The sequence below is a fragment of the Pseudomonas sp. NFX15 genome (assembly GCF_049132105.1).
Classification (GTDB): domain Bacteria; phylum Pseudomonadota; class Gammaproteobacteria; order Pseudomonadales; family Pseudomonadaceae; genus Aquipseudomonas.
The window spans coordinates 57672-173014 of the sequence record NZ_JAFMPV010000002.1 but is presented as its reverse complement, the minus strand read 5'-3'; the positions used below and the strand labels follow the sequence as shown (position 1 = coordinate 173014).

Sequence of the window (115343 nt, the reverse complement as noted above, 5' to 3'; positions counted from 1 at the left end):
CAGCACCACGTCGAACGGCTGGCGGCGGGCCATGTCCAGGCCTTCCTGGCCGTTCTGGCACCAGGTCACCTGGAAGCCGCTGCGGTCCAGGTGTTCATGAACATAGGCGCCGAGCACGAGGTCGTCTTCGATGGACAGGATTCGGGGAAGGCCGGCAGTGATGGGATTCATGACTATCTGCAAATAGTTCTCAGTTGTGCTGATTATTCAAGATTGCCTCGCCAGGAGCAACCCACGCTTTGCCTGTATTACAAATGAGTGCGGCGGACCGACGAATGACCGGACCATTTTTACGAAGATTGCCCGCGAGCAAATCGCTACACTGCGCAAGGACTGCGTCGCGGGTGCGGGTGCAGGTTTTTCAATGGCGGGATGCAGGAGAGTGGCGTGCTCAAGAAACTGGGAATCAAAGGCCGCGTGCTGTTGCTGACCCTGTTGCCAACCAGCCTGATGGCGTTGGTGCTGGGGGGCTATTTCACCTGGATGCAACAGGCGGACCTGCAAACCCAACTCATGCAGCGCGGCGAAATGATCGCCGAGCAGTTGGCACCGCTGGCAGCGCCAGCCATGGGCCACCAGGACAGCGAACTGCTCGAACGCATCGCCACCCAGGCCCTCGAACAAACCGACGTGCGCGCCGTGACCTTCCTGGCACCCGACCGTATGCCGCTGGCCCATGCAGGCCCGACGATGCTCAACCAGATGCCGTCGGGCAGTGGCTCACACATGCTGCGCAGCAGCGGCAGCGATGCAACGCGCTATCTGCTGCCGGTGTACGGCAAACACCGCAACCTCGCCGGCGACGTGATTCCCGCGGAAGCCGAACGCCTGCTCGGCTGGGTCGAACTCGAGTTGTCCCATAACGGCATGCTGTTGCGCGGCTACCGCAGCCTGTTCGCCAGCCTGATGCTGATCGCTGCCGGGTTGATTGGAGCAGCCCTGCTGGCATTACGCATGGGCCGCACCATTAATCAGCCGTTGAGCCAGATCAAGCAGGCCGTGTCCCAACTCAAGGACGGTCATCTGGAAACCCGCTTGCCGCCCCTCGGCAGCCAAGAGCTGGACGAATTGGCTTCGGGCATCAATCGCATGGCCGGCACCCTGCAAAACGCCCAGGAAGAATTGCAGCACAGCATCGACCAGGCCACCGAAGACGTGCGCCAGAATCTCGAAACCATCGAAATCCAGAACATCGAACTGGACCTGGCGCGTAAGGAAGCCCTGGAAGCGAGCCGGATCAAGTCCGAGTTCCTGGCCAACATGAGCCACGAAATCCGCACGCCGCTCAACGGCATTCTCGGTTTCACCCACCTGCTGCAAAAAAGCGAGCTGACGCCGCGCCAGCTCGACTACCTGGGCACCATCGAAAAATCCGCCGACAGCCTGTTGGGCATCATCAACGAAATCCTCGACTTCTCGAAAATCGAGGCCGGCAAACTGGTGCTCGACCACATTCCGTTCAATCTGCGCGATCTGTTGCAGGACACCCTGACCATCCTCGCCCCGGCCGCCCACGCCAAGCAGCTGGAACTGGTGAGCCTGGTCTATCGCGACACGCCGCTGTCGCTGGTGGGGGACCCGCTGCGGCTCAAGCAGATCCTCACTAACCTTGTGAGCAACGCGATCAAGTTCACCCGCGAAGGCACTATCGTCGCCCGCGCCATGCTCGAAGAAGAACACGAAGACACCGTGCAGTTGCGCATCAGCATCCAGGACACCGGCATCGGCCTGTCGAACCAGGACGTGCGCGCCCTGTTCCAGGCGTTCAGCCAAGCCGACAACTCACTGTCGCGACAACCCGGCGGTACCGGATTGGGGCTGGTAATTTCCAAGCGTTTGATCGAGCAGATGGGCGGCGAGATCGGCGTCGACAGCACACCGGGTGAAGGCTCGGAATTCTGGATCAGCCTGAGCCTGCCGAAAACCCGCGACGATGCCGAAGACTTGCCCAGCGCGCCGCTGCTCGGGCGCCGGGTGGCGGTGCTGGAAAACCACGAGTTGGCGCGCCAGGCGTTGCAGCATCAACTGGAAGATTGCGGCCTCAGCACGACGCCGTTCAATACCCTGGAAAGCCTGACCAATGGCGTCACCGCCGCCCACCAGACCGACCTGGCGATTGACCTTGCGGTGCTGGGCATCACCAGCAACGTCATGCCGCCGGAGCGCCTCAACCAGCACATTTGGGACCTCGAACACCTTGGCTGCAAGGTGCTGGTGCTGTGCCCGACCACGGAACAGACGTTGTTCCATCTTTCAGTGCCCAACCCCCACAGCCAGCTCCAGGCGAAACCGGCCTGCACGCGCAAACTGCGACGCTCCCTATCCGACCTGGTCAATCCGCGCCCGATGCGCAGCGAACCGGGCGAGCCGCTGTCCAGCCGTGCGCCGAAGGTACTGTGCGTTGACGACAATCCGGCCAACCTGTTGCTGGTGCAGACCCTGCTCGAAGACATGGGCGCCAAGGTGCTCGCGGTGGACAGTGGCTACGCCGCCGTCAAAGCGGTGCAGAACGAAACCTTCGACCTGGTGCTGATGGACGTGCAGATGCCGGGCATGGACGGTCGCCAGAGCACCGAAGCCATTCGTCTCTGGGAAAGCGAACGGCATTGCACGCCCCTGCCCATCGTCGCCCTCACCGCCCACGCGATGGCCAACGAAAAACGCGCGCTGCTGCAAAGCGGCATGGACGACTACCTGACCAAGCCGATCAGTGAACGGCAACTGGCGCAAGTAGTGCTGAAATGGAGCGGTCTGGCGCTGCGCAATCACAGCCCGGAACGCGCTGGCGATGGCCATGGCGGCAGTCATGAACTGCAAGTGCTGGACCCTGAGGAAGGTTTGCGCCTGGCCGCCGGCAAGGCTGACCTGGCCGCCGATATGTTGGCGATGCTGCTGGCGTCGCTGGAAGCCGACCGCGAGGCCATCCGCCTGGCGCAGCAGAGCAACGATCACAATGCGCTGATCGAACGGGTCCACCGCCTGCATGGCGCGACGCGTTACTGCGGCGTACCGCAATTGCGCGCCGCCTGCCAACGCAGCGAAACCCTGCTCAAGCAACAGGACCCGAAAGCCCGGGTGGCACTGGAAGACCTCGACCGGGCCATCAATCGCCTGGCGGCCCAGGCGCGGATGAATGCTTGATGTAACGCAACTGCGCGGATTGAACATCCGCGTAAGCTCACCGCTGCCCTTGTAGGAGCTGGCTTGCCAGCGAAGAGGACCCCAGATGTTGTGTTGTCAGTGAAGACGCCTTCGCTGGCAAGCCAGCTCCTACAGGGTTTGATGGCGATCACCCTGCCGGGTAGCCAACGGAATAACGAGGACATCATGCGTACAATTCTATTCAGCAGCCAGAATTACGATCGCGACAGCTTTCTCGCGGCCGAACAACCGGCCGGCATCGAGCTGCAATTCCAGCCTGCACGCCTGAGTCTCGATACCGCGGCGCTCGCCCAGGGTTACGAGGCGGTCTGCGCCTTCATTAATGATGACCTCGGCGCGCCAGTGCTCGAATGCCTGGCGGCCGGCGGCACCCGCCTGATCGCCCTGCGTTCGGCCGGCTACAACCACGTCGACCTGCCAACGGCAAAGCGCCTGGGTCTGGACGTCGTGCGGGTCCCGGCCTATTCGCCCCACGCCGTGGCCGAACACGCGGTGGCGCTGATCCTCGCGCTCAACCGGCGCCTGCACCGGGCCTACAACCGCACCCGCGAAGGCGATTTCAGGCTTCAGGGGCTGACCGGTTTCGACCTGGTGGGCAAGACCGTCGGCGTGGTCGGCACGGGTCAGATCGGCGCGACCTTCGCCAAAATCATGCACGGCTTCGGCTGCCAGTTGCTGGCCTATGACCCCTCCCCCAACCCGCAAGTCGAAGCCCTCGGCGCGCGCTACCTGAACTTGCCGCAACTGCTGGCCGAAGCGCAGATCATCAGCCTGCACTGCCCGCTCAATGAGCAAAGCAAGCACTTGATCAACCGCGAATCGCTGGCGCACATGCAACCGGGCGCGATGTTGATCAATACCGGGCGCGGCGGCCTGGTGGACACGCCGGCGTTGATCGACGCCTTGAAGGACGGGCGTCTGGGCTATTTGGGGCTGGATGTGTATGAGGAAGAGGCACAACTGTTCTTCGAAGACCGCTCCGACCTGCCGCTTCAGGACGATGTGCTGGCGCGGCTGCTGACCTTCCCCAACGTGATCGTCACCGCGCACCAGGCCTTCCTGACCCGTGAGGCGCTGGACGCGATTGCCACCACAACTTTGCGCAATATCGCCGCCTGGTTGGCCGGCACCCCGCAAAACCGGGTCACGGGCGACTGAAACGGATCGAAGGTCATCTGCCTGCGCGATGCGGCGTGCGAGCCCGTGCTAGCATATCGCGCATATTTGGAGGACCCATGGTCGAACACGATTTCCGCTACAGCCTGATGAACCCGCAACACACCCTCACCGAATGCCGCGCCCTGGTGCCGGGGCGTTATCAGGTCACCGGCAACGGTGGCTCGATTCGCAACAACGACGTGCTGGTCGTGACCCTCAAGGGTGCCAAGGACTTGTCCATGCGCCTGACCGTCGAAACGGTTCGCCACCTGATCAATCCGCCGGGCCAATGGGTCGCGGTTGCCAGTGGCCCGGTGTTCGGCGAACTGGCGATTCACACCTGGCAAGTGAACTGCGACAGCTGCGCCAAAGAGCTGAGCTTCGAGTTCGCGGTCGACGCCAAACTGGGCAACAAGGCTGAAAAACCGGCCGCCACGGCGCGGATTGCCGAGCTGGGCTGGACCACCGTCGGCGAGAAACACCTGTGCCCGAAATGCCAGGAGCCCGCGTGATGAAACGCCTCGCCCTGGCCGGCATGGTCGGCGCCAGCCTGCTGGGCTGCGCCGCCGAGCCGGTGCAACTTGAACACAATCGCAGCTACATCCTGGAATGGATCGGCGAACGGCCATTGATGGACTACAGCCACCTGACCATCACCCTCGGTGACGACGGTCGAGCCTACGGCAATGGCGGCTGCAACCACTGGTTCGCACCGTACACGCTCGAAGGCGACAAGCTGACGTTCGGCAAAATCGGCAACACCCGCAAACTCTGTGCACCGGCGCTGATGGAGCAGGAAAAGCGCTTCCTCCAGGCCCTGGAAGGCGTGCAGCGTTGGGACGTTTCCCCCATCGAGCAAATGCGTTTCTGGCCCGCCGAAGGCAAGCCGTTGCGCTGGTGGCTTGAAGAGGGTTGATCGCTCAACCCTGTAAGAGCCGGCTTGCCGGCGAAGACGGTGGATCAATCAACAATGATTTCACCTGACACACCGCTTTCGCCGGCAAGCCGGCTCCTACAAGTTCTTCGCTACCGATCAGTTCTTCGCCTGCAACGCCTCAAGCTTCGCCATCACCCCCGCCGCCGTCTGCTCGCCCATCAACTGCTCGCGCACCTTGCCCTTGTTATCGATGATGTAGGTCACCGGCAACGCTTCACTGCGCGGCAGATCGAACACATCGGTCGGATCCTGGGCCAGTACGGTGAACTTGATGCCAAGCTTCTCGCTGGCACTTTTAAGCTCGGTGCCCTGCACGTTGTCGAAATTCACCCCGAACACACCAATCTTCTTGTCCTTGAGCTGCTCGGCCAGGGTGTTCAATTCCGGAATTTCGGTACGGCACGGTCCGCACCATTCCGCCCAATAGTTGAGCACCAGCCATTTGCCATCCAGACGATTGGCAGCGATCTTGTGACCGTCCTGGTCGATACCATAGTCATTCCCGCAGCCCCCCAGCATCAACGCCCCGATGATCGCCAATACTGCTGCCAGTCGCCTTGTCATGTCGTGTTCCTTGTCAAAAATTGAATGCGCCTGCGACCCATCGCCTCTCACGGTTCTGGAATGCGCGCTGCACAGTTAGAATAGCCGCCACCTTACGCAAGATGCGACCCGCTCATGACCGATCTGACGCTTTATCACAACCCGCGCTGCTCGAAATCGCGCGGTGCGCTCGAACTGCTGGAGGCCCGTGGCCTGGCCCCGACCGTGGTCCGCTACCTGGAAACGCCGCTGGACGCCGCGCAAATCCAGAGCTTGCTGGGCAAACTCGGCATCAGCGCCCGGCAATTGCTGCGCACCGGCGAAGATGAGTACAAAACCCTCAACCTGGCCGACAACAGCCTGAGCGAAGCGCAGTTGCTCGCCGCCATCGCCGCCCACCCGAAACTGATGGAACGACCGATTCTCGAAGTCGGCGACAAAGCCATCATCGGTCGCCCACCGGAACAGATCCTGGAACTGTTGCCATGAGTGCGCCGTACATTCTGGTCCTGTATTACAGCCGCAGCGGCTCGACCAACGAAATGGCCCGGCAGATTGCCCGTGGCGTGGAACAGGCCGGACTTGAGGCGCGCCTGCGTACGGTGCCGGCGATTTCCACCGAGTGCGAAGCCGTGTCACCGTCGATTCCCGACGAAGGCGCGCTGTATGCCAGTCTCGATGACCTGAAGAACTGCGCCGGCCTGGCGCTCGGCAGCCCGACGCGCTTCGGCAACATGGCCGCGCCGCTCAAGTACTTCCTCGACGGCACCAGCAACCTGTGGCTGACCGGCGCGCTGGTCGGCAAACCCGCGGGCGTCTTCACTTCCACCGCCAGCCTGCACGGCGGCCAGGAAACCACGTTGCTGTCGATGATGTTGCCGTTGCTGCACCACGGCATGCTCATCACCGGCCTGCCCTACAGCGAGTCTGCCTTGCTGGAAACCCAGGGCGGCGGCACGCCGTACGGCGCCAGCCATCACGCCGGTGCCGATGGCAAAAACGGCCTTAATGCCCATGAAGTGGCGCTATGCCGTGCACTCGGCCTGCGCCTGGCCAGGACCGCGCAGAAACTGGAGCGCTGACGTGGCGAAAAAACCGAAGGTTTTACCCGCCATCGACTGGCTCGAACCACGGGTGCGGGCGATGCGCGTGATCAGCCTGCTGTGCTTCCTGGGTCTGGTCGGGCTGCTGTGCGTCTACTACCTGATTGTCGCCGACCTGCACGGCGCCCGGCCGTGGGTGATTCTGCTGATCGAATTGGTGCCGCTGCTGATTCTGGCACCCGGCATGCTCGTCGGCAGTCCTCGCGGGCATTCGTGGATGTGCTTCGTGGTGAACCTGTATTTCATCAAGGGCGCGCTGGCGGCTTACGATCCCAATCGAAATATCTTCGGCTTGCTGGAGATGGGCGCGAGCCTGGCGGTGTTTTGTTCGGCGTTGTTGTTTGTGCGGTGGCGGTATCAGTTGAATCGTAAATTGGCTGGCGAAGGCGAACCCTCCGTCGCCTGAACGGACGCCTTCGCTGGCAAGCCAGCTCCTACAGGGTTAGGCGTCGTTCACATAGTTTGGAGATACCTGTAGGAGCTGGCTTGCCAGCGAATGGCCCGACTCGGTCTTAATGATTCACTGTGTAAGCCAGCATCATGGAGATCTGGCTCATCGCCCGCCCGCCACTTTCCTCATGCCACTGGTTGAACACATCCTGCACCAATGCAAGGTCGCGCAGGCTGGTCGGCACTTTGTCGACGATCTTCTGCGCATTCAGCGCCGCCACCACGTCGTAGCTCGGTACAAAGGTGTCCTTGCCGACCATCCGCAAGAAACGCGGGGCCGACAGGCCGCCCAACTGATGGCCGCGCTTTTTCAGGAGGGTCCAGAGCCCGACGATATCGGTCACGGGCCAATCGGCGATCAGCGCGCCGAAACTGCCCTTTTCATGGGCCACATCCAAGATGAACTGCGCGTTGCGCGGCACGCTCTTGAGCTTGCCCAGGTGGCGGATGATCCGCGCGTCCTGCATCAGGCGCTCAAGGTGTTCGGCGCTCATCAACACGACTTTTTCCGGGTCGAACTTGAAGAACACTTCCTCGAAGGCCGGCCACTTGGCATCCACCAGGCTGTGCTTGAGCCCGGCGCGAAACACCCGCAGTGCCATCGTCGAGAGGTAGCGATCGTCGCTGATCTTGCGCAGTTGCGCGCAAGTTTTTGGAACGGGCAGATGGGCTTCCAGTTCAGCCGCCGAACCGAAGCGGTTCAGACAGTATTCATTGAGCCACTTGTAATCGCGCATGCCCTCTCCAGTAATTTGAAATAAAACGAAAATTCTGTGGGAGCGAGCCTGTGGCGAGGGGGCTTGCCCCCGTTGGGCTGCGAAGCGGCCCCAAGATCTCCGATGTACCAACGATCTTGTGAGTGCAGCGCACTCAAACGGGGGCAAGCCCCCTCGCCACAGGCTCACTCCTACAGTTTTTGGCTAGAGGTTGACGACGTTGACGAAGCGCGAAGCTGCGGACTCGTCGATCTTGAGGCTGGTGAAGTCAAACAGGTTGCGGTCCGCCAGCTGCGACGGGATCACGTTCTGCAGGCTGCGGAAAATGCTTTCGGTACGGCCCGGGGTCTTGCGCTCCCAGTCCTGCAGCATGTCCTTGACCACCTGGCGCTGCAGGTTCTCCTGGGAACCACATAGATTGCACGGGATGATCGGGAACTGCTTGAAGTCGGAGTAGGCCTGGATGTCTTTTTCGTTGCAGTAGGCCAGCGGGCGGATCACCACGTTACGCCCATCGTCGGCGCGCAGCTTGGGCGGCATGGCCTTGAGCGAACCGTTGAAGAACATGTTGAGAAAGAACGTCTCGACGATGTCGTCGCGGTGGTGACCGAGGGCCATCTTGGTCGCGCCGATTTCATCGGCGAAGGTGTACAGCGTGCCGCGACGCAGGCGCGAGCACAGTGAGCATGTGGTCTTGCCTTCCGGGATCAGCTCCTTGACCACCGAGTAGGTGTCTTTCTCGACGATGTGGTACTCGACGCCCAGCGCCTTGAGGTAGGCCGGCAATACGTGTTCCGGAAAGCCTGGCTGCTTCTGGTCCATGTTCACGGCGACGACCTCGAACTTGATCGGCGCGACCTTCTGCAAGTGCATCAGCACATCGAGCATGGTGTAGCTGTCCTTGCCACCGGACAGGCAGACCATGACCTTGTCGCCGTCTTCAATCATGTTGAAATCGGCAACGGCCTCACCGGCCTGGCGGCGTAGGCGCTTTTGCAGTTTGTTCTGGTTGACCGTGAGAGTGCCCATGACGCGAAATCCGTAAGGTGTGACGAAAGGCGGGCATTTTACGCAAATTCCTCGCACTTGTGGCGAGGGGCTTGCTGTGGCGGGGGGGCTTGCCCCCGTTGGGCCACGAAGTGGCCCTGATGGCAGGCAGCCTGCTCCTACATTGATTCCTGTACAGACCCCGCCGCAATTAACAGCTGTGTTTACAGCGCAATTTGCTCTAAAGCCCCTACTTCCTCCAGGGAAACTCCTTTCTATACTGCGACATAAGGTCGCATTTTAATTTCAGACCTATGACTTGCTTGGGCGCATTGGCCCGTAAGCGCTCCGCTGGGGGGCGATGGTAAAAACAAGAGGAGTGACTGGCATGATCCATCACGTAGTGGGGCTCTTCACCCACCCTGACCAAGAATGGAAAGAAATTCGTGGCGACCAAGAGGAAAGCATCAGCCACATGTACCTGACCCATACCCTGATCCTGGCGGCAATTCCTGCCGTGTCGGCCTTTATCGGCACGACCAAGGTCGGCTGGGTGATCGGCAGTCGCGCTCCGGTGATGCTGACGGTGGAAAGCGCCGTGTGGATGACCATCATGTCGTACCTGGCCATGCTCGGCGGTGTCGCGGTGATGGGCGCCTTCATTCACTGGATGGCCCGTACCTATGACGCCAACCCGAGCCTGGCGCGCTGCGTGGCGTTTGCCACCTACACCGCTACCCCACTGTTCATTGGCGGCCTCGCCGCGCTGTACCCGCACATGTGGCTGGGGATGATCATCGGTACCGCGGCCATTTGCTACACCGTGTACCTGCTGTATGTGGGCTTGCCCACTTTCATGAACATTCCCAATGACGAGGGCTTTCTGTTTTCAAGTTCGGTGCTCGCCGTAGGCCTGGTGGTGCTGGTCGCCATCATGGCGTTCACCGTGATTGTCTGGGGACTCGGCGTGGGGCCGGTCTACACCAATTAGCCGTGCATCAATCATAATCAGAAACTGCCAACACAGGCCGCCGCAAGGCGGCCTTTTAATTCTTCAGGAACGATAAAAACCGCAACCATTCGGCACCCTGGCGATTCGCAAGCTACCGGGGTTACGGCATACTCGACCGCTCTGGAGATCCATCAAGCATGCCCGAGCAACTCAATACCCGCGTTGAAGACTGTTTCAAACTTGCCGAATCCTTTTTCAAACGACCTTTCAAACGCCCCGTCGTGAGCCTCAAGCTTCGCGGGCAAAAAGCCGGTGTGGCGCACTTGCACGAAAACCTGCTGCGCTTCAATCCGCAGTTGTACCGGGAAAACACCGAAGACTTTCTCAAGCAAACCGTGGCCCATGAGGTCGCTCACCTGATCGCCCATCAATTGTTCGGCGACCGCATCCAGCCCCATGGCGAAGAGTGGCAATTGATCATGCGCGGCGTGTACGAACTGCCGCCCAACCGCTGCCACACCTACGACGTCAAGCGCCGCAGCGTGACCCGCTATATCTACAAATGCCCATGTGCCGACAGCGATTTCCCGTTCTCGGCCCAGCGTCATGGCCTGGTGCGGCAGGGACGACGGTATTTGTGCCGCCGGTGTCGCAATACCCTGGTGTTCAGTGGGGAGATGCGGGTCGAGTAGTGGGATGTTCTGTGTGAGTGCCGCCGCCATCGCGAGCAGGCTCGCTCCTACAGGGAAATGCGATCTATTGTAGGAGCGAGCCTGCTCGCGAAGAGGCCGGGACTGACATTAGAGAATCACCCTGGCTCGACGCAACTCAGCAATCCGCTCAACCCCCAACCCCAACTCCGCCAACACCTGATCCGTATGCTGCCCCAGCGCTGCACCCATATGCCTGGGCGCCGGCAAGCCCTGGGAAAACTTCAGCGGGCAGGCCATCTGCGCCTGACTCGAACCATCGCCACGCGGCACTTGCGCCACCAGTTCGCGCGCCTGCAACTGCGGGTGGCGCAGCGCTTCGCCCAGGCTCAACACCGGCTCGACACACGCATCCAACCCTGCGAACAGTGCACACAACTCGGCAAAATCATGCTTTTCAAACTCGACCTTCAACGCCTCTTTAAGCCGTGCCTGCTGCGCAGGTTTGGGCGACAGGCCTAGGCTGGCCATTTCCTCCAGCCCCAACGCCGTACACAACGACCGCATGAATGCCGGCTCCAGGCTGCCCACCGACAACCAGCGCCCATCCCGCGAGCGGTAATAATCGTAGAAGCTGCCGCCGTTGAGCATCTGGTCCTCCGGCCCCGGCTCGACGCCACAGGCCAGATACCCGGCGCCCGCCATCGCATTGAGGCTGAATGCGCAGTCAGTCATGCTCACGTCCAGGTGCTGGCCCTGACCGGTTTGCTGTCGGGCAATGACCGCCGCCAGCAACCCGATCACCCCGTGCAGCGAGCCACCGGCGACATCCGCCACCTGCATACCCAAGGGTAGCGGCCCGCTGTCGGCGCGGCCGGTGTAGCTCGCCAACCCGGACAGGGCCAGGTAATTGATGTCGTGGCCGGCGCGATCCTTATAGGGGCCGGTCTGGCCGTAGCCGGTGATCGACACGTAGATCAGCTTCGGATTGATCGCCTTCAGCGCTTGGTAACCCAGGCCCAGGCGATCCATGACACCGGGACGAAACTGCTCGAGGATGATGTCGTGGTCCTGCACCAACGACTTGATAACCTCCAGCGCCTCAGGCTGCTTGAGGTCCAGGGCAAGGCTGCGCTTGTTGCGATTGAGGTAAGCGTGGCTGGCTGACACGCCCTGATCGTGAGGCGGCAACACCCGCAACAGGTCCGTGCGACTGGGTGATTCGATGCGCAACACCTCGGCGCCCATGTCCGCCAGCAGCAACGAGGCGAACGGCCCCGGCAGCAGTGTCGAGAAATCCAGAACCTTGAGTGATGCCAATGGACCAAGCATGAACGTTCTCCCTTAACGATGCTTCCAGCCTAGGCAGCCGACGGCATTGCAGCAATCACCTTACGCGCCACATGCAGTGACCGTAGCGCTCAAATCCCGGACATGAAAAAACCCGCCGAAGCGGGTTTCTCCTGACGCAAGGTCTTACTTGACGTTGCTTGGGGTCGGGCCTTCGGCCACGCCCAGGTCATCTTCCTTACGTTCATCGGCGATACCGCGACCGCCCGAGGCCAGTTCGGCCTGCAGCACGTCGGTGTCCAGTTCCTTGACCCACTTGGCCACGACGATGGTGGCGACGGCGTTGCCGACCAGGTTGGTCAGGGCACGGGCTTCGGACATGAAACGGTCGATGCCGAGGATCAGCGCCAGGCCGGCAACCGGCAGGTGGCCCACTGCAGACAGGGTTGCGGCCAGCACGATAAAACCGCTACCGGTCACGCCCGCAGCGCCTTTGGACGACAGCAGCAACACCACCAGCAGGGTGATCTGGTGGGTGATGTCCATGTGGCTATCGGTGGCCTGGGCAATGAACACCGCGGCCATGGTCAGGTAGATCGCGGTACCGTCGAGGTTGAACGAGTAACCGGTCGGGATCACCAGGCCGACGACGGATTTCTTCGCGCCCAGGCGTTCCATCTTGATCAGCATGCGTGGCAGCACCGATTCCGAAGAAGAAGTACCCAGCACGATCAGCAGTTCTTCACGGATGTAGCGAATCATCTTCAGCACGCTGAAACCGTGGAAGCGGGCGATGGAGCCCAGAACGATCAGGATGAACAGCAGGCAAGTGATGTAGAAGCAAGCCATCAGTTGACCCAACTGTACCAGCGAGCCGACACCGTAGGCACCGATGGTGAACGCCATGGCACCGAAGGCACCGATCGGCGCGAGCTTCATGATCATGTTGATGATGTTGAACATCACGTGGGCGAAGCGATCGATGAAGTCCAGCAGCGGCTTGCCGTAGTCACCCAGGCGATGCAGGGCGAAACCGAAGATCACCGAGAACATCAGTACTTGCAGGATGTCACCGGTGGCGAACGCACCGACGATGGTGCTCGGGATCACGTTCAGCAGGAAGCCGACGACGCTTTGATCCGCACCGGCCGCGACATAGCTGGCGACTTTGGAGGCATCCAGGGTGGCGACGTCGATGTGCATGCCGGCACCTGGCTGCACGATGTTGACCACGACCAGGCCGACCAGCAAGGCAATGGTCGAGACAATTTCGAAGTACAGCAGCGCGTAGCCACCGGTCTTGCCCACCGACTTCATGCTCTGCATGCCGGCGATACCGCTGACGACGGTACAGAAGATGATCGGGGCAATGATCATCTTGATCAGTTTGATGAACCCGTCACCCAGTGGTTTGACCGCCACACCAAGCTGTGGATAGTAGTGACCGAGTGCGATACCGATGACAATTGCAACGATCACCTGGAGATACAGGGATTTGTACAGTGGCTGACGAGTCGTCATTGCAAAGTTCCTCAAGGGTGCCGGGAGACAACATCCATCTGCTGCCCATGACACCGCAATTGCGAACCCTCCTGCACTGGAGGGATTTGTTTTTCGAGCCGCACGCCGGCAGGTCTCTTCCCGTTACTTCGCAAGCCCCGTGCCACCTTCGACAAATCACCCGCAAGCCTTTTAACATCAGGGGTTACAGGGATTTCCGGGTCATCAAACGGCTAACATCTGGTGGCGGATTTCCGCCTTTGAGCGTCAACCGGTCCTGCAATCTGGCGGATATCCGCCCTGTTCATGCCCTCACCGCACAGCTACCATCCGTCGCTCAACGGTCGGATCAACCCGCTATGCGTGAACGTACCATCGCCAGTCATTTCGCCCGCGCCGTCCTCGGTGGCGCGCGTCGGCACGGCTACGACTATTCAGGCCTGCTGCAACAGCTGGGGATCAGCCCCGAGTTGCTGGACGAGCCCAGGGCGCGCATTGCCCCGCAGCTGTTCACCCAACTGATCCAGGCGTTGTGGCTGGCCCTGGACGACGAATACCTGGGGTTCGGGCAAGCCCCGAGCCGGCCGGGCAGCTTCGCGATGATGTGCCATGCCGTGATTCACTGCCGCAGCCTGGATAAGGCACTCAACCGCGGCTTATTGTTTTATAGCCTATTCCCCGGGGCTCCGCGCCTGACCCTCAGCCGTGAAGGTGAATGGGTTCGCCTGAGCCTGGACGACTCGCTGCTGTGGGATCCCGATCATTTCCTCAGCGAGTCGTTGCTGGTGATCTGGCACCGTTTCGGCAGTTGGCTGGTCGGCCAGCGGATTCGCCTGGAGCAGGCGACCTTCAGCTATCCCCGGCCGGAGCATGGCGCCGAATACGATTTGCTGTTTTCCTGCCCGCTGGCGTTTTCCGCGCCCCAGAGCAGCCTGCTGTTTCATAGTCGCTACCTGGCCATGCCGCTGTTGCAGGACGAGCGCACCCTCAAGCATTTCCTCGAACATTCCCCGGCCAACCTGCTGTCGCGTCCGGACGACGGCGACAGTTTGAGCAGCCGCTTGCGGCGCTTACTCAGCCGAGACAGTTCACGCTGGCCGGACCTGGAAGCGGTGGCCGCGCAATGGCACATCAGCCCGCAGACCTTGCGCCGGCATTTGCGCGAAGAGGGGTCGAGTTTTCAGGAATTGAAGGATCAGTTGCGCCGGGACATTGCGATTTATCACCTGGGGCGCGCCGACCTGTCGTTGCAACAGATCGCCGAGCAACTGGGGTTTTCCGAGCCTTCGGCGTTTCACCGGGCATTCAAGAAGTGGACAGGGCTGACACCGGGGGCTTATCGGGCGCAGGAAAATTGAGTTTGCGCCCCGTTTTTTTTTGCAGGCTTCACCGGCCTCTTCGCTGGCAAGCCAGCTCCTACAGGGGACCACAACCCCGTCGGTACACGGTCTACTGTAGGAGCTGGCTTGCCAGCGAAGGGGCCAGCAAGAACACCACCAGACTGCGGGTCAGACCACCGGAAAATGAATCCGGAACGCCGCCCCGCCCATTGGCGAATCCCCCAGCGTCAGCTTGGCGTTGTAGCTCTCGATGATGTCCTTGACCACCGCCAGGCCAATGCCCTGCCCCGGATGCTGGCGGTCCAGGCGTTCGCCGCGTTCAAGGATCCGCGCGCGCTGATCCTGCGGTACACCGGGGCCGTCGTCCTCGACACACAACTCGGTGCCGCTGAGCGTTTCGCGCACGCTGATGCGGATTTCACCCAGGCACAGGCGATAGGCGTTTTCCAGCAGGTTGCCCATCATCTCCAGCAAGGCACCCTGCTCGATCGGCACATAACACGGGTCGGGCAAGTCGAAAGCGACATGCACGCGCTTGTCGCGATAGACCTTGTCCAGCGTGTCGCACAGGCTTTTGAGCACCGGCTGCAAGCGCACCTGATGCCGCACCAGACCGCTTTTGCGCAGGCTGGCACGCTGTAACTGGTAGCTGATCTGTTGGCTCATGCGTTCGATCTGGGTTTGCAGCACCCACGCCTGGTCGCGATTTGCCGGACGCTGGGCCATGTCCTCGCTGACCCCTTGCAACACCGCCAACGGCGTTTTCAGGCTGTGGGCCAAATCATCGAGGGAATCACGGTAGCGACTGCGTTGCTCACGCTCACTGTGCAGCAATCGGTTCAGGGAGCCGGTCAGGCGCAGCAATTCGCGCGGGTGTTCTTCACTGAGGCTTTCGCGGGTGCCGCCTTCGATCTGGTCCAGTTCCTGGCTCAAGCGCCGCAACGCCTGCAAACCCCAGGTCAGGCCGATCCACAACAACGCCAGCAGCACCAGCAGTGCCGCACCAAAGCCCAGGTAGAGATTTTCCCGCAGGCCTTCGAGGGTCCGTTCGTACTCGCGAACCGGTTGCAGCGCGACGATGCTGAACGCTGCACTTTTGCCGCCGAGCAACTTGATCTCGACGTCGTAAACAAAGAATTCCTGGCCATTGGCTTCGCGGATCCGCGCGAACTCATTGCCACGACCGTCGTATCGCGGCTTGTAGTTGATCGGTTCTTCCGGGGTGCCCTTGGAACGCCAGACCAGATGCCCTTCGCGGTCGTAGATGTAGCCGAGCAATCGACTGTCGGTGAGGTTGAAGCGCTCGTCAGGCAATTGCGCCGGCATCTGCAGGTTGTTGTTCTCGATCCGGGCGGCGGAGATCAACGTGTTCACGTCCGAGGCCAGGCGTTGCTCGATTGAATCTTGCAGCGCCAGGCTGAACGCCCCTTGCATGGCCGGCAGCAACGCCAGCATGAACAACACCGCCAACAAGGTGGCGGCGAGCATCAAGCGCAAGCGCAGCGAACGAATCAACTGCAACGCTCATTGAACAGATAGCCGAGGCCGCGCACGGTGTCGATCGGCTTGAATCCGGCCGGCCCTTCCAGTTTGCGGCGCAGGCGGCCGACCAGCACCTCGATCACGTTCGGATCACGCTCGTCGTCGTCCGGGTAGAGTTGCTCCATCAAGCGGTCCTTGGGCACCACTTGCTGATGGTGACGCATCAGGTATTCGAGGATGCGGTACTCGTATGCAGTCAGCGACAGCGGCTGTTCGTCGAGGGACGCCTGTTTGCGATTGAGGTCCAGCAGCAGCGGGCCGGCGACGATGGTCGACTGGGTGAAACCACTGGAGCGACGCAGCAAGGCATTGAGGCGCGCATCCAGCTCTTCGAACTGGAACGGCTTGACCACATAATCGTCAGCGCCGGCGGCCAGGCCTTCGACCTTGTCCTGCCAGTTGCCGCGCGCGGTGAGGATCAGGATCGGAAAGGTCTTGCCAGTCGAGCGCAACTGGCGGATGAGGTCGAGCCCGCTCATGCCCGGTAAACCGAGGTCGATCACCGCCAGGTCAAAGTTGAACTGCGCGGTCTGGTACAGCGCCTCCTCGGCGTTGGCCACGGACTCAACCACGTGGCCGCTCTCCGTCAGGCGGGTTTGCAGGTGATGACGCAGCAGCGCTTCATCTTCGACGACCAGCAGTTTCATAACGCTCTCCCAGCAAACAACATCTATCATCAACCTCTGAAAAGGCACGACCGATTCAGACGGGCGCCTCAATGGCTTACATGGCAACGCCGGATCAACCGCTCGGGCTGATCCGGCGCTGGCCGGTCACGAAACGCTTGTCAGCAAGCGTAGTTGGCGGACAGTTCACTGCGGGCGTTGCTGCTTGGATAACGGTAACCGAGTTCGGCGCTGAGACCACTGGAAATCCGCAGACTGCCGCCCAGCGTGTCGATCGGATACTTGCCCAAGAGGTCTTCCTGCCGCAGTTTAATGCCGTTGAGCGTACCCGCCACCTTGTTGTACGTGGCGTAGTAATGCCCCTGGGTATTGGGCTGTGCCAGACGCGCCCCCCAGGTGCTGTTTTTGTCGACCCCGCTGTCGGCGCTCGAATAATTGAGGCGCTCGCCGAGGGTGTGGGATTTTTTGACTTTGTCGCGGGTCTGTCCAAGAGACAGGCTGGCGAAGTTGTCGTCAGAAGCGAAGGCCGCGGTGCTCGCGCCCAGAACGGTGAAAGCCAGAATCAGGTTTTTCAAGCCAGTCATTGGGGAGCTTCCTCATGTGCGATTTGCTTTTTGAGTACGGGCAAGGTTACGCACCTCGCCCTGAACTGCCCCTGAACGCACTCTGAACCGAGGCTGAATCAATCCGCCCCCAACGTTTCGCCACGTTTGTACAGGAGTTCCGACCATGCGCATGTTCTTCGCTGTCCTCCTACTGGCCTTGAGCGGGCTCAGCCAAGCTGCGATCAAGACCGAGGAAATCCCCTACCAAAGTGCCGACGGTACAAAAATGATCGGCTATTACGCCTACGACGACGCCATCAAGGGCCCGCGCCCCGGAGTCGTGGTGGTGCATGAGTTCTGGGGCCTGAACGACTACGCCAAGCGCCGTGCCCGGGATCTTGCCGGGCTGGGCTACAGCGCCCTGGCCATCGACATGTACGGCGACGGCAAGAATACCGAGCACCCCAAGGACGCCATGGCGTTCATGCAAGCGGTGAACAAGGACAGCGCCGTGTCCAGCGCCAGGTTCCAGGCCGGGCTCGACCTGCTGAAGAAACAACCGCAAACCGACCCGCACAAAATCGCGGCCATCGGCTACTGTTTCGGCGGTGGCGTGGTCCTCAATGCCGCGCGCCAGGGTCTGCCGCTGGCGGGAGTCGTGAGTTTCCACGGCGCACTGGCGACCAACACACCGGCCACGCCGGGCAGCGTCAAGGCGAAAGTTCTGGTGGAGCACGGCGCGCAGGACAGCATGGTCACGCCGGACAACGTGGCGGCGTTCAAAGCTGAAATGGACAAGGCCAGGGCCGACTATAAATTCGTCAGCCTCGACGGCGCCAAGCACGGCTTCACCAACCCGGACGCCGACCGGTTGAGCCACGGCGATCATGGCGGGCCGGACATTGGCTACAACAAAACGGCGGATGAAAAATCCTGGGCGGATATGCAGGCGTTTTTCAAAAAAATCTTCAGCTGACATGCAGCACCTGAAGCAGAGCACGCTCCCCTGTGGCGAGGGAGCTTGCTCCCGCTCGGCTTCGCGGCAGTCGTAAATCCTGTAATCGTGCGTTGTCTGGACACAATACGACTGCAGGTTTTGGGGCGGCTTCGCCACCCAGCGGGAGCAAGCCCCCTCGCCGCAAAAGCGATCCGCTACTACCCACCCCAGCGAGCTCCGTCACCCCAAAAGCCTTCGGCCACTACCCAGCCTCAAGGCAACCCGGCAAAATGCCCCTCATGAATCCAGCCCCCGCCCTGCCCGTCTGCTGCACGCCCCTCGATGACCATTGGCCGCTGCCGTTTGTGCTGCCCGATACAGTCCTGTTGAGCACTCACTTCGACAGTGCCCGACTGGCCAGCGATGATTTCCTGCGCAGCGCCGTTGAGGCGCCAGCGACCATCCAGCGTTCGGTGGCCAAGCGGCAGGCTGAGTTTCTCGCCGGACGAGTGTGTGCCCGGGGGGCGCTACAGCGCCTGGACGATTTGAATTTCATTCCGGCGATCGGTGAAGACCGCGCACCGGTATGGCCTGCGCATATTGCCGGCTCGATCACCCACAGCACTGGCCGGGCGGCGGCCATCGTCGCGAATAAACGCCATTGGCGTGGCCTGGGCATGGACCTGGAAAACCTGCTCAACCCCGAACGCGCCGAACGCCTGGCCGGGGAAATCCTCAACCCGCCGGAGCTGCAACGCCTGGCAGCCACGCCTGCCGAGCAACGGGCGTTGCTGGTGACCCTGACGTTTTCGGTCAAGGAAAGCCTGTTCAAGGCGCTGTATCCAATCGTGCAACGGCGCTTTTATTTCGAGCATGCCGAAGTGCTGGAGTGGCGTGAGTCGGGTGAAGTGCGTGTGCGGTTGCTGACTGATTTGTCCCGTGAATGGCGCAGTGGCACCGAGCTGGAGGCGCAATTTGCGGTCGGGGATGGGCAGTTGTTGAGTCTGGTCAGCATCCGGGCCTGAGGTTTTTTGGCGTCCCTTAGGCCCCCATCGCGAGCAGGCTCGCTCCTACACTGGATCTATGTCACAGCCTAATTTCCTGTAGGAGTGAGCCTGCTCGCGATGGGGCCAAAACAGGCACTAAAAATCTCAACGCCGCTCCTGATTCCTCGGCCAACTCAGGCTAAAGCACGCCCCGCCCAGGCTCTTGCTCTTGCCAATCAACGCACGCCCGTCGTGCCAGTGAATAATCCGCCGCACAATCGACAGGCCCAAACCATGCCCGCCCGATGCCCGCGTACGGCTGTCGTCGAGGCGCAGGAACGGTGTGAAGATTTTCTCCCATGCCGCTTCCGGCACTCCCGGCCCGTCATCCTCGATGTCTACCCGGCAACGCTGCTGCCCTACCTGATAACTGATGGTCACCCGCGATTGTGCATGGCGCATGGCATTGGTCACCAGGTTCTGGATCGCCCGGTGCAGATAGCGCGGCTCGGCCTCAACCCAGGCGTCGTCGTTATCGGCCGCCGACAGGCACAAGCCGCGCTGCACAGTGACGTCGGCGCGCAACGGCGCCAGCTCCTCGAGCACCTGGTTGACCAAAGCATCCAGGTCGATACGCTGGAAATTCAGCGCCGGCGACCCCTGCTCCAGCCGGGCATAGGTCAACATCTCGTCCACCAGCCGGTCGAGGTCTTCAATGTCGTGGTCCATACCCTGGCAGTATTTTTCCAACGCCTGTGGCGTGGTGGCCGAGCCGATCATCTCCAGGCCAAAACGCAGGCGCGCCACCGGCGTGCGCAATTCGTGGGACACCGCGCGTACCAGTTCCCGCTGGATCGCCAGCAACTGCTGCAAGTGCTCGGCCATGCCATTGAACGCCGCGGCCAGCCGTCCTACCGAGTCTGCACCGCGCGCCGGCACGCGGGTTTCCAGGCTGCCCCTGGCGATGCGCGTGGCCGCCGCTTCCAAGCCACGCAAGCGCCGTTCCAACTGACGCACCAACAAGTAAACGATCAAACCAATCAAGGTCAGGCCCAGCGCAGCAATCAGCACCAGCCACTGCGGCGGATAGGGATTCATCTGGTACAAGGGGCCAATCTCCAAGACCCACGGCGTGCCGACCATGCCAGCAAATACCCGGATCGAATCGCCCTCCTTGCCCAGCGCCATCACGGTATCGCCCTCGGACACCCGGCGACTCTGGTCTTCGTCCATGTCGGCTTGGTCCACCGTGACCAGCCGCAGGTCGAAGCCGAAACCCTTGTCTTCCTTCAATTGCGCCAACCGCAGGGGCTGGTCGGCGACCGGAGTGCGTACGAGCTCGTCGGTCAACAGGTAGATGGTCGCCCGGGCCAGTTGCTCGCTGATCTGTTGCACCTCCCCGGTGAGCATCAACTGCTCCTTGTCGCTGACCAGCTTGTAGACCTTCGCCGCGTGCGGCCCGGTCTGCTCCACCAGCGCCTGGCCGCGCAAAACGCGGGTACGCTGGGTCAGGTCGAGGTCAGTCTCGGCAAAGGTTTTCAGCGCCAGCGGAATACCCAGCAAACGCTCCCACACCAGCAAGGCGCGGTGGCGTTCGGTCTGGTTCATCGGTTGCAGGTTGTCGGCCATCAGCGAAAACGTGCCGTGGGCCAGGCGCTCGCGGTACTGCTCGCTGCGCACCTGGTTGAGCAGGTGCAACGCCAGCACGCCGAGGACAGCCACGAGGATCAGCGCGGCGCACATGCCGCCATAAATGCGCAGGAAGATCGAGTTCACAGGGGTTGGTCTACGCAGGCCTCGGGAACGAACAGGTAGCCTTTGCTGCGCACAGTCTTGATCAGCCGTGGATGCTCCGGGTCATCGCCGATTTTCGGGCGGATGCGTGAGATGCGCACATCAATGGACCGATCCTGGCCGTCATAACCGATGCCGCGTAGCGCGGTGAAGATTTCTTCCCGGGACAGGATGCGCCCGGCGTTGGCCACCAGCAGCCAGAGCAGGTCGAACTCGGCGCTGGTCAATTCGATGCCATTGCCCTGCAACCAGGCTTCGCGCAATGCGTTGTCGACGATCAGCGGGCCGAACTGCAAGCGCCGCTGTTTTTCCGGGGCGACGTCTGGGGTTTCACTGCGTCGCAATAAAGCCTGGATGCGCGCCAGCAACAGTCGCGGGCGCACCGGTTTGCACACGTAGTCGTCGGCGCCCAGGTCGAGGCCGAGAATCTGGTCGGTGTCGTCGGTGCGGGCGGTGAGCATCAGGATCGGGCCGTCATAACGCGAGCGGACCTTGCGACAGATGCTCAGGCCGTCTTCTCCCGGCAGCATCAGGTCGAGAATCACCAGGTCCGGTTGTTCCTTGATGATGCGCGCCGCGGCCCGTGCGCCATCACCTTCGATCGATACACGCAGGCCATTGGCTTCCAGGTAATCGCGGGTCAGTTCGGCCAGTCGCTGGTCGTCCTCCACAATCAATACCTGCCACGCTTCTTGCTCCACGGGTGACCTCTGCTTGCCAAAAACACGAATAAGGAAGGATCCACCCGTCTTTTTGTAATGATTCGGGGGGACAAATATGTATACACGCTGGGCCGATTGTATAAACGCCGCCCGTCGAGAACACAAGCCGGGAAATGCGTTCGGACAACCGGGTTTTTTGTGATAGGGTTCGCGCCCTTAAAAATCTGACCAGGCGATTTCACCCATTGAAAATCGCCGAAAAAAGCTTCGATCCAGCAAGGTCGCGGCCTACACGCCGGTTCCCTCTTTCACACACAATTTACGCACAGGTTTATCCACAAGCAGTACGTTGCAACCCCCCATAAAACGCATTATCTTGTACCCCGGCGCCAAAAAAACCCTACATGTAGGGTTTTAGCTAAAAAGCCCAACCACATTTCAGACCAGAAACTCAAGCGCTTTATTGCCTGTTTATGGTTGAACCAAGCGTGAACTTACAAGCCCAAACCGCACAGGCGGATGGCACCGTTTTTTTCAGGCCCAAGCGGCCAAAACGGTACGGGTGTTGCAGTCATGACTGGCACCCCGAAAGGAATCCGGTTTCGAGCCCAGGCTCGTACCAAAACTTCGGCAAGGACGGCCTCATTAGCCTTTTTCCTACTGTCCCGAAGTTGTTATGCCCGACGTCCGTCGGTTGTAGTGCTTCAGGACAGAACGGTGGGCACCTTGATGGTGCCCAAACAAACATAGTGAATGTGGAGACACTCCCCCATGCAAACCGACACAACTCGCGAGAACCCGCAGGGCACCTTGCCGCAGGCCGCTGATTCGCATTCGGATCTGTCCGCCACCGCGCCTGGCCAACTGCGCGTGATCAAGCGTAACGGCACTGTCGTTCCTTACACCGATGACAAGATCACCGTCGCCATCACCAAAGCGTTTCTCGCAGTTGAAGGCGGCAATGCTGCTGCCTCGTCGCGAATCCACGACACCGTGGCCCGCCTGACCGAACAGGTCACCGCGACCTTCAAGCGTCGCATGCCATCGGGCGGCACCATCCACATCGAAGAAATCCAGGACCAGGTCGAACTGGCCCTGATGCGTGCCGGCGAGCAGAAAGTCGCTCGCGACTACGTGATCTACCGTGACGGTCGTTCGAAAGAACGCGCTGCCCACGCACCGGCCGAAGAAGCGGTCAACGCTCACCCGTCGATCCGCATTACCCGTGCCGACGGCAGCCTGGCGCCGCTGGACATGGGCCGCCTGAACACCATCGTCACCGAAGCGTGCGAAGGCCTGGAAGAAGTCGACGGCGACCTGATCCAGCGCGAAACCCTGAAGAACCTGTACGACGGCGTGGCCCTGACCGACGTCAACACCGCCCTGGTGATGACTGCCCGTACCCTGGTTGAACGCGAGCCGAACTACTCGTTCGTGACCGCGCGCCTGCTGATGGACACCCTGCGTGCCGAAGGCCTGGGCTTCCTCGGTGTGGCCGAGAGCGCCACTCACCACGAGATGGTCGACCTGTACGCCAAGGCCCTGCCGGCCTACATCGCCAAGGGTATCGAGTTCGAACTGCTGAACCCTGTGCTGGCCTCCTTCGACCTGGAAAAACTGGGCAAGGCGATCAACCACGAGCGCGACCAGCAATTCACCTACCTGGGCCTGCAGACCCTGTACGACCGTTACTTCATCCACAAGGATGGCGTGCGCTTCGAACTGCCGCAGATCTTCTTCATGCGCGTGGCCATGGGCCTGGCGATCGAAGAGAAGCACAAAGAAGACCGTGCGATCGAGTTCTACAACCTGCTGTCGTCCTTCGACTACATGTCGTCGACCCCGACCCTGTTCAACGCCGGTACCCTGCGTCCACAACTGTCGAGCTGCTACCTGACCACCGTGCCGGATGACCTGTCGGGCATCTACCACGCGATCCACGACAACGCCATGTTGTCGAAATTCGCGGGCGGCCTGGGCAACGACTGGACACCGGTTCGTGCACTGGGTTCGTACATCAAGGGCACCAACGGCAAGTCGCAAGGCGTGGTTCCGTTCCTCAAAGTAGTGAACGATACCGCCGTTGCCGTTAACCAGGGTGGCAAGCGCAAGGGCGCTGTGTGTGCCTACCTGGAAACCTGGCACATGGACATCGAAGAGTTCATCGAGCTGCGCAAGAACACCGGGGATGATCGTCGTCGTACCCACGACATGAACACCGCCAACTGGATCCCTGACCTGTTCATGAAGCGTGTCTTCGACGACGGCAAGTGGACCCTGTTCTCGCCATCCGAAGTACCGGACCTGCACGACCTGACCGGCAAGGCCTTCGAAGAGCGCTACGAGTACTACGAAGCCCTGACCGAGTACCCAGGCAAGGTCAAGCTGTTCAAGACCATCCAGGCCAAAGACCTGTGGCGCAAAATGCTGTCCATGCTGTTTGAAACCGGCCACCCATGGCTGACCTTCAAAGACCCGTGCAACCTGCGCAGCCCGCAGCAGCACGTGGGCGTGGTCCACAGCTCGAACCTGTGCACCGAGATCACCTTGAACACCAACAAGGACGAGATCGCCGTTTGCAACCTGGGCTCGATCAACCTGCCGAACCACATCGTCAACGGCAAGCTGGACACCGCCAAGCTGGAACGCACCGTGAACACCGCCGTGCGCATGCTCGACAACGTGATCGACATCAACTACTACTCGGTGCCACAAGCGAAGAACTCCAACTTCAAGCACCGTCCAGTCGGCCTGGGCATCATGGGCTTCCAGGATGCGCTGTACCTGCAGCACATTCCTTACGGTTCCGATGCAGCGGTCGAGTTCGCCGACAAGTCGATGGAAGCGGTCAGCTACTACGCGATCCAGGCGTCCTGCGACCTGGCTGACGAGCGTGGCGCGTACGAGACGTTCCAGGGTTCGCTGTGGTCCAAGGGCATCCTGCCACTGGATTCGCAACAGATCCTGATCGACGCCCGTGGCCAGAAGTACATCGATGTCGACCTGAACGAATCCCTGGACTGGGCACCGGTTCGCGCCCGTGTACAGAAAGGCATTCGTAACTCGAACATCATGGCCATCGCTCCGACCGCGACCATCGCCAACATCACCGGCGTTTCGCAGTCGATCGAACCGACTTACCAGAACCTGTATGTGAAATCGAACCTGTCGGGCGAATTCACCGTGATCAACCCGTACCTGGTTCGCGACCTCAAGGCTCGCGGCCTGTGGGACTCGGTCATGATCAACGACCTTAAGTACTACGACGGTTCGGTGCAGCAGATCGAACGCATCCCGCAAGAACTCAAAGAGCTCTACGCGACCGCGTTCGAAGTGGACACCAAGTGGATCGTTGACGCCGCCAGCCGTCGTCAGAAGTGGATCGACCAGGCCCAGTCGCTGAACCTGTACATCGCCGGTGCATCGGGCAAGAAGCTGGACGTGACCTACCGCATGGCCTGGTACCGTGGTCTGAAAACCACCTACTACCTCCGTGCCCTGGCCGCGACCAGCACCGAGAAGTCGACCATCAACACCGGCAAGCTGAACGCTGTTTCCAGCGGCGGCAACCACGGTGACGACTCGGTCCTGGCAGCACCTGCCGGCCCTGCTCCAGTGCCGAAGGCGTGCGCCATCGACGAGCCGGATTGCGAAGCTTGCCAATAAGCTGAGCCGGTAAGCGTCGCAAGGCGCTTACCCGAAACCCCCGATCCGCCTCTGGCAGGTCGGGGGTTTTCTTTTGCCCCGAGGAAATGGGTGACTGATCTGACGTCTTCGCTGGCAAGCCAGCTCCTACAGAGACGGTGATCCCCGGTAGGAGCTGGCTTGCCAGCGAAAAACGATAACGCGGTCTGACACCAGACACAAAAAAACCCCTCTTTCGAGGGGCTTTTTATGCAGCGCGATCCAGCATCAGGTCATCTGAATGATGGTCTGCATGATGGTGCTCTGGGTGGAGATGGTCTTGGCGTTCGCCTGGTAGTTGCTCTGCGCCTTGATCAGGTCGACCAGTTCGTTGGTCAGGTTGACGTTGGACTCTTCCAGCGAGTTGGAAACGACCGAACCCAGGGTGCCGGTTTCCGGCGCATCGTAGCCCGGGATGCCCGACGCATAGGTTTCTTTCCAGCTGGTGCCGCCTACCGGTTGCAGACCCTGCTCGTTGGTGAAGCTGGCCAGGGAAATCTGGCCGATCGGCTTGGTCTGGTTGTTGCTGAAGTTGGCCAGCAATACACCGGTGCCGTCGATGGTCAGGTTGGTGATCTGGCCGGTGGCGTAACCGTTTTGCGATGGAATCGAACGCGCGGTGTCGGCGTTGAACTGAGTGGTGTTGGCCATCGCGATGGATACGCCAGACGGATCGGCCGATGCGCCGTTGGCCGCCCAGACGCCATTGGTTACGGTGCCAGGGGTCCAGTTGGTGATTTTGAGGTCGCTACTGATGATCGGCGCAGGTGTCGGTACGGTCGGCGGAACGGTCACCGGCGCCGGTGTGCTGACCGACGTCAGTTTGCCGCTGGAGTCAAACGACATGGTCGAGGCGATTGGAGCGGTGACGGTTGGATCGCTGCCATCGGGGTTGCGGCCATCGATCAGGGTGTAGGTGTCCCAAGTGTTCGCGCCAGTCTTGACCATGTACTGATCCATGGTGTGCTGGTTGCCCTGAGTGTCGAAAATCGGGGTGCTGAACGACTTGGTAAAGGTCTCAGTCTTGGACGGGTCGAACTTGTTGGCCGCGACGGTCTGGTCGATCACCGGCGAGGTCGAGTTCAGGTTAATAATCGACGAGACGGAGCTAGTCGACTTCGGCGCCAGGTTGGAAGTATCGATGCGCAGGTCGGTCAACACGCCGTTGACGATCTTGCCGTTGGCGTCCACGCCGTAGCCTTGCAGGCGGGCGGTGCCGTCGCTGTTGGTCACGTAGCCGTCCTTGTCGGTCTTGAACGTACCGGCACGGGTGTAGGTCAGCGAACCGTTGTTGCTCAGGACAAAGAAACCGGAACCCTGGATACCCATGTCGAGCACGTTGCCGGTGTTGTTCACGTCACCCTGGGTGAACTGCTGGGAAACGTTGGCCAGACGCACGCCGTTGCCGACAGTCTTGCTGCCGGTGCCCAGGCGGGTGGCCGAGTACACGTCTTCGAATTCTGCGCGGGAGGATTTGAAACCGGTGGTCGCGACGTTGGCGATGTTGTTGCCGGTCACGTCCAGTTGTTTGTTGGCTGCAAAGAGACCGCTAAGGCCGATATTGAAAGACATCATCCACTCCTTTATGCCGGGTTAGTCGGCTTTACATACCAATGGTTTGTACTTTGGACAGGGCAACGCTGCCCAGCCCTGCCAGATTGAGCATCAACTCACCGCCGGTCTGGCTGATGGTCACGCTGTTGACGGTCGCCGGCAGGTTGGTGATCAACGCCGTGGACTGGCCATCGATGGTGGTCGTGGCGCCAAAGGTGTAGGTGCCCGCCGGCACCGTCTCACCTGCATCGTTCTTGCCGTCCCAGATAAAACTGGCGTTGCCGGCCGACTGCGAACCCATGTCGATGGTGCGTACGGTCGCGCCGGTGGAGTCGGTGATCTTCAAGGTGGCGGACGCCACCGAAGACGGCACCACCACCGTGCCGCTGAGGCTCTTGGTGGTATCGACCACCGCCTGGCTGCCCGGTGCAATGACCGAACGACCCACCAGCGACGACGCTTGCAGCGCCTGGGACGAGTTGTAGTTGCTGGCCAGGCCGCTCACGGTATCGTTGAGCGTGGTGATGCCTTCCAGGCTGCTGAACTGCGCCAACTGGGCCACGAACGCGCCGTTGTCCTGGGGCTCCAGCGGGTTCTGGTTTTTCAGCTGGGTCACCAGCAACTGCAGGAACGCATCCTTGCCCAGCGCCTGGTTACCCGTGGCGCTGCCGGTCGCCGATGCCAGGCCGTCCGTTGAGGTATTGGTCTTGATCGAGGAATTGGCCAGGATATCGTTGAGGCTCAAACCACTGGTGGAATCGCTAACACTCATCTGAGTCGCCCCTTATCACTGACCGAGGGTCAGGACCTTCTGCATCATGGTTTTGGCGGTGTTCATCATTTCCGCGTTGGTCTGGAACGAACGGCTCGCGGAAATCATATCGGCCATTTCTTCCACCACGTTGACGTTCGGGTAGTAGACGTAGCCCTTGGCATCGGCCGCCGGGTGGTTGGGCTCGTAACGCGCTTCGAGGTTGCTCTGGTCTTCGACCACACCCAATACCTGTACGCCTTGGCCGGCGGCGTCCTGGCTCTGGAACAGCGAGTCGCTGCCGCCGCTCTGGCCGCCTTGGAACATGGTGGCGAACACCGGGTGGCGCGCGCGGTAGGTCTGGTCGATGCTCGACGAGACGGTCTCGGCGTTGGCGATGTTCGAGGCGACGGTGTTCAGGCGCGTGGTTTGCGCACTCATGCCGCTACCGGCAATGTTGAAAACACTGGACAGGGACATGGCTTATTCTCCACGCAGGGCTGACACCAGCCCTTTGAATTTGCTGTTGAGCAGGGTGAAGCTGGCCTGGAAGCCGACTGCGTTTTGCGCATAATTGGACTGTTCCAGCTGGGCATCCACGGTGTTCTGGTCAATCGACGGTTGCATCGGCGTGCGATACAGCAGCGACTCGTCGCCATTGCCCACGCCTTCAGCTTCGATGTGACGGCTGTTGGTCATGTTCAGGGCAATTGTGCCGTTGGTGGTTTTCTGGCTCTGTGCCTCAAGCACTTTGGAGAAGTCCAGATCCCGCGCCTTGTAGTTCGGGGTGTCGGCGTTGGCGATGTTGTTGGCCAGGACTTCGGCACGCTGGGCGCGGAAGCCCAGGGCTTGTTCGTGGATGCCGAGCGCTTTATCGAAGCTGATGCTCATGTCGGGAAACCTTCGGGTGACCTGATTTTTCGTAGGATCAACTTAGCAAGCCCCATGCCAAATCAAAAAAGCCCGGAAACCGGGACTTTGCCGGGCATGGCAAGGCGCAAATGCCAGAAAAGCGGCAACGGTTTTCCGCCGGCTGCCGCTTTTCTGCCGCTTGGCACGATCAAAAGAGCACCGCGTCACCTTGTAGGAGCCGGCTTGCTGGCGATGAACGATGACACGGTCTGCCTGGATGACCGCGGCGCCTGGATCGCCAGCAAGCCGGCTCCTACAAGGGCACACGGTGTAAGTTGGAAATTATCGGCCACAAAAAAAAGGAGCCCCAAAGGGCTCCCGTTTTTTGACAACACCCACAAATCACTTCGCCTGGTAAATGATCCCCGGGCTGCACTGGACCATCTGGTAATGATCCGGCAAACCGTTCAGCGCCTCCGAAGCACCGAGGAACAGATAGCCGCCGGGCTTCAACGTGCTGTGAATGCGCAACAGGATGTCCTTCTTCACCTCGGCGGAGAAGTAGATCAACACGTTGCGGCAGAACACGATGTCGAACTTGCCGAGGCTCGCGTAGCTGTCCAGCAGGTTGAACGAACGAAATTCCACGCGGCTCTTGATCGGCGCCTTGATCGCCCAGCGCCCCGGCCCTTTCGGGTCGAAATAACGCTGCAGGCGCTCGGGCGACAAACCGCGACCGATGGCCAGACTGTCGTACTCGCCGCTCTTGCAGTTGGTCAGCATGGTGCCGGACAGGTCGGTGGCAACGATCTGCACACCCATCCGCAGCTGGCCCATGTTGACCCGCTCGAACTCGTCGATGGACATCGACAGCGAATACGGTTCCTGGCCTGACGAGCACGCCGCCGACCAGATGCGCAGACGCTGGCCGGGGCTGGCCTTGATCGCTTCGGGCAAGACCTTGTTCTTCAAGACTTCAAACGGGTAGGTGTCACGAAACCACAGGGTTTCGTTGGTGGTCATGGCATCCACCACCTGTTCGCGCAAACCGCTGCGCGGCTGGGTCTGCATGCGCTGGACCAACTCACCCAACGACTTGATGCCTTGCTGTTCCATCAGTTTGTTGAGACGGCTGGAGACCAGGTACTGCTTGTTTTCACCGAGCAAAATGCCACAGGCTTTTTCCAGGAATACCCGGAACTGTTCGAAATCCAAATTACCCGTAGACAATGATGCCGCCTCTTAAATCGTGTTGACTGCCAGGGGCCGGGCCCCTAGCTGATATCTGCTGCTTTGATCCGGTCGACTACCCGGGATGCCAGGTCATCAGGACGGAACTTGGCCAGGAAGTCATCGGCACCGACCTTCTTGACCATCGCCTGATTGAATACCCCCGACAACGAAGTATGCAGGATGATATGAAGCTTTTGCATGCGCGGGTCGTTGCGGATTTCCGCCGTCAGGGTGTACCCGTCCATCTCCGGCATCTCGATGTCGGAGATCATCATCAGGAACTCTTCTTCCGGCTTCTTGCCCTCATCGACCAGCTTGCGCAGGTAATCGAGCGCCTGCCTGCCATCGTTCAATGCGACCACTTCGACGCCAACCGTTTGCAGGCAACGCGTGACCTGCTTGCGCGCCACCGAGGAGTCGTCGACCGTCAGCACGCGCAACGACAGCGCCTTGTGCTGGGTCTCGACATCCACCACGCCGACGGAAATCGCTTCCGGGGTGGGCGCCACTTCCGCCAGCACCTTCTCGACGTCGATAATTTCCACCAACTGGTTATCGACCCGCGTCACCGCCGTCAGGTAGTGGTCGCGTCCGGTACCCTTGGGCGGTGGATGGATCTCCTCCCAGTTCATGTTGACGATGCGCTCCACCGAGCGGACCAGGAAACCCTGGGTCTTGGTGTTGTACTCCGTGATGATCACGAACGGATTGTTCTTGTCCTTCAGCGCTCCGGAACCCGTCGCCATTGCCAGATCAAGGATCGGAATGGTCGCCCCCCGGATGTTCGCCACACCGCACACGACAGGACTGGATTTGGGCATCAGCGTCAGTGGGGGGCATTGCAGCACCTCCCGAACCTTGAACACGTTGATCCCGTACAGTTGCTGGCCGTCGAGACGGAACAACAACAGTTCAAGGCGATTCTGCCCTACCAGTTGCGTGCGCTGGTTTACCGAATCCATTACACCAGCCATGCCCAGACTCCTACACCAACGCCAAGTGTTGTTGCGACGCACCGTCATCACTAAACGGCACGGCGCTTGCTTTTTTAATCGTTATGAACACAGAACCGACATTTTTCCGACACCTGACCACGCCCTTTCGCAAATTGCTCGGGGTACTGGCGGCTGTTTGCCTGTTCAACGCTGGCAGCCCTGCCCTTGCTGACGCGGTTACCTTGCCTGACATGCTTATCGGCGTCACTCAGGGCTTTCTTGAATTCACCGTAGAGGACTATCTGGCAACCAGTCAAACGCAAGGTCGCTACGAGATCCAGGTCAACCAGCTCGATCCGCGCATGCACATGCCCATGTGCGACAAGGAATTGACAGCCACACTTGAAAGTCCCAAGCCGATTGGCCGTGTTACGGTGAAGGTCCGTTGCGAGGGTTCATCGCCCTGGACTGTCTTCGTACCCGCTCAAGTCCGCCTGTTTCGCGAAGTCGTGGCCAGTGCACGGCCACTGCGCCGCGCCGCGATTGTCGAGCCGGGCGATGTGGTCCTGCGCGAGCGTGATATCAGTCTGATCAGCCAGGGCTACCTGACCTCCCTTGACCAGGCGATCGGGCAACGATTGACCCGACCAATGGTCGCCGACCAGGTCATTACCCTGGTGCATATCGAACAGGCCGAGGTCATTCGCAAGGGTGACCAGGTGGTGATTACCGCCCGCAGTGGTACGCTCAGCGTGCGCATGCCGGGTGAAGCACTGTCCAACGGCAGTCTCAGCGAACAGATCCGGGTGAAAAACCTCAACTCCCAACGGGTTATCAAGGCGCAGGTGATGTCGCCAGGGCAGGTGGAAGTGTCCATGTAATGCGCTGCGTTCATCAGAATGTGGCGCTCTGCCCGGCTGTTCCCTAGACTGTGCTCCATGCAGGGCGAGCGCTGACGCGCGCGAGGCTCATTGATAAATGAGCCTAAAGTTTTCCAGGGAATGGCCGAAAACAGGGCAAGCGTCCAAATTCCCAGAGGTTTTTTTTATCATGGTCATCGATTTCAGCCGTTTAAACAGCTCCTCGTCCCTTACGGGCAGTACACGTACCAGCGCCAGCAAGGACAGCGCCGAAACGGGCAAATCCGCGCCGCTGGAGTCCGCGGCCGAACAGGCCGGTACCGTCAAAAGCGGGGAATCGGTACATTTCAGCAATGAGGCTCAACAGTTGCAGAAGGTCACTGACAAGCTGCGCGATCAGCCTGCCGTCGACAACGCCCGCGTGGCCAAGTTGAAAGCAGCGATTGCCGATGGCAGCTATAAAGTCGACAGCAACCGTGTAGCCAGCAAACTGCTCAACTTCGAAGCCCAGCGCTAGGCCTACGCCGGCGCGAGGCTTTTGGACGCTTAACACCCAAGGCCAGCCATGCACGACACTCATTTACTGCAACTGATCACCGACGACTTTGCCCCAGTGCAACACTTGCTGGAATTACTGCAGACCGAATCCCTCGCCTTGCATGGCCGCGACATGCCATTGCTCGAGGACATCCTGGCGCAGAAACAGGCGCTGGTCGTCTTGCTTGAACAGCATGGCCGCAAACGCAGTGAAATCCTCGCCAGCCTCAACCTGCCGACTAACCGTGGCGGGCTGGAGCAACTGGCCAGCCAGTCGAGCATTGGCGATCAGTTGCTGGCGCAAAGCGACGTGCTGACTGATCTCCTGGCCCAGTGCCAGGCCATCAACGTCAATAACGGCCAGTCGATCCTGACGCAACAGGCCGCGACCGCCACCCAGCTGAAAATCCTCACCGGCGGTGAAACTCCGGCGCTGTACGATGCCAGCGGGACCTTCTCCAAGCTTGCTAAGCCACGCCCGCTCAGTCAGGCTTAGGCCGCTCGATCAGCCCGCACTATCCAAGACGCGAAAGATGCTGGCAAAATGCTAGCCAGCCGCAGTCAAATTTTGTCTGGAGATTGATTAACCGTGTCCAATGCCTTATCCGTGGATGATGCTCCGCAGCCACCCAAGGTGCTCTCCACGCCCTTGGAAATCTCCGGCAACCTGCGCCAGCTGCTCGAAAGTCATGATCCGCTGATCATCACGTTCCATGAACGCAGCCAGCGCTTCCAGAGCTATCTGGTGGACCTGGACCGTGACAGCAACATGATTGCCCTGGACGAAATGATCCCCCGCGATGGCGAGCGCTATCTGCTGGCGGGCGAGTCGTTCCGGGTAGAGGGCTTTCACGAGGGTGTGCGCATCGCCTGGGAAAGCAACGGCCCGCTGACCATCGACCAATCCAACGGCAGCCGCTGTTATCGCGGCACCCTGCCTGACGAAGTGGTGTACCACCAGCGCCGCAATGCGTTCCGCGCTGCGTTGAAGCTGGCGCAGTTGGTCGACGTCAACCTCGACGGCGAAAAACTCAAGGCACCGATCAGTGGCAAGCTGCTGGATATTTCCGCTACTGGCTGCAAACTGCGTTTCGACGGCGACATCACTGGCAGCCTGCAATTGGGCCAGGTGTACGACCGTTTCAGCGCCGACCTGCCGTTTGGCAAGATGACCGCACCGGTCGAATTGCGTTACCTGCACTTCGAAGAAAAGATCTCCACCACCTTCGCCGGCATTCGCTTCCACAACATGAGCGGGCTGGTGCAGCGTCAGGTTGAGCGGTTCGTCTACCAACTGCAACGCGAAGCGCGTCGGTTCGACAAAGACGATCTCTAATGTCTTGAGTCCTTGCTGGCGCGGGTGGCCTTGAAACGTGCATTGCACTGTCGGCCGCCTTCGCTGGCAAGCCAGCTCCTACAAAAACTCCTAACCGCCGCAAGAATTTTGCCAGCCCACGCACTGTAGGAGCCGGCTTGCCGGCGAAGGCGTCTTGAACGCCTGCGCTGGTCTGTCGGCCGCCTTCGCTGGCAAGCCAGCTCCTACAGGGATGAAAAAAACGGGCAGCCCCTTGCGGTGACTGCCCGTTTTTTTGTGCCTTGGAATTACGGTCTGGCTTCGCTGAAGCTGGGGTCGCGCCCTGAATCAGGGTCCTCCGGTGGCTGATCGGTCTCGGTTTCGATCACGGTTTCAGGCTCGGCTTCAGGTTCTTCCCCGTTACTCACCGGATTTTGCATCTGATCCTGTACCACCTGCTCATCAACACGCGGGTCGAGGCAGGCCACCAGCGGCGAGCTGGTCATGTTGTCCGGCATGGCCACGTGATGCAGCGGCGCATCTTCCACCTGATGCAGGTTGGTCACCGCTTTCGGACGAATCCGCCACACCAGCACCAACGCGAAGAAACTGAAAAACGCGTAAAGCATCTGGCTGCCGAACAGCTTCATCAGCACGCCGGCCACCAGTGGCCCGATACTCGCCCCCACGCCGTAGGTCACCAGCAACATCGCCGTCAGCGACACCCTGCGATCGCCTTCGACATGGTCATTGGAGAACGCCACCGCCAACGGATACAGGCAGAACTGCACCAGCGAGCAGACGAAACCGGCGGCAAACAGCACTTGCAGCGGCACCGTCGGCAGGATTGCCAACGGCAACGCGGCCACTGCCAGGCAGAACGCAAAACTGCGGATCAACAGCGCCCGGTCGTAGCGGTCGGACAGCCAGCCCAACGGCCACTGCACCAGCAAACCGGCAAAAATGCAGCTACCCATGAACAGACCGACCTGCTCCGTGGACAAGCCTTGCTGCGAGGCATACAGCGGCGCCAGGCCGTAGAACGAGCCGACGATCAGGCCCGCCCCAAGCACTGTGCTCAATGACTGCGGTACGCGCTTGATGAAGAACCGCGGTTCCATCGGCGCCGGATGCAAGGGCGCCGGGTGAATCCGTCGGGTCAGCGCCACGGGCACCAGGCACAGGGCAAAACACAGGGCGACCAGCATCAGCAGCTCCAGCCCCAGCGCCGGGTGCATGACCAGAATCAGTTGGCCCAGCACCAGGCCCAGGTAAGAGGCAATCATGTAGCCGCTAAACACAAGCCCGCGCTGCTTGGCCTCAGCCTGCTCGTTCAGCCAGCTCTCGATGACCATGTACTGGCACATCATGCCGAGGCCGACGATCACCCTCAGGAACAACCACGCCGGCAGCCAATCGATCAGCCCATGGCCCAACACCGCCGCGCCGACGATCCCGGCACACGCCGAGTAGGCTCGGATATGCCCGACCCGGGCAATCAGCCGGTGACCGATCTTGCCCCCCAGCACCAGGCCGAAGTAGTTGGCGGCCATCAGCGCACCGACCCACAGGCTGTCGACGTGATCGGCTGCCAGGCGCAGGCCCAGGTAAGTACTCAACAGGCCCGAGCCGATCAACATCATCAGCGAGGCGAAATACAGCGCTCGAAAGGATTTCCAGATTTGGCGCATCGGCGTTCCGAGCGGCTCCTTGCAGTGAGAATCGGCTATCGCTAAACGATAGCCGGATGTCGACAGGTCGTCAGGCCTGGGCGGCTAAAACGCGCCGTTCCCAGGGAGTAATTTCATCATGGAAACTGGTCAGCTCCAGGGTCTTCGAAGCGATGTAGCCTTCGATGAATTCCGTGCCGAACAGTTCCTTGGCCAACTGGCTACGTTTCAGACGCTCCAGTGCCGCATGCAAGGTACAGGGCAAAGAAAGATTGTCCGGTACTTCGAACTCGCCCTGGATCGGTGCGCTCGGCTCCAGCGCGTTCTCGATACCATGCAAGCCCGCTGCCAGGCTCGCGGCAATCGCCAGGTACGGGTTGGCATCGGCGCCCGGCAAGCGGTTTTCGACCCGACGGGCGACCGGCAAACTGGCCGGAATGCGCAAACCAGCAGCGCGATTGTCGTGGGACCAGCACGCATTGTTCGGCGACGCGTAAGGGTGGCACAAGCGCTGGTAGGAGTTCACGTTGGGTGCAAACAGTGCAGTGAAGTCGGCCATGCATGCCTGCTGGCCAGCAATGAAGTGACGGAAAGTGGCCGTCTCCTGCCCCGCTTCGTCGCTGAACACGTTTCGTCCCGAACCCATCTCGACGACGCTCTGGTGAATGTGCATCGAGCTACCCGGCGTGTGCGCCAATGGCTTGGCCATGCACACCACGCTCAAGCCGTGCTTGAGGGCGACTTCCTTGAGCAGGTGCTTGAACAGGAATGTCTGGTCAGCCAGCAGCAGCGGATCGCCATGCAGCAGGTTGATCTCGAACTGGCTGACGCCCATTTCGTGCATGAAGGTATCGCGGGGCAAGCCCAACGCCGCCATGCACGCATAGACTTCATTGAAGAACGGCCGCAAGCCGTTGTTGGAACTGACGCTGAACGCTGACTGACCATCCTCGCGACGGCCGTCCAGCCCCAGTGGCGGTTGGAACGCCTGGGTCGGATCGGTGTTGGGGGCGAAGACAAAGAATTCGAGTTCGGTCGCCACGACCGGCGCCAGGCCGCGCGCCGCGTAACGCGCCATCACTGCCTTGAGCTGGCCTCGAGTCGACAGGTTGGAACGGGTGGTGGTGCCCAGTTCATCCGCATCACAAATGGCGAAGCCACGCGGCGGGTTGCTCCAGGGCAAACGGTGGATTTGCGCAGGGTCCGGAATCAGCGCCAGGTCGCCATCATCGCTGCCGTAAAACCGCGCCGGCGGGTACCCGCCCATGATGCATTGCAGCAGCACACCCCGCGCCAGCTGCAAACGCCGACCGTCGAGAAAACCCTCGGCGGTCATCACTTTGCCCCGTGGAACGCCGTTCAAATCCGGCGTGACACATTCAACTTCATCAATGCCCGTCAATCGCTGCGCGAGTGAACTCAGGCCAACGGTCGTCATGACGCTATCCTTGTTATTGTGCGGGCCGCGAACGGCGACCGTACAAAATAGGCTCCGCGTGTTCGGAATATCAAGCAGTGTCGATAAATAGGCTACCAGTCAGGGCAAGTAGAGGCGGAACACGCCACCGCCCAGCGGGCCGCCATTGCTGATTTCGGTACGCCCGCCGACACCATTGCGCTGATGCAACGCGGCGATTCGCCCGGCAAAGTACAGGCCGAGCCCTGTGCTGCCGGTACTTTGATTGATGCCCTGCACGTAATCGGCCTGGCGCTCGATCATCTGCGCCGGATAACCCTCGCCATCGTCATTGATGGTCAACACCAGTTGCCCGGCTTCGTCGCTGACGCTGATCAGAACGGCGTGCCGGGCAAAACGAATGGCGTTGTTGATGCAGTTGGCCAATACCGACGCAATCAACTCACGGTCGAAGAAGCCCAGCGGGCTCAGCGGGTCCACTTCAAAGGTGGCCATGATGCCGCGGCTGGCGAACACCTCTTGATGACACGCCAGTTGCGCTTCGATGAAATCGTCCAGCTCATGGTAGGCCGGCTGCAGCGGCATCTGGTTGACGCCGAGCTTGTACAGCCCCAGCAACTGCACCAGCATGCCGTTAAGGTGGGCGAACTCGAAGTCGATCACGCCCTGTTCCGGCGCTTGCTGCGCCGACGCCGGCAATCGTGCCAGCCACTGGGTGTGGGCCTGCATCAGCATGGCCAGCGAGTTCTTCATGTCGTGCACGGTAGAGGCGATCACCGTGGAGAAATCCAGTGCCTGTTCGTGGTCGTTCATTCGCCAAACGCCTTGCTCTTGAGCTTCTGGTAACGCGGGAAGCGCGCGTCGGAATCGGGCATCAGGCCGACCATTTTCAGGCAGGTGCGGCACTCTTCCAGCTCCGCCGACGCAACGCTGGTATCGGTGCCGTGCAACAACGACTGCGCCAGGTTCAGGGCGATACTGATGTTCTTCGGCTGCATCGCCAGTGCTTTGCGGAAAACCTGCCGGGCCTCCACCAGATTTCCGGTCTTGTACACGCGCACGCCCTGACGGTTGAGTTCGGCCGCGGCGTTGCCGGAATTGAGGATGCTCGGGTCGTCGGTCTGCTTTGCGATGTCCTTCATGACCGCCGGATCGTCGCCGTAGATCTCCACGCAGTTTTTCAGCATTGCGGTGCCGGCCTCGGTCTGCCCGAGCATTTTCAGCTGCTTGGCCACCAGCAACGCCGCTTCGGCGCTCATGAATTGCTCCATGCCATCCAGACGCAACAGGGCTTGCTCGGTGAGCTTGTCGGCCGTTTCTGCATCATTGATCAGCATGCTGGTGGCCTTCATCAAGCGCGCCCGAATCTGCAGGCCAGGGTCGCCGGGGTTGTCCTTGGCCACGGCGCTCAGCGTGGTATTGATCTCCAGCCGGGTGCGCGTGTCCAGGCCCCTGTCACTGCCCTTGCTGATCAGAGCGTGAGCCAGGCCGAGGTTACTTTCAGGATCCTTGAAGCGTGACTGCGCACCTTGGGCCACGGCCTGGCGATAGGCCTTGGAGGCAGTGTCGAAATCCTCGTTGGTCATCGCCAGTTTGCCGAGCAACGCCTGGCGGCGCACGGCCAGCGGCGACAGGCGAATCGCTTCTTCCAGAACACGCTGCGCACCCTTGGTGTCGCCTTCGGCCACCAGCACGTCGGCCATGCCGTCATACAGCGACGGCATCATCGGGAAGACTTTCAGGGCTTTTTCATAAACGCCCTTGGCCTGCCCGACCTGACCGCGCTTGAACAGCAACTTGCCCAACCCGGCAAACGCCCAGGGCAACGGACGGTCGGCGATGATGCTGTCGTACAACCGCTCCAGCGCTTCGTTCTGATTGAGGTCGCGCAGGGCATCGGCACGATAGCGCAGGCACAACGGCGAGTAGCGGATGTCCTGCTTGCACAGTGCGATGCAAGCGTTGAGCACCTCCATCGGCTTGCCGCGATCGAGGGCTTGCAGGATCGGTTTGAGCAAGGTCTTGCGCTGCTCCAGGCGTTCCAGGCGCTGGGCCAGGCTGGAACGGTTGAACGGTTTGGTCAGGTAGGCATCGGGCTCATGCTCCAGCGCACTGAGCACCATGGCCTGGCTGGTTTCGGCGGTGACCATGACGAACACCGCTTCATGACTGATCAGCTTTTCTTCCATCAGGTCTTCGAGTACCTGCTGGCCGTTCTTCTTGCCGTCGCCCAGGTGGAAGTCCTGCAGGATGAAATCGTATGGCTTCTGCGAGCACATTTTCAGCGCCTGCTCGCCGGTATCGGCCGTGTCCACTTCCTTGACGCCCAGTTCACGCAGCATCGACCTGACCGAACTGCGAAAGTCCGAGAAATCATCGACGATCAGAAAACGCTTTTGGTGATACGACAGCATCGAAGATTTCCAGGCAATTTAAGAAGAAGAACCCAAAGGCAATACACGGACGGACTCAGCTTCGCAGCCCCTGTTTTGGCGCGCAGATGATAACGGGTGGCACTAGGCTATCAACCATCTTCTCATTGAGATGAGCGCCCCTGGCCAACCGCGAGAGACGAAGTAGCCCCTGACTGTTCGGGTTATCGGCCAGCAGTGGCGTTCCCTTGAGAGCCTTCCCCTGCGACGCACTCTAATTATTTGGAGGCGCAGGATCAGCGGCTGGACCACCCTGCTGATAGATGACGGCGCCGAGGTGCTGGAAACCTTGAAGAGGCGGATGGAAATGGAAGATGCAGCCACGCGCTAATCGATTGAAGCCCTCCGGCGCGCTGCGAGCTCAAACGGCGTATAAAAATGCCCCGCAATATTAACGCCTGCGGGGCATTGTCGATTTTCGTGCCTCAGCCGAAACCGAGCTCAGGTGAACGATCAGTATTTGATATCCCGCGCAGTGCGACGGGTATCTTGCTTGGTGCTGCGCTTGTCCTGGCGACACTGCACATTGGTCTTGTCAGTGCCCTTTCTGCAATCGTCCTTGGTTTGCCGCGCGGTGGAACGTCCCTCTTGGCGGGTATCGCGAGCCTCACGCCGTTGCTCACCCTGCTCGGTCGCATAGGCGGGCACAGTCACCCATTGCACGCCAGTGGCGATAAGCAGCGTCGCCAGGGCTTTCAAGTAGCGCTTGCGAATCATGATTTTCTCCAACGCCATAACACTCGGCCGTCATTCACTCAGTGAAAACGTCTCGTACCTCGCACACTCACACAATTTCAAAGCACGGTGGAGTACGTGAATTGACGATAGGGTCAGCCAGGCAGTCGCGCAAGGCGGTTTGTGCAGGGTCGCACCGGCTCCCAATAAAAGGCCCCGCCTGATGTTCAGTGCGGGGCCTTCATAGAAATTGGTGTCCCAGGGCAGGTTCGAACTGCCAACCTTCCCCTTAGGAGGGGGATGCTCTATCCAATTGAGCTACTGAGACATACGTCGGCCGCATGCAATGCGGCGCGATGGACGGCGTGCATGTTAACGGCCAAGCCTTCTTTTGTCATGTCGTCCGTAGGGCTTTTTAAGTGTAGGCAGACGCCCCTGACGTGCGCGGACTTGTTTACCGTGCAAATTGCACCACCGCAAAAAGCCATCATTGCAAAATGCAAGACCGGATAATTGTAGTTCATCATTAACTCATTGTTTTTAAACAAATTATTTACCGTTAGACTCTGGCATGCGAGCTGCTTCTGCTGTTCCCACAGAACAACGGAGGTCCGCCTCATGAACCGCGCCCTTTTACTGTCGAATGTAATCACCCTGGCGGTTTTGCTGGGTTTTCATTTCGCCCCCGAGAGCGGCGCGCCTCAGGTCGCCCAACGGATGCCGCATTACCTGCAACTGCAGAAAGCACCGCAATTGGCAGTGATGAGTGACCGTCAGGGTTTTGTCAGCCAAGAGGTCAGCCAGGAAATTATCCTGACGCCCGCTCCGTCTGCCGAACATTGGGTATTTTGATTAACACTCACCAGGAGCACAGCATGTCCAGAACAGCCGCGAGTTTCTTCATCTTCGCTTTGTTGAGCGGCATTTTTCATCTGTTTTTGACCCAGGACAGGGTCGTCACACTGCCGCTGATCGCCTGCGGTGTGTTCTGCGCGCTGTTTTTGCTCGCCCTGATTGCCGGACGCAGGATCAAGTTTGATCCGGTACTGCGTTAATCCACACGAAGGCAAACAGGGCACTTGGGCGTGCCATCCATCCTGAATACATCCCCCCTCTACGACTTTCTCTAGTAAATCGGCCAATTGCCACTATCCTGTAATGGCAGGGAGCAGCGATTGCGTGCGCTATGGGTTGCCCGACGAAAGCCATTCGTCGGGCCGAAAAGGCATCTAGCGGTACGGGCCGGTCGAACTTTTCAAACCAGTCCGCATTTCTGATAATTGGTGCTGGCAGAACGCCTTTATCCAGTTCAATATTTGTCACAGAATTGACGCCAAGGATCTGGCTGGTTTGAGGCATGATGCGCGCCTCCATCAATTCAGGTTGAACATTTGGTCAGAGCGCTTGTCCTACCAGACATCCTGCGGCCAATCCCGAAAACCGCTCCCCTGAACTAAACCGGTTAAATATATGCGCCCATTGAAACAGGCAATTTATTCCAGCCGTACGGCTGACAAGTTCGTCGTACGTCTGCCAGACGGAATGCGTGAACGCATTGCCGAGGTGGCTCGCAATCATCATCGCAGCATGAACTCCGAAATCATTGCGCGCCTCGAGCAGAGTCTCATTCAGGAAGGCGCGCTGGGAGAAGAGCTGAGCATGCGCCTGGACAGCCCCGAGTTGTCCTTGCACGAGCGCGAGTTGCTACAGCGCTTCCGCCAACTTTCCCACCGACAGCAAAACGCACTGGTTTCGCTGATCGCACATGACGCTGAAATGGCCGCCGACGCGTCCTGACTCAGTGAGAAAGCCCCCCAAGCCAGCCTGGTCGCTGGCTTTTTTTTGCCTGAAATCCGGACGTAAAAAAACCCGCCGCGGCGGGTTTTTATCAACAAGACGTCAGAGCAGAAAGATTGTCGCCAGGCCAAGGAAGATGAAGAACCCTCCGCTGTCGGTCATGGCTGTGATCATCACACTGGCGCCCATCGCCGGGTCTCGGCCCATCTTCGCCAGGGTCATCGGGATCAAGACCCCCATCAACGCCGCCAGCAACAAATTGAGCGTCATTGCCGCCGTCATCACCACGCCCAGCGACCAACTGCCATAGAGCAGATAGGCGACGATACCGATCACACCGCCCCAGACCACGCCATTGATCAACGCAACCGCCAACTCCTTGCGCATCAGGCGTGAAGTATTGCCGGTGCTCACCTGGTCCAGCGCCATGGCACGAACGATCATGGTGATCGTCTGGTTACCCGAGTTACCGCCGATTCCCGCCACTATCGGCATCAACGCCGCAAGCGCGACCAGCTTCTCGATCGAGCCTTCAAACAGGCCAATCACCCGTGAAGCCACGAACGCTGTAATCAGATTGACCGCCAGCCAGGCCCAACGGTTACGCAGGGATTTCCAGACCGAGGCAAAGATGTCTTCCTCTTCGCGCAGACCCGCCATGTTGAGTACTTCGTTTTCGCTCTCTTCACGGATCAGGTCGACCATTTCATCGATGGTCAGACGGCCGATCAGCTTGCCGTTCTTGTCGACCACGGGCGCAGAGATCAAGTCGTAACGTTCAAACGCCTGAGCGGCGTCGTAGGCGTCTTCGTCCGGGTGAAAACTCACCGGATCGCTGGCCATGACTTCGGCAACCTGTTTGTCAGGATCGTTGACCAACAGGCGCTTGATCGGCAAAACGCCCTTGAGCACGCCGTCGTAATCGACCACGAACAGTTTGTCGGTGTGGCCCGGCAGTTCCTTCAGGCGACGCAGGTAGCGCAAGACCACTTCGAGACTGACGTCCTCGCGGATGGTCACCATCTCAAAGTCCATCAACGCACCGACCTGCTCCTCGTCATACGAGAGGGCCGAACGCACGCGTTCGCGTTGCTGCTGATCGAGGGTTTCCATGAGCTCATGGACGACGTCTCGCGGCAGCTCGGAAGCCAGGTCAGCGAGTTCGTCGGCGTCCATGTCCTTGGCGGCTGCCAGGAGCTCGTGATCATCCATGTCGGCGATCAGCGATTCACGGACCGAATCGGATACTTCGAGGAGGATGTCGCCGTCGCGATCGGCCTTGACCAGTTGCCAGAGCGTCAGACGGTCGTCCAGCGGCAAGGCTTCAAGAATGTAGGCAACGTCGGCGGAGTGCAGGTCATCGAGCTTGCGTTGCAACTCGACAAGATTCTGCCGGTGGACCAGGTTCTCGACCCGGTCATGATGGGCGCCTTCCTGGCGGTGAGTCAGGTCTTCTACCACGCGCTGGCGCTGCAGTAACTCGACCACCTGGGCCAGGCGATCCTGCAAGCTTTCCTGCGTTTTCTTTACTTCAACATCGGACATAGGCGAACTCCACTCCCAGCAGCGGGGCACGCCGGAAGGATCAATCAGTCAATTCATGATTGGTAAAACGGGGTACTGAGTAACTACTGGGTAAGTCCATGGAGGTATTCCATAAGCCCCGGCGGGGCTGACGGGCGCAATGATACACCGCCTGACGGTTTTAAACGTTAAAAAATCTTGGCTGAAACAAGCGCTTGCACCACAAACCTGAGCATCGTCCTGATCCGTGAAAATGCGACGACGTATTCTGAAAAGAAAACACACCCCCTGCGAAAATTGTAGCCGCTACCCTTGAAAAGGACCGTCACGGAGGACGTCGAATGCGATTTCTTGCACATCTGTTTTTGCTGTTAATCCTGCCCGGCGCCCTGCCCCTGGTGCTCGCTGCCAGTGTGAACCGTTGCGAGGCAGCCAACGGACGCATCACGTTCACCACGCTCAGTTGCGCCACCGGGGAAAGCCTTTCGCGACAGGACGTCCGCACCTTTACCCCTGGCAGCACAACAACGCTGATGCCGGAAGCCGAGCCCGGCGAAACATCAGGTATGAAATTGAAACGAAGGGAACCGACCATCGTCGGTCAATCAGAGGACAAATGCGGCAACCTGATCAGCGCCAGGGAACGCCGAGAGGCGATCATCAATCAACGAGTGGTCGCCGGCATGAGCCAACAAGACGTCGAGAGCGCCCTTGGCAAGCCCGACAAGATCACTATTCGCAATTCGGCCACGAGCTACCGTTACGATACCCTACGAGGGCGCAGCGCGCAGGTGACGTTCGACGAGAAGGGATGCACGACTGGAAAAGCCAAATCCCAGACGGCAAAAAGCCCGCTTTAAAAGCGGGCTTTCTGTTGTATGGTGCACTCGACAGGATTCGAACCTGTGACCGCTCGGTTCGTAGCCGAGTACTCTATCCAGCTGAGCTACGAGTGCAGTTTGTGTTTTTAGACCAGATCACAACTGGTTGGAGCCAAGTTACTTACATTACTATAAATAACTCTTAAATGGTGCACTCGACAGGATTCGAACCTGTGACCGCTCGGTTCGTAGCCGAGTACTCTATCCAGCTGAGCTACGAGTGCATTTGTTGCCGCGCATTATAGGCCGTCTAATCTCTATGTCAAACACTTTTTCTAGTAATTTCAACAACTTACCGAAGAAGCCAGATTACAACGTACTACGCAAATAATGGCGGAGAACGGGGGATTCGAACCCCCGACACCCTTTTGAGGTGTACTCCCTTAGCAGGGGAGCGCCTTCGGCCACTCGGCCAGCTCTCCGCAACACGGGGCGTATATTAACCAGCTTCTTCCCCGTTTGCAAACATAAAAAACGATAAAAATTAATGGCTTGGTTCTTCGTCCTTCTCTTTCTTTATACGCAGGTAAATTTCTTCGCGGTGGACCGCTACCTCTTTGGGGGCGTTAACACCGATGCGCACTTGATTTCCTTTGACGCCGAGCACGGTCACGGTGATTTCGCCATCACCGATAATCAGGCTTTCTGCGCACCGACGAGTCAGAATCAGCATACCTTTCTCCTCACGCATTACATTTCAGGGACAACAGTCTGCAAAAAAAAGGCACTCGACCTACAACCTGAATCGGTCATGGCCTACATGCCTGAGTATTGACCAGCGCGAGCAAAAGAACAGCCTGAGGGTCGCGCCATGCAAAAAAACAAAAGGCGCGGTCAGACCGCGCCTTTTGGCAAACGCATCACTCGCCCTGGCGGGCCGGTGCGTCCAGTTCGAAAGCCGTGTGCAGAGCGCGCACAGCCAGTTCCAGGTACTTCTCTTCGATCACTACGGAGACTTTGATTTCCGAGGTCGAGATCATCTGGATGTTGATGCTTTCCTTGGCCAGGGATTCGAACATGCGGCTGGCCACGCCTGCGTGCGAACGCATGCCAACGCCGACGATCGACACCTTGGCGATCTTGGTGTCACCCACGACTTCACGGGCACCCAGTTCGCCAGCGGTTTTTTCCAGCACGGCTTGCGCCGCCTGGTAGTCATTGCGGTGCACGGTAAAGGTGAAGTCGGTGGTGTTATCGTGCGCAACGTTCTGCACGATCATGTCGACTTCGATGTTCGCGGCACTGATCGGGCCGAGAATCTTGAAGGCAACGCCCGGGATGTCTGGCACGCCACGGATGGTCAGCTTGGCTTCATCGCGGTTGAAAGCGATACCGGAAATGATCGGCTGTTCCATGGTTTCCTCTTCATCGATAGTAATGAGGGTGCCCGGACCCTCCTTGAAGCTGTGCAATACGCGCAGCGGAACGTTGTACTTGCCGGCGAACTCGACCGCGCGGATCTGCAACACCTTGGAACCGAGGCTGGCCATTTCCAGCATCTCCTCGAAGGTGATCTTGTCCAGGCGCTGAGCCACGGATACAACGCGCGGGTCGGTGGTGTAGACGCCATCGACGTCGGTGTAGATCTGGCATTCGTCAGCCTTCAGGGCTGCCGCCAGCGCTACGCCGGTGGTGTCGGAACCGCCACGACCGAGGGTGGTGATGTTGCCGTGCTCGTCGACGCCCTGGAAACCGGCGACAACCACCACACGACCGGCCTTCAGGTCGCCGCGAATCTTCTGGTCATCAATCTGCAAGATACGCGCTTTATTGTGCGCGCTATCCGTGAGTATCCGCACCTGGTTGCCGGTGTACGACACCGCTGGCACGCCGCGCTTGATAAGCGCCATGGCCAGCAGGGCAATCGTCACCTGCTCACCGGTGGAAACGATCACGTCCAGCTCACGCGGAACCGGTTGGCCGTCGCCACTGATTTGCTTGGCCAGATCGATCAGACGGTTGGTTTCGCCGCTCATTGCTGACAGCACAACCACCAGGTCATCGCCGGCATCGCGGAATTTCTTAACCTTGTCGGCGACCTGCTCGATTCTCTCGACAGTGCCGACCGAGGTGCCTCCAAATTTCTGTACGATCAAAGCCATTTCAAAGCCGCCTCTGCCCATGAAGGGCGCCCAAATAATCACTCAAACAGCGTTGCGGCCCGCCACTAGACTACGGGCCGCAAGCACTGCCTTATAAACCCTGCTCTACAAACGGAACGGTCAGGGCCAATGCCGCATCCAGTGCGCCAGCGTCGGTACCGCCGCCTTGTGCCATGTCTGGACGACCACCCCCCTTCCCGCCCACTGCCGCAGCGGCTTGCTTCATCAAATCACCGGCTTTGAGTTGGCCAGTCAGGTCTTTGGTTACGCCTGCAACCAGAACGACCTTTTCCTCATGGACACTGCCGAGCAGGATCACTGCGCGGCCGAGTTTGTTTTTCAGTTGATCGACCAGCGCCAGCAGCGCCTTGCCATCCTGACCGTCCAGACGCACAGCCAGCACTTTCACGCCCTTGACGTCCTGTGCCTGGGCCGACAGATCGTCGCCCGCAGCACTGGCAGCCTTGGCTTGCAACTGCTCGAGTTGCTTCTCCAGCAGTCGGTTGCGCTCAAGCACAGCCGACAGCTTGTCGATCAGGTTGTCGCGGCTGCCCTTGACCAGGCTGGCCGCTTCCTTGAGTTGTTCTTCCGCCGCATTCAGGTAAGCCAGTGCCGCGGCACCGGTGACCGCTTCGATACGACGTACGCCCGAGGCCACACCGCCTTCGCTGATGATTTTCAGCAGGCCGATGTCGCCGGTGCGGTTGGCGTGGATACCGCCGCACAGCTCGACGGAGAAATCGCCGCCCATGCTCAGTACGCGCACGTTGTCGCCGTATTTCTCGCCGAACAGCGCCATGGCGCCCTTGTTCTTGGCGGTTTCGATGTCGGTTTCTTCGGTTTCAACGGCGGAGTTCTTGCGAATCTCGGCGTTGACGATGTCTTCCAGCGCTTTGAGCTGTTCTGGCTTGATGGCCTCAAAGTGGCTGAAGTCGAAGCGCAGGCGCTGACTGTCGACCAACGAGCCTTTCTGCTGGACGTGATCGCCCAGCACCTGACGCAAGGCAGCGTGCAGCAAGTGGGTGGCCGAGTGGTTCAGCGATGTGGCGTGACGCACGTCAGCCTCGACGTGGGTTTCTACCGGAGCGCCAACGATCAGGCTGCCCGAGGCCAGCACGCCGTGGTGCAGGAATGCGCCGCCGGTCTTGGTGGTGTCGCGCACGTCGAAACGGGAAGCGCCGGCCTGCAGGTAACCGCAGTCGCCGACCTGGCCACCGGATTCAGCGTAGAACGGCGTCTTGTCGAGAACGATCACGCCCTCGTCACCTTCGCTCAGTACGTCGACCGACTGGCCGTCCTTGTACAGGGCGACGATTTTTGCCGAACCGCGGGTATCCGTGTAACCGGTGAACTCGGTGGCCACGTCGACCTTGACCAGGGTGTTGTAGTCCAGGCCGAACGCGCTGGCCGAACGCGCTCGGACGCGCTGGGCTTCCATCTCGCGCTCGAAACCGACTTCGTCAATGGTCAGTTCGCGCTCACGGGCGATGTCCGCGGTCAGGTCCATCGGGAAACCGTAGGTGTCGTACAGCTTGAACACCACGTCGCCCGGCACCACGGTGCCTTTGAGTTCGGCCAGATCCTGCTCGAGAATCTTCAAGCCGTGCTCCAGTGTCTTGGAGAACTGCTCTTCTTCGGCCTTGAGGACGCGCTCGATGTTGCCCTGCTGCGTCTTCAGTTCCGGGAAAGCCTCGCCCATCTCGGCGACCAGCGCAGCGACGATCTTGTAGAAGAAGCTGCCGGTGGCGCCCAGCTTGTTACCGTGACGGCAGGCGCGACGGATGATCCGGCGCAGTACATAACCACGACCTTCGTTGGACGGCAGCACGCCGTCGGCGATCAGGAAACCGCACGAACGGATGTGGTCGGAAACCACTTTGAGCGAAGACTGATCGCCGTTTTCGCAGCCGATCGCCTCGGCCGACGCACTCAGCAGGTTCTTGAACAGGTCGATTTCGTAGTTGGAATTGACGTGCTGCATCACCGCACTGATCCGCTCCAGGCCCATGCCGGTGTCGACCGACGGCGCTGGCAACGGATGCAACACGCCATCGGCGGTGCGGTTGAACTGCATGAACACGTTGTTCCAGATCTCGATGTAGCGGTCGCCGTCTTCTTCCGGCGAGCCCGGCGGGCCGCCCCAGATGTGGTCGCCGTGATCGTAGAAAATCTCGGTGCATGGGCCGCACGGGCCGGTATCGCCCATGGTCCAGAAGTTGTCGGACGCGTAAGGCGCACCTTTGTTGTCGCCGATGCGGATCATGCGCTCGACCGGGACGCCGATGTCCTGGGTCCAGATGTCATAGGCCTCGTCATCGGAGGCGTAGACGGTCACCCAGAGTTTTTCCTTGGGCAGCTTCAGCACGCCGGTCAGGAAGGTCCAGGCGAAGGTGATGGCATCACGCTTGAAGTAGTCGCCAAAGCTGAAGTTACCGAGCATTTCGAAAAAGGTGTGGTGACGAGCGGTATAACCGACGTTTTCCAGGTCGCTGTTCTTGCCGCCGGCACGTACGCACTTCTGGCTGCTGGTGGCGCGGGTGTACGCGCGCTTTTCCTGGCCCAGGAAGCAGTCCTTGAACTGGTTCATCCCCGCGTTAGTGAACAGCAGGGTTGGGTCGTTGCCCGGAATCAAAGAGCTGGAGGCTACACGGGTGTGGCCTTGCTCTTCGAAGAAGCGAAGGAAGGCTTCACGGATTTCTGCGCTTTTCATTAGGTTCTTCCACGGAGACTGCGGCCAAAGGCCTGTTCGAAACGTCAACAGACGAAGCGACGGCAAAGGGCCGCATTATATCGGCGTTAGTGACTAGGTACAGTGTGTTTGTACGTTGCAAACGCTCATTTAGACGGTTAACGCCATCACTTGCCAGAAAAGTCGACGAATGCCGCGACGACTTGCTCAATTTGCGCATGGCTGACGTCCATGTGCGTGACCAAGCGCAGGCGCGCGGCGGCACTGAGCTTGATCCCGCGTTCGGCGGCAAACGCCTTGATGGCTTCGGCCTTGTCGCCCATCTGCACGTAGACCATGTTGGTCTGCACCGGCTCGACCTCGAAGCCCGCACTGCGCAGGCCGTCGGCCAGGTGTTGCGCGTTGGCGTGGTCATCGGCCAGGCGCTGGACGTTGTGATCCAGCGCATACAGGCCGGCGGCGGCGAGAATACCGGCCTGACGCATGCCGCCACCGACCATCTTGCGCAGGCGCCGGGCCTTGCCGATCAGCTCGGCCGTACCGCACAACACCGAGCCGACCGGCGCGCCCAGGCCTTTGGACAGGCACACCGAGACCGAATCGAAATGCTGGGTGATTTCCCGGGCATCGACACCCAGTTTCACCGCCGCGTTATACAAACGTGCGCCGTCCAGGTGCAGCTGCAAGCCGCGCTCGCGGGTAACACTGCGCGCCCGCGCCAGGTACTCCAGCGGCAGGACTTTGCCTTGCATAGTGTTTTCCAGCGCCAGCAAACGGGTCCGGGCAAAGTGGAAGTCGTCCGGTTTGATCGCCGCCGCGACCTGCGCCAGGTCCAGCGAGCCATCGGCCTGCACTTCCAGCGGTTGCGGCTGGATCGAACCCAGCACCGCCGCACCACCGCCCTCGTATTTGTAGGTGTGGGCCTGCTGGCCAACAATGTACTCGTCACCGCGCTCGCAATGGGCCATCAAGCCCAGCAAGTTGCTCATGGTGCCGGTGGGCACGAACAGCGCTGCGGCAAAGCCCAGGCGCTTGGCCAACTCGGCTTCCAGGTGATTGACCGTCGGGTCTTCGCCATACACGTCATCGCCGGTGGCGGCTTTGGCCATCGCCTCGAGCATGCCGGCGCAGGGTTGGGTGACGGTGTCGCTGCGAAGATCGATAACGCTCATGAATCTGGCCTCGGTAAGCAGGGGAAATCCCTTTCAAGTGGGAATTACTGCGGGCATGCCGATGAATAATCAACCCTTGGGTTAGGATAATGCTCACTAATAAAGCGAAATACTCGATGGCTATCATCCAAAAGGGGTCATGCGCCTACCGCAAATATGTGATAAAAACGCTGCGCCGCCAAACATTCGGGCGGCAAAAACGTTCTCAGGGCGGGGTGCAACTCCCCACCGGCGGTAATTGCGCGCAAGGCGCATAGCCCGCGAGCGCTTGGCGACAGGCACGGCCAATGGCAGTGAATGACGGCAAGGTCAGCAGACCCGGTGTGATCCCGGGGCCGACGGTCATAGTCCGGATGAAGAGAGAACGGGATTAACTGCAAAGGGCCGTCCGCCGGCATTCGTGCGAGCGTACCCACAGATCCCCTTCGATTCATAACGCCCTGTTTTTCACACAAACAGGAGTCAGAACATGCAACCCACCGCAATCGACAGCAAAAGCAAAAACCATCACGGCGAGCGCGTTGCGTTCATCCAGGCCTGCTGGCACAAGGACATTGTCGATCAGAGCCGTAAAGGTTTTATCGCCGAAATGATTGCTCAGGGTTATCAGGAGTCCGACATCGATTGCTTCGAAGTCGGCGGCGCCTTTGAAATGCCCCTGCACGCCAAATTGCTGGCCAAGACCGGCCGTTATGCCGGCATCGTCGCGGCCGCTTTGGTGGTGGACGGCGGGATCTACCGTCACGAGTTCGTCGCCCAGTCGGTGGTCAGCGGCCTGATGCAGGTGCAGCTGGAAACTGAAGTGCCGGTGTTCTCGGTGTCCCTGACCCCGCACCACTTCCATGCTGGCGAAGAACACCACAAGTTCTTCTTCGAGCATTTCGTGCACAAGGGCCAGGAAGCGGCGAAGACGTGTGCGGATACGTTGCACAAGGTACGTGCACTGCGTCGCACTGAGCCACGTGCTGTCGCTGTCTGACACAGACCTGTAGGAGCTGGCTTGCCAGCGAAGGCGATGGCACATCCAGAACTGATGTGACTGATACAACGCTTTCGCCGGCAAGCCGGCTCCTACAGGGGGTGTAGGTTCAGGCCAGGTTTTCGTCGGTGGTCGGCACGACCAGGATGCCGGCGCGCAGGCCGTTCTTCACCTTGGGGTTCGGGAAGATGATCCGGGCGCCCTCTTCTTCGATGATCCAGCGGGTATTGGCGATGTCTTCCGCCAGCAGGTAACCCACTTCCAGCTCCGAAAAATTCTCGATGTCCGCCGGCAGATTCAGGCGGAAGCTGTCGCTGTGCTTGATGATTTCCCGCGCCACGCTGTACAGCTGCAATCCGTCCAGCGCCGCCTCGGTCATTTCCGGTTCGGTGCCTTCGATGATTTGCTTCAGGCGCTGCTCCAGCAACGAGACATTGACCCCGTCGTTCTGCCCGAACGGCCGTGCCTTGCCCAGCTCCAGGGTGAAGGCCTCGGCCCCGAGCTTGTCGTAGGTGTAGGAACTGAACACGATCGACGGCTTGTTCTGCAACAGCACCGCCTCCATGCCGGCGGCGCGCAGACGCGCCAGTTCCTGACGCGAATGCTGGCGATCCTCCCTCCACGGGTACAGGGCGAACTGTTCGATTTTCGAGCCGCGAATGGCTGTGTGCAGGTCGTAATGCAGGCGCTGACGGTCCGGCAGGCTGAAGAAGCTCGCGGCCAGGCGTTCCAGCTCACAGGCGCGCAGGGCTTCGCAGCCGCTGCTTTGTTCGTGACGGCCGTTGAACAGCCGATTGACGTCCTGCTCGATGAAGCGCTCGCCTTTGCGAATCGCCTCGGGGTTACCGAACAGGAACAGAATGCGTGCACGCGGCTTCAAGTCGCCGCGGGCAATGTCGTGCAACAGGCGATCGAGTAACTCGATCGGCGCTGTTTCGTTGCCGTGGATACCCGCCGAAAGCAGCAGGTCCAGGCCATTGTCACGCGCTTCAGGTGGCCGGACTTCCAGCGCACCCTCGCTCAACCAGCGCATGCGCACGCCTTCGACAGTCAGTTGAGTCTTCTCCGCCGGTTCACGGCCGGCGAGGGTCAGTTCAAGCAGTTTGCCGAGGGCGAGCATAGAGCGGTTTCCTTAGTGATCGTGGTTGCAGTCCGGACCGTGGACGTGTTCCTCGTCGTCACCGAGGTCAGCGGGTTCCATTTCCAGCTGCAGACTTACCAGATTAGTCGCCAATGGGCGCAACAGCAGGTTGGCGTATTCGGCATCGCCTTCTTCGACGTCCACGCCGATCAGCAATTGGCCGCGGCCGTCCTGCTGGATCCACAGCTCTTTGCCTTGCCACATGACCGCGACGCGGGTGCAGGACGTCTCCAGTTGCGTGCCGTCGGTGTCTTCAAGGATCAGCTGCAGGGAATCGCTCATGTCTTTACGCTCTCGTTTGAGATGAAGCGGCGCGCTGGCTTGCAAGGCAACGCGCCGTCGATCAATTGATCTGGAATGGATAAACCGCGCCCAGTTTAAGGATTTGCGTCAGTTCATCCAGTGCCGTCCGGCATTCAAGCAGCAACTGCGGATCCGCCAGATCGGTTTCGGTCATGCGGTCGCGGTAGTGCTTATCGACCCATTCGGTCAGTGTGCCGTACAACGGTGCCGTCATGATAACCCCTGGGTTGACGGCCGCCAGTTCAGTTTCGTTGAGCGCGACGCGCAGTCGCAGGCAAGCCGGGCCACCGCCGTTCTGCATGCTCTGCTTGAGGTCGAAGACTTTCACTTCGCGGATCAGGCCGCCGGAGCTGGTCAAACCCTGCAGGTATTGCCAGACGCGTTCGTTGCCACGGCATTCTTCCGGCACGATCAACAGCATCGAGCCGTCAGGACGCGACAGCAGCTGGCTATTGAACAGGTAGGACCTAACTGCGTCTTCCACGGTTACCGCGGAACGCGGTACGCAAATCGACTGAAATTTCCCACCGACTTTGGCGAGTTTGCTCTGCAATTGAGCCAGCATCTGTTCGGTGTCGAGGAACGCGTCCTCGTGATAGAACAGCACTTCGCCGTTACCAACGGCGATCACGTCGTTATGGAACACGCCCTGATCGATCACCGATGGGTTCTGCTGGGCATAGACCACGCCGTCATCGCTCAAACCGTGCAATCGGGCAACGGCCTGGGACGCTTCGAGAGTCTGGCGCGCCGGGTATTTCTGCGGTGCCGGGTAGCGGGTGTCGAACGCGCTGCGACCAAACACGAAAAACTCCACACCGGCTTCGCCGTATTCACGGCAGAAACGCGTGTGGTTGGCCGCGCCTTCGTCACCGAATTGCGCCACTGCTGGCAACGCAGCATGGTGAGCGAAGTGTTTCTGGTCAGCGAACATCGCCCCCAGCACGCGGCTGGTGGTCGGGTGTTCGATGCTGCGGTGGTATTTGCAGTTGAGGTTGGCGGCGGTGAAATGCACACGGCCATCCGCGGTGTCGGCACTCGGGCTGACGGTGGCGGCGTTGGCCACCCACATGCTCGACGCCGAGCAACTGGCGACCAGCAGTGGCATCGCTTCCTTGGCAGCATGCTCGATCACTTGAGCGTCGGTGCCGGCAAAACCCAGGCGACGCAGTGCAGCCACATCCGGGCGCTCTTGCGGTGCCAGTACGCCTTGCTGGAAACCCATTTCCATCAGCGCTTTCATCTTCGCCAGGCCTTGCAGCGCGGCTTCCTTAGGGTTGGAAGACTGCTGGCTGTTGCTCTGGGACGCGACGTTGCCGTAGGACAGGCCGCCATAGTTATGGGTCGGCCCCACTAGACCGTCAAAATTGACTTCATAGGATTTCATCAGCGAGGCTCCACGAGAATCTGTTGTTATAGGCTTCAGTAACTATTCAGTAAGACCGCGGCGCGGCCATCGCCAGCAGGCTGGCTCCTACAGGGGTTGTGTCGTACACAAAATGTGTGAACACCACCGAACCAGTGGGAGCCAGCCTGCTGGCGATTGGCATTACGCCATCTTCACGCCTGGTGTCAGAGTGGCAGGCATCACCAGGCTCGGCGTTTCCAGCGACGCCACCGGGTACGCGCAGTAGTCCGCCGCGTAGTAGGCGCTGGCGCGATGGTTGCCCGAGGCACCGACGCCACCGAATGGTGCGCTGCTTGCAGCACCGGTCAATTGCTTGTTCCAGTTGACGATCCCGGCGCGGCTTTCCAGCCAGAACTGCTGGTAACGCGCTTCGGAGTCCGACAGCAGGCCGGCAGCCAGGCCATAGGCGGTGTCGTTGGCTTCAACGATCGCTGCTTCAAAATCAGCGTAGCGGATCACTTGCAGCAACGGGCCGAACAGCTCTTCGTCAGGACGATCGGCGACAGCGCTCACGTCCAGAATGCCCGGGGTCAGCAACGCCGACTGAGCCTGTGGCTGGGTCATTTCCAGCAGCGCCACGGCGCCGTTGGCCAGCAGATGTTCTTGCGCATCCATCAACGCTTTGGCAGCGCCAAGGGAAACCACCGAGCCCATGAACGGTGCCGGTTGCTGATCGAACGCACCGACTTCAATCGTTGCGCTGACCGCCACCAGGCGTGCCAGCAGCGAATCGCCCCACGCGCCTTGCGGCACCAGCAAGCGGCGCGCACAGGTGCAACGCTGGCCGGCAGAGATAAACGCCGACTGAATGATGGTGTACACCGCGGCATCGAGGTCGGCGACCTGATCAACCACCAGCGGGTTGTTGCCGCCCATTTCCAGCGCGAGGATCTTGTCCGGACGACCGGCGAATTGCTGGTGCAGGTGATTGCCCGTACGGCTGGAACCAGTAAAGAACAGCCCGTCTATGCCAGGGTTCGCCGCCAGGGCGATACCCGTTTCGCGTGCACCTTGCAGCAGGTTCAGCACGCCCGCCGGCAAGCCGGCTTCGATCCAGCACTTGACCGTCAGCTCAGCGACTTTCGGCGTCAGCTCGCTTGGCTTGAACAGCACGCTGTTACCGGCCAGCAATGCCGGGACGATGTGACCGTTGGGCAGGTGGCCGGGGAAGTTGTAAGGACCGAACACCGCGACCACGCCGTGTGGCTTGTGGCGCAACACAGCGGTGGCGTCGCCCAGCGGGCCGCTTTTCTCGCCGGTACGTTCGCGGTAGCTCTGCACCGAAATCGCGATTTTGTTGACCATGCTGGTCACTTCAGTCGCCGCTTCCCACAGCGGTTTACCGGTTTCTTCGCCGATGGTGCGGGCCAGTTCGTCAGCACAATTCTTCAGCGCTGCGGCAAAAGCCTCCAGCACCGAAATACGCTCTTCCAGCGTACGCCGCGCCCAGTCCGGGAACGCCTGACGCGCCGCTTGCACAGCCGACTCGACCTGAGCGGCGGTGGCGCCAACGCCGGACCACAGTACTTGCTGGGTCACCGGGTTCAGCGACTCGAAGGCTTCGCCCCCACCTGCCAGCCATTCACCTGCGATATAAAGCGACTTCATTATTTCGACTCCCGTGCTGCGGACAACGCCACGGCGCGTACTTGATCGCCAGCGTTGAGTTGAAGACGTTTGGCGGTCTGCGGATCGACCACCAGGGTGCCAGCGGCCAGACGTGCTGGCGCGGCAGTGATGCGGCAGTCTTCGCGCTTGCGGTTGTGGATGATGAATGGCGTGGCGTCGTCACCCGGCGTGCCGACGGCCAGCACCAGTGCCTGGCTGTCACGCACGGCGCGGATCCTGCCGGTTTCGCACTCGATGGCCGGGCCTGCGTCGAAGATGTCGACGTAACCCTGGTAGCTGAAACCTTCGTTCTTGAGCATCGCCAGTGCCGGCTCGGTGTCCGGGTGAACCTGGCCGATCACGTTGCGCGCATCCGGCGACAGGAAGCAGGTGTACAGCGGGAATTTCGGCATCAGTTCGGCGATGAAGGCCTTGTTGCCCACGCCCGTCAGATAATCGGCCTGGCTGAATTCCATTTTGAAGAAGTGCCGGCCCAGGCTTTCCCAGAACGGCGAGCGCCCGGCTTCGTCGGAGACTCCGCGCATTTCGGCAATGATCTTGTTGCCGAACAACTGCGGGAATTCGGCGATGAACAGCATCCGCGCCTTGGACAGCATGCGGCCGTTGAGCCCCGTACGGTAATCAGCGTGTAAAAACAGCGAGCACAGCTCGGAGTTGCCGGTCAGGTCATTGGCCAGGAACAGCGTCGGGATTTCACGATAGATGTTCAGCTCTTGCGAAGCGCTGACCGTCAGGCCGACCCGGAAGTTGTACCAAGGCTCACGCAGGCCGACCGCACCGGCGATGGCGGAAATGCCCACCACGCGACCGTCGTCGTCCTCGAGCACGAACAGGTAGTCCGCATCGGCCCGCCCGGCTTCGCCGCTAAAGGTCTTCTCGGCCCAGCCGACCCGATGGGCCAGCCGCTCTTCGTTGGCCGGCAAGGTGGTCAGGCCGGTGCCGGTGCTGCGGGCCAGGTCGATCAGAGCGGGTAAATCGCTGCTGCGTACGGGACGAACGATCATGCTATCTCCTCAAACGGGCCGCTTGCGCCACCCGTGAAACTTCGCTGCTTTCTAGGCATCAATTGCGACGTTAAACCGCCACCAGGCGCACGCTCGCACCCTCGCCGACGCCCAGGGCTTCGGCGGCTTCCAGGTCCAGGGTCACCGGTTTGCCGGGCGCGTAGTCAAGCTCGAGCATCACGGCGCGGTAGTCCTGCAACTGGGCATTGGCGACCAGGTATTGGCGACCGACACCCTTGACCGGTTCGCCGATCTTCACCGGCACCACGCGGCTCTGGGCAATCGAACGGATCCCCGAGACACGCGCATGCAGGGTCGGGCCACCGTCGAAGATGTCGATGTAGTGATCGGTCTCGAAGCCTTCGCGCATCAGGATGTCGAAGGTGATCTGCGCCCGCGGGTGCACCTGGCCCATGGCTTCTTGCGCGGAGTCCGGCAGCAGCGGCACGTAGATCGGGTAGTGCGGCATCAGTTCGGCGAGGAACGTACGGCTCTTCAAGCCGCAGAGACGCTCGGCCTCGGCATAGTTGAGGTCGAAGAAGTTGCGCCCGATGGCGTCCCAGAATGGCGAGTCGCCGTTCTCGTCGCTGTAGCCGACGATCTCGGTCACCACGGAGTCGGCAAAGCGCTCCGGATGGCTGGCGACGAACAGCAAACGGCCACGGGAGTTAAGCTCCGACCACGGCGAACCGACCAGGTCGCGCTGCACGTAGAAGCTGGTCAGCAAGCTGTTACCGGTCAGGTCGTGGCACTGGGAGAGCACGTGAATCTTGTTGTGAATCTTCAGCTCGCGGGAAGCGTGCACGAAGGTTTCATTGCGAAAGCTGTAGAACGGCTCGGAATAACCGGCCGAGGCGACGATGGCCGAGCAGCCGACCAGTTTGCCGGTGGCCGAGTCTTCGAGGACGAAGAAGTAACTCTCTTCACCGTTGAAACTCACTTCGGCGGCAAACGAGGCCTCGCTCGCAGCGATCTTGTCGCTCAGGCGTTCAACGTCATCCGGCAAGGAAGTGACACCAATCGGGCTGTCCGCAGCCAGACGCTGTACCTCGCCCAGATCAGCCATTTGCGCGGGGCGCATCACCAGCATGGTGTCACTCCTTTCTCTAACACTCTTTGAGGAAAATAAGCCGGCCCCCTGTAGGAGCTGGCTTGCCAGCGAAGGCGACCGGTTGATCGCCGCAAGGCTTTCGGGCCTCTTCGCTGGCAAGCCAGCTCCTACAATGGGTAAACACCCCAGGCGGGACCGGCATCAAAATTGGGTTCGACGCCTGGTTTGCAGGCGCCGAAGGGTCTATCAGGCTTGTGTCAGTTTTGCAGCAGCACGTTCGAAGCGGTCCAGGCCGGCATCGATATCGGCATCTTCGACCACCAGGCTCGGGGCGAAACGCACCACGTCCGGGCCGGCTTGCAGAATCATCAGGCCTTCCTGTTCGGCGGCGTTGAAGATGTCCTTGGCCTTGCCTTTCCAGGCATCGCTCAGCACGCAGCCGATCAACAGGCCCAAGCCACGGACCTGGGTGAACAGGCCGTATTTCTCGCCGATCTGCTCAAGGCGCGCCTTGAACTTGTCGTGCTTGGCGTTCACACCGTTCAGCACTTCTGGAGTGTTGATCACGTCGATCACCGCTTCCGCGACCGCGCACGCCAGCGGGTTGCCGCCGTAGGTGGTGCCGTGAGTGCCGACGACCAGATGCTTGGCCAGGGCTTCGGTGGTCAACATGGCCGCGATCGGGAAACCGCCGCCCAGGCTCTTGGCGCTGGTCAGGATGTCCGGGGTCACGCCGTAATGCTGGTAGGCGAACAGCTTGCCGCTGCGGCCCATGCCGGTTTGCACTTCGTCGAACACCAGCAACGCGTTGTTCGCGTCGCACAATTGGCGGGCGCCTTGCAGGTAAGCCAGTTCGGCCGGCAGCACGCCGCCCTCACCTTGAATAGGTTCCAGGACCACGGCGCAGGTCTTGTCGGAAACGGCGGCTTTCAGTGCGGCCAGATCGTTGTACGGCACGTGGGTGATACCGGTGATCTTCGGACCGAATCCATCGGAATACTTCGACTGGCCACCGACGTTTACGGTGAACAGGGTGCGGCCGTGGAAGCTGTTGAGCGCGGCGATGATTTCATACTTCTCGCTGCCGAAACGGTCGAACGCGACACGACGGGCCAGCTTGAAAGCGGCCTCGTTGGCTTCGGCACCGGAGTTGCAGAAGAACACGCGCTCGGCAAAGGTGGCGTCGATCAACTTGTGCGCCAGGCGCAGGGCCGGCTCGTTGGTGAACACGTTCGACACGTGCCACAGCTTGTTCGCCTGCTCGGTCAAGGCACCGACCAGCGCCGGATGCGCGTGGCCCAATACGTTGACGGCAATCCCGCCGGCGAAGTCGATCAGCTCGCGACCGGACTGGTCCCAAACGCGGGAACCGGCGCCACGCACAGGAATGAATGCGGCGGGCGCATAGTTGGGAACCATTACCTGATCGAAATCGGCGCGTTGTACCGCAGCGTGCTCAACGGACATCGGAGTCTCCTGAAGAGAAAACACTCGCCTGAAACTGGCGAGCGATGAGGGGATTGTAAGGACAGTTTTCAGCCCGGCCTTGTCGCCAAGCGACAACTTCTTATAGCGCAAACCCCGGATTTTCCCGGGTTTACGGCAATGCGACATATAGGGTCGCAAAGGCGCAGTTTAACTGGCCGCGGGCGTTTGCGGCAGGTTGCTGCGTTGTAACGCAAGCCAATGGGCCACGTGCGGTAAATATGTACCGCACATCGATCAGCTTCGCAGGTTTTCCTAGGGGCCAATCAAACACCGACGAACGCCTTCACCTCATGAACACCGCCCCCGTAACCTCTGACGCTTTCAGGCCCGATGCCCATTTTGAATATCTGCAAACCGCCATCCCGCTCTGGCTTCGACAGTCAGCGCCCCACAGGCGCGAGGCACTGACAAACGTCACGCCCCGGCTGCCCAGTGAATTGGGCAATGCTGCAAAGCATCAACATGCAGAACTGGGCAGACTGATCGCCCACCACATTGCCAGCCAGAACCGGGTCGACAAGACGCTGGCCAACCTGCAAAACCCTGCTGAGTTCGCTGAGCCCCTGCTCAAAGCCGAACTCAAGCGCCGCTTCGGTCTGGATCTGGACGTGCGCGAGACCTTTCTTCGACTCTACATCCCGACTCACCGGCCCTGGTTACGCCTGAAGTCGGGGGCTGCGCGCGTCTGGACGGTGTCGCTGCTGGACGCCGCGCTGCACAATTTCGAAATGGCCGAAACCCGCACGGATGCCTTCGAGCCTGCCTCGACCTACATCAGCGCACCCTCCGCCAACGGGCATTTCCAAACCAGGCCGCAGATCGCCCGGCAGATGCCTATTTCAGCGTTTACCGACCTGTGCCGGGCGCTCGATATTGGCGAGGGCTATAAGGTGTATCTGGAAGACAACCTGGGCATCAGCAACCCGATGGCCTCGACAATCCTGCAATCCCAAATCCGTGACAGCGAGAAATCCGCGCTCACCGCCGCACTGCACATGGCGCAAATGCAAAAACGCCTGGGCAGCGATACTCATAGCCTGATTCTCGGTTTGCTCGACAATTTGCCGTACCTGCGCTTGCGCGGCCAGCCATGGGGCTGCCGTGACCTGACGATCATGAACGCACGCCTCACCGGGATCCTGCTGTTTGCTCCGGACCTGGAGAGTGCCCGGGAGGTGGTTCGGGTAGTGGCCTACATACCTGGCGATCCCGAGCATCCGGTGAAGGAATACCCCTCGACGGCGGCATTCGCCGAGGAACTGGGCCAACGCCTGCGCACTCGCGACTACCAACAGTTTTTTAGCCGCTTCATTGCCCATGAGGATCGTGGTCGTTTCTTCGCACAGCTCAATACCCTGCTTTCGCCGATCACCTGGCAGCCCGTGCAACCCGGTGACCCGCGCCCCACCTGGCGAGAAACAGCCGACCCACGTGCCAACCTGCACGTCACGGCAACCCCTATCCAGGGCGAACTGTGGCGCCACCTTTATCAGCGCAAACTCGACAAGATTCTCAACGACGCGCGGGTGATGGCCGTTTCCACCGCGACGGTCGACCAGAAAGCCCGGTGGGCGCTATGGGACTCCTTCACGGAAATTGCCTCGGCATTGCTGAACATAGGCGCGTTCATCGCCCTGCCCTTCGTGCCGTTTCTCGGTGAGATGATGCTGGCCTACATGGCCTACCGGTTGCTCGACGAGACCTTCGAAAGCGTTGTCGATTGGGCCGAGGGCCAGGCGCGCGAAGCGTTTGGTCACCTCATGGACGTGGTCGAGTCGGCGGTACAACTGGGGACGTTCGCCGTGGGTGGCGTGATCGCGGCCAATGAGTTTCGCGCTGTGTTGCCCCGGGAGGTCGTTCAGTTCATCGACCGCTTCAACCCGGTCAAAAGACCAAACGGCGAAACCCGCTACTGGCAGCCAGACCTGCTCACCTATGAACTCCCGGCGGCACCGCCCAAGGATGCAAAACGGGATGCGCTAGGACTGCATCAGCACCAGGGAAAAAACCTGCTGTACCTGGACAACAAACACTACGCCGTCAGTCAGGACCCGATCACCCATACGCATCACATCGACCACCCCTCCCGCCCCGAAGCCTACAAGCCGCAGCTGCGCCACAACGACGCTGGCGCCTGGCAAACTGAACTCGACCGGCCATTGAGCTGGAACCAGGCCAAGCTGCTCGAGCGCATCGGACCGGACATGCAACGCTTTTCAGCAACGACCCGCGAACGCATGCTCAGCATCAGCGGTTGCCAGGAAGATGCGCTGCGTCGGATGCACGTCCATAACGGGCAGGTGCCTGCGCTCCTGGCTGACACCCTCAAGCGTTTCCAGATCGATCAGGACATACAAACTTTTATTGAGCGTATCGGCAGTGAACAGCCCAATGACTATCTGAAAGCCGATCCCGCATTACAGCTTGAGCTGCTCCATGAACACGGCTACTGGCCTGCAAACAAAGGCCTGAGGTTGATCGACGATATGGCGCAAACCTTGTGGAAAACCTGGACACCCGATGTGCCCGTGCTGCAGATCAACATCACTCAACTCAATGAAGGCGATTTGCTCAACACCTTTTTGTCGGCGCTGTCGGAAACCGAAAACAGGACCCTGATGGGCGAAGCATTCGGCGAGCCCTCTGCGCGCATGGAAAGCCGCACTCGCAGCCTGCGGCGGATAGTGGCGCAACTGGCCGAGCGCAAGCGGCAGAGCCTGTTCGAACAGCGGTATCGAACCCTTGAGCAAGGCGCATCGTCACTGGCACAAAAGATCATGGATGCCGAACACGGGTTGCCCCGAACCCTTGCCGAAGCACTGGCGGATTCGGCCAGCGAGCTCGAACGACAACAACTCCAACGCGGCAACCTGCCAGAACGGCTTGCTCATGCAGCCCAAGAAGCACGATTGCAGGTGCGCACGACGCGTGCCTACGAAGGGCTTGAGTTGCCGTCGACCGAAAACAACCTCGACACCGACCGATTGGCGTTGCACACACTGTCCAACCTACCGGGTTGGTCGGGACAACTGCGCCTGGAAATCCGTCACTACCATTTTGAAGGTCAGTTGATCGACAGCCTGGGGAGTGCCGAGGCGCCCCTGCGCAAGGTGTTGGTTTTGAGCGAGGAGGGTTCGTATCAGGCTTACGACGATGTGGGAGAAGAACTCAGCGGTTCGAGTTCGCTTTACTCAACTCTGCTCCAGGCACTACCTGACCGCGAACGGGCGGCACTGAACATCCATATCGGTGAAGGCGATCGGCTCAAGCAACTGATTCGCCAACATGTCCTGGGCCGCGACGCATTGCGCGCACTGCTGTCTGAACACCCGAATGTCAAACCCGCCTACGACCCAAAAGTGATGCGGCTCTTGGGCGGCGGCGATGGCTACCGTCAGATGCCGAGAAACACGCTCACGCTACAAGATCGTGCGCAAACACTGTTCCCCCACTTATCCGCAGAGGAACTTGAATCGTTTGTCCTGCGCCTGCAACAGCATCCGGATGGACCTCGGGCCGAGTTGTACCGACTCATCACGCAACACGATCAACTCTTCGAAAACCTGGATGGATGGCGCAACGACGTCCCCTTGTTCGCTCCCGACAGCCAAATCAGGGTCACGCCTGAGCAATTCGCCTCCCAGAAGCGGGTACGGTATCGGTTCATGATCGATCTGCTCGACTGCTGGCGCCAGCAATGGACGCTCCCCGAAACGGCCATAGAAACAATCGAGTTCAACTTCTCTCAGCCAATCATCGGTGAGATGCCATCACTGGTTGGCGACTTCAGCGGCGTCACGATACTGAGGTTCGAAGGCTGCAACGCCACGCGTGGAATGCAAGAGTTTCTTGAGAACTTTCCCGGACTGCGCGATCTGAAATTACGTTATTTGAACTTGGGACGCCTGCCAAACAGCCTTTCTTCACTGCGACTCGAGGAGCTGATTCTCAGTGATTGCGCTGTCACCCTCGATCCCGAGAGCCACACCATGCTCGCCGGATTGCATCAGCTGACGACACTCGATTTGTACAAGAATCCACTGGGTCTGGTGCCTGACTTCGAGGCCATGCCCAATCTGAATTACGTCGACTTGTCGTACACCGGCATCACCGACTTTCCAAACGCACTGCTCACACGTCCGCGCCTGCGAACCGCCTTGCTCAACGACAACCAGATCAAGGAACTGCCCGTCGCGCTATTCACACAGCCACGCAGCACCCAGGAAGGCTTCGACCTGGGCAACAATCCAATTTCAAAGGTTTCGCGCGAACGTCTCAAGCAACATTTCCAGCAGTCCCGCCAGGACTTCGGTATCTATGCAGAAGCCACAGACATCCGTCGTGCGCAAGCGCTGTACCCCATGCTGGATGAAGAAGAGGCCAGCAAATTCGTGTTCCTGTTACCCGGCACGCTGGACGAAGGGCGAGTTGCACTGACGCGCCTGGAGACCGAACTCACAACGCTCGATAATCAACTGGACGCCTGGATAGCTGATGTCCCGCAGATTCACCCACACAGCAACCAACCGTTCACTGCACAGCAACTGCTGGTCGAACACTCGACAAGGGACGAATTCAAGCAGCTGGTTTTGCGCTGCTGGCGGCGGGAAAGTGAACCGGATGATTTCAGCGACTTGTTGCAAACAACTTACGACTTGACTGCGGACACCCAGATCACGGGCGACCTGCCGGCACTGAGTGCCGATTTCAGTCATGTGTCACTGGTTTACTTGAACAGCGATAGCGGTCTCACCGCTGGCGTCGCGCGGTTCCTGGAGCAGTTCCCCAAACTCAAGACCATCAGCATTCGCAATTTCCGCCTGGGTGATATTCCGGACTCGATTTTCCAGATGGGTGATCTGAAGTCACTGAACCTCCCCAACTGCAACATCACCCTCTCCCCTCAGAGTGTGCTGAACCTGGCCGAGATGACGCGCATGGAGTTCATTGACTTGAGCAACAATCCCCTGGGCCTCGCACCCGACGTCAGCCAGATGAGTGAACTGGCAACGCTGCAACTGGATGACTGCGAGCTCACCGAATTACCCGCCGGGCTGTTGCAACTCAGCAGCCTGGAAACGGCGGACCTGAGCTCAAACGCAATTACCCGGATACCCAGCGACATTCTGGAGCTGCCGATGGAAAACGCCGAAAGCATCGACTTGCGCGGTAACCCGTTTTCCGAAGCGAGCCTGAACATCCTGATTGAGTACTTCAGGCTGACCAACATCGACTTCGGCGTACAAGCGGTGATCGAGCGGGCGGAACTGCAAGTGTCGACGTCCGAGGCCTCAGACGCGGAAGATTGATCAACCGCGCTCTGGCGGCACCGAAGACAACTCGAACGGGCTGCTGCTGCGCCGCTGGTTGCGATCTTCGCGCGGCGTGGCACCGAAGAAATTGCGATAGGCGCTGGAGAAATGCGGCCCCGAGGAGAAGCCACAGGACAGGCCGATCTGGATGATCGACTTGCTGGTTTGCATCAACATCTGCCGGGCCTTGTTCAGGCGCAGCTCCAGGTAGTACTGGCTCGGCACGCGATTGAGGTATTGCTTGAAGATACGCTCCAGTTGCCGACGGGACACGCACACGTGCTGGGCGATTTCGTCAGTGGTCAGCGGTTCTTCGATGTTGGCTTCCATGAGCAACACGGCTTGGGTGAGCTTTGGATGACTGGAACCCAGGCGGTTCTGCAACGGGATGCGCTGGCGTTCGCCGCCCTCGCGGATGCGCTCGACCACCAGTTCTTCGGATACCGCACCCGCCAGTTCGGCACCGTGGTCGCGGGCCAATACGGCCAGCAACAAGTCGAGCACCGACATGCCGCCACATGCCGTCAGGCGATCGCGATCCCAGTCGAACAGGTGGCTGGTGGCGATGACTTTCGGGAAGCGCTCGGTGAAATCGTCCTGCCAGCGCCAATGCACGGCGGCGCGATAGCCGTCGAGCAAACCGAGTTGCGCCAACGGATAGACACCGGCCGACAGACCGCCAATCACGCAACCGGAGCGCACCAATTGCTTGAGCGCACTGCTGAGCGCCGGCGCCAGTGCGGTCGGTGGCTCATCGGCGAGCAAGAACAGTTTCTGGAAGTTTTCGAGCTTGCCGGTCCAGGCTTCACCCGGCAGTTGCCAGGCGCTTTCGGCCGGTGCTTCGGCTTGCAAGAACGACAGTTCGTAGACCACGTCCGGATGCACACGCTGAGCAACACGCAAGGCCTCCTCAGCCAGCGCAAGCGTCAGGGCTTTTGTGCTGGGCCAAATCAGGAAACCAATTCGATGGGCAGTCATGGTGGGCAATCCGAAGCGAAGAACGGTGATGAAGGCATGGGCCAATGCTAGCCCGTAAATGAACGCAAATCTTAAAACCAACAGCGATCAATGTAGGAGCCGGCTTGCCGGCGAAGGCGGTGTGTCTGGGTCAGAGATATCAACTGACCCAACGCCTTCGCTGGCAAGCCAGCGCCTACAAGGCATCGGGCCAGCCTTTGATTTGCGAAGCATGCACTATCCCGGTGCACAACGGCAGTCTTGATTACTTCAAGCTGCCGGACAGGAACTGCTGCAAACGTTCGGATTGCGGATTGACCAGCACTTCACGCGGGTCGCCGCTTTCTTCGACCACACCTTTGTGCAGGAACACCAACTGGTTCGACACTTCGCGGGCGAAGCCCATTTCGTGGGTCACCACGACCATGGTCCGGCCTTCCTGGGCCAGGGCCTGCATCACCTTCAACACATCGCCGACCAGTTCCGGGTCGAGGGCCGAGGTCGGTTCATCGAACAGCATCACCTCAGGCTCCATCGCCAGTGCACGAGCAATTGCCACGCGCTGCTGCTCGCCGCCGGACATGTGTCCCGGGTAGGCATCCTTACGATGAGCCACGCCGACCTTGTTCAGGTAGTGCTCGGCCTTGTCACGGGCCTCGGCCTTGGACATGCCCAACACATGCACCGGCGCTTCCATGATGTTTTCCAGCGCGGTCATGTGCGACCACAGGTTGAAATGCTGGAACACCATCGACAGGCGCGAACGCATGCGTTGCAGCTGTTTCGGGTCGGCCGCCTTCAGCGCGCCGTCCTTGTTTGCCACCAGCTTCAACTCTTCGTTGTTGAGCAGGATCTTGCCCGCGTGCGGCTGCTCCAGCAGGTTGATGCAGCGCAAGAAGGTACTTTTGCCGGAGCCACTGGAGCCGATGATGCTGATCACATCGCCGGCTGCCGCTTTCAGGGACACGCCCTTGAGCACTTCGTGACTGCCATAGCGTTTATGCAGGTCTTGGACTTCAAGTTTGTACATGCGGTCGGTTCTCACAAAAACAGTCAGTCAGTCGTTGAGCAAGCGCCCGTGACGCAGCGCTTCGCGCCCCGCCACCTTGGCCAGCCAGAAACCGGGTTGGGCATAACGCAGCCGTTCAATGGCAAACAGCACCCCGGACGTACCAGCACACACCGTGCTGACCCGATCCGCCAACGGATCGATCACTTCAAAAATCTCGTCGCCCGCTTCCACCCATTCGCCGGGTTTGCGCAGGAAACTCACCACACCGGGGTGCGGTGCCAACAGCAGTTCGGTGCCTTCGAACGGCATGCCTTCGCAAGGCTCTTGCGCAGCTTTCGGCCATTGGCCGGTGATCAAGCCTTGCTCGGCGAGGAACGCCAGAATGCCTTCGGCATGAGCGCAGGCTTGTTCGCGACCGGTGTCGGCCTGACCGCCCAGTTCAATAGTCGTCGCCAGGCAGGCCAATGGAATCTGCGCGTCCGGGAACAGGCGCGACAGACGCAACCACGGCAGCGAGCAGGCTTCGTCGAACGAACTGCCACCGGAATCTTCCGCCAGCAGACCCACCCGCACGTTGAGGTGAGCGGCCAGCGAACGCCATTGCGGCCAGTGTTGTGGCAAGGCGTACATGTGCAGCGCCGCTTCGGCGTCGCAATGCAAATCGAGCACGACATCGGCGGTGCAGGCGTGGCTGAGCAGGATGCGCTGCAGGCCTTGCAATTGGCTGCTTGCCTCTGGCAACGCGGCCAGGTGATCGGCCATCGCCTGACGGATCAGGCGGATATTGGCGTGCGGATCGTCACCCAGGCTGTCTGCCAATGCGGCCGCGACCGGGGCGCTCAACTCGACGAAATCACGGTTGAAGTTCTTGCCGCTGCCGGCCTCGAAACGCCCCTGATGGTTGCCCTGCAACAGTTGACCGAGGCCCAGTGGGTTCGCCACCGGCACCAGTTCGATCACACCGTTGAGCAAGCCCTGGGCTTCGAGTTCGGCCAAGCGTTTTTTCAGTTCGAACGCGGTGCGCATGCCCGGCAATTCGTCAGCGTGCAGGCTCGCCTGGATGTAGGCCTTGCGCTCGCCACTACCGAAGCGGAACACCGAAATATGACGCTCGCAGCCCAAGTGGCTCCACGGCAAAGCATGATCGATACGTTCCATATCAGTGCTTCCGTGGGGCCAGGTAGCCCAGCCAACGGCGCTCGGCCATCTTGAACAGCTTCACCAGGATGAAGGTCAGGCACAGGTAAAACACGCCGGCGGTGATGTACGCCTCGAACGGCAGGTAGTACTGAGCGTTGACCGTGCGCGCGGCACCGGTGATGTCGATCAGGGTCACGATGGACGCCAGACTGGTGGTCTGCAGCATCATGATCACTTCGTTGCTGTACTGCGGCAGCGCCCGGCGCAGGGCCGACGGCAGCAGGATGCGCTTGTACATCTTGAAGCGCGACATGCCCATGGCCTTGGCCGCTTCGATTTCACCATTCGGCGTGGCGCGCAGGCTGCCGGCAATGATTTCGGCGGTGTAGGCGCTGGTGTTGATCGCGAACGCCAGGCACGCACAGAACGTGGCGCTGGACAGCCACGGCCAGAGGAAGCTTTCACGTACTGCTTCGAATTGCGCCAGGCCGTAGTAGATCAAGAACAGCTGCACCAGCATCGGCGTGCCGCGGATCACGTAGGTGTAGATCCACGCTGCACCATTGACCACCGCGTTCTTGGAGACGCGCATCAGGCCCAGCGGCAACGCGCACAGCAGGCCGAAAAACAGCGACAGCGCGAGCAACTTGAGGGTGGTCACCAGGCCGCCAAGGTACAGCGGCAAGGCCTCCCAAATGACGTTGTAGTCGAAGATCATAGATCAGCCGCCCTTACGCCTACCGAGTAGCGCTTCTCAAGGTGACGCAATGCCAGCAACGAGACACTGGTGATCACCAGGTACATCGCCGCCACTGCGAGGAAGAAGGTGAAAGGCTCGCGGGTGGCATCGGCCGCCTGCTTGGCCTTGAACATCATGTCTTGCAGGCCCACCACCGAAATCAGCGCGGTCGCCTTGGTCAGTACCAGCCAGTTGTTGGTGAACCCCGGAATCGCCAGGCGAATCATCTGCGGCACCAACACCCGGAAGAACACCTGAAAACTGCTCATGCCGTACGCCATGCCCGCTTCCGCCTGCCCCTTGGGGATCGCCATGAAGGCGCCTCGGAAGGTTTCCGACAGGTACGCACCGAAGATGAAGCCCAAGGTGCCAATACCGGCGGCCAACGGGTTCAGGTCGATGTAGTCGTTGAAGCCGAGCAACGGCGCGACGCGGTTGAGCAAGTCCTGACCGCCGTAGAAAATCAGCAGGATCAGCACCAGGTCGGGAATCCCGCGGATCACCGTGGAGTACAGGTCGCCCAGCCAGGCCAGCCAGCGCACCGGCGACAGACGCAGTGCCACGCCGATCAGGCCCAGAACGATGGCCAGGGCCATGGACGACAAGGCGAGCTGAAGCGTCAGCCAAGCGCCATCGAGGATGACAGCCCCGTAGCCTTTCAACATGATTCAGGTCCTCGAAAGTTGGGATGAAAAAATGGCGCAAACCTCAGAGATCCTGTTGCTTGCGCCATTTCGGACTTGTCGCCGGGACGTGTTACTTGCCGTAGATATCGAAGGCGAAGTATTTGTCCTGGATTTGCTTGTACTTGCCGTTCGCACGAATGGCCGCGATGGCGTTGTTGAGCTTGTCCAGGTCTTCCTTGTCGCCTTTGCGAACCGCGATGCCTACGCCGTCGCCGAAGTATTTGACGTCGGTGAATGCAGGGCCGACGAAGGCAAAACCTTTACCGGCGTCGGTTTTCAGGAAACCGTCATCCAAAAGCGTAGCGTCTGCCACGGTGCCGTCGAGGCGGCCAGCGGCCACGTCGAGGTAAATTTCGTTCTGCGAACCGTAAGGCTTGATCTCGGCACCCAGCGGGGCCAGGACTTCGCGGGCGAAACGCTCGTGGATCGAACCACGCTGCACGCCAATGTTCTTGCCCTTGAGCTCGGTCAGGCCGTCGCTGACCTGAGTGCCGGCCTTCATCACCAGGCGAGCCGGTGTGTTGTAGTACTTGTTGGTGAAGTCCACGGACTTCTTGCGGTCTTCAGTGATCGACATGGACGACAGGATCGCGTCGATCTTGCGCACTTTAAGTGCCGGGATCAGGCCGTCGAATTCTTGCTCGACCCATACGCACTTGGTCTTCATCTCTTCGCACAAGGCGTTGCCGATGTCGTAGTCAAAACCCACGATGCTGCCATCCGGTGCTTTGGACGCGAACGGAGGGTAAGCCGCCTCGATACCGATTTTCAGAGGTTTTTCATCGGCGAAGGTTGGCAGGGACAGCACGGAAGACAGTGCCAGGGCGCCAAGCAGCACGAGTTTCTTCATCTTGGGACTCCATCGGTAAAGGGCAAAAACGGCAGAGTGAGCGACAGCCCAATATGCGAGTGAGTGGGACCGCAAAGCAGTTGCTGCGTCCTGGGAAGCGAGTGTTGAAATTCAACACCGGCAACGACGAGCGAGTGATCGGCATTCTAACGACAGGCCGGAGGCCGATATTTCTTCAATGCGACAACTAGTTACAGAAGCACTGAGAAAGCCGTTTAGCGCGTTGACAGCCCTGCAAAATCATGCAAAGCCAAAAGATAGTGAACCGATCTACGCTGCAAATTGCGGGCCTATTATTGGCAAACCCTTCTAATCCGGCAAGCGCAGCGTTGGGTCTTATTTTTTTCCGATGGTTTTGAGGCCCTGTTCCGGGGCTTGGCGTTTCCCAATGCCCCGGATTGAGTCGGTGCGGTTACACATTCAGTAACTTGAGCAATCGCGGGTAACAGTGGGAAACGCCCTACAGCGCAAGCCGATAATTATTGGCTGTTGTTTAAGGGGTGCCTGACAAATCGCCATCGCGGGCAAACCCGCTCCCACCGTATTTTGTGGCGTGACACCGATCGCGTGCACACCGAAAATCCTTGTAGGAGCTGGCTTGCCAGCGAAGAGGCCAGCCCAGCCAACACCAAAACCAGGCACAAAAAAGCCCCGCCAGGCGCAACACCTGACAGGGCTTTTCAGTGACTCAGAACTGCCGCTTACGCGACATTCATCGTCTTGTGCGTATCAATCAAATGCTGCACCACACTCGGATCTGCCAAGGTCGAGATATCCCCCAACCCATCGTATTCAGCCGTCGCGATCTTGCGCAGGATCCGGCGCATGATCTTGCCCGAACGGGTCTTCGGCAGCCCCGGCGCCCACTGGATCACATCCGGCGAAGCAATCGGGCCGATCTCCTTGCGCACCCAGTTCTTCAGTTCCAGGCGCAGTTGTTCGGTCGGCTCCTCGCCATTTTTCAGGGTGACATACACATAGATGCCCTGCCCCTTGATGTCATGCGGCACACCGACCACCGCCGCTTCGGCGACTTTCGGATGCGCGACCATCGCACTTTCGATCTCGGCGGTGCCCATGCGGTGGCCGGACACGTTGAGCACGTCGTCCACGCGACCGGTGATCCAGTAGTAGCCGTCGGCGTCGCGACGGGCACCGTCACCGGTGAAGTACATGCCACGGAAGGTCTTGAAGTAGGTGTCGACAAAGCGGTCGTGGTCGCCGAACAGCGTCCGCGCCTGACCTGGCCACGAATCGAGAATCACCAGGTTGCCCTCGGCCTCGCCTTCAATGATGTTGCCCAGGTTGTCCACCAGTGCCGGCACCACGCCGAAGAACGGACGCGCCGCGGAGCCTGGTTTGAGCGCATGGGCGCCCGGCAGCGGGCTCATCATGTTGCCGCCGGTTTCGGTCTGCCACCAGGTATCGACGATCGGGCAACGGGACTTGCCGACATTCTTGTAGTACCAGTCCCAGGCTTCCGGGTTGATCGGCTCGCCGACCGAACCGAGCAGGCGCAGGCTACTGCCATCGGCGCCTTCAACGGCGGCTTGACCCGAGGCCATCATGGCGCGGATCGCGGTCGGTGCGGTGTAGAGGATGTTGACCTTGTGCTTGTCGACGATCTTCGCCACCCGGGTAATGTCCGGGTAGTTCGGCACGCCTTCGAACAGCAGCGTGGTCGCGCCGTTGGCCAGCGGGCCGTAGACGATGTAGCTGTGGCCGGTGACCCAGCCGACGTCGGCGGTGCACCAGTAGATTTCACCCGGGCGGTAGTCGAACACGCGCTCGTGGGTCATGGCGGCGTACAACAGGTAGCCGCCGGTGGTGTGCTGCACGCCCTTCGGCTTGCCGGTGGAGCCGGAGGTGTAAAGGATGAACAGCGCTTCTTCAGCACCCATCTCTTTTGGCGCGCACACGGTGCCGGCCACTTTCATCAGGTCCTCGAACCAGATGTCGCGATGCTGGTTCCACTTGATGTTGCCACCGGTGCGCTGGCACACGATGACTTTCTGGATGCTGCTGGTTTCCGGGTTGGTCAGCGCGTCGTCGACGTTGGCCTTGAGCGGGATCTTCTTGCCGGCACGAATGCCTTCGTCGGCAGTGATCACCACTTTGGATTTGCAGTCGATGATGCGACCGGCCAGGGCTTCCGGCGAGAAGCCGCCGAACACCACCGAGTGAATCGCGCCGATGCGGGTACAGGCCAGCATGGCGACCACGGCTTCGGGGATCATCGGCATATAGATCGTCACCACGTCACCGCGGTGCACGTCCTGGCCGCGCAGTGCGTTGGCGAACTTGCAGACTTGCTCGTGCAGTTCGCGGTAGGTGATGTGGCGGCTTTCGGCAGGGTCATCGCCTTCCCAGATGATTGCCACTTGATCGCCGCGCTCGGCCAGATGACGGTCGAGGCAGTTGTAGGAAACGTTCAGGGTGCCGTCGGCGAACCATTTGATGTCGACATGGTGATCGTCGAAGGAAGTCTGCTTCACCGTGGTGAAAGGCTTGATCCAGTCGAGGCGCTTGGCTTGCTCGCGCCAGAAGCCGTCGGGGTTGACGACCGACTGCTGGTACATCGCCTTGTAGGTCGCCTCGTCAGTCAGCGTATTAGCCAGGACCTCGGGACGAACGGGATACAGGGAAGCCGCACTCATCTTTCTTACCTCGGTGGAATAGTTGTTTTTGTATGGCCCCGTTGTAGCCGGGCCGGGCCTATAGAACCATTCGACGATGGTAGTAACAAGCCCCTACAAAATGTCGTAAATAGCTGCCCAGCGTGCCAAACCCCGCACGTTTCGTCGTACCTCAAACGAGGTAGACACCCCACACATCCCTGTAGGAGCTGGCTTGCCGGCGAAAGCGGTGCACCCGGCACACCGTGTTGCCTGGATCGCCAGCAAGCCGGCTCCTACAGGTCAATTCGGGGATTGTTACGAAATCTGTCAAAGGTGTTTATCAAAACCCAGGCTATATGATCGAAAGACCCGCGCCTAAAATCTGCCACGCCAACAAGGCAACCTGATTAACCCAGTTGCAGCCCCCACGAAGGCCGTTAATCAAACACCCTGGTACCGAAGCTCCACACGCAATCCCAAAAGGATTGCGTGCACCCTTTCGACCTCTAAAAGGTAAATTTGAAATGAAAGCTTTATTAGTTCTGGCCCTTAGCAGCGTGTGCCTGAGCGCCATGGCAAACGAGGTCCCGACTGATGTCGCGCAGCAACAACCGCCCATTGAGGAATACACTTATTCGATGAATCTGGACATCGCCAAAGTTATCTCGATGAGCGAAGCCCCGAATGTCTGTGAAGTTGTTCCGATGAAAATGGAATACGAAGATTCCAACGGCCAACGACATATCCTGCGTTACAGCGCGATGGGCAATGGCTGCTCTAACGGCTGATTTTCTGTTTCACCCCTTCCCCAAAAAGGTTCGACCCACTGCCCTTGTCCGCAGATGAAGCGCCGAACCCTTTTGATCGATTTATACGATCATTTTTAGCATTTATTTGCGCTTTTTAATCGAAATAGTCGGCGTAGTATGGATTGCAACCCAAGACAAACAACGCCCAAGAATCTGGAGCACATGACCATGAAAACCCAACTGATTCTCGCCCTGACCCTTTCCGTGCTGGCTGCCAACACTTTCGCTGCTGACGGTTACGACCGCACGGGCTCCGCCGCATTCACCAGCGACGCCGCTGTCGCTGCCGACGGTTACGACCACACCGGTTCCGCCGCTTTTGCCGCCGATGGTGCTGACCATGTAGGCGCTGGCAAACTCGCTTCCGATGGTGCTGACCATACTGGCGCCGCCCGCCTCGCCGCCGATGGTGCCGACCACGTCGGTGCAGGTCGCCTGAGCTGATTCGCCAGCGCGACTTCACAGCCCGGCTTCGGTCGGGCTCAGTTGTGTCTGGAGTCTGAGAAACGCCCACCGAAACACAACATGTAGTGAAAAAAGCCGATTTTGGTTATTTATTGAACAAAAATAATCCAGCGCAAAAAATCAAGAAAAAAAACTTTCCCCCGCCAAATCCGTGCAAAGCCCTGTAAACCCTCGCTCCGACCGAAATGCAGCCACCGTCGACCGATCCGTGAGCCATTTCGCCGCACCACAGCGCGCAAAACTTCCCTATAATGCGGCCTTAAACGGGCCTGCAATATCCCCTTACAGGGATGAATAGCCAGTCTGAAGCCCCGCACAGGCGTGCAACGCTTGCTGCACCCATCAGAGGCTCTCGGAACCCCGTACAAATTCTGTTTGATGCCTGCGTATAGCTGCCGCAAAAAACGATTCCTTTAGATCCAACGCGGCCAGTACGGCCGTGTGAAAAACCAACCATCCATTTTCACACGGGCACACTGGCCCTCACGCAGGAGACGACACGTCATGCTGAGCTGGGACGAATTCGACAAAGAAGACACGGAAGTAGCCGTCAAGGGCACTAACGCTGGCCACGCCACCGAAGCCAACATGGACCGTCTCGACAGTGCCGGCGGTGCCGCCGCTCTGGAAGCCCGTGCCGTGACCGCCGCTGACTCCGCCGCCGTTGCCCGCGCCAAAGCCGCCCTGGACTCCCTCGACGTCGCCGAAGGCCTCGCCGAACTCGAAGGCGCCTCCGCCCGTGTCGCCGTTGACGAAAAGCGCATGATCAACTGCCGCGCCGACCTCAACCAACTCGTACCCTTCAAGTACGACTGGGCCTGGCAGAAGTACCTGGACGGCTGTGCAAACCACTGGATGCCGCAAGAAGTCAACATGACCGCCGACATCGCCCTCTGGAAAGACCCGGAAGGCCTGACCGACGACGAGCGCCGCATCGTGATGCGCAACCTCGGCTTCTTCTCCACCGCCGACTCCCTGGTTGCCAACAACCTGGTCCTGGCCGTGTACCGCCTGATCACCAACCCGGAATGCCGCCAGTACATCCTGCGCCAGGCCTTCGAAGAGGCGATCCACACCCACGCCTACCAGTACTGCATCGAATCGCTGGCCATGGATGAAGGCGAAATCTTCAACATGTACCACGAGATCCCATCGGTCGCGAAAAAAGCCACCTGGGGCCTGAAATACACCCGCTCGATCTCCGATCCGAAGTTCGAAACCGGCACCGTCGAAACCGACAAAGAACTGCTGCGCAACCTGATCGCCTACTACTGCGTCCTGGAAGGCATCTTCTTCTACTGCGGCTTCACCCAGATTCTCTCCATGGGCCGCCGCAACAAAATGACCGGCGTCGCCGAGCAGTTCCAATACATCCTGCGCGACGAATCCATGCACCTGAACTTCGGCATCGACGTGATCAACCAGATCAAAATCGAAAACCCACACCTGTGGGATGCCGAGATGAAGGAAGAGGCTTCGCAGATGATTCTGCAGGGTACTCAGCTGGAGATCGAATACGCGCGTGACACCATGCCTCGTGGGGTGTTGGGCATGAACGCGGCGATGATGGAGGATTACCTGAAGTTCATTGCTAACCGTCGTTTGTCGCAGATTGGGTTGAAGGAAGAGTATCCAGGGACGACTAACCCGTTCCCTTGGATGAGCGAGATTATGGACTTGAAGAAAGAGAAGAATTTCTTTGAGACGAGAGTTATTGAGTATCAGACTGGTGGGGCTTTGAGCTGGGATTAATTCCTCCACAAACTTTCTAAGTGCTTTACCTACGCATGGACGTCGGGTAACAAAAGCCCCGCAATGCGGGGCTTTTTTTAAGGAGAAAATTATGAAGTACGAAACAATAATTAGCACTGAACGCCTTCGCCCGACCACTACCATTAGAGAGCATGATTTAACATCCGAAACAGAAAGCGATAAAGCAAGAGTTCTATTTTCTGCTCCTTTCAGACGACTTCAGAAAAAAGCTCAAGTGTTTCCTCTTGAGTCAAATGCTGCTGTTCGAAGCCGCCTTACACACTCATTAGAGGTTGCGGCAATTGGTCGGCAAATAGCACAAAAAATTGCAAAAGATTTGGTTAAGAATGGAAAAATTAGTGACTCTGACCCCCTAGTTAACATTGTTGAATGCGCTTGCCTCCTACATGACATAGGCAACCCACCTTTTGGACATTTTGGTGAAGCCGCAATCTCTAACTGGTTTAAAAAAAATGGCGCCTCAAAAAAACCATTCGAACAGCACAGAAACAGTCTTACCTCGCACTATGTAGATTTTGAGAATTTCGATGGCAATGCTCAAGGACTTAGGATAATAACCAAGCTCCAAGGAGAGGATCAGTATGGTTTAAATCTCACCTGTTCAACTATTGCTGCCTATCTAAAATACCCCCATTCTGAGAGCACCCGAAAGGCTGGAACAAATAACTTCCACAAAAAGCCTGGCTACTTCCTCACGGAAGACACTTCCATCAAAGAGATCTGGGATAAACTGAACATCCCACATTACGTGCGAAGCCCCTTGACGTTCATTATGGAAGCGGCAGACGACATAGCTTATTGCCTGAGCGACATCGAAGATGGAATAGAGAAAAAAATAATAAGACTAGAAGACGTACTGACAGAAATCAGTCAAGACTTAGATAGCAACGCAAAAATAGACTGGGAAAGCATTATCCTTAAGGCAGAAGAAAACAAAGAAACCATCAACAAATTTATTTACATTAGAACAAACTTAATTAACAGAGCCACAGATATAGCAAAAGAATCATTTCTCGAAAATTCTGATTCTATTTTCCAAGGGTCATTCTATGAAACCCTTATTAAAAAACAATCATCAGAATACAAGATACTCAAAGCTGTAAGAAACTTTGTTTCGACCAACGTATACACATCGAGAGAAGCCGAAGTAATTGAGCTTTCGGGCAACAGCATAATAACTGGTTTACTGGACAAACTTTCTCCACTTCTGGAAATAGACTGCGACAGTTTCCAAATAGTCCTGAGAAAAGACACTGACAAAATAAAAGAACTGGGACTGCAAATCCACTCACGATTAATAAATCTATTACCATCTCAATGCAAAAAATCTTACAAACATGAAGCATCCGCCAACCCAGAAAATGAATGGATTTATAGAGCTCATCTAATTATTGATTACCTGTCAGGGATGACGGATGATTTCGCGCTGGAAATGTATCAAAAACTCATGGGCATTCGGACAGTATGATTTTAGAGGAAACTCACCCATTTCATCTCATAAAGAACTTGGCATCGAGCTTGAGTTACGATGCCGAGTTCGAATTTAGTATTTACGAATATGAGCCTCAGTCAATCCTTGATCATCGTGAAATAATTCGCATCACGGCTGATCGCTTATCCGAAAACATAATCGGTCGCGTGATAAGCGCTTTACCAAAAAATAACGAGCTTGCAATACACTCGTCAGTTCGAATAAACAAAAAATTATTTCACATCCCAATGATTGACTTCGTTACTTCCGAGCACGAAATCCTTGAAAAAATAAATACAATCAGACAAATACTACCACGAGACGTATTTAACGAACTATCCTTCTTCAATTCCGGCAGGTCATGTCACGCCTACAGCTTAAAACTAATAAAGCATTCTGACTGGGTTAGTTTTATGGGCCGTCTTTTGCTAATATCTAAACCTAATGAAACCCAAATTATCGATACACGATGGATTGGGCATCGATTACTTGCTGGATACAGCAGTTTAAGATGGAGCAACAACAGTTCCCATTATTTAGCCATCCCTACAAAAAGCAAAATTTTATAAAAGACTCACACAAATTCAGCACAACTAAAATAAATAAACGAAAAATCTGACAGAATTATAAGAAAGCATCACCTTTTAACTTTTATCACACCATACTAACTTATCCGCAGGTGCCTAAGAAACGCCCAACGTAGAAGCTAACCCCACAAAAAGTGTGTGCTGACCTCATTGATCAGCGCACAGTTTTTAAAGGGAAGCTGTTTGTTGGGGTTTCTTAAATCCTCTACGTCGGGCTCTGGCTTTCCCTAGTCCATTTGTAGAGAAAAATAGATATGTCCACAACGAGTTTATCTGATTCAACATCCGCTCCGGAGCTTGGAAATGTCTGAAGCGCTCATTCCAAATATTTTCAACCGCCACAACCTTCCACTCCACGCCCTCCTCCTAGAAAACCAGCCATGGTTCTGCGCCCGCGATATCGGCCGTTTGATGGGTTTCCATCTAAGTGAACGCATAGTCAACAAATTAGACAAAGACCAGCACCGCATGCTGTGGATTGAGTATCACCGGCAACCGGAAAAGCAGTTGATGTTAAGTGAGTCCGGTGTGTATGCGCTGCTGGTCTATCACTACGCACCTGGAAATCGGTTGCTGCGTGAGTGGGTCACTCATCAAGTGGTGCCAGCGTTACGAGATGCCGAACAGTCAGAAAGTTCGGATCGGCCAATGCTGAGTTTGCTGAATTGGTCGGAAATGTCGCTGAGCCTGCTGCACTGGCAGGATGAGGGGTGGATTCGGCTGCGGGACATGCCTTATCTGTTGCTTGATCACACTCAACAGAGGATGCCGGTAGCTAAGCCTTGGTGGCGGAAGGTTGTGCAGATCCTTCAGTTGTCGAAGCGCTCGATGGGTTAGGTGACGTGCTTGTAGGGTCGCTCGCGAGATTCGTCGCTTTGTCCTGTAGGAATTTTCGTAGACAGCCGTAATGGCCCCTCAGTATCGTCCGGGTGTTACACGCCTCTGACGATACTAAGGGATACGGAAATGAGTAACAGCGATTGGAGTGACATGGAGATTCAGGCAACGGTCGATGCTTACTTCCGGATGCTGTTGCGTGAGAAAAACGGTCAGGCAATCAATAAGGCCCATGAGAATCGTGTGCTACGTGAAGGAGTCTTAATTGGCCGCACAAAGGGCTCCGTCGAATTTCGTATGCAGAATATTTCTGCCGTGTTTGAGCAGCTAGGATTACAACGCATCTCTGGGTACAAACCGGCCAAAAATGTTGGTGTAGTTGTGAGTAACCGGATTCGAGAGGCTGCTGCGCGCCTTAGCAACCTTGACGTTTTAGCCTTGGGACCTGAGTGGTTCGAAGAGCGGAAGAACTCTTTCCTCTATAACTATCTGACGTCTCATTCGCCTGAAGCCATTAGAGCCACCAAAGAATTTTTATTCGAAACCACCCACTTAGAACCGCACACAGGAATACCCTATAAAACCCCAACCAACCAGCTTGAATTAGAAAAAGAAATAGTTGAGGCAATTGAAAGAGGAGAAAACCTTACTGAGCTTACTGGAGAAGCCTATAAATACTTTTCCGTATTCCTCACTTTTTTCTGGGATAAATTGCAGAAATTTTTGAACGTAATTGCGCTAGCCGCTCTACTTACGACATTCCAAAACGCCACAGAAACTTCGAAAACCCCCGAAGGAATTCGCGCCACAGTAAATTCATTATCAGCAGAGCAGCGAACGCTGCTCAAAGGCTATAGCATTGTTACGGCAGACGAAGTAATCCTCCGAGCAAAACCTAACAAAAACTCAGATAAACTGGCTCGTTTAGGCAAGGGAACCTGGGTAGAAAATCTAAAAGGTGACAAGTCTGTTTGGATTCATGTTAGGGCAGATGTAGACGGCGAAGATATAGAAGGCTGGATTTATCAACGCTATCTAGTAAGGCTTTAATCAACCTAACTCCAAGACATGCGAATTACGTTCGACATCAGGGTGAACGTCTTAGGACGAAGCGAGTGAAAAATCCCTCAGACTCGTAGGAATTTTCGTAGACAGTCGTAGTAGCCACTCAGTATCGTCCGAGGGTATTTAACCCTCGGCGATTGTATGGATACGGAAAAGAGCAACGGCGACTGGAGTGAGGTAGAGATTCAGGCTGCGGTCGATGCCTATCTCAGCATGCTTTCTCGCGAGCAGAACGGTCAGGCGATCAACAAGGCTCATGAAAATCGCGTCCTGCGCGAGGGTGCTTTGGCTGGTCGGACCAAAGGTTCGGTTGAGTTTCGGATGCAGAACATTTCTACCGTGTTGGTTGAACTCGGGCGTGATCGCATTGAGGGCTACAAACCCGCCAAAAATGTCGGCGCCAATGTTGCGAAGAGCATTCGTGAAGCACTCAATGCTCCAGGCCCTTTGACTCCCGAAGACTTTGCCCCGACCGCCGACGAGGCGACACTGGAGCAGCGAGCTGCAAAGCTTGAGCGACAACCGATTAAAGTCGAGCCGAAGGGGATTGAGAAACCAGAGCAGATTCAGTCCAGCGGAAAGTCGTATGTTCGCGATCCGGAAGTGAGAGCGTGGGTTCGCCAACAGGCTAAAGGTAGATGCGAAGGGTGTCGCAAGCCTGCTCCGTTTGAAAAGTCAGGCAGTCCGTTTCTTGAGGTTCATCACGTTAAGCATTTGGCACAGGACGGTTCGGATCGTCCGAGCAATGCTGTAGCGCTATGCCCGAACTGTCATCGGCGTTGTCACCATTCGAGTGACCGGGAGGATTTCACTGCTTTGCTTTATACAAGGGTGAAGCGGTTGAAACCCGAATAGCCGAGCAGAACATTAACCTGTGGCGAGGGGGCTTGCCCCCGTACGGCTGCACAGCAGTCGTAAATCCGCACAACTCGATTTGTCTGATGCTCCCGAGTTGCAGAATGTAGGGCCGCTTCGCAGCCCAACGGGGGCAAGCCCCCTCGCCACAAGGTTGGTGGCTGGCTTGGTTGCTGTGTTGATCTTGCGAATCGCGAGCAAGCTCGCTCCCACAGGGGTTCAGCGGCTGTCTTGGGCACGTCAGTGGTATCAGGGCCGCAGAGTTTTCCTGCGGCCCTTTTCTTTGCCTGCAAAAAAGCTAAAACCTCACCTCCCCAACCCACTAATCCGCCAAGGACACACCGCCGCCCTCACCCCGCTCGGCCCAACAATCTCCGGCGTCTGCCCCAACGACCTCGCGCTCAACACACTCCCCACCCGCTCAATCAACTGATCAAACCCCAACGTCGCATCCTCCTGATGCAGTTTGCGCAGTTGTTCGACCAGGGCATAAGTGAAGGCACCGTAGTGGTTGGAGCCCACCTCATACTCGCTGGCTTTTTCGTTCTCCCGCGCGGCATAGAGCATCAGCGGCATGTAGGGCCCATGGTGACCATAGAGTTTGCCCTGACGCAGCAGTTGGGCTTTTTTCTCGGGGCGAAGGCCCGTGGCGGCGCCTTGGGTGGTGCGGGTGCGGGTGAGGCCGCGGGTTTTGTTGTCTTGTTCACTGAAGTCGCGGCGGTCGCTGTCGACGGCGTAGACGCGGCGGTCCCAGTCGCCGGCGTAGGGGTCCCAGCGCAGCATGCGATGGCGGATGTCGCTGGGTGGGGTGATGCCGCGCACGCGGCCGTTGCCGCGGGTCATGCCGCCGGCGTAGCAGCAGTCGAACATGACGGTGAGTTTGGCGCCGTGGCCGTCCGGGTCGAAGGGCAGGTGGCTGTAGAACTGGCGGAACAGTTTGTCGGTGAAGTGGGTGCTTTCGTCGTCCCAGTCGAAGTCGTGGAGCACCAGGGTTTCGTCCATGCAGTCGGCTTCGCCGCTGCTGCTGTAGACCGGCAGTTGGGTGCCGTGGCCGGAGTAGAACAGTACGCGCTCGTCGCCAGCTCGGGCGCCTTCCACCAGCCATTCGAGGCGCTCGACGAAGTTGGCCCGGGTCGCTCGGGCGTCGTGTAGCAAACGGATGTCGCCGGCGTCGTAGCCGCTTTCCTGGAGCATGCGGCTGATCAGGTAGGTGTCGTTGATGCAGCCGTCGAGGCGTGCGCTCGGGTCGAGGTAGTCGTTGATGCCGACCACCAGGGCGCGGCGCTTGCGTTGGCCGCTGCGGGACAGGAACGCCGGCACTTCCAGGGCGCGTGCGGCCACCACATCGCGGGCCAGTTGTGGCCACAGGCCGGTCTGGCTGGTGGGTGACGACAGGTAGGCCTGGGCGGCGTGATTGAGGTCGAGCAGGTCATCGCGCAATGGCAAGGTGAATTCGGTTTGCAGGTCGACTCGCGCAGAATCCGGCGAGGTGATTGGCCGGGTCAGCAAGCCGTCGTTGGGGTTATGGAGGTGGAACCAGCGGCGGATGCCTCGGCCGTTTTCGCTCAGGCGCAGGACCCGCCCGCCCCACACTTCGCGCATCACCAATGGTAGGCCGATGGGGGAGCCGAAGCTTGCGAACACGCGACCATCGATGCGCTTGAGTGCCGCCCCTTTTTTCGCCACCGAACGGCGCAAAGCGTCGTAGCCGATCAGGCTGCCAAGGCCTTGGGCGAAGATGATCTGCGGATTGAATGCGTCGATCTTCGCCAGCAGATGCTGGGTCAGTTCAGTACGCAAGTCCGCGTCTTCGATCCATTGCACGATGGCGCCCACCGAGGTGCGCAACATCTGGTTGACCGGCAGGCCCCAACTGCCAAAGCGCTCATCGGCCTTGCCCCTGGCGTCAGCCCTCAGCATCGCCAGGCCTCGGGTGATCTGGGCGAAATCCGGCCCCTCCTTGAGTTGCTCATCGAAGGACAGAAAGTCGATGTCCTGGTCATCGATGAGGCGGCCGTTCTGTGCCAGTTGAGTGCGGATCAAGGTACGCCATTGTTCCTGCCAATTGGCGTCGATACCGCCCTGCCCGCCTGCTGCGCGGCTGAACCCGACACCAGGTAGGCACAGGATGCGCAGTCGTGTTGGCGCGGCCTCAGCTCCCGCTTCAACCAAGGCTCTGCTGGCCGGCGCGGCCACGGCAGGCACGGTTTGTTGTTGGGCGGTGACCATCAAATCCTGCAAGCGCCGCAGTTTCGCCTCCAGGCTGTCCGCACTGGGCGCAGCAGGCGTGAGCACGGCTTGAGCGGGATCCGCCAAGGCGCGGCTGCGGTTGCCGAGAAAGCCACTGACCCATTGCGCGCTGCTCTTCCAGATCTGCTCGGGATCGAGGCCGTCTAAGTAACCGGTGGCGCTGTCCACTACCTGTCGGCTCTGCGTCGCCAGTTCGGACTCGATCAACGGCAAACCCACGCGACTTGGCACCACAGTGGCTGCCAATGTCGGTGCCGCCGCTGCGACCGGCGCGTCACGCCAGATCGGTGCATTGCCGAAGTGCTGCGCGGCGACCACCCGTGGGCCGAGCGCACTGCGCGGCAATTTGAAGTGATCGCAAAGAAAGGCCAGCAAACTGGTGTGATCGTAGTGCTGCGCCTGGACATCCCCGGTCCAGGGGATCAAACCCGGCTTGAGCCACGGCGAAGCCAGGATCGCCGGTACACGCACGCCGAGGCGGGTGAAGGGGTTTTTCCAGGGCACATCGACCGATGACCCCGTCGCCACGCAGGTCGGCGGCACAACGTGGTCATGGAAACCGCCATGCTCGTCGTACAGCAGCACGAACAGGGTTTTGTTCCATACCGCGGCGTTGGCCGCCAAGGCGTTGAACACCTCACCGACAAACTGATCGCCAAAACGCAAATCCTCAGGCGGATGATGGGACACGTTGGGCCCGAGCTTACCGTTGAGCAATCCATAGCTCGGCTCGATCCACGACAGTTCGGGGAGCGTGTTACCGCTCACATCCGACTTGAAGTCCTCGATGCTCAGGTGCTGCAAACCACCCTTGACCAGCGCCGCCAGTGGCACAGCGCCGTCGGAATAAATACGCGCGTCATGGCCGTTGTTGCGCAGCAGCGAAAAAATGCTCTCGCCACCAAACTGTGCGATCAGGCTTTTGATGCCGGCCAGTACCGTGCCGGTGGAAGGCATCAGCAGATGACCATTGCAACTGCCGAGCATGGCAAAAAAACGGTTCGGCCAGGTTGGGCCTGGCACCGAGGAAAACCAGCGGTCGCACACGGTGAAGTTTCGCGCCAATCCGTGGATGGCCGGCAGCGTATCCTTCGCGGGCGTAGCGCCGAACGGGATGTAGTTCATCGCCCGTTGGGCCATGGATTGCGACCAGGTTTTGTACACTTTCAGGTCGGTGCGGGCCTTGTCGTAGGCGTCCTGGGCAAAACCATTGAGCGTGGGGTTGGCCGGGCTAGTCTTGAAGGAGACGCCCAGTTGTTTCTCTACGTTGACGAACTCGTGGCCAAGGTCAAAACCCTCGCTGTTGCCCGGCGGCAGCGCCGGAGGCAGAGGGGGTGGCGGCGCCCACAGGCTGTAGTTCTCCGGGAACTCCGAGGCCTGGGTGATCACCGTCGAATTGCCATTGGCCAGCTTCAGCGGGTTGGTGCTGGGCGCCTTGCGGTTGATACCGTCACACGCGGGATCGATGCTTGTGTAATCCCCCAGCAAATGGTCGAACGAACGGTTTTCCATCATCAGCACGACAACGTGTTCAATCCCGGCGGGCCAGTTGTTCGGCATGGTGCGCTCCTTGATATGAAGTCTCGATTTCGATCTAGCAGATTTGACGGCAATCAATTCCCTTCATTGTCTCGCCCCCTGTAATCCACCTGATAGTTCGCCACATAACTATCCACAGCCGTCCCAATCGTTGGAAAAAACGCCGTCTCCCCCAGCCGCGCAAACAACCCGAACCGCTTGAGCTTGTCCTTCACCGGGTCCTTCATCTCGGCAATGCACAACTCAATACCCGCCGCGTGCAGTGTGTCGTCCAGTTCCACCAACATGTCGGCGGAGGTCACGTCGACGCTGGTCACCGGTTCTGCGGCGACCACCAGCCAACGCACCGGTGTGGGCGATGCCGCCACGGCGTCCAGCACGCGGTCGTTGAACAGTTCGGCGTTGGCGAAGAACAGCGGCGCATCCCAGCGGAACAGGACCAGGCCGGGGATCAGGCGCGCTTCGGGGTAGCGCTTGATGTCGTGGTAGCCCTTGACCCCGTCGGCGCGTCCCAGCACGGCGGAGTAAGGGCGCCAGGCATCCCAGAGAAATTCGATGATCGCGATCACGATGGCCAGGCCGATACCCTCGATCGCACCGAGCACGGCCACGCCGACCGTACAGACAATCGACAGCCAGCATTCCCAGCGCTGGATGCGGTAGATCCGGCGCAGGTCGGCGATCTCGATCAGGCCGATGGCTGAAGCGATCACCACCGCCGCCAGGGCGCTGGACGGCAAGTGTTGCAGCAGGTCCGGGGCCACCACCAGCAGCAACGCCACCGCCAGTGCGCCGACGACGCCGGTCAATTGGGTTTTGGCACCGGCAGCCTCGGCCACGGGCGTACGTGAGGAGCTGCTGCTGATCGGGAAACCCTGGAAGAACCCGGCGGCCAGATTGGCGATGCCCAGGCCCACCATTTCCTGGTTCGGGTTGACGTAGGTTCGGGTCCGCGCCGCATAGACACGGGACAGCACGCTGGTATCGGCAAACGAGACCAGCGCGACGGCGCAACCGCCGATCAACACCGGGACGATATCGGCGGTGGTGATCCAGGGGATGGCGAACCCGGGCAAACCTTGGGGCAGTGTGCCGAGGACTTTCACACCGGCGCGCCCCGCCAGGTCGAGTGCGCCCACGGCAATCGTTGCGCCCGCCACGGCGATCAGGATGCCCGGCCATTGCGGCCTTCTTTTGAGCAGCAAGATCACCGCCAAGGTGAGCCCGCCCACCATGAACGCGGTCCAGTTGGCTTTGCCGTCCATCAGCGCCGAGACGATGGACCACAAATCCCTCAGCGGGCCATGGGCCTCAATCGAAAAACCGAACAGCTTGGGCAGTTGGCTGATCAACACCGTGAGGGCGATGCCGTTCATGTAGCCATAGCGGATCGGCTTGGACAGCAGTTCGGTGATGAACCCCAGGCGCGCAACGCCGGCCAGGACACACACCGCGCCGGAGACAAGCGCCATCATCCCCGCCAAGGCGACGGCACGCTGCGGGTCGCCGCCGGAGAGTGGCAGGATAACCGCAAGGATGACCGCCACCAGGGAGGAATCCGGGCCCATCACCAGGATCCGGCTGGGGCCGAACAACGCGTAGAACAGCAGCGGTACGATGGTCGCGTACAGGCCATAGATGCCGGGCACCCCCGAAGCCACCGCATAAGCGATACCGACGGGCACCAGCATTGTGGTCAGCACCAGGCCGGCGACGATGTCGTGGCGCAACCATGCCAATTGGTATTCGCGCAGCACGCCCAACCCTGGTAGCCAGCGGCGCCAACCGCGCTGTTCGTCCCGGCGGGCTATTCGGCCAGGCTCCGGGACGGGGGGCGAGGTGTCTGGATGGCTCATGAACGCCCTCTTTGATGTTGTTCATTCTGTAGGAGCGAGCTTGCTCGCGATGGACTCAAAGGCGCTGCGTTAATCAGCAGACACGCAGCATCGTTCACGACCATCGCGAGCAAGCTTGCTCCTACAGGGGGCTGCTGACTCGGCGATATCGAAGTGATCTCAGTGTAGCTATTGCTTCGAATACGCCATGGCTGGAAGCTGTCCACTTGAAGGATCTGGAACCGGCCATGAAATTCGACCTCGCCTACTGCCTCAGCCTCAACGACAAGTTGTCGATCTACGACGTTCGGGATCTGAATTTTGACGAGACGATGGCGTTCGATTCCGCCAGGGAGCATTTCCAATGCCCCAACGATGCCTGCCGCTTGGCATTCGATGCGGCCAATGATCTGGGCACGTTCAACGCCAAGAATGTGAACTACATGCGCACGCCGCACTTCAAGAACCTGCCGGGTACGCGGCATGTCGAGGGGTGCCCTTACGTCAGCGTGAAGACACCAGCGTCGGGCGTGGATGAGGCGCAAACGGAGGACAGCCGCGAGGAACATTTCCCGTCGGAATTGTTACTGACACGGCGGGAGTATGTGCGTAAGCCTTCCAACCCGAAGGTCGTGGCGGACGAGGTGCGGGATGAGTCGCTGACGCCCTTGATGACCAGCAACGTCGAGCAACCGAACAGGGAATCAGCCCCGGACAAGACCAGCGTCTTCGCCCACCCGGTGGAATGTTTCGTATCGAATTTCGACGACAAAGACCTGCTCAAGCGCGTGCCGCTGAAAATTGGCGAACACACCGCGCCTTACGGGTCTTTTTTCAAGAAGATCGAATACCTGCAGGATAACAGGGGGTTGATCTACTGGGGCAAGGTCAAGGAGATCAAGGACTACACCCAGAGCTTTCGCATCGACTTCGAAAAGAAAGTCTGGTTCGAGAAAAAGCCGTACTCGGTCAATGTCTACCTGAGCAAAAAGCTGATCGACAACTACCGCAAGCGCAAGGCGTTTTTAGAGGAGATCAAGCACGCCATCGAGAGCGGGCGGGCGTTGTACTGTTTCTTTTATGGCGTGACGCCGGAGCTGAAGCAGGTACCGAGCAAGAAAAACCCCGAGCAGACGTTCGGGGTGTTCAGCGCCAACATTGAAAATCTGGATCACTTTATTGTGCGGGAAGCACCGGGGTTGGCGGACAAATAGGTGCACTGCCATTCGTCTGCCTGAAAAGACAAATCAAAAAATGCGTTTGATTCGGGCTCAAAACAACTGTACAAAAACACAGTATATTTTGACCAACACTCTCGAGCCCGGAGAACACCATGGCCTCTCAAGCGATGAAAATCACCCTGGAACGTATCGCCCTCTTCCAATTCACCCCGTCCCACTGCGCCCAGGCCCGAGCGATGCTGGGCTGGAGTGTGAAAGAGCTGTCGCGAGAGTCCCGGGTATCGGTGGATGCCATTCAGCGTTTCGAGGCGCGCCAGGAGGTGCTGGATGTCACGCGCCTGGCGTTGGCCTATCGGCTCGAGGCCGAAGGGTTGGTGTTCTTCCCGGGGTTTGCGCCGGGTCGAGGGATGAATGTGAAAGGGTCGACGCCAAATCCAATGGGGCGGGCGGATTTTGCGAGGGTGGAGTGAGGGATATATGAGGGCCACTTCATGGCAAGTGGCCCTGTCTCAGAAGCTTACGCGTTCTGCACCACCCCCCGATCACTCTCCCCTTCTACCGCCAGCCACCACGCCCCACCACGCTGCGGATGCATCAGGTTGAACGCCTCACCCATCTGCGGTGTGGTGATCGACACGTTGCTTTCCCAGGCCAGGGCCAGGATACGGTCGAAGGGTTCGTACCAGGCGTGCATCGACAAGTCGAAGGTGCCGTTGTGAATAGGGAATAACCAGCGGCCCTTGAGGTCGAGGTGGGCTTGCAGGGTTTGTTCGGGTTGCATGTGCACGTGCGGCCAATCGACGTTGTAGGCGCCGGTTTCCATCAAGGTCAGGTCGAAGGGGCCGTATTGTTCGCCGATGCGTTTGAAACCGTCGAAGTACCCGCTGTCGCCGCTGAAGAAAATGCGCGTGTCGCCGTCGATCATCACCCACGAGGCCCAGAGGGTGCTGTTGCTGTCGAACAGGCCACGACCAGAGAAGTGCTGCGATGGGGTGGAGATGAACCGGATGCCATCGACTTCCGTGCCTTGCCACCAATCCAGTTGGCGGACTTTGCTGGCGTCGATGCCCCACTTGATCAGGGTGTCGCCGACGCCCAGCGGGGCGAGGAAGTGTTTGGTCTTGTCCGCGAGCTTGAGCACGGCCGCATGATCCAGGTGGTCGTAGTGGTCGTGGGACAGGATCACCGCTTCAATCGGTGGCAATTCTTCCAGGCTGATCGGTGGCTGGTGAAAACGCTTGGGGCCAGCCCATTGCACGGGCGAGGCACGCTCGGCAAAGACCGGGTCGGTGATCCAGAACTTGTCGCGCAGCTTGAGCAGCACCGTGGAGTGGCCCAGGCGATAGACGCTGTGGTTGGGCGCTGCGATCAGTGCGGTTCGAGTCAGGGCTTGCACCGGGACGGGCGCACTTGGGCGGGTGTTTAGCGGTTTGTGGAACAGCGCGTTCCACAGGATGCCCATGGTTTTGCCAAAGCTTAAACGTTGAACCGGCGTGAAGTTTTGGTACTGCCCTTGAGCCTGTCGGGATGCTTCAGGTGTGGAGGCGTTGTCCGCCGGGGAGTTTGAATTGGCCATGACTGAATGACTCCAGAAAAACCGCGCATCGCACGATTCTCCGCTTTGGGACGATAAATGGCCAAGGCACGCACGCATCGGCCGGACTTTCTATTTTTGCTGGGCAGGGTTAACAAAACATTACACTGCACAGTGTAGTTTCTAGGTTGCATCAAAGTCGATGACAAGTAAACTACCGAGTGTAATTCTCCCTTTCTTCCTGCCGAAGCGTACTTATGACAGCTCCACAGCGCCTCACCGACCGAAAACGCCAAGCGATCATTCAAGCCGCGATCAACGAATTCCGTGACAACGGTTTCGAAATCACCAGCATGGACAAGATTGCTGCCACTGCCGGCGTGTCGAAGCGCACGGTGTACAACCATTTTCCCAGCAAGGAAGAGTTGTTCGCCGAGATCCTCAATCAGTTATGGATCCGAGTGAGCGCGGAACAGGAAACGGCCTACCGTCCCGACCAGCCGCTACGCGACCAGTTGCGTTCGCTGCTGATGGCCAAATTGCAAATGTTGGGCGATGACAATTTTCTCGACCTGGCACGGGTCGCCATTGCGGCGACGATTCATTCCCCGGAGCGGGCGCAGGACATGGTGGCCCGAATGGGCGAACGCGAAGAAGGGCTGACAGCGTGGATTCGGACAGCTCAAGCGGATGGCCGATTGAAGGCCGCGGCTCCCGAATTCGCCGCTCAACAGATCCATGGCCTGCTCAAGTCCTTTGCATTCTGGCCGCAGATTTCCATGAGGCAACCCGGCTTGTCAGCCGAAGAACAACACCGGGTGGCCGAGTCCGCGCTGGACATGTTTCTGGCCTGCTACCAGTTGCAATAAATGACAAGGTCAACGGCGGGGTCTAAGGATTGCTGGCTCTGATTTGAATGGCACGATATGTTTCAAAATGAAACTGGCGCTGAGGCTATAGTGAGTTTCAGTCCCAGCGCCAGACAGAGAGCATCATGAACACCAGCCACGAAACCGCCGCCCACGTCGATCACCTGCGTTTCCATCGTCCTCATGCCCACCTCGCGCCGACCTTTGGCAATGACAAGTTTGCCCTGCGCGCCGAAGCTTTTGCGCGGTTCTTCGGTACACCGACTTTTCTCGGCGCACAAACGCTGATCGTGGTGGCCTGGGTGTGCCTCAACGTTTCCGGGCTCACCCACTTCGATGTGTACCCGTTCATCCTGCTCAACCTGGCTTTCAGCCTGCAATCGGCCTATGCCGCACCATTGATTCTGTTGGCGCAGACGCGTCAGGCCGCGCGGGACAAAGCTCAATCCGATGCCGACGCGCAACACCGCGAGGCGCTGGCAATCGCCAATACGGAGCGGCAGGCCGAAGCCGCGAAAAACACCGCCCAACTATTGGCGTTGCTGGAGCAGAACACCCGCCTCACGGAGCTGACCAAGGCCCTCACCGAACACATCGAAAACCTGACCTGCGAAATGCATCAACACTTTGTGCGCAAGGATGAGCCCAAGACCTGAGTGGTTTCAGGAAGGCTTCAGCGCCCGCCCCAACTCATCGAACAGGGTGACCACCGAGCGCAAGGCACGGCAGTCGGGGCGGGTCAGCAGCCACAGCGCGGTGTCGTAACCGTGCAGCGGTTCGCCCAACGGTTGTAATCCTTCGCCGATCAAGAAGTCTGGCAGCGCCGCCACGCCCAATCCGGCTCGCACCAACTCACTGACCGACAACATGCTGTTGCAGCGATAGCCCGGCATCACGCCGGGTAGGGTCTGGCGGCGCCAGGTCACAGTCGGGTGATCCGGCAGGAAGTCATCCGGGGCGATCCAGGTCAAAGAAGCCAGATCGCTGACATCGACCGATTGCAGGTAACCCACGCTGGCACACACGCGGTAGGCAATATCCGCCAGTCGCCGTCCTACCAGATGCTCCGGTGGCGTGCGAGTCAGGCGCAGCGCGATATCGGCATCACGGCGGCTAAGATTGGCAAAATCGTTGGACGTACAGAGTTCAATGGTCAGCGCCGGATAGTTCGGCATGAACTGCGCCAGCGCCGGCAACAGCAAACCTTGCAGCACCGAATCGGTACAGGTCAGGCGCACGATGCCGCTGATCACTTCCCCACCCTGCTCCACACCGATGCGCGCCGCCTCCAATGCTTGCTCGGCGCGCTCGGCCTGTTCCGCCAGGGACTGGGCCAGGCTGGTGGGCAGGTAGCCGGCGCGGCTTTTTTCAAACAATTGCTGACCCAGTGCCGCCTCCAGCCGGCGTACCGCCCGGAACACCGTCGATACATCCACTTTCAACAACTGCGCGGCGCGGGCCAGCGAGCCGCCGCGCACCAGGGCGAGGATCAGCGCCAGGCCCGCATAGTCGAGTCGATAGTGCGTTGCTGCATTGATCACTTGGGAAAACGCCAATATTGAGTGCGTGAACGCCAATCTATAGTGGGCACCAGCAATCAACAAGTACCGAGGCCCAAGATGGAAACCCGCTCGATTCGCATCGCCCTGATCGGCGACTACGACCCGCAAGTCACCGCTCACCAAGCCATTCCCGTCGCCCTCGAAATGACCGCAAAACACGTTGGCCTGAACCTGCAAGGGCAATGGCTGGCCACCGATGAAATTCACACCGGGACGCCGCTGCACACCTTCGATGGCTTTTGGTGCGTGCCGGCCAGCCCCTACCGCAGCACAGACGGCGCGTTAACGGCGATTCGCTTTGCCCGCGAACAACGGCGACCTTTCCTCGGTACCTGCGGCGGCTTTCAACACGCGGTGCTGGAATATGCGCGCAATGTGCTTGGCTGGGCAGATGCCGAACACGGCGAGACGGCGCCCGATGCGACGCGGGCGCTGCTGACGCCCCTGACGTGTTCGCTGGTGGAAGCGGTCGATACGATCCATCTGCGTGAAGGCTCGCTGATTGCCCAGGCGTACGAAACGTCCGAGATACGTGAGGGTTATCGCTGCCGCTACGGGGTGAATCCGCAGTTCGAAGCGGCGTTGCTCGAGCGTGAACTGCACGCGGTCGGCTTTGATTCGGAACAAGGGCTACGTGCGGTGGAACTCCGCAGTCATCCATTCTTTATCGCCACGTTGTTCCAGCCCGAGCGGGCGGCACTAAAGGGTGTCTTGCCACCCTTGGTGCGTGACTTTGTCAGTGCGTGCACGAGGCAAACTTCATGATCGCTGACACACCGAAGACGCCTTATTACGCGGTGATTTTTACCTCGCTGCGCACTGAAGGTGACCAGGGTTACGCCGAAGCGGCCACTCGGATGCTGGAGTTGGTCCGTGAGCAGCCAGGGTTTCTCGGGGTGGAGTCTGCAAGGGGTGACGACGGCTTGGGGATTACGGCGTCGTACTGGACCAGTGAAGCGGCGATTCTGGCGTGGAAGCAACACCCTGAGCATACGGCGATTCGCGAGCGTGGGCGTTCGACCTGGTATGCGCGGTGTCATACGCGGGTGTGTCGGGTTGAGCGGGCCTATGGGTTCAGTCTGTAAATGAAGCGGTTTTTCTTGAGGCCGTCTTCGCGGGCAAGCCCGCTCCTACAGTGTTCTATGTGTACACAAAATCTGCGAACACCACTAAACCTGTGGGAGCGAACCTGCTCGCGATAGCGCCTTTAACGATCAGTTGTTAAAAGGGACTGTTCATTCATCGCGAAAGGATCTCGACCATGGCTGCAAACGTTACTAAAAACGCCTTATGGCTGAGCCTGTTGCTCGGCTTTGGCCAGGCACAGGCCGCCAGCGCCCCCACGGCACTGGCGACCCGCTTGGGCATTGCGCACCCTGCGGTAATCGCCCACCGTGGCGCGTCTTTCGACGCACCCGAATCCACCGCTGCCGCCTACAAGACCGCCCGTGACCTGGGCGCGGACTACCTGGAGATGGATCTGCAACGCAGCAAGGACGGCGTGCTGTTTGCCCTGCATGACAACAACTTGCAACGCACCACCGACGTCGCCAGCAAATTCCCCGAGCGCAAGGACAGCCCGGCCAATGCGTTCACCATGGCCGAACTGAAAACACTGGACGCCGGCAGCTGGTTCAACGCCGCCTACCCGGATCGCGCGCGCCCTGCTTTCGCTGGCCTGAAGATCCTGACCCTCGATGAAATCATCGACATCGCCGAAGGCAACGCCCAGCACAAACCCGGCCTATACATCGAAACCAAGGAGCCAAAGCAGTTTCCCGGCATCGAACACGACCTCAAGGCCAAGCTTCAGGCCCGTGGCTGGTTAAATCCGATCGATTCAAAACTGGCGAACAATGATCTGCCGGTCGGCCTGGGCAACGGCAAAGTGGTGCTGCAAACTTTCGAGAAAAGCAGCCTCGAACTGCTGCAAAAGGAAATGCCCAAGGTGCCGAAGATCTTGCTGTTGTGGGTCGGCGAAGGCAGCATCGAACCCAGGTCCAGGGTGACCTTTGCCGAGTCCGGCGAGAAGGACAAGGCTGCTTACTATGCGAAACAGCAACCGAAGGACAAGGCCGAATTCCAGGGTTGGGTCGACTACGCCAAGGCCCAGGGTGCCATCGGCACCGGCCCGTCCGCCGCGCTGACCGAGGGTGGCGACCAGAGTTATTCGGACCTTGTACAACCGTGGATGAACCAGTACACCCACGATCAGGGCCTGCTGGTGCACGTCTACACCGTCGACGCTGCGGTGGACTACCAGAAAGTCATGGACGCTGGTGTCGACGGCATTTTCACCAACCGCGCCAGCGAGTTGTTGAAGTTTTATAAACGCCCGGCGGCGGCAAGTGTCGATCAAGTGCTGAAGAACAACGGCTACTGATGTTTAGCTGCACAAAACCTGTGGCGTTGATGCAAGGCATGTCGAGGGCTTTAAGGGTGGATTAAGTTACACAGACTAACCTGATCTCACTTAAACAGATCACCCAAGGAAAGAAGCCCATGAAGACCCTGACTGCTTTGTTCACCGCTGCAACCCTGACCCTGACCGCCGGCCTGGCCCAGGCCGATGTCCGGGTCGATGAGATCCCGCAACTGGTCAAGGATGGCAAGATCAAGCCGCTGGAAGATCTGAACAAGATCGCGCTGGATCTGCACCCGGGTGCAACGATTACCAAAACCGAACTGGATAACCATTTCAACGGTTACGAGTATGAAGTCGAACTGCGTGACGCCAAGAACGTCGAGTGGGATGTCGACATCGATGCTTCCAACGGCAAGGTCCTGAAAAACAAACAGGACAAGTAATCCTCAAACACACCGAAGCCGCACGATGCGAACATCGTGCTGCTGTCGCTACTGGCGACCGTCTTCGAAGCGGTCGCCAGCGGTTGAGTGATCGAAACAGAGGTGATGCTGACCATGGTGTGACTCCAATAGGGGCGGGTGTTCCCCCCATCATCGTCACCTCCCGCGCGTACTTGAGAGCGACTGTGTACCGACTCGGTAAGCAACCCGGTACACGGTCGCCGACATCAGGCGCTCAAGCGCGCCGTCACCTCGTTCAACCGCCCCGACAAACCGTGCAGGTTGCTGCTGGCCGCTTCGGTGCGCTGCACGTTGTCCAGGTTAGTGCTGGCAATGCTGGTGATTTCGGTGAGGTTGCGCGAGATGTCTTCGGCCACTGAGGTCTGCTCTTCGGCAGCCGTGGCGATCTGGCGGTTCATGTCGCGGATCGCTTCCACGGCGAGGGTGATGCGTTCGAGCATGGCGCCCGCCTCGGTCACTTGCTGCACGCTTTGCTCGCTGCGCGACTGACCGCTCTCAATCGCCTGCGCCGCTTCGATGGCACCGGTCTGCACGGTCTGGATGATCTGGTTGATCTCGATGATTGACGCCGCCGTGCGCTGGGCCAGGCTGCGCACTTCATCGGCCACCACGGCGAAACCGCGCCCGGCCTCACCGGCACGCGCCGCCTCGATGGCCGCGTTGAGCGCCAGCAGGTTGGTCTGTTCGGCGATGCCGCGAATCACTTCCAGCACCTTGCCGATGCGCCCGCTGTCGGTTTCCAGTTGGCGGATGACCGTGGCGGTGTTGGCGATTTCGCCGCGCATCTGGGTGATGGTATGGATGGTGACCTGCATGACTTTTTCGCCCTGCTGGGCTGACTGGTCAGCATCGTCGGCAGCCCGCGCCGCTTCGGCGGCATGACGCGCGACTTCCTGGGCGGTGGCGGACATTTCGTTCATCGCCGTGGCCACCTGATCGGTGCGGTTGAATTGCTCGTTGGTACCGCCGGCCATCAGGGTGGCGATCGAGTTCAATTCACCGCTGGCGCTGTCCAGGTCTGATGCGCTGCGCTGCAAGCGGCTGAAGGTCTCGGCGAGGAAGTCGCGCAAGGTATTGGCGGCCATCGCCAGTTTGCCCAACTCGTCCTGACGGGTGCTGGCTACCCGCTCGGCAAATCGGCCCTGGCTGAGTTGCGCCACGTAGTCGATCAGTTTGCGAATCGGCTCGATCAGATTGCGGTTAACCAGCCACAGGCTCAGCAGGCCGATCAGCAGACCTGACACCAGCATCACCATGATCCCCAGCCACACCGTGCGCTCGGCACCGGCACTGATCAAGGTCGATTGCTCGGCGCCCTGCTTGCGCAATTCGCTCACCAGTTCGCTCATCTGATCGCTGGCGGCGCGGTCCACACCCTTGACCGCGTTATCGCCCGCCATCGGATCACCGCCAGCCGCTACATAAGCGTCCCGGCCCTTCTGATAGGCCACGCCCAACTGGCGATGCTCGTCACGCAACCGTTCGATGCGGGTTTTGAGTGACGGCTCGATGCTTTTCTGCGCGGCCAGTTCGCCGAGGATGTTTTGCACATCGCGCTGACGGTCTTCGAATTGCCCCCAGTACTTGCTCAGGTCCGCCGGCTGCTTGCCGCGCAGCAGGACGTTTTTCCACTCCTGCACCTGCACCTTGAACTGCAGGTTGGCTTCATCGATCAATTGCGAGGTATGCAGCGGGCCCTCGATCAGGTTGGCGTAGCTTTGAACGCCACTGGACAGGAAGTGAAAGCACGCCAGGGCGATCAACAGCATCGCCAGCAGGCTGCCGCTCAGCAGGGCGAGAATTTGCGTTCTCAGGGACTTTTGCAAAAGCATCGAAGGGTACTCATGACAGGAATGAGGCACGCCCGCGAGGGCGTGAAAAGTGTCCGGACATCCCTGTCTGCGGTCGCGACTGAAGTTTGCGGCGCGCAACTTAACCCAAGCGTGATCGGCGTGCCAGAGCGGTTCTTGAGAATATTCCGACCGCCGGTAGCGCAACCGTTTGCGGTTATTTTGCTGTCACAAAAACGTCATTCGAGCTTGCGATGATGCCGCTCAAGTGAACCTGTAAAACCCGTGACAGGCGTCTCCCCTTGCGAGTCCTCATGAACCACAGCATCGATCAAAGCCATCGCGACACGGATCTGTTCGGCCTGCTCTACGGTTTCAGCTTTCGCCCCGGTGAGGCCGGTCGGGAAATCAATTCCGCCGAGGCCTTGCAGTACCTGGAACACCCCGAGAGCGACGAGCAATTTCTCTGGCTGCACCTGAACCTTGCGCACGCCGCGTGTGAGCGCTGGATGAAAAGCCATCTGGAATTGCCCGAGGAATTTTTCGAAGCGCTGCACGAAGGCTCGCGCTCGACGCGCATCGAGCACGTCGACAACGCATTGCTGGCGGTGGTCAACGACGTAGTGTTCAACCTCAGCAACCTGGTCTCGTCGGATGTCTCGACGCTGTGGGTGTGCGCCCGCAGCAAATTGATCATCAGCGCTCGCCTGCAACCGCTGCACTCGGTGGACAAGTTGCGTTCGTCGGTGAAAGCCCGGGAGTGCTTCCGCTCACCACTGGAACTGCTGGTGCATTTGCTGCGTGACCAGGGTGAGGTGCTGACCCAGATCGTGCGCAAGACCAGCCAGAGCGTGGACCAGATCGAAGACCAATTGCTCTCGTCGCGGCTATCGACCAACCGCGCCGAACTGGGCGCCAATCGTCGGGTGCTGGTGCGTTTGCAACGGCTGCTGGCGCTGGAGCCGGGCTCCTTGCTGCGCCTGCTCAATCGGCCACCGCAATGGCTGCAAAAGGAAGACGTGAAGGAGTTGCGCAAATCCACCGAGGAGTTTGCGTTGATCATCAACGACCTCACGGCGCTGGGTGAGCGGATCAAGCTGTTGCAGGAAGAGATCGCCGCCAACATCAACGAACAGACCAACCGCACGCTGTTCACCCTGACGGTGGTGACGGTGCTGGCGCTGCCGATCAACATCATCGCCGGTTTTTTCGGCATGAACGTCGGCGGTATTCCGCTGGCCGGTGACCCGGAGGGTTTCTGGATTCTGGTGGCACTGGTGGCGACGTTTACCGTGATTGCCGGGCGCTGGGCGTTTCGCAAGCAGCAGGATTATTGAGCCCCGCCCTCACCTGACACTGATCGACTGTGGCGAGGGGGCTTGCCCCCATTGGGTGGCGAAGCCGCCCCATCACTCAGTCATTCAATTCGGGTTAGCTGAATTGACGACTGCTCTGCAGTCGAACGGGGGCAAGCCCCCTCACCACAGGGTTTCGCATCACCTCAGGATCTGTGGGGTTTCAGATAAGATGGCCCACGAAACACCCAAACCCTGATCCAAAGCAGTCTCCCTGTAACAATTGGCAACGATTATCACCGATACACCTCCCTCCTCAGGAATGTCAGTGATGGCTACGCCCTCCTTCACCGCCGCCCCGGCGCCCGCCGGCAGCGCCAAACCACAATTCGATAAAAAACCCGGCCTGCTCACCATCGTGGTGTTTTTTGCCGTGCTGGCCATCGGCTTGTTGTTTACCGCTTACAGCCTGATGCACGACATGCACGAACTCGGCACGGTGGTGACCACCTGGACGCCGTTCCTGCTGTTGGGCGTGGCCCTGTTGATCGCCTTGGGCTTTGAGTTCGTCAACGGTTTCCATGACACCGCCAACGCAGTGGCCACGGTGATCTACACCAACTCGCTGCCGCCGAACGTGGCGGTGGTCTGGTCCGGGTTCTTCAACTTCCTCGGGGTGCTGCTGTCCAGCGGCGCGGTGGCGTTCGGCATCATCGCGCTGCTGCCGGTGGAGCTGATCCTGCAAGTCGGCTCGTCCGCCGGATTCGCGATGATCTTCGCCCTGCTGATCGCCGCGATCCTGTGGAACCTCGGCACCTGGTGGCTAGGGCTGCCGGCCTCGTCCTCGCATACCCTGATCGGTTCGATCATCGGCGTCGGCGTGGCCAACGCCCTGATGCACGGCCGCGACGGCACCAGCGGCGTGGACTGGGCGCAAGCGACCAAGATCGGTTACGCACTGCTGCTGTCGCCACTGGTCGGCTTCGGCTGCGCCGCGCTGTTGCTGCTGGCCCTGCGCGCGTTCGTCAAGAATCGTGCGCTGTACAAGGAGCCTAAAGGCGAGACCCCGCCGCCGTGGTGGATTCGCGGCCTGCTGATCGTGACCTGCACCGGCGTGTCGTTTGCCCACGGCTCGAACGACGGCCAAAAAGGCATGGGCCTGATCATGCTGATCCTGGTGGGCACGCTGCCGATGGCCTACGCACTGAACCGCACCATGCCCGCCGATCAAGCGTTGCAGTTCGCGGCGGTCGCCGAAGTGACCCAGCAAGCGCTGATCAAGGCTGCGCCGCAACCGTCCCCGGCCGACCCGCGCCCGGTGCTCTCAGAATACGTGCGCAGCAAGGAAGCCACCCCGCAACTGGTGCCGGCGCTGGCAGCGCTGACGGGCAGCATCGGTGCTCAGGTAAAAAGCTACGGCTCACTGTCGAAAGTCCCGGCCGAGGCCGTGGGCAACGTGCGTAACGACATGTACCTGACCAGCGAAACCATTCGCCTGATGGACAAGAACAAGGTCGGCAATTTCGACGCCGACACCAGCGGCAAGCTGCAATTGTTCAAGCAACAGATCGACAATTCCACGCGCTTCATTCCGCTGTGGGTGAAGATTGCCGTGGCCATCGCCCTGGGCCTGGGCACGATGGTCGGCTGGAAACGCATCGTGGTGACCGTCGGTGAGAAGATCGGCAAGACCCACCTGACTTACGCCCAGGGCGCGTCGGCCGAAACCGTGGCGATGCTGACCATCGGCGCCGCCGACATGTTCGGCTTGCCGGTGTCGACCACCCATGTGTTGTCTTCGGGCGTGGCCGGGACCATGGTTGCCAACGGCGGCGGCTTGCAGATGAAGACCATCCGCAACCTGTTGATGGCCTGGGTGCTGACGTTGCCGGCGGCAATCCTGTTGTCGGGCAGTTTGTACTGGTTGTTCACGCAATTGTTCTGAATCACTGAAAAAACCTGGAGGTAAAAAGTCCAGGGTTGCAGCACATCATCCCGGCCGGTTATCCCGCCGGGATTTTTTTCGTCCGGCGGCACGACATTTGCTCACCGCTCAAGGGCTTGCGCTTTATTGACGCGCCTCACGTCGGGCCACCCTTCAGTTTGCTAGCGTGATGCCGACTCATAAGAGACTCGATGTATTCAGGAGAGGAACCGTGAATCTGTACATCAATCAGCTGCAGCAAAAAGCTGACTTCAAAGAAGCCATTTATGCGGGCGATATTTTCCTGAACACGCAGTTGCGCGCGGCCAAGGACCTGTGTGCGTTCGCCCAGCAAAGCATTACCGCCGCGTTCGATGGGGAAACCCGTCACCAAGCGCTGCATACGCTGATGCCGGTGGAAGAATTCGTGGTGCTGGTCACGCGCCTCAAAGGCCAGTTCACCAATAGCCAGCGCGCCAAGGACCTGATCCTGTCGTTTATCGACGAAATCGGTGCCGACCCTCGCGAATACATTTTCGACGTGCCGCGCATTCGCGTAGTGCCCAACTATGACTACCTGCACGCCGGTGTCAGTTATGCCTACAGACCGCATCGCGACACCTGGTATGGCGGCGTCGATTGCCAGATCAACACCTGGATGCCGGTGCACACCATCCGCCCCGACCAGACCATGATGATCAACGCCGGTTACTTCGACGTGCCGGTGAAAAACACCTCCAGCCAGTGGAGCCTCGACGACTGGATCAACACCCAGCGACACAAGGCCAAGGACAACCTCAAGGAGGAAGTCCGCGTGCACCCGGTGCCGCTGGAAGAGATCAATACCGCGTCAGAATTGCGCATCGCCGGCAATACCGGCGAGATGCTGATCTTCTCCGGCTCGCACCTGCACGGCACCGTTGCCAACCATACCGACTGCACCCGCTTCAGCGTGGACTTTCGCGTGATGCACCTCGATGACCTCAAGCACAACCGTGGCGCCATCAACGTCGACAGTGCCTGCCCCGACGTCGGTGCCGGATTCAAAGACTATTTCCACGCTCACGACTTTTCGAATTTCCAGGGAATCCAGCAATGACCAAGCGTCGCATCACGCCCGCCGAGGCCCAGTACAACGAAACCCGCACCAGCGTCCTGAAACGGGTCGATGCCGAGTACGTGGCCGACGCCCCGTTCGTCTTCGCCAACCGCATCGGCGTGACGGCTGCACTGTCGCGCATGGAGCTTTTCAAGAAAGTCGCCGAAGTACCGGGCGCGATCATTGAGTGTGGCGTGTACAAGGGCAACTCGCTGATGCTCTACATGCACCTGTCGATGATCCTCGAGCCGTACGCGATCAACCGCTCGATCGTCGGTTTCGACACCTTCGAAGGTTTCCAGAGCATCGACAAGAAAGAAGACCCGGCCGACGTCAATGAGACCATGTTCGCCGACACCGACCAGTCGTTGATCCAGGACATGATCGACGCCAATGACCTGCTGCGCCCGGTCAACCGCATCCCGCGTTGCGAGCTGGTCAAGGGCGACATCGTCAAGACCGTGCCGGAGTGGGTCAAGACCCGTCCGGACCTGGTCGTGGCCATGCTGATCCTCGACACCGACCTGTACGAGTCGACCAAAGTCGCGCTGGAGACCTTCCTGCCGTACATGCCAAAAGGCGCCATCGTGGTACTGGACGAAGTCGCCTACCGCAACTTCCCGGGCGAAACCAAGGCCCTGCGTGAAGTGCTGGACCTGAACAAGATCGAACTCAAGCGCCTGCCGTTCGATTCATGCGTGGGTTACTTCCACGTCTGATAACTAGACGGGAACCTGACACAAAACCTGTGGGAGCTGGCTTGCCAGCGAAGAGGCCAGCACAATCAACAATCATGTTGACTGACAAGTCGCCTTCGCTGGCAAGCCAGCTCCTACAGGTCATGTATTTTCGCAGGTGATGATTTGCTCACGCATCACAATGCGCTCGCGCACCACGTCATACACCCAGTGATAAATGTAGGTATACGGCAGGAAAAACAGCAACACCCCGATATCCAGCACGAACGCCTGCCACAGGCTGACGTTCAGCCACCAGGCAATCAGCGGCACGCCCAGCGCAACCAGTCCGCCTTCGAACAACAGCGCATGCACCACCCGCACCCAGGCGTTGTGGGCGATTTCCAGGCGCTTGAGCATACGATCGAAAAAGCCGTTGAACACCACGTTCCAGGCCAGGGCCAGGGCGGCCATGGCGAGGGTGACGGCGCCCATGTCCAGTATCGGTTTGTCCATGAGCCAGGCCAGCAATGGGGTACAGATCAGGATAGCCAGCAGTTCGAAACCAATGGCCTGGAAAATTCGCTCGGTAATGGATTTGTTGGCGCTCATGGCCAGACTCCCTTGCGTGACTGTGGTTGCCATGTTCTGCCATCACACCGATACTTCATAATCAATAACCATCGATCAAGGCGATAGTTCATGGCCTCTCACGAAGTGTTGCTGGCGTTTGTCGAAGCCGCCAGCCAAGGCTCGTTTTCCGCCGCGGCGCGCAAACTCGGTCGCAGTCAGTCGACCATCAGCGCGGCAGTGGCCAGCCTGGAAATCGACCTCAACCTGACGCTGTTTGACCGCAGCAGCCGCAAGCCCGGACTGACCCCGGCCGGGCACGTTATGCTGCAAAGAGCTGAAGAGATCCTGGCCGCCACCAGTCGCCTGGAATTGACTGCCAGCCAATTGTCCCAAGGGGTGGAAGCGAAGCTGACGGTGGCGTTGTCCGACACCTATCAGTCGGACCGTTTCGAAGCGTCACTGAGTGCCTTCGAACAGCGTTATCCCGACCTTGAACTCGAATGCCTGATCGCCGAATGCGATGACCTGGTATCGCTGGTGCAAAGCGGCCGGGCGAACATTGCCTTTGCCGAAATGCAGGAGAGCTACCCGCCGGACCTGGTCAGCTCGACCGTGGACGAGCGCACGGAAATCGCCCTGTTCGTGTCGCCCACACACCCGTTGGCAACACAGGACTACGTCGACCAGGACGCCTTGCAGTTACACCGCGAACTGCGCCTGGCCACCATCATCAATCCGTATGAAAGCCGGGCGAAGGGGCGTGTCTGGTCGGCACCGAGTTATCTGATGTTGCTGGAAATGGCCCAGGGCGGATTCGGCTGGGCACCGTTGCCGCGCTGGCTGGTGGAGCGGTTCGGGCCGGGCACGTTGCGGGAACTGGTGGTGCGCGGCTGGCCGAAAACGGTGTCGGTGGATGCGTTGTGGTCCAGGTTGAATCCACCGGGGCCGGCGGGGAGCTGGCTGTTGGGCAAGATGCTGGAGTGACGGTCCTTCGACCCTTATCGCGAGCAGGCTCACTCCCACCGTTTCGAGACACCATTAATCCCTGTAGGAGCGAGCCTGCTCGCGAAGAGGCCCGCAAGGGCACATCAATCCAGCGCCCTGAGCCGCTCCTCGATAAACCGCCGCTCCGGCTCCTGCCGTGTCAACTCCAACGCCCGCACCCACGCCGCCCGCGCCTCTTGCTTGCGCCCCAGTTGCTGGCAAAACTCCGCCCGCGCCGAGTGCGTCAGGTGGTAATCGAGCAACTCGCCGCGATCCAGAATCGCGTCGACCAGTGTCAGCCCCGCCAACGGCCCATCGCGCTGTGAAATCGCCGCTGCGCGATTGAGCTCGATCACCGGCGACGGCACCGCCCGCAGCAAGACGTCATACAGGCCGACGATCTGCGGCCAATCGGTGTCCCCCGCCGTCGGGGCCTCTGCGTGCACCGCCGCGATGGCCGCTTGCAGGCAATACGGTCCGAAGCGGCCCATGCTCAGCGCCTGCTCGATCAGCGTGCAGCCTTCGCGGATCAACCCGGCGTCCCACAGCGAGCGGTCCTGCTCGTCGAGCACAATCAGCTCGCCGCTGGCCGACGTCCTCGCCGGGCGGCGCGACTCATGCAACAGCATCAACGCCAGCAGGCCCATCACCTCCGGCTCCGACAGCAACTCCACGAGCAATCGACCGAGACGAATCGCCTCGCGAGTCAACTCCTCGCGGACCAGTTCTGCGCCAATGGACGCCGAATAGCCCTCGTTGAACACCAGGTAAATCACCCGCAATACGCTGTCGAGGCGCTCGGGTAATTGCGCCAGCGTCGGCACTTGGTAAGGAATTTTCGCGTCGCGGATCTTCGCCTTGGCGCGCACGATGCGCTGGGCGATGGTGGCCGGGGCCGAGAGAAAGGCCCGGGCGATTTCTTCCGTGGTCAGGTCGCAGACTTCGCGCAGCGTCAGCGGCACCTGAGCGTCCGGCGCCAGGGCCGGGTGGCAACAGGTGAAGATCAGCCGCAGGCGATCGTCTTCCACGTCTTCATCACTCCAGTCAGCCTGTTCCAACGCCTCCAGCTGTGCGATCAGCAGGGGCTGCGATGCGGCAAAACGTGCGCGCCGACGCAAGGCATCGATGGCCTTGAAGCGCCCGGTGGACACCAGCCAGGCACGCGGATTGTCCGGCACGCCGTCACGTTGCCAGCGTTCGACCGCGATGAAAAACGCCTCGTGCAAGGCTTCTTCGGCGAGGTCGAAATCCCCCAGCAAGCGGATCAGGGTCGCCAGGATGCGCCGCGAGTCTTCGCGATAGACCCGCTCGACCAATGCCTGAACCGGCGGCCCTGGCATCTTAAGGATTCAACTGGCGAATCGGGCGCACTTCAACACTGCCGACCCGGGCCGCCGGGATGTTGCCGGCGACTTGAATGGCCTCGTTGAGGTCCTTGGCATCGATCAGGTAGAAGCCGGCCAGTTGCTCCTTGGTTTCGGCAAACGGGCCGTCGGTAATCGACAGTTTGCCGTTGCGCATGCGAACGGTCGTGGCAGACTGCACCGATTCCAGTGCTTCGCCGGCAAGCAACCGGCCACTGCCCTGGACCGACTCGGCATACGCCATGCACTCTTCGTCCCTGGGACTTTCCGGCAGCGAATGCAGCAGGCGCTCATCGCTGTAGACCAGGCATAGATATTTCATGAACGTCTCCTGCGTTGAACGGATCAACGAGGGCCGCGGCTTGCGCTTTTGGCCCGGTGTCTCGACAAAAAATCAGGGCTTGAGATCGAACAGCGCGGCGCCGCTCATCATGTCGAATGGCGCAGACCAGTGCTCATGGACGATCTGCCACAACCCGCCTACCTGACGATAGCCCGCGCTGCCGCGCATCCAGCAGGCCTGGGTCTCTCCTTTGTCGTTGGTGCCGCCACAATGGGCCAGCCAGTGGGCGAAGGCGACCTCCTGGGAGGCCTCGATGCGGATGTCCTGGAATTCGAAAATATGCGGGCCGGGGCACATCTTCATGCAATCCTCCCAATGCGCACGGTACGCCGCCTTGCCCTTGAATTGCAGGGCCTTGACCGCGTCGAAGGAGACGATGTCGTCGGCATACAGGGTCATGATTTTATCCACATCCTTGGCCATCATGGCCTGGCGATAGGTCTCGATCAGGTTCTGGATCTGGGTGTGCGAATTCATGGTGGTTCTCCGTGGTTTTTATGGGAAGACACCCTTAGTCGTCTGGCGACCCGGCGAATCGACAGCTGAAATAAAAATAACCCATGACGCCAGATTCGCTAGAATTCGAGACTCATTTTCTGTTGGAAAAGGATACTCCAGTGACCGCTCGACTCGTGCCTTATGAACGCCTGAATGCGCTGCAACGCCAGCAGGTCGAGGCAATAGAAGTGCATCCGGAACAGATCAAGTTCAGCGGCGACATTCACGGCGCCTTGCACGCCCTGCTGTCCAAGCCAGGCCAGGGTGTAAAAGGGTTTGCCCTACTGGCCGAGGACATTGCCGTCGCGTTCCTGCTGCTCAAGCGCCCGCCCGCCCTGCCCGCTTGGGCCGATGAACACAGCGCCACGCTGCATGCGCTGCAAGTCGATCAACGCTCGCAAGGCAAGGGTTATGGCAAGGCATGCCTGCAAGCACTGCCCGAGGCGGCGCGCCTGGCCTGGCCTGGGATCAAGGGGCTGGAGTTGTCGGTGGATGCGGACAACGCATCGGCGATCGGTTTATATGCGCAGTATGGTTTTGTCGACAGCGGCGAGGCGTACAAGGGGCGGATTGGTTATGAGCGGCGGATGGGGTTGGTATTTTAACAGACCCCATATCCCGCCACACCCCCAACCCCTGTAGGAGCGAGCTTGCTCGCGAAGCACTCTGGCACACCGCGTTTATCCAGATTGCCCGCGTCATCGTTGACGACCTTCGCGAGCAAGCTCGCTCCTACAAGGGGTTTGTGTTCGGTTAGAGATTGAGCACCATCTCGTGCCACGCCATGCCGCCATGGTCGGACGCCGACGGTTTGATGTAGGCAAAACCGAACCTTGCGTACAGCGCAATGTGCCGTTCCTTGCACATCAAGTTAATGCTGGCCTTGCCCATCGCGCGCATGCGCTCGATGAACTCGCCCATCAGCTGTTTGGCCAGGCCCTGCCCCTGATAATCCGGATGCACCACCACCGACATGATCACCACGTGCGGCCCGTCCGGGTCGTGGCCGATCAATTCCTTGAACGCCTCGTCCGACATTTCCACCTGAAACGCCGCACCGGAGTTGATGAAACCGGCTACGACACCGTCCACCTCGGCGACGATGAAACCCTCGGGCCAGGTCGCGATGCGCATGGCAATTTTCTCGCGGGTCGCGGCTTCGTCGCCTTCATAGGCAACGGTTTCGATGGCGTAGCAGCGGTCCAGATCGGTGGCGGTAACGTTGCGGATGAGGGGGTTCATGGCAGCTCGGAATCAGCGGGGGAAAGGCTGGGATCATAAACCGGCGGCCGTGGGACAGCGAGAGACGAATCGGCGCACTCGCCTCCCGATGCCGCTGTCACGCCTTGATCGGCAGCCAGATTTCCAGTTTGCCGGTGTGCCGCTTGGGGTTGAAGTCTTCGCTGTAGCGCTCGAACTCCGGGGCATCCTGCGCCTGGTGCCCGGAGTGTGGCAGCCAGGTGTCGAAGATGTAGCGAAAGGTCTCGGGCAGCGCGCTCAAGGGACCTTTGTGCTCGAACACCGCGTAGCGTTGCGGCTGTACTTCGACCCAGCGATAGGTCTCCGGCAGGTCATCGAGTTTGCTGATCTCGACACCGGCAATGTAATCGAAGCCACCCTTGCCATCGAAATTGCAGCAGACGCCGTAGGTCACTTCGTCCTTTTGCCCTGGAATACGGCCCAGGTGCGGGATGAATTTTTCCCAAAGCTCGGGAATGCCTTGGGTGCTTTGCTGGGTGAATCGTCCACCCAGTCCTGCAATCAGCAGGAAGTGACCGTGTTCGAAGCGCGGTTGCTCCAGCTCGACGCGTGCTGATTCATCCATGTCTCGACTCCTGATGCATGAAAATGGGTTCGGCTGGGAGTATAGAAGCCAAACCCGATTCGCCCAGTTACAGCGCGTGTAACTGCTCGACGGCAGCCATGCCAACAAACTCGTTGTAACCCGATAGAATCACGTACACCGCGAAATAGCAGAAGATCGCCGCCGATGCCATGTAGGAGTAACGCAGCAGCTTGTCGCCCAGCAACTTGCCGCCATGGCTGGCGGCGAAGCACAGTCCGGCTGACCAGAGCAAACCGGCGCACAGGAAACCGCCGAGAAACAGCGCCGAACTGAGGGCACCACCGCCACCTGAACGGGCGATCAGCGTACCGCCCACCGCGGCGAACCAGAGAATCGCGCTGGGGGAAGACATGGCGAGGAAAATCCCCCGGAAAAACTCCTTGCGGTGGGAGTTCTGCCCCACCTCTTCGGACTGTGCCAGCACCGCTTCGTGGTGAATCGCCGAATAGATCATCTTCGCCGCGAAGTACACCAGCAGCGCCGAACCGCCAATCCACAACACCCAACGCACGGTGTCGTACTGCAGCAACACGGTCATGCCGGCCAGCGCCAGCACCGCGTAGATCAGGTCGCCAACGCAGGTCCCGAGCCCCAGCGCGAAGCCCTGGAAATAGCCGCGTTGCATGGCCAGGGTGATCATCGCGATATTGGCCACGCCGATATCCAGGCACAGCGAGAGGCTCAGCAAGAAGCCGCTGGTAAATTCCATCGAACCCTATCCTTCGGACAAATTTGTTTACTTTGAGGCTGGACAGTCTGCCACAGCTGACCGTACATTCCGCCACAGGTCACCGCAGTGACCTGCGTCGCTCGGACGGTTCCGGGCGCTTACGTTATCCGAGGCAACAATGGCCGAACAAGGTTCGCCGCGCCGCTTTGCGCGCATCGATCGACTCCCCCCTTACGTGTTCAACATCACTGCCGAGCTGAAGATGGCCGCCCGTCGTCGGGGCGAAGACATCATCGATTTGAGCATGGGCAACCCCGACGGCGCCACGCCGCCGCACATTGTCGAAAAACTGGTGCAGGTCGCCCAGCGCGAAGACACCCATGGCTACTCCACGTCTAAGGGCATTCCGCGCCTGCGCCGGGCGATTTCCAATTGGTACAAGGAACGCTACGCGGTCGACATCGACCCGGAAAGTGAAGCCATCGTCACCATTGGTTCCAAGGAAGGCCTGGCGCACTTGATGCTGGCGACCCTGGACCAGGGTGACACCGTGCTGGTGCCCAACCCGAGCTACCCGATTCACATCTACGGTGCCGTGATTGCCGGCGCTCAGGTGCGTTCGGTGCCGCTGGTGCCGGGCGTGGATTTCTTCGCTGAACTGGAGCGGGCGATTCGCGGCTCGATCCCCAAGCCAAAGATGATGATCCTTGGCTTCCCGTCCAACCCCACCGCGCAGTGCGTGGAGCTGGACTTCTTCGAGCGCGTCATTGCCCTCGCCAAGCAGTACGACGTACTGGTGGTGCACGACCTGGCCTACGCCGACATCGTCTACGACGGCTGGAAAGCCCCGTCGATCATGCAGGTGCCAGGAGCCAAGGACATTGCGGTGGAGTTTTTCACCCTGTCCAAGAGCTACAACATGGCCGGCTGGCGCATCGGCTTCATGGTCGGCAACCCGGAACTGGTCAACGCCCTGGCGCGGATCAAGAGTTACCACGACTACGGTACCTTCACCCCGCTCCAAGTGGCGGCGATTGCCGCACTCGAAGGCGACCAGCAATGCGTGCGCGACATCGCCGAGCAGTATCGGCAGCGCCGCAATGTGCTGGTCAAGGGCTTGCATGAACTGGGCTGGATGGTGGAAAACCCGAAGGCCTCGATGTACGTCTGGGCGAAGATTCCCGAGGCCTATGCGCATTTGGGTTCGCTGGAATTCGCCAAGAAACTGCTGGCCGAGGCCAAAGTGTGTGTCTCGCCGGGCGTTGGTTTTGGCGAGTATGGCGATGACCATGTGCGCTTTGCGCTGATCGAAAACCAGGACCGGATTCGTCAGGCCGTGCGCGGGATTCGCGGGATGTTTCGGGCAGATGGCTTAGTCAGCAAATCCAGCACCTGACCCAAAAACCTGTGGCAACAACACTCTTGTGGCGAGGGGGGCTTGCCCCCGTTCGGCGGCGAAGTCGTCGTAAAACCCGTTAACGCATTCTGCCTGAAGAAACGCAGGGACCGGTTTTGGGATTGCTGCGCAATCCAACGGGGGCAAGCCCCCTCGCCACAATGAACAGGTCTATCCCTGGGGCACAAAAAAACCGCATCGCTGCGGTTTTTTTGTGCCTGCGCGCTACTTAAAAGAAGAGACGCTTAAACGAACAGCGACAACAACAGGATAAAGCCCAGGCCTACCACCGACAGGATGGTTTCCATCGCGGTCCAGGTCTTGAAGGTTTCGGCAACGGTCATGTTGAAGTACTGCTTCACCAGCCAGAAACCCGCGTCGTTGACATGGGACAGAATCAGCGAACCGGCACCGGTGGCCAACACCAGCAGCTCACGGTTCACACCCGGAATCATCCCCACCACCGGCACCACGATGCCGGCGCCGGTGATGGTCGCCACGGTCGCAGAACCGGTCGCGATACGGATCACCGCCGCCACCAGCCAGGCCAGCAGGATCGGCGAGATTTGCGCGTTCACTGCCATATGGCCGATCACGTCACCCACGCCGCTGGTCACCAGCATCTGCTTGAAGCCGCCACCGGCACCGATGATCAGGATGATCGCGGCGGTTGGCGCCAGGCTTGAGTCCAGCAGTTTGAGGATCTGCTTGGAGTCGATGCCCTGACGGTGACCGAAGGTGTACAGCGACAGCAGCAACGCCAGCAGCAACGCCGAGATCGGGTGGCCGACGAAGTCCATGAAGGTACGGAAGAAATGACCGTCCGGCAGTGCCACATCGGCAAAGGTCTTGAGCAGCATCAGGAACACCGGCAGCAGCACGGTGACCAGGGTGATGCCGAAGCTCGGCAGTTCCTTGGCGTCGGGTTCGCGGGCCAATTGCTCCACCAACTCCTTGTTGGCAATACCCGGGATGTACTTGGAAATGAACGTGCCGTAGATCGGACCGGCAATAATGGCGGTCGGCAACGCAACGATCAGGCCGTAAAGGATAGTCTTGCCGATGTCAGCGCCAAATACGCCAATGGCCAGCAGCGGGCCCGGGTGCGGCGGCACCAGGCCGTGGACCGCGGACAGACCGGCCAGCAGCGGGATACCGATCTTGATGATCGACACACCGGTGCGACGGGCGACGATGAACACCAGCGGGATCAGCAGCACGAAGCCGATTTCGAAAAACAGCGGAATGCCGACCAGGAACGCGGCGAACATCATCGCCCACTGCACCTTGTCCTTGCCGAACGCGCGAATCAATGTCTGCGCAATCTGATCCGCACCGCCGGATTCGGCCATCATTTTGCCGAGCATGGTGCCCAGGGCGAGGATGATGCCGACAAAACCAAGCACGCCACCGAAGCCATCCTGGAACGCCTTGATGATGGTGCCGATCGGCATGCCGGAGGTCAGCCCGAGGAAGGTCGCGGCGATGGTCAGGGCAATGAACGGGTGCAGCTTGAACTGGGTAATCAGGACGATAAGCCCGATCACCGTGACCACTGCATCAAGCAGCAGGAACGTCTCGTGGGACATGCCAAACATTGGGGGTGTCTCCTGGTTGTTGTTGTTATTAAAGCGGGTTAATCAGAAGCCGTGAGGACAGCGCTGTCTTTTCGAGCACGTTCATACCGCCTGTTTCAGGCCGTTGGCCTGCCACCAGACGTGCGCTTGCGCGGCCAGCTCTTCAACGCTGTGGATCGAGGCATTCAGCGCCAGCGTCAACGGCTCGCCCTTGGGCGATTCGAGGGTGGCGAACTGACTTTCGATCAACGTGGCCGGCATGAAATGGCCCGGACGATGGGAGACACGCTCGGCAGCAACTTCGGGGGTCAACTCAAGAAACACGAAGCCCAGGCCCGGCAAGGCACTGCGCAGGCGTTCGCGATAGATGTGCTTGAGCGCCGAACAGGTCAGCACCGGGCGCTGGCCCTTGGCGTCGATACGGCGCAGTTCATCGCACAGGCTGTCGAGCCAGCCGGCACGGTCTTCGTCGTTCAGGGGGATCCCCGCGCTCATCTTTTCGATGTTGGCGGCAGGGTGGAAAGAGTCGCCTTCAATGGCAGTGGCGCCGCTCAGATGGCACAGGGCCTCGCTGACGCATGTCTTGCCGCAACCGGCAACGCCCATGATGACCAGGGCGGTGATGGGATGATTCATGTAACACCTCAGCGCGCAGACAGCGCTACCTTTGCCAGTTATGACACTAGACCAAAAGCAGAAGTTGCCGACGCCTTTCTTGTCATTTTGTGGGTTGCAGCAGGTTGAGTCCCAACGCCAAAAAGCAAGGATCAGGCGAACCCTCGCTTACGCATTTGCAGCTGCTTCGAGACAGCGCTACCTTAGTGCCTTGAATTTTGTTTGGCAAGCCGTCGATGAACCCAACCAAGAACGATAAAAATACCCGCACCACTGGCCGCCCTACCCTGAACGAAGTTGCCCGGCTGGCCGGTGTCAGCCCAATTACCGCTTCGCGCGCCTTGCGGGGCGTCAGCACCGTGGCCACCGAACTGGTGGAAAAAGTCCAGAAAGCGGCGCTGGACCTCAACTACGTGGTCAACCCTGCCGCCCGTGCGCTGGCCTCGGCCCAGAGCCATTCCGTGGTGGTATTGGTGCCTTCATTATCCAATTTGCTGTTCATCGATACCCTGGAAGCCATTCATCAGGTTTTACGGCCCAAGGGCTTCGAAGTGCTGATCGGCAACTTCCACTATTCGCGTGACGAAGAAGAAAACCTGCTGCGCAACTACATGGCCTATCAACCCCGCGGCCTGTTGCTAACCGGTTTCGACCGCACCGAAAGTTCGCGGCGGATGATCGAAGCCAGCAACATTCCCTGCGTGTACATGATGGAACTGGACAGCGCGGCCGGGCTCAATTGCGTGGGTTTCTCGCAGCTGGCGGCCGGTCAAACGGCAGCCGAGCACTTGCTGTCCCGCGGTCGTAAACGCCTGGCCTACATCGGCGCGCAACTGGACCAGCGCACCCTGCTGCGCGGCGAGGGTTTTCGCAAAGCCGTGCAAAAGGCCGGCTTGTATGACCCGGACCTGGAAGTGTTGACCCCACGCGCCTCTTCCGTCGGCCTGGGCGGCGAGTTGTTTCTGCAACTGCTGGCCAGCCATCCCGATGTCGATGCGATTTTCTTCGGCAACGACGACCTGGCCCAGGGTGCGCTGCTTGAGGCGATGCGCAACGGCATCAAGATTCCCGAGCAAGTGGCGATCCTCGGTTTCAACGACTTGCCGATGTCCGAACACATGGTCCCGCGCTTGAGCAGCATCAATACCCCGCGTGAGGCCATCGGCCGTCGTGCAGCCGAGCAGATGCTGACGCTGATGGCCGGCAACACCGTGGCCAGACCGGTGCAGGACATGGGGTTTGAGTTGAAGGTGCGCGAGAGTACTTGAGCACACCTCATCTGCGGTCATGCCAGGGACCTTGTGGCGAGGGGGCTTGCCCCCGTTCGGCTGCGCAGCAGTCGCGATCCGGTCCATGGGGTGTACCTCAATGACCGCTGAGCCTGTTTTAGGGGCTGCTTCGCAACCCAACGGGGGCAAGCCCCCTCGCCACAATTTCAACTAACCTTTAGGGTGTCCCCCATCCGCTTGTTAGATTCCAGAAGCGTCGATTCGCTAACGGAGTAGCCCCATGGAACACGCACTGAAGATTCTCGGCAAAGCCTCGTCCATCAACGTCCGCAAACTCCTGTGGACCTGCGAGGAGCTGGGCATCCCCTACGAACGCGAGGACTGGGGCAGCGGCTTTGCGTCCACCCACAGCCCGGAGTTCCTGAGGCTCAACCCCAACGCCCAGGTGCCGGTGATCGTCGATGCGGACTTGGTATTGTGGGAGTCCAACACTATCTGCCGCTACCTGGTCGGCAAACATCATCACCATCATGCCGATCTGCTGCCGACCGAACCTGCGGCCCGCGCGCGGGTAGAACAGTGGATGGATTGGCAAGCCACCGAACTCAATCCTTCCTGGAGTTATGCGTTCATGGCGCTGGTACGCAAGGACCCGGAATTCCAGGACGCGCATCGCCTCGAAGTCGGCATCCGTGGCTGGAACCAGAAGATGGGCCTGCTCGAGCATCAACTCGCGACCACCAAGGCGTATATCGCCGGGCCGCGGTTTACCCTGGCGGACATCGTCATCGGCCTGTCCGTCAATCGCTGGCTGATGACGCCGATTGACCGCCCCGATTACCCGGCGGTCGATGAGTATTTCCAGCGCCTGGCGCAACGTCCGGGCTTCCTCAAGCATGGCTGCAACGGCTTGCCTTGAATGATCGCTGGTGACCTCACTCCCCAAGCGTCCCGGGGACGAACCGTCCGCCAAGACCCGCGTGAACCTGCAAGCGGTCTATGCGCCGCTACCTGAAGGCGTCAAGGACTCGATCGGGACCAAAGGCTCGGCCACGGATGAGCTCAAGGAGTACATGAGCAAAACCCCGGGAGAGCGCCTGCGCGATGCAATCCTAGATGAAATGGGGCTGACCCAGGAAGAGATCGACCAAATGCAGCCAGAGAAGCAAATGGCGATCGGCGAAGAAATTGCCCAGCGCATGCAGGACATGGCAGAAATCGCCAAGGCTGAAAAATAACAGGAAAATGGCGACCAGAACAAACTACAGAGGGTCGACAAGTTCCTCGCAGCGCTTTAACAGGCAGCGCCTGCAACTGGTGCTCACTTAGTATCCCCGCCAAATAGTGTAGAGACCTTGATACTTACTATTTTGTCACCCTGGGACTGAAGGTGATCGATGGCATATATTTCTGTCCACGCTGCGGAAGGGTCTGATTTTTCGGGAACACTGAATGGGCAACACTCATCACCAATACCAATTTCCTTTAGAGTGCTAGTTTCTATGACTCCTACCCCATCTCTCCTGTTCACCCCGTATACGATCGAGGCGTAGGCTTTATTGTTATATTTCCACGACGACACCTGGAGGCTCATATCGTAGTCTGCAAGATTGAATGGACTGAATTCTTGCTTACTGCGCAATGAAACTTTCCTGCCGGTAAAATATGGGTGCTCCCAGACGCAAAAATAACCATAGTCGCAGGTACTGTCCGGTTGAGCGGAGTCCTTGGGGGGAAAAGTCATAATGACTGCTCCATCTCCATAAACCAATTGGGTAGCACTGACCTGCCGCGCTCCCGCTTTTCTAGCGAGTTGTTGATCAATCTGTTGTTGAACCTCGGCCTTCTGTAATTTAGTCATTGTGGAATTGAACAGTGTGTAGTTGCTTTGCGCTACCGACACTTTCTCTCCTTTTAAGAAGTAGATTGCTCCGAGGCAGACAATTATTGAAAAAACAATAACAACCCATTTGATCTTCATATTAAATCTCATCCATGCGAGTTATGAGTACTACGGCTTCCAGCCGAGGTTTATCGTTAACCCAGCCATGTACCCGAGAACACATAATCCGACCGATTCGATAGTCAGTCTACTGTCAGAACTAACAGGTACCGGACTTCGAGCGACTCGGAACAAGGGCAAACCAACAGACAAAGTTGCCCTGCCTCCTTCCCCGGGCGACGGCGCGGGGAAGGAGGCAGATCGAATGCTTATTGGCTTGGATGTGATAACGGAGGCCCGATTGCCGGGCTCCGCCGAAGCAGGCTCAATGACCGAACGCCTCAACCTTCCTGGCCCTCCTGTCAGTGCGCTTTTTGCCGATCTTTTTGGGTCGCTCTACCGGGACCCCTTTTTCATTTGCTCATTTTATGTAGGAGCGAGCCTGCTCGCGATGGATTCAAGAGCGCTGCGTTTAGCCAGAAAACACGCGTCATTGTTGTCGATCCTCGCGAGCAGACTCGCTCCTACAATGAAACGGGTCAGTTCAGTTGCAATGTGGAGTTGAACTGGCTGATCGCATCCACCACATGCCGCGAACCCTGCTGGATTTCCAGGATCACCTCCCCCGCCTCGTTCGCCAGCTCCACGCCGAGCCCCGTTCGACTCAAGCTCGACTGCATGCTCGATACCGCGCTGAGAGACAAGTCGTGGTTCTTGCGCACCACATCGACGATCTCCAGCGTCGCCTGGCTGGTGCGCGCTGCGAGGCTGCGCACTTCATCGGCCACCACCGCGAACCCACGCCCGTGCTCACCGGCACGCGCCGCTTCAATCGCCGCGTTGAGCGCCAGCAGGTTGGTCTGGTCGGCAATGCCGCGGATGGTCTGCACGATGGTGCCGATGATGTCCGACTGCTTGCTCACCGCATCAATGCTCAGCGCCGCTTCGTTCAGATCCTGGGAAATGTCCTGGATGACCTGCACCGTCTGCTGCACCACCTCGGAACCTTTGCGCGCGCAGGCGTCATTTTGCACCGAGGTGCTGTGGGCCGCTTCAGCGGCGGTTTGCAGGGTGGTCATCTGATGGGTGATATCGCTGGCGAACTTGACCACTTTGTAGAGCCTGCCCTTGGCGTCGAACAACGGGTTGTACGAGGCTTCGAGGAAGATGGTCTGGCCCTGTTTGTTCCGGCGCTCGAAACGATGGGAGTGATATTCACCACGATTGAGCGATGCCCAGAAATTGCGGTAATTCTGAGATTCGGCTTCGGCACGGTGGCAGAACAGGCTGTGATGCTGCCCCACCACTTCGTTGAGCGAGTACTGCATGGTTTTCAGGAAGTTCTCGTTGGCACTGATGACCTTGCCCTCGGGCGTGAACTCGATCACCGCCATGGAGCGGCCGATGGCTGCGAGACGGCTTTCGTTTTCATGTTCCTTGTTGACCTTGGCGGTGATGTCGGTGGCGACCTTGATCACGCTCTTGACTTGCCGGTCGGGGCCCAGCACCGGCATATAGCTCGCTTCGAGCCAGATCTCCCGGCCGCTTTTGTGCAAGCGCAGGAAGGTCCCGCTCAGCGGCTCGCCCCGCGCCAGGTCACGCCACAACCTGGTGTAGTCGTCGCTGCGATAAAACTGCTCTTCACAAAAAATCCGGTGATGCTTGCCGTGCACTTCATCGGCGCTGTAACCCATGGTGCTGCAAAAGTTTTCGTTGGCATCAATGACGATGCCGTCCGGGGTGAACTCGATCATCGCCATCGAACGACTGATCGCCGCCAACTTGGCGTTGGCCTCGGTCAGCG

105 protein-coding genes, 4 tRNA genes, 2 pseudogenes and 1 riboswitch (2 of these 112 cut by a window edge) are annotated in these 115343 nt (G+C 59.4%); of the genes and pseudogenes, 49 read left to right on the top strand and 62 right to left on the bottom strand.

The features are described from left to right. Positions 1 to 171, bottom strand: the 5' portion of a protein-coding gene (locus J1D76_RS02925) for a response regulator transcription factor (protein WP_421136946.1). The gene continues 549 nt to the left of window position 1, outside the view; the window shows 171 of its 720 coding nt (coding positions 1–171); the start codon lies at positions 169 to 171; the stop codon falls past the left edge of the window. Positions 172 to 387: 216 nt separating this feature from the next. Here J1D76_RS02925 and J1D76_RS02920 point away from each other — a divergent pair, with 216 nt between their 5' ends. The 4 genes from J1D76_RS02920 to J1D76_RS02905 all read left to right on the top strand — a co-directional run bounded on the left by J1D76_RS02920 (position 388) and on the right by J1D76_RS02905 (position 5236). Next, positions 388 to 3141: a response regulator gene (locus tag J1D76_RS02920; protein ID WP_421136945.1), complete on the top strand. Its 2754-nt coding sequence runs from the start codon at positions 388 to 390 to the stop codon at positions 3139 to 3141. A gap of 186 nt (positions 3142 to 3327) precedes the next feature. Further along, entirely contained in the window at positions 3328 to 4320 is a 993-nt protein-coding gene (locus tag J1D76_RS02915) for a 2-hydroxyacid dehydrogenase (protein ID WP_421136944.1), read from the top strand. Between the two features lie 77 nt (positions 4321 to 4397). Next, positions 4398 to 4832: a hypothetical protein gene (locus tag J1D76_RS02910; protein ID WP_007988765.1), complete on the top strand. Its 435-nt coding sequence runs from the start codon at positions 4398 to 4400 to the stop codon at positions 4830 to 4832. Continuing rightward, complete coding sequence (locus J1D76_RS02905; protein ID WP_421136943.1) at positions 4832 to 5236, top strand: META domain-containing protein; 405 nt, start codon at positions 4832 to 4834, stop codon at positions 5234 to 5236. The genes J1D76_RS02910 and J1D76_RS02905 overlap by 1 nt, the downstream gene beginning before the upstream one ends. Positions 5237 to 5353: 117 nt before the next feature. On the opposite strand, the gene J1D76_RS02900 is transcribed toward J1D76_RS02905, so the two are convergent. Next, positions 5354 to 5821: a TlpA disulfide reductase family protein gene (locus tag J1D76_RS02900; RefSeq protein ID WP_421136942.1), complete on the bottom strand. Its 468-nt coding sequence runs from the start codon at positions 5819 to 5821 to the stop codon at positions 5354 to 5356. 114 nt (positions 5822 to 5935) lie between these two features. On the opposite strand from J1D76_RS02900, the gene arsC reads away from it, so the two are divergent. From arsC to J1D76_RS02885, 3 genes are read left to right on the top strand one after another with little or no spacing between them, the layout of a single operon-like run. After that, positions 5936 to 6289: an arsenate reductase (glutaredoxin) gene (gene arsC / locus J1D76_RS02895; protein WP_421136941.1), complete on the top strand. Its 354-nt coding sequence runs from the start codon at positions 5936 to 5938 to the stop codon at positions 6287 to 6289. Further along, entirely contained in the window at positions 6286 to 6882 is a 597-nt protein-coding gene (gene wrbA / locus J1D76_RS02890) for an NAD(P)H:quinone oxidoreductase (protein ID WP_421136940.1), read from the top strand. Before arsC ends, wrbA begins: the two co-directional genes overlap by 4 nt. A 1-nt stretch (position 6883) precedes the next feature. Continuing rightward, positions 6884 to 7309, top strand: coding sequence for a DUF2069 domain-containing protein (locus J1D76_RS02885; RefSeq protein ID WP_421136939.1), 426 nt, complete (start codon positions 6884 to 6886; stop codon positions 7307 to 7309). Between the two features lie 106 nt (positions 7310 to 7415). Here J1D76_RS02885 and J1D76_RS02880 read toward each other — a convergent pair whose 3' ends face one another. Both J1D76_RS02880 and ttcA read right to left on the bottom strand, forming a co-directional pair. Beyond that, the gene (locus tag J1D76_RS02880) at positions 7416 to 8090 is read right to left on the bottom strand and encodes a DNA-3-methyladenine glycosylase I (RefSeq protein WP_421136938.1); all 675 of its coding nucleotides are present in this window, start codon (positions 8088 to 8090) and stop codon (positions 7416 to 7418) included. Between the two features lie 183 nt (positions 8091 to 8273). Further along, positions 8274 to 9098: a tRNA 2-thiocytidine(32) synthetase TtcA gene (gene ttcA / locus J1D76_RS02875; RefSeq protein ID WP_421136937.1), complete on the bottom strand. Its 825-nt coding sequence runs from the start codon at positions 9096 to 9098 to the stop codon at positions 8274 to 8276. Positions 9099 to 9444: 346 nt separating this feature from the next. On the opposite strand from ttcA, the gene J1D76_RS02870 reads away from it, so the two are divergent. Then, positions 9445 to 10047: a Yip1 family protein gene (locus J1D76_RS02870; protein ID WP_421136936.1), complete on the top strand. Its 603-nt coding sequence runs from the start codon at positions 9445 to 9447 to the stop codon at positions 10045 to 10047. Between the two features lie 158 nt (positions 10048 to 10205). After that, positions 10206 to 10700 carry a SprT family zinc-dependent metalloprotease gene (locus J1D76_RS02865; RefSeq protein WP_421136935.1) on the top strand — a complete coding sequence of 165 codons (495 nt, stop codon included), beginning with the start codon at positions 10206 to 10208 and terminating at the stop codon, positions 10698 to 10700. A 108-nt stretch (positions 10701 to 10808) separates the two neighbouring features. Here J1D76_RS02865 and J1D76_RS02860 read toward each other — a convergent pair whose 3' ends face one another. Together J1D76_RS02860 and J1D76_RS02855 are read right to left on the bottom strand one after the other, a co-directional pair. After that, positions 10809 to 11990: a CaiB/BaiF CoA transferase family protein gene (locus J1D76_RS02860; protein WP_421136934.1), complete on the bottom strand. Its 1182-nt coding sequence runs from the start codon at positions 11988 to 11990 to the stop codon at positions 10809 to 10811. A 144-nt stretch (positions 11991 to 12134) separates the two neighbouring features. Beyond that, the gene (locus J1D76_RS02855; RefSeq protein WP_421136933.1) at positions 12135 to 13469 is read right to left on the bottom strand and encodes a dicarboxylate/amino acid:cation symporter; all 1335 of its coding nucleotides are present in this window, start codon (positions 13467 to 13469) and stop codon (positions 12135 to 12137) included. 338 nt (positions 13470 to 13807) lie between these two features. On the opposite strand from J1D76_RS02855, the gene J1D76_RS02850 reads away from it, so the two are divergent. Then, positions 13808 to 14806, top strand: a complete 999-nt coding sequence (locus tag J1D76_RS02850; protein WP_421136932.1) for an AraC family transcriptional regulator — start codon at positions 13808 to 13810, stop codon at positions 14804 to 14806. Between the two features lie 150 nt (positions 14807 to 14956). Here J1D76_RS02850 and J1D76_RS02845 read toward each other — a convergent pair whose 3' ends face one another. The 3 genes from J1D76_RS02845 to J1D76_RS02835 form a co-directional block, all read right to left on the bottom strand. Continuing rightward, entirely contained in the window at positions 14957 to 16303 is a 1347-nt protein-coding gene (locus tag J1D76_RS02845; protein WP_421136931.1) for an ATP-binding protein, read from the bottom strand. Continuing rightward, positions 16300 to 16977, bottom strand: coding sequence for a response regulator (locus J1D76_RS02840; protein ID WP_421136930.1), 678 nt, complete (start codon positions 16975 to 16977; stop codon positions 16300 to 16302). The genes J1D76_RS02845 and J1D76_RS02840 overlap by 4 nt, the downstream gene beginning before the upstream one ends. Positions 16978 to 17117: 140 nt before the next feature. Beyond that, positions 17118 to 17540, bottom strand: coding sequence for a hypothetical protein (locus J1D76_RS02835; RefSeq protein WP_421136929.1), 423 nt, complete (start codon positions 17538 to 17540; stop codon positions 17118 to 17120). Between the two features lie 145 nt (positions 17541 to 17685). Here J1D76_RS02835 and J1D76_RS02830 point away from each other — a divergent pair, with 145 nt between their 5' ends. Further along, positions 17686 to 18477 (top strand): dienelactone hydrolase family protein, encoded by a 792-nt coding sequence (locus J1D76_RS02830; protein WP_421136928.1) that lies wholly within the window; start codon positions 17686 to 17688, stop codon positions 18475 to 18477. Between the two features lie 260 nt (positions 18478 to 18737). Beyond that, a complete protein-coding gene (locus J1D76_RS02825) occupies positions 18738 to 19463 on the top strand; it encodes a 4'-phosphopantetheinyl transferase family protein (protein ID WP_421136927.1) in 726 nt (241 codons plus the stop codon). 126 nt (positions 19464 to 19589) lie between these two features. On the opposite strand, the gene J1D76_RS02820 is transcribed toward J1D76_RS02825, so the two are convergent. Together J1D76_RS02820 and J1D76_RS02815 are read right to left on the bottom strand one after the other, a co-directional pair. Next, on the bottom strand, positions 19590 to 21200 hold the full coding sequence (locus J1D76_RS02820; protein ID WP_421136926.1) for an ATP-binding protein: 1611 nt from the start codon (positions 21198 to 21200) through the stop codon (positions 19590 to 19592). Then, on the bottom strand, positions 21197 to 21919 hold the full coding sequence (locus tag J1D76_RS02815; RefSeq protein WP_421136925.1) for a response regulator: 723 nt from the start codon (positions 21917 to 21919) through the stop codon (positions 21197 to 21199). Before J1D76_RS02815 ends, J1D76_RS02820 begins: the two co-directional genes overlap by 4 nt. A 732-nt stretch (positions 21920 to 22651) precedes the next feature. On the opposite strand from J1D76_RS02815, the gene J1D76_RS02810 reads away from it, so the two are divergent. Further along, positions 22652 to 25546 (top strand): ribonucleoside-diphosphate reductase subunit alpha, encoded by a 2895-nt coding sequence (locus J1D76_RS02810; protein WP_421136924.1) that lies wholly within the window; start codon positions 22652 to 22654, stop codon positions 25544 to 25546. Between the two features lie 246 nt (positions 25547 to 25792). On the opposite strand, the gene flgE is transcribed toward J1D76_RS02810, so the two are convergent. The 6 genes from flgE to J1D76_RS02780 all read right to left on the bottom strand — a co-directional run bounded on the left by flgE (position 25793) and on the right by J1D76_RS02780 (position 30928). Continuing rightward, positions 25793 to 27136 (bottom strand): flagellar hook protein FlgE, encoded by a 1344-nt coding sequence (flgE, locus tag J1D76_RS02805; protein ID WP_421136923.1) that lies wholly within the window; start codon positions 27134 to 27136, stop codon positions 25793 to 25795. A 31-nt stretch (positions 27137 to 27167) separates the two neighbouring features. Further along, positions 27168 to 27890 carry a flagellar hook assembly protein FlgD gene (flgD, locus tag J1D76_RS02800; RefSeq protein WP_421136922.1) on the bottom strand — a complete coding sequence of 241 codons (723 nt, stop codon included), beginning with the start codon at positions 27888 to 27890 and terminating at the stop codon, positions 27168 to 27170. A 15-nt stretch (positions 27891 to 27905) separates the two neighbouring features. Next, positions 27906 to 28349: a flagellar basal body rod protein FlgC gene (flgC, locus tag J1D76_RS02795; protein ID WP_007980123.1), complete on the bottom strand. Its 444-nt coding sequence runs from the start codon at positions 28347 to 28349 to the stop codon at positions 27906 to 27908. Positions 28350 to 28352: 3 nt separating this feature from the next. Then, positions 28353 to 28760: a flagellar basal body rod protein FlgB gene (flgB, locus tag J1D76_RS02790; RefSeq protein WP_421136921.1), complete on the bottom strand. Its 408-nt coding sequence runs from the start codon at positions 28758 to 28760 to the stop codon at positions 28353 to 28355. A gap of 363 nt (positions 28761 to 29123) precedes the next feature. After that, positions 29124 to 29951 carry a protein-glutamate O-methyltransferase CheR gene (gene cheR, locus J1D76_RS02785; protein WP_421136920.1) on the bottom strand — a complete coding sequence of 276 codons (828 nt, stop codon included), beginning with the start codon at positions 29949 to 29951 and terminating at the stop codon, positions 29124 to 29126. A 44-nt stretch (positions 29952 to 29995) separates the two neighbouring features. Further along, the gene (locus J1D76_RS02780) at positions 29996 to 30928 is read right to left on the bottom strand and encodes a chemotaxis protein CheV (RefSeq protein WP_421136919.1); all 933 of its coding nucleotides are present in this window, start codon (positions 30926 to 30928) and stop codon (positions 29996 to 29998) included. Between the two features lie 83 nt (positions 30929 to 31011). Between J1D76_RS02780 and flgA the strand changes: the two genes are divergently transcribed. The 4 genes from flgA to J1D76_RS02760 all read left to right on the top strand — a co-directional run bounded on the left by flgA (position 31012) and on the right by J1D76_RS02760 (position 33622). After that, positions 31012 to 31770 (top strand): flagellar basal body P-ring formation chaperone FlgA, encoded by a 759-nt coding sequence (flgA, locus tag J1D76_RS02775; protein ID WP_421136918.1) that lies wholly within the window; start codon positions 31012 to 31014, stop codon positions 31768 to 31770. Between the two features lie 169 nt (positions 31771 to 31939). Further along, the gene (gene flgM, locus J1D76_RS02770; protein ID WP_421136917.1) at positions 31940 to 32266 is read left to right on the top strand and encodes a flagellar biosynthesis anti-sigma factor FlgM; all 327 of its coding nucleotides are present in this window, start codon (positions 31940 to 31942) and stop codon (positions 32264 to 32266) included. 48 nt (positions 32267 to 32314) lie between these two features. Next, positions 32315 to 32782, top strand: a complete 468-nt coding sequence (locus J1D76_RS02765; RefSeq protein ID WP_421136916.1) for a flagella synthesis protein FlgN — start codon at positions 32315 to 32317, stop codon at positions 32780 to 32782. A 93-nt stretch (positions 32783 to 32875) separates the two neighbouring features. Next, positions 32876 to 33622, top strand: coding sequence for a flagellar brake protein (locus J1D76_RS02760; protein WP_421136915.1), 747 nt, complete (start codon positions 32876 to 32878; stop codon positions 33620 to 33622). Positions 33623 to 33888: 266 nt separating this feature from the next. On the opposite strand, the gene J1D76_RS02755 is transcribed toward J1D76_RS02760, so the two are convergent. The 6 genes from J1D76_RS02755 to J1D76_RS02730 form a co-directional block, all read right to left on the bottom strand. Next, on the bottom strand, positions 33889 to 35271 hold the full coding sequence (locus J1D76_RS02755; protein WP_421136914.1) for an MFS transporter: 1383 nt from the start codon (positions 35269 to 35271) through the stop codon (positions 33889 to 33891). Positions 35272 to 35341: 70 nt separating this feature from the next. Next, on the bottom strand, positions 35342 to 36586 hold the full coding sequence (locus tag J1D76_RS02750; protein ID WP_421137102.1) for a glutamine synthetase family protein: 1245 nt from the start codon (positions 36584 to 36586) through the stop codon (positions 35342 to 35344). Between the two features lie 201 nt (positions 36587 to 36787). After that, on the bottom strand, positions 36788 to 37480 hold the full coding sequence (locus J1D76_RS02745) for a sensor histidine kinase (RefSeq protein WP_421136913.1): 693 nt from the start codon (positions 37478 to 37480) through the stop codon (positions 36788 to 36790). Then, the gene (locus tag J1D76_RS02740) at positions 37477 to 39081 is read right to left on the bottom strand and encodes a response regulator (RefSeq protein WP_421136912.1); all 1605 of its coding nucleotides are present in this window, start codon (positions 39079 to 39081) and stop codon (positions 37477 to 37479) included. Before J1D76_RS02740 ends, J1D76_RS02745 begins: the two co-directional genes overlap by 4 nt. A gap of 471 nt (positions 39082 to 39552) precedes the next feature. Continuing rightward, complete coding sequence (locus J1D76_RS02735) at positions 39553 to 39816, bottom strand: hypothetical protein (protein WP_421136911.1); 264 nt, start codon at positions 39814 to 39816, stop codon at positions 39553 to 39555. 209 nt (positions 39817 to 40025) lie between these two features. Next, positions 40026 to 40102, bottom strand: a tRNA-Arg gene (locus J1D76_RS02730). Positions 40103 to 40392: 290 nt separating this feature from the next. On the opposite strand from J1D76_RS02730, the gene J1D76_RS02725 reads away from it, so the two are divergent. The 3 genes from J1D76_RS02725 to J1D76_RS02715 all read left to right on the top strand — a co-directional run bounded on the left by J1D76_RS02725 (position 40393) and on the right by J1D76_RS02715 (position 41571). Then, positions 40393 to 40626 (top strand): hypothetical protein, encoded by a 234-nt coding sequence (locus J1D76_RS02725; RefSeq protein ID WP_421136910.1) that lies wholly within the window; start codon positions 40393 to 40395, stop codon positions 40624 to 40626. Between the two features lie 23 nt (positions 40627 to 40649). Continuing rightward, entirely contained in the window at positions 40650 to 40829 is a 180-nt protein-coding gene (locus tag J1D76_RS02720; RefSeq protein WP_421136909.1) for a PA3371 family protein, read from the top strand. Between the two features lie 415 nt (positions 40830 to 41244). Beyond that, complete coding sequence (locus tag J1D76_RS02715; RefSeq protein WP_003178899.1) at positions 41245 to 41571, top strand: Arc family DNA-binding protein; 327 nt, start codon at positions 41245 to 41247, stop codon at positions 41569 to 41571. Between the two features lie 102 nt (positions 41572 to 41673). On the opposite strand, the gene mgtE is transcribed toward J1D76_RS02715, so the two are convergent. Then, positions 41674 to 43116 (bottom strand): magnesium transporter, encoded by a 1443-nt coding sequence (gene mgtE / locus J1D76_RS02710; RefSeq protein ID WP_421136908.1) that lies wholly within the window; start codon positions 43114 to 43116, stop codon positions 41674 to 41676. 320 nt (positions 43117 to 43436) lie between these two features. On the opposite strand from mgtE, the gene J1D76_RS02705 reads away from it, so the two are divergent. Continuing rightward, complete coding sequence (locus J1D76_RS02705; RefSeq protein ID WP_421136907.1) at positions 43437 to 43955, top strand: cell envelope protein SmpA; 519 nt, start codon at positions 43437 to 43439, stop codon at positions 43953 to 43955. A 19-nt stretch (positions 43956 to 43974) separates the two neighbouring features. Here the strand turns inward: J1D76_RS02705 and J1D76_RS02700 are convergent. From J1D76_RS02700 to ltaE, 7 genes are all read right to left on the bottom strand, one after another. Next, positions 43975 to 44051, bottom strand: a tRNA-Arg gene (locus J1D76_RS02700). Positions 44052 to 44123: 72 nt separating this feature from the next. Continuing rightward, positions 44124 to 44200 (bottom strand) — tRNA-Arg (locus tag J1D76_RS02695). Positions 44201 to 44307: 107 nt separating this feature from the next. Then, a tRNA-Ser gene (locus J1D76_RS02690) sits at positions 44308 to 44398 on the bottom strand. A gap of 62 nt (positions 44399 to 44460) precedes the next feature. After that, complete coding sequence (csrA, locus tag J1D76_RS02685) at positions 44461 to 44649, bottom strand: carbon storage regulator CsrA (protein ID WP_002554426.1); 189 nt, start codon at positions 44647 to 44649, stop codon at positions 44461 to 44463. 187 nt (positions 44650 to 44836) lie between these two features. Beyond that, a complete protein-coding gene (locus J1D76_RS02680) occupies positions 44837 to 46078 on the bottom strand; it encodes an aspartate kinase (RefSeq protein ID WP_007971040.1) in 1242 nt (413 codons plus the stop codon). Between the two features lie 91 nt (positions 46079 to 46169). Then, positions 46170 to 48788: an alanine--tRNA ligase gene (alaS, locus tag J1D76_RS02675; RefSeq protein WP_421136906.1), complete on the bottom strand. Its 2619-nt coding sequence runs from the start codon at positions 48786 to 48788 to the stop codon at positions 46170 to 46172. Positions 48789 to 48934: 146 nt separating this feature from the next. Next, complete coding sequence (ltaE, locus tag J1D76_RS02670) at positions 48935 to 49939, bottom strand: low-specificity L-threonine aldolase (protein ID WP_421136905.1); 1005 nt, start codon at positions 49937 to 49939, stop codon at positions 48935 to 48937. A gap of 197 nt (positions 49940 to 50136) precedes the next feature. Further along, a riboswitch (FMN riboswitch) is annotated at positions 50137 to 50309 on the top strand. Between the two features lie 99 nt (positions 50310 to 50408). Between ltaE and J1D76_RS02665 the strand changes: the two genes are divergently transcribed. Further along, positions 50409 to 50918, top strand: coding sequence for a 6,7-dimethyl-8-ribityllumazine synthase (locus tag J1D76_RS02665; protein ID WP_421136904.1), 510 nt, complete (start codon positions 50409 to 50411; stop codon positions 50916 to 50918). Between the two features lie 109 nt (positions 50919 to 51027). Here the strand turns inward: J1D76_RS02665 and astE are convergent, their stop codons facing one another. The 7 genes from astE to J1D76_RS02630 form a co-directional block, all read right to left on the bottom strand. Then, positions 51028 to 52038, bottom strand: coding sequence for a succinylglutamate desuccinylase (gene astE, locus J1D76_RS02660; RefSeq protein ID WP_421136903.1), 1011 nt, complete (start codon positions 52036 to 52038; stop codon positions 51028 to 51030). 12 nt (positions 52039 to 52050) lie between these two features. Beyond that, a complete protein-coding gene (locus J1D76_RS02655) occupies positions 52051 to 52341 on the bottom strand; it encodes a topoisomerase II (RefSeq protein WP_421136902.1) in 291 nt (96 codons plus the stop codon). Positions 52342 to 52402: 61 nt separating this feature from the next. Then, positions 52403 to 53749, bottom strand: coding sequence for an N-succinylarginine dihydrolase (astB, locus tag J1D76_RS02650; protein ID WP_421136901.1), 1347 nt, complete (start codon positions 53747 to 53749; stop codon positions 52403 to 52405). A 162-nt stretch (positions 53750 to 53911) separates the two neighbouring features. Beyond that, positions 53912 to 55381: a succinylglutamate-semialdehyde dehydrogenase gene (astD, locus tag J1D76_RS02645; RefSeq protein ID WP_421137101.1), complete on the bottom strand. Its 1470-nt coding sequence runs from the start codon at positions 55379 to 55381 to the stop codon at positions 53912 to 53914. Next, positions 55378 to 56403, bottom strand: a complete 1026-nt coding sequence (astA, locus tag J1D76_RS02640; RefSeq protein ID WP_421136900.1) for an arginine N-succinyltransferase — start codon at positions 56401 to 56403, stop codon at positions 55378 to 55380. Before astA ends, astD begins: the two co-directional genes overlap by 4 nt. 70 nt (positions 56404 to 56473) lie before the next feature. After that, a complete protein-coding gene (aruF, locus tag J1D76_RS02635) occupies positions 56474 to 57493 on the bottom strand; it encodes an arginine/ornithine succinyltransferase subunit alpha (protein ID WP_007971023.1) in 1020 nt (339 codons plus the stop codon). A 207-nt stretch (positions 57494 to 57700) separates the two neighbouring features. Next, a complete protein-coding gene (locus J1D76_RS02630; RefSeq protein ID WP_421136899.1) occupies positions 57701 to 58921 on the bottom strand; it encodes an aspartate aminotransferase family protein in 1221 nt (406 codons plus the stop codon). 458 nt (positions 58922 to 59379) lie between these two features. On the opposite strand from J1D76_RS02630, the gene J1D76_RS02625 reads away from it, so the two are divergent. Further along, entirely contained in the window at positions 59380 to 64251 is a 4872-nt protein-coding gene (locus J1D76_RS02625; protein WP_421136898.1) for a dermonecrotic toxin domain-containing protein, read from the top strand. Here J1D76_RS02625 and argR read toward each other — a convergent pair whose 3' ends face one another. The 7 genes from argR to acs all read right to left on the bottom strand — a co-directional run bounded on the left by argR (position 64252) and on the right by acs (position 72295). Next, positions 64252 to 65232: a transcriptional regulator ArgR gene (gene argR, locus J1D76_RS02620; protein ID WP_421136897.1), complete on the bottom strand. Its 981-nt coding sequence runs from the start codon at positions 65230 to 65232 to the stop codon at positions 64252 to 64254. 244 nt (positions 65233 to 65476) lie between these two features. Continuing rightward, a complete protein-coding gene (locus tag J1D76_RS02615; RefSeq protein WP_421136896.1) occupies positions 65477 to 66241 on the bottom strand; it encodes an ABC transporter ATP-binding protein in 765 nt (254 codons plus the stop codon). Positions 66242 to 66268: 27 nt separating this feature from the next. Then, a complete protein-coding gene (locus J1D76_RS02610; protein ID WP_421136895.1) occupies positions 66269 to 67381 on the bottom strand; it encodes a M14 family metallopeptidase in 1113 nt (370 codons plus the stop codon). A 1-nt stretch (position 67382) separates the two neighbouring features. Further along, the gene (locus J1D76_RS02605; RefSeq protein WP_421136894.1) at positions 67383 to 68081 is read right to left on the bottom strand and encodes an ABC transporter permease; all 699 of its coding nucleotides are present in this window, start codon (positions 68079 to 68081) and stop codon (positions 67383 to 67385) included. Continuing rightward, positions 68078 to 68767 carry an ABC transporter permease gene (locus J1D76_RS02600; protein WP_077431437.1) on the bottom strand — a complete coding sequence of 230 codons (690 nt, stop codon included), beginning with the start codon at positions 68765 to 68767 and terminating at the stop codon, positions 68078 to 68080. Before J1D76_RS02600 ends, J1D76_RS02605 begins: the two co-directional genes overlap by 4 nt. Positions 68768 to 68858: 91 nt before the next feature. Continuing rightward, complete coding sequence (locus tag J1D76_RS02595) at positions 68859 to 69638, bottom strand: ABC transporter substrate-binding protein (protein WP_421136893.1); 780 nt, start codon at positions 69636 to 69638, stop codon at positions 68859 to 68861. 701 nt (positions 69639 to 70339) lie between these two features. Further along, positions 70340 to 72295, bottom strand: a complete 1956-nt coding sequence (gene acs, locus J1D76_RS02590) for an acetate--CoA ligase (RefSeq protein ID WP_421136892.1) — start codon at positions 72293 to 72295, stop codon at positions 70340 to 70342. A gap of 485 nt (positions 72296 to 72780) precedes the next feature. On the opposite strand from acs, the gene J1D76_RS02585 reads away from it, so the two are divergent. The 8 genes from J1D76_RS02585 (at position 72781) to J1D76_RS02550 (ending at position 80118) form a co-directional block, all read left to right on the top strand. Further along, positions 72781 to 73044 (top strand): DUF2790 domain-containing protein, encoded by a 264-nt coding sequence (locus tag J1D76_RS02585; RefSeq protein WP_421136891.1) that lies wholly within the window; start codon positions 72781 to 72783, stop codon positions 73042 to 73044. Positions 73045 to 73233: 189 nt separating this feature from the next. Then, positions 73234 to 73509 (top strand): hypothetical protein, encoded by a 276-nt coding sequence (locus J1D76_RS02580; protein WP_421136890.1) that lies wholly within the window; start codon positions 73234 to 73236, stop codon positions 73507 to 73509. Between the two features lie 525 nt (positions 73510 to 74034). Beyond that, a complete protein-coding gene (locus tag J1D76_RS02575) occupies positions 74035 to 75282 on the top strand; it encodes a ribonucleotide-diphosphate reductase subunit beta (RefSeq protein ID WP_223534276.1) in 1248 nt (415 codons plus the stop codon). 91 nt (positions 75283 to 75373) lie between these two features. Beyond that, positions 75374 to 76771: a dGTPase gene (gene dgt / locus J1D76_RS02570; RefSeq protein WP_421136889.1), complete on the top strand. Its 1398-nt coding sequence runs from the start codon at positions 75374 to 75376 to the stop codon at positions 76769 to 76771. Further along, positions 76768 to 77343, top strand: coding sequence for a hypothetical protein (locus J1D76_RS02565; protein ID WP_421136888.1), 576 nt, complete (start codon positions 76768 to 76770; stop codon positions 77341 to 77343). Before dgt ends, J1D76_RS02565 begins: the two co-directional genes overlap by 4 nt. 321 nt (positions 77344 to 77664) lie before the next feature. Continuing rightward, positions 77665 to 78198, top strand: coding sequence for a Bro-N domain-containing protein (locus J1D76_RS02560; protein ID WP_421136887.1), 534 nt, complete (start codon positions 77665 to 77667; stop codon positions 78196 to 78198). Positions 78199 to 78327: 129 nt separating this feature from the next. Further along, positions 78328 to 79248: a hypothetical protein gene (locus J1D76_RS02555; RefSeq protein WP_421136886.1), complete on the top strand. Its 921-nt coding sequence runs from the start codon at positions 78328 to 78330 to the stop codon at positions 79246 to 79248. Positions 79249 to 79404: 156 nt separating this feature from the next. Further along, on the top strand, positions 79405 to 80118 hold the full coding sequence (locus J1D76_RS02550; protein ID WP_421136885.1) for an HNH endonuclease: 714 nt from the start codon (positions 79405 to 79407) through the stop codon (positions 80116 to 80118). Positions 80119 to 80424: 306 nt separating this feature from the next. Here the strand turns inward: J1D76_RS02550 and J1D76_RS02545 are convergent, their stop codons facing one another. Together J1D76_RS02545 and J1D76_RS02540 are read right to left on the bottom strand one after the other, a co-directional pair. Then, on the bottom strand, positions 80425 to 83928 hold the full coding sequence (locus J1D76_RS02545) for an alkaline phosphatase family protein (protein WP_421136884.1): 3504 nt from the start codon (positions 83926 to 83928) through the stop codon (positions 80425 to 80427). A 53-nt stretch (positions 83929 to 83981) separates the two neighbouring features. Further along, on the bottom strand, positions 83982 to 85763 hold the full coding sequence (locus tag J1D76_RS02540; protein ID WP_421136883.1) for a SulP family inorganic anion transporter: 1782 nt from the start codon (positions 85761 to 85763) through the stop codon (positions 83982 to 83984). Positions 85764 to 85990: 227 nt separating this feature from the next. Here J1D76_RS02540 and J1D76_RS02535 point away from each other — a divergent pair, with 227 nt between their 5' ends. Together J1D76_RS02535 and J1D76_RS02530 are read left to right on the top strand one after the other, a co-directional pair. Beyond that, on the top strand, positions 85991 to 86956 hold the full coding sequence (locus J1D76_RS02535; RefSeq protein WP_421136882.1) for a hypothetical protein: 966 nt from the start codon (positions 85991 to 85993) through the stop codon (positions 86954 to 86956). Between the two features lie 119 nt (positions 86957 to 87075). Beyond that, positions 87076 to 87393 (top strand): XRE family transcriptional regulator, encoded by a 318-nt coding sequence (locus tag J1D76_RS02530; RefSeq protein WP_421136881.1) that lies wholly within the window; start codon positions 87076 to 87078, stop codon positions 87391 to 87393. A 47-nt stretch (positions 87394 to 87440) separates the two neighbouring features. On the opposite strand, the gene J1D76_RS02525 is transcribed toward J1D76_RS02530, so the two are convergent. After that, positions 87441 to 88499 carry an MBL fold metallo-hydrolase gene (locus J1D76_RS02525; protein ID WP_421136880.1) on the bottom strand — a complete coding sequence of 353 codons (1059 nt, stop codon included), beginning with the start codon at positions 88497 to 88499 and terminating at the stop codon, positions 87441 to 87443. Between the two features lie 215 nt (positions 88500 to 88714). On the opposite strand from J1D76_RS02525, the gene J1D76_RS02520 reads away from it, so the two are divergent. Together J1D76_RS02520 and J1D76_RS02515 are read left to right on the top strand one after the other, a co-directional pair. Next, the gene (locus tag J1D76_RS02520) at positions 88715 to 89326 is read left to right on the top strand and encodes a TetR/AcrR family transcriptional regulator (protein ID WP_421136879.1); all 612 of its coding nucleotides are present in this window, start codon (positions 88715 to 88717) and stop codon (positions 89324 to 89326) included. 125 nt (positions 89327 to 89451) lie between these two features. Next, on the top strand, positions 89452 to 89982 hold the full coding sequence (locus J1D76_RS02515) for a DUF1003 domain-containing protein (protein WP_421136878.1): 531 nt from the start codon (positions 89452 to 89454) through the stop codon (positions 89980 to 89982). Positions 89983 to 89988: 6 nt separating this feature from the next. Here the strand turns inward: J1D76_RS02515 and J1D76_RS02510 are convergent, their stop codons facing one another. Further along, entirely contained in the window at positions 89989 to 90930 is a 942-nt protein-coding gene (locus J1D76_RS02510) for a LysR family transcriptional regulator (protein WP_421136877.1), read from the bottom strand. 15 nt (positions 90931 to 90945) lie between these two features. On the opposite strand from J1D76_RS02510, the gene J1D76_RS02505 reads away from it, so the two are divergent. From J1D76_RS02505 to J1D76_RS02490, 4 genes are all read left to right on the top strand, one after another. Beyond that, entirely contained in the window at positions 90946 to 91653 is a 708-nt protein-coding gene (locus tag J1D76_RS02505; protein ID WP_421136876.1) for a CTP synthase, read from the top strand. Next, positions 91650 to 91973 (top strand): antibiotic biosynthesis monooxygenase family protein, encoded by a 324-nt coding sequence (locus tag J1D76_RS02500; protein WP_421136875.1) that lies wholly within the window; start codon positions 91650 to 91652, stop codon positions 91971 to 91973. Before J1D76_RS02505 ends, J1D76_RS02500 begins: the two co-directional genes overlap by 4 nt. 176 nt (positions 91974 to 92149) lie before the next feature. Then, positions 92150 to 93271, top strand: a complete 1122-nt coding sequence (locus tag J1D76_RS02495) for a glycerophosphodiester phosphodiesterase (RefSeq protein ID WP_421136874.1) — start codon at positions 92150 to 92152, stop codon at positions 93269 to 93271. 119 nt (positions 93272 to 93390) lie between these two features. After that, positions 93391 to 93696, top strand: coding sequence for a PepSY domain-containing protein (locus tag J1D76_RS02490; RefSeq protein ID WP_421136873.1), 306 nt, complete (start codon positions 93391 to 93393; stop codon positions 93694 to 93696). Positions 93697 to 93923: 227 nt separating this feature from the next. Here the strand turns inward: J1D76_RS02490 and J1D76_RS02485 are convergent, their stop codons facing one another. Continuing rightward, a complete protein-coding gene (locus J1D76_RS02485) occupies positions 93924 to 95549 on the bottom strand; it encodes a methyl-accepting chemotaxis protein (RefSeq protein ID WP_421136872.1) in 1626 nt (541 codons plus the stop codon). 272 nt (positions 95550 to 95821) lie between these two features. Here J1D76_RS02485 and J1D76_RS02480 point away from each other — a divergent pair, with 272 nt between their 5' ends. The 4 genes from J1D76_RS02480 (at position 95822) to J1D76_RS02465 (ending at position 100544) form a co-directional block, all read left to right on the top strand. Then, positions 95822 to 96844, top strand: coding sequence for a transporter (locus tag J1D76_RS02480; RefSeq protein WP_421136871.1), 1023 nt, complete (start codon positions 95822 to 95824; stop codon positions 96842 to 96844). Between the two features lie 289 nt (positions 96845 to 97133). Further along, positions 97134 to 98747 (top strand): inorganic phosphate transporter, encoded by a 1614-nt coding sequence (locus J1D76_RS02475; RefSeq protein WP_421136870.1) that lies wholly within the window; start codon positions 97134 to 97136, stop codon positions 98745 to 98747. A gap of 211 nt (positions 98748 to 98958) precedes the next feature. Continuing rightward, positions 98959 to 99825, top strand: coding sequence for a hypothetical protein (locus J1D76_RS02470; protein WP_421136869.1), 867 nt, complete (start codon positions 98959 to 98961; stop codon positions 99823 to 99825). After that, the gene (locus tag J1D76_RS02465) at positions 99822 to 100544 is read left to right on the top strand and encodes a TylF/MycF/NovP-related O-methyltransferase (RefSeq protein ID WP_421136868.1); all 723 of its coding nucleotides are present in this window, start codon (positions 99822 to 99824) and stop codon (positions 100542 to 100544) included. The genes J1D76_RS02470 and J1D76_RS02465 overlap by 4 nt, the downstream gene beginning before the upstream one ends. Positions 100545 to 100664: 120 nt before the next feature. On the opposite strand, the gene J1D76_RS02460 is transcribed toward J1D76_RS02465, so the two are convergent. Continuing rightward, the gene (locus tag J1D76_RS02460) at positions 100665 to 101114 is read right to left on the bottom strand and encodes a multidrug/biocide efflux PACE transporter (protein ID WP_421136867.1); all 450 of its coding nucleotides are present in this window, start codon (positions 101112 to 101114) and stop codon (positions 100665 to 100667) included. A 90-nt stretch (positions 101115 to 101204) separates the two neighbouring features. On the opposite strand from J1D76_RS02460, the gene J1D76_RS02455 reads away from it, so the two are divergent. After that, the gene (locus J1D76_RS02455; protein WP_421136866.1) at positions 101205 to 102059 is read left to right on the top strand and encodes a LysR family transcriptional regulator; all 855 of its coding nucleotides are present in this window, start codon (positions 101205 to 101207) and stop codon (positions 102057 to 102059) included. Between the two features lie 104 nt (positions 102060 to 102163). Here the strand turns inward: J1D76_RS02455 and J1D76_RS02450 are convergent, their stop codons facing one another. The 3 genes from J1D76_RS02450 to J1D76_RS02440 form a co-directional block, all read right to left on the bottom strand. Beyond that, positions 102164 to 103399, bottom strand: a complete 1236-nt coding sequence (locus tag J1D76_RS02450) for an RNA polymerase sigma factor (RefSeq protein WP_421136865.1) — start codon at positions 103397 to 103399, stop codon at positions 102164 to 102166. A gap of 1 nt (position 103400) precedes the next feature. Further along, positions 103401 to 103745: a YciI family protein gene (locus tag J1D76_RS02445; protein ID WP_421136864.1), complete on the bottom strand. Its 345-nt coding sequence runs from the start codon at positions 103743 to 103745 to the stop codon at positions 103401 to 103403. A gap of 72 nt (positions 103746 to 103817) precedes the next feature. Beyond that, entirely contained in the window at positions 103818 to 104243 is a 426-nt protein-coding gene (locus J1D76_RS02440) for a YybH family protein (RefSeq protein ID WP_421136863.1), read from the bottom strand. Between the two features lie 140 nt (positions 104244 to 104383). Between J1D76_RS02440 and J1D76_RS02435 the strand changes: the two genes are divergently transcribed. Then, positions 104384 to 104869 (top strand): GNAT family N-acetyltransferase, encoded by a 486-nt coding sequence (locus tag J1D76_RS02435; protein WP_421136862.1) that lies wholly within the window; start codon positions 104384 to 104386, stop codon positions 104867 to 104869. A gap of 148 nt (positions 104870 to 105017) precedes the next feature. On the opposite strand, the gene J1D76_RS02430 is transcribed toward J1D76_RS02435, so the two are convergent. The 3 genes from J1D76_RS02430 to J1D76_RS02420 all read right to left on the bottom strand — a co-directional run bounded on the left by J1D76_RS02430 (position 105018) and on the right by J1D76_RS02420 (position 106819). Next, entirely contained in the window at positions 105018 to 105506 is a 489-nt protein-coding gene (locus J1D76_RS02430; protein WP_421136861.1) for a GNAT family N-acetyltransferase, read from the bottom strand. A gap of 97 nt (positions 105507 to 105603) precedes the next feature. Then, on the bottom strand, positions 105604 to 106089 hold the full coding sequence (locus J1D76_RS02425) for a GyrI-like domain-containing protein (RefSeq protein WP_421136860.1): 486 nt from the start codon (positions 106087 to 106089) through the stop codon (positions 105604 to 105606). Between the two features lie 67 nt (positions 106090 to 106156). Next, on the bottom strand, positions 106157 to 106819 hold the full coding sequence (locus tag J1D76_RS02420) for a LysE family translocator (RefSeq protein WP_421136859.1): 663 nt from the start codon (positions 106817 to 106819) through the stop codon (positions 106157 to 106159). Between the two features lie 139 nt (positions 106820 to 106958). Between J1D76_RS02420 and alaC the strand changes: the two genes are divergently transcribed. After that, a complete protein-coding gene (alaC, locus tag J1D76_RS02415) occupies positions 106959 to 108176 on the top strand; it encodes an alanine transaminase (RefSeq protein ID WP_421136858.1) in 1218 nt (405 codons plus the stop codon). A 245-nt stretch (positions 108177 to 108421) separates the two neighbouring features. Here alaC and J1D76_RS02410 read toward each other — a convergent pair whose 3' ends face one another. Then, positions 108422 to 109774 (bottom strand): GntP family permease, encoded by a 1353-nt coding sequence (locus tag J1D76_RS02410; protein ID WP_421136857.1) that lies wholly within the window; start codon positions 109772 to 109774, stop codon positions 108422 to 108424. A gap of 81 nt (positions 109775 to 109855) precedes the next feature. Next, complete coding sequence (locus J1D76_RS02405; RefSeq protein ID WP_421136856.1) at positions 109856 to 110389, bottom strand: gluconokinase; 534 nt, start codon at positions 110387 to 110389, stop codon at positions 109856 to 109858. A 215-nt stretch (positions 110390 to 110604) separates the two neighbouring features. Here J1D76_RS02405 and J1D76_RS02400 point away from each other — a divergent pair, with 215 nt between their 5' ends. The 3 genes from J1D76_RS02400 (at position 110605) to J1D76_RS02390 (ending at position 112835) form a co-directional block, all read left to right on the top strand. Then, positions 110605 to 111636: a LacI family DNA-binding transcriptional regulator gene (locus J1D76_RS02400; protein WP_421136855.1), complete on the top strand. Its 1032-nt coding sequence runs from the start codon at positions 110605 to 110607 to the stop codon at positions 111634 to 111636. A gap of 241 nt (positions 111637 to 111877) precedes the next feature. Further along, entirely contained in the window at positions 111878 to 112516 is a 639-nt protein-coding gene (locus tag J1D76_RS02395; RefSeq protein WP_421136854.1) for a glutathione S-transferase family protein, read from the top strand. A gap of 10 nt (positions 112517 to 112526) precedes the next feature. Further along, complete coding sequence (locus J1D76_RS02390) at positions 112527 to 112835, top strand: hypothetical protein (protein ID WP_421136853.1); 309 nt, start codon at positions 112527 to 112529, stop codon at positions 112833 to 112835. Positions 112836 to 112918: 83 nt separating this feature from the next. On the opposite strand, the gene J1D76_RS02385 is transcribed toward J1D76_RS02390, so the two are convergent. The 3 genes and pseudogenes from J1D76_RS02385 to J1D76_RS02375 all read right to left on the bottom strand — a co-directional run. After that, positions 112919 to 113578: a peptidase inhibitor family I36 protein gene (locus J1D76_RS02385; RefSeq protein ID WP_421136852.1), complete on the bottom strand. Its 660-nt coding sequence runs from the start codon at positions 113576 to 113578 to the stop codon at positions 112919 to 112921. A gap of 500 nt (positions 113579 to 114078) precedes the next feature. Beyond that, a pseudogene (locus J1D76_RS02380) lies at positions 114079 to 114507 on the bottom strand (methyl-accepting chemotaxis protein); the annotation flags it as partial. Positions 114508 to 114624: 117 nt separating this feature from the next. Further along, positions 114625 to 115343: pseudogene (locus tag J1D76_RS02375) on the bottom strand (PAS domain-containing protein) (its annotated part continues 55 nt past the right edge of the window); the annotation flags it as partial.

Bases quoted from the DNA above. Each gene is read 5' to 3' on its own strand.
- astE (WP_421136903.1), bottom strand. From the start codon at position 52,038: ATGCTCGCCCTCGGCAAACTGCTTGAACTGACCCTCGCCGGCCGTGAA.
- J1D76_RS02900 (WP_421136942.1), bottom strand. From the start codon at position 5,821: ATGACAAGGCGACTGGCAGCAGTATTGGCGATCATCGGGGCGTTGATG.
- J1D76_RS02485 (WP_421136872.1), bottom strand. From the start codon at position 95,549: ATGCTTTTGCAAAAGTCCCTGAGAACGCAAATTCTCGCCCTGCTGAGC.
- J1D76_RS02780 (WP_421136919.1), bottom strand. From the start codon at position 30,928: ATGGCTGGTGTAATGGATTCGGTAAACCAGCGCACGCAACTGGTAGGG.
- J1D76_RS02575 (WP_223534276.1), top strand. From the start codon at position 74,035: ATGCTGAGCTGGGACGAATTCGACAAAGAAGACACGGAAGTAGCCGTC.
- J1D76_RS02595 (WP_421136893.1), bottom strand. From the start codon at position 69,638: ATGAAGAAACTCGTGCTGCTTGGCGCCCTGGCACTGTCTTCCGTGCTG.
- J1D76_RS02525 (WP_421136880.1), bottom strand. From the start codon at position 88,499: ATGGCCAATTCAAACTCCCCGGCGGACAACGCCTCCACACCTGAAGCA.
- J1D76_RS02655 (WP_421136902.1), bottom strand. From the start codon at position 52,341: ATGAGCGATTCCCTGCAGCTGATCCTTGAAGACACCGACGGCACGCAA.
- J1D76_RS02860 (WP_421136934.1), bottom strand. From the start codon at position 11,990: ATGCTTGGTCCATTGGCATCACTCAAGGTTCTGGATTTCTCGACACTG.
- J1D76_RS02495 (WP_421136874.1), top strand. From the start codon at position 92,150: ATGGCTGCAAACGTTACTAAAAACGCCTTATGGCTGAGCCTGTTGCTC.
- J1D76_RS02430 (WP_421136861.1), bottom strand. From the start codon at position 105,506: ATGAACCCCCTCATCCGCAACGTTACCGCCACCGATCTGGACCGCTGC.
- J1D76_RS02725 (WP_421136910.1), top strand. From the start codon at position 40,393: ATGAACCGCGCCCTTTTACTGTCGAATGTAATCACCCTGGCGGTTTTG.
- J1D76_RS02425 (WP_421136860.1), bottom strand. From the start codon at position 106,089: ATGGATGAATCAGCACGCGTCGAGCTGGAGCAACCGCGCTTCGAACAC.
- J1D76_RS02535 (WP_421136882.1), top strand. From the start codon at position 85,991: ATGAAATTCGACCTCGCCTACTGCCTCAGCCTCAACGACAAGTTGTCG.
- J1D76_RS02405 (WP_421136856.1), bottom strand. From the start codon at position 110,389: ATGAATCATCCCATCACCGCCCTGGTCATCATGGGCGTTGCCGGTTGC.
- J1D76_RS02490 (WP_421136873.1), top strand. From the start codon at position 93,391: ATGAAGACCCTGACTGCTTTGTTCACCGCTGCAACCCTGACCCTGACC.
- ltaE (WP_421136905.1), bottom strand. From the start codon at position 49,939: ATGAGCGTTATCGATCTTCGCAGCGACACCGTCACCCAACCCTGCGCC.
- J1D76_RS02520 (WP_421136879.1), top strand. From the start codon at position 88,715: ATGACAGCTCCACAGCGCCTCACCGACCGAAAACGCCAAGCGATCATT.
- J1D76_RS02445 (WP_421136864.1), bottom strand. From the start codon at position 103,745: ATGAAATATCTATGCCTGGTCTACAGCGATGAGCGCCTGCTGCATTCG.
- J1D76_RS02630 (WP_421136899.1), bottom strand. From the start codon at position 58,921: ATGTCCGTTGAGCACGCTGCGGTACAACGCGCCGATTTCGATCAGGTA.
- J1D76_RS02740 (WP_421136912.1), bottom strand. From the start codon at position 39,081: ATGCTGTCGTATCACCAAAAGCGTTTTCTGATCGTCGATGATTTCTCG.
- J1D76_RS02465 (WP_421136868.1), top strand. From the start codon at position 99,822: ATGACCAAGCGTCGCATCACGCCCGCCGAGGCCCAGTACAACGAAACC.
- J1D76_RS02750 (WP_421137102.1), bottom strand. From the start codon at position 36,586: ATGACCGCCGAGGGTTTTCTCGACGGTCGGCGTTTGCAGCTGGCGCGG.
- J1D76_RS02825 (WP_421136927.1), top strand. From the start codon at position 18,738: ATGAATCCAGCCCCCGCCCTGCCCGTCTGCTGCACGCCCCTCGATGAC.
- J1D76_RS02530 (WP_421136881.1), top strand. From the start codon at position 87,076: ATGGCCTCTCAAGCGATGAAAATCACCCTGGAACGTATCGCCCTCTTC.
- J1D76_RS02605 (WP_421136894.1), bottom strand. From the start codon at position 68,081: ATGATCTTCGACTACAACGTCATTTGGGAGGCCTTGCCGCTGTACCTT.
- J1D76_RS02395 (WP_421136854.1), top strand. From the start codon at position 111,878: ATGGAACACGCACTGAAGATTCTCGGCAAAGCCTCGTCCATCAACGTC.
- J1D76_RS02585 (WP_421136891.1), top strand. From the start codon at position 72,781: ATGAAAGCTTTATTAGTTCTGGCCCTTAGCAGCGTGTGCCTGAGCGCC.
- J1D76_RS02385 (WP_421136852.1), bottom strand. From the start codon at position 113,578: ATGAAGATCAAATGGGTTGTTATTGTTTTTTCAATAATTGTCTGCCTC.
- ttcA (WP_421136937.1), bottom strand. From the start codon at position 9,098: ATGGGCACTCTCACGGTCAACCAGAACAAACTGCAAAAGCGCCTACGC.
- flgE (WP_421136923.1), bottom strand. From the start codon at position 27,136: ATGTCTTTCAATATCGGCCTTAGCGGTCTCTTTGCAGCCAACAAACAA.
- J1D76_RS02870 (WP_421136936.1), top strand. From the start codon at position 9,445: ATGATCCATCACGTAGTGGGGCTCTTCACCCACCCTGACCAAGAATGG.
- flgD (WP_421136922.1), bottom strand. From the start codon at position 27,890: ATGAGTGTTAGCGATTCCACCAGTGGTTTGAGCCTCAACGATATCCTG.
- J1D76_RS02840 (WP_421136930.1), bottom strand. From the start codon at position 16,977: ATGAAACTGCTGGTCGTCGAAGATGAAGCGCTGCTGCGTCATCACCTG.
- J1D76_RS02715 (WP_003178899.1), top strand. From the start codon at position 41,245: ATGCGCCCATTGAAACAGGCAATTTATTCCAGCCGTACGGCTGACAAG.
- J1D76_RS02455 (WP_421136866.1), top strand. From the start codon at position 101,205: ATGGCCTCTCACGAAGTGTTGCTGGCGTTTGTCGAAGCCGCCAGCCAA.
- J1D76_RS02420 (WP_421136859.1), bottom strand. From the start codon at position 106,819: ATGGAATTTACCAGCGGCTTCTTGCTGAGCCTCTCGCTGTGCCTGGAT.
- alaS (WP_421136906.1), bottom strand. From the start codon at position 48,788: ATGAAAAGCGCAGAAATCCGTGAAGCCTTCCTTCGCTTCTTCGAAGAG.
- J1D76_RS02500 (WP_421136875.1), top strand. From the start codon at position 91,650: ATGATCGCTGACACACCGAAGACGCCTTATTACGCGGTGATTTTTACC.
- J1D76_RS02480 (WP_421136871.1), top strand. From the start codon at position 95,822: ATGAACCACAGCATCGATCAAAGCCATCGCGACACGGATCTGTTCGGC.
- J1D76_RS02850 (WP_421136932.1), top strand. From the start codon at position 13,808: ATGCGTGAACGTACCATCGCCAGTCATTTCGCCCGCGCCGTCCTCGGT.
- J1D76_RS02600 (WP_077431437.1), bottom strand. From the start codon at position 68,767: ATGTTGAAAGGCTACGGGGCTGTCATCCTCGATGGCGCTTGGCTGACG.
- J1D76_RS02615 (WP_421136896.1), bottom strand. From the start codon at position 66,241: ATGTACAAACTTGAAGTCCAAGACCTGCATAAACGCTATGGCAGTCAC.
- J1D76_RS02855 (WP_421136933.1), bottom strand. From the start codon at position 13,469: ATGACGACTCGTCAGCCACTGTACAAATCCCTGTATCTCCAGGTGATC.
- J1D76_RS02400 (WP_421136855.1), top strand. From the start codon at position 110,605: ATGAACCCAACCAAGAACGATAAAAATACCCGCACCACTGGCCGCCCT.
- J1D76_RS02505 (WP_421136876.1), top strand. From the start codon at position 90,946: ATGGAAACCCGCTCGATTCGCATCGCCCTGATCGGCGACTACGACCCG.
- arsC (WP_421136941.1), top strand. From the start codon at position 5,936: ATGACCGATCTGACGCTTTATCACAACCCGCGCTGCTCGAAATCGCGC.
- J1D76_RS02735 (WP_421136911.1), bottom strand. From the start codon at position 39,816: ATGATTCGCAAGCGCTACTTGAAAGCCCTGGCGACGCTGCTTATCGCC.
- J1D76_RS02720 (WP_421136909.1), top strand. From the start codon at position 40,650: ATGTCCAGAACAGCCGCGAGTTTCTTCATCTTCGCTTTGTTGAGCGGC.
- J1D76_RS02910 (WP_007988765.1), top strand. From the start codon at position 4,398: ATGGTCGAACACGATTTCCGCTACAGCCTGATGAACCCGCAACACACC.
- aruF (WP_007971023.1), bottom strand. From the start codon at position 57,493: ATGCTGGTGATGCGCCCCGCGCAAATGGCTGATCTGGGCGAGGTACAG.
- J1D76_RS02515 (WP_421136878.1), top strand. From the start codon at position 89,452: ATGAACACCAGCCACGAAACCGCCGCCCACGTCGATCACCTGCGTTTC.
- astB (WP_421136901.1), bottom strand. From the start codon at position 53,749: ATGAAATCCTATGAAGTCAATTTTGACGGTCTAGTGGGGCCGACCCAT.
- alaC (WP_421136858.1), top strand. From the start codon at position 106,959: ATGGCCGAACAAGGTTCGCCGCGCCGCTTTGCGCGCATCGATCGACTC.
- astA (WP_421136900.1), bottom strand. From the start codon at position 56,403: ATGATCGTTCGTCCCGTACGCAGCAGCGATTTACCCGCTCTGATCGAC.
- mgtE (WP_421136908.1), bottom strand. From the start codon at position 43,116: ATGTCCGATGTTGAAGTAAAGAAAACGCAGGAAAGCTTGCAGGATCGC.
- dgt (WP_421136889.1), top strand. From the start codon at position 75,374: ATGAAGTACGAAACAATAATTAGCACTGAACGCCTTCGCCCGACCACT.
- J1D76_RS02765 (WP_421136916.1), top strand. From the start codon at position 32,315: ATGCACGACACTCATTTACTGCAACTGATCACCGACGACTTTGCCCCA.
- J1D76_RS02560 (WP_421136887.1), top strand. From the start codon at position 77,665: ATGTCTGAAGCGCTCATTCCAAATATTTTCAACCGCCACAACCTTCCA.
- acs (WP_421136892.1), bottom strand. From the start codon at position 72,295: ATGAGTGCGGCTTCCCTGTATCCCGTTCGTCCCGAGGTCCTGGCTAAT.
- J1D76_RS02475 (WP_421136870.1), top strand. From the start codon at position 97,134: ATGGCTACGCCCTCCTTCACCGCCGCCCCGGCGCCCGCCGGCAGCGCC.
- J1D76_RS02680 (WP_007971040.1), bottom strand. From the start codon at position 46,078: ATGGCTTTGATCGTACAGAAATTTGGAGGCACCTCGGTCGGCACTGTC.
- J1D76_RS02460 (WP_421136867.1), bottom strand. From the start codon at position 101,114: ATGAGCGCCAACAAATCCATTACCGAGCGAATTTTCCAGGCCATTGGT.
- J1D76_RS02410 (WP_421136857.1), bottom strand. From the start codon at position 109,774: ATGTTTGGCATGTCCCACGAGACGTTCCTGCTGCTTGATGCAGTGGTC.
- argR (WP_421136897.1), bottom strand. From the start codon at position 65,232: ATGACTGCCCATCGAATTGGTTTCCTGATTTGGCCCAGCACAAAAGCC.
- J1D76_RS02755 (WP_421136914.1), bottom strand. From the start codon at position 35,271: ATGCGCCAAATCTGGAAATCCTTTCGAGCGCTGTATTTCGCCTCGCTG.
- J1D76_RS02830 (WP_421136928.1), top strand. From the start codon at position 17,686: ATGCGCATGTTCTTCGCTGTCCTCCTACTGGCCTTGAGCGGGCTCAGC.
- J1D76_RS02705 (WP_421136907.1), top strand. From the start codon at position 43,437: ATGCGATTTCTTGCACATCTGTTTTTGCTGTTAATCCTGCCCGGCGCC.
- J1D76_RS02545 (WP_421136884.1), bottom strand. From the start codon at position 83,928: ATGCCGAACAACTGGCCCGCCGGGATTGAACACGTTGTCGTGCTGATG.
- flgA (WP_421136918.1), top strand. From the start codon at position 31,012: ATGAACACAGAACCGACATTTTTCCGACACCTGACCACGCCCTTTCGC.
- J1D76_RS02915 (WP_421136944.1), top strand. From the start codon at position 3,328: ATGCGTACAATTCTATTCAGCAGCCAGAATTACGATCGCGACAGCTTT.
- wrbA (WP_421136940.1), top strand. From the start codon at position 6,286: ATGAGTGCGCCGTACATTCTGGTCCTGTATTACAGCCGCAGCGGCTCG.
- J1D76_RS02745 (WP_421136913.1), bottom strand. From the start codon at position 37,480: ATGAACGACCACGAACAGGCACTGGATTTCTCCACGGTGATCGCCTCT.
- J1D76_RS02450 (WP_421136865.1), bottom strand. From the start codon at position 103,399: ATGCCAGGGCCGCCGGTTCAGGCATTGGTCGAGCGGGTCTATCGCGAA.
- flgC (WP_007980123.1), bottom strand. From the start codon at position 28,349: ATGTCCCTGTCCAGTGTTTTCAACATTGCCGGTAGCGGCATGAGTGCG.
- J1D76_RS02865 (WP_421136935.1), top strand. From the start codon at position 10,206: ATGCCCGAGCAACTCAATACCCGCGTTGAAGACTGTTTCAAACTTGCC.
- flgM (WP_421136917.1), top strand. From the start codon at position 31,940: ATGGTCATCGATTTCAGCCGTTTAAACAGCTCCTCGTCCCTTACGGGC.
- J1D76_RS02580 (WP_421136890.1), top strand. From the start codon at position 73,234: ATGAAAACCCAACTGATTCTCGCCCTGACCCTTTCCGTGCTGGCTGCC.
- J1D76_RS02440 (WP_421136863.1), bottom strand. From the start codon at position 104,243: ATGAATTCGCACACCCAGATCCAGAACCTGATCGAGACCTATCGCCAG.
- csrA (WP_002554426.1), bottom strand. From the start codon at position 44,649: ATGCTGATTCTGACTCGTCGGTGCGCAGAAAGCCTGATTATCGGTGAT.
- J1D76_RS02810 (WP_421136924.1), top strand. From the start codon at position 22,652: ATGCAAACCGACACAACTCGCGAGAACCCGCAGGGCACCTTGCCGCAG.
- J1D76_RS02610 (WP_421136895.1), bottom strand. From the start codon at position 67,381: ATGGAACGTATCGATCATGCTTTGCCGTGGAGCCACTTGGGCTGCGAG.
- J1D76_RS02565 (WP_421136888.1), top strand. From the start codon at position 76,768: ATGATTTTAGAGGAAACTCACCCATTTCATCTCATAAAGAACTTGGCA.
- J1D76_RS02665 (WP_421136904.1), top strand. From the start codon at position 50,409: ATGCAACCCACCGCAATCGACAGCAAAAGCAAAAACCATCACGGCGAG.
- J1D76_RS02550 (WP_421136885.1), top strand. From the start codon at position 79,405: ATGGATACGGAAAAGAGCAACGGCGACTGGAGTGAGGTAGAGATTCAG.
- J1D76_RS02540 (WP_421136883.1), bottom strand. From the start codon at position 85,763: ATGAGCCATCCAGACACCTCGCCCCCCGTCCCGGAGCCTGGCCGAATA.
- J1D76_RS02835 (WP_421136929.1), bottom strand. From the start codon at position 17,540: ATGACTGGCTTGAAAAACCTGATTCTGGCTTTCACCGTTCTGGGCGCG.
- J1D76_RS02880 (WP_421136938.1), bottom strand. From the start codon at position 8,090: ATGCGCGATTACAAGTGGCTCAATGAATACTGTCTGAACCGCTTCGGT.
- J1D76_RS02905 (WP_421136943.1), top strand. From the start codon at position 4,832: ATGAAACGCCTCGCCCTGGCCGGCATGGTCGGCGCCAGCCTGCTGGGC.
- J1D76_RS02555 (WP_421136886.1), top strand. From the start codon at position 78,328: ATGAGTAACAGCGATTGGAGTGACATGGAGATTCAGGCAACGGTCGAT.
- flgB (WP_421136921.1), bottom strand. From the start codon at position 28,760: ATGAGCATCAGCTTCGATAAAGCGCTCGGCATCCACGAACAAGCCCTG.